The organism is Mycolicibacterium llatzerense (genome assembly GCF_025331195.1).
In the GTDB taxonomy this organism is placed as follows: Bacteria; Actinomycetota; Actinomycetes; order Mycobacteriales; family Mycobacteriaceae; genus Mycobacterium; species Mycobacterium llatzerense.
The window spans coordinates 1-113,527 of the sequence record NZ_LXOV01000012.1 but is presented as its reverse complement, the minus strand read 5'-3'; the positions used below and the strand labels follow the sequence as shown (position 1 = coordinate 113,527).

Annotated in this window: 108 protein-coding genes, 1 tRNA gene, 3 rRNA genes and 2 pseudogenes (1 of these 114 cut by a window edge); 46 read left to right on the top strand and 68 right to left on the bottom strand. The window is 65.7% G+C overall.

Features of this window, described 5'->3' with window-relative positions:
• From A7G45_RS15435 to A7G45_RS15425, 3 genes and pseudogenes are all read right to left on the bottom strand, one after another.
• Nucleotides 1–89, bottom strand: a pseudogene (locus A7G45_RS15435) (VOC family protein) (it extends 339 nt beyond the left edge of the window).
• Between the two features lie 33 nt (nt 90–122).
• The gene (locus A7G45_RS15430) at nt 123–542 is read right to left on the bottom strand and encodes a hypothetical protein (protein WP_260938469.1); all 420 of its coding nucleotides are present in this window, start codon (nt 540–542) and stop codon (nt 123–125) included.
• A gap of 11 nt (nt 543–553) precedes the next feature.
• Entirely contained in the window at nt 554–1,744 is a 1,191-nt protein-coding gene (locus A7G45_RS15425; RefSeq protein ID WP_260938468.1) for a globin domain-containing protein, read from the bottom strand.
• Nucleotides 1,745–1,982: 238 nt separating this feature from the next.
• On the opposite strand from A7G45_RS15425, the gene A7G45_RS15420 reads away from it, so the two are divergent.
• Entirely contained in the window at nt 1,983–2,342 is a 360-nt protein-coding gene (locus A7G45_RS15420; protein WP_260938467.1) for a PE-PGRS family protein, read from the top strand.
• On the opposite strand, the gene A7G45_RS15415 is transcribed toward A7G45_RS15420, so the two are convergent.
• Together A7G45_RS15415 and A7G45_RS15410 are read right to left on the bottom strand one after the other, a co-directional pair.
• The gene (locus A7G45_RS15415; protein ID WP_260938466.1) at nt 2,339–2,998 is read right to left on the bottom strand and encodes a PAS and ANTAR domain-containing protein; all 660 of its coding nucleotides are present in this window, start codon (nt 2,996–2,998) and stop codon (nt 2,339–2,341) included. The two genes, A7G45_RS15420 and A7G45_RS15415, sit on opposite strands and share 4 nt — an antisense overlap.
• Before the next feature lie 103 nt (nt 2,999–3,101).
• Nucleotides 3,102–3,908 (bottom strand): SigB/SigF/SigG family RNA polymerase sigma factor, encoded by an 807-nt coding sequence (locus A7G45_RS15410; RefSeq protein ID WP_260938465.1) that lies wholly within the window; start codon nt 3,906–3,908, stop codon nt 3,102–3,104.
• A 514-nt stretch (nt 3,909–4,422) separates the two neighbouring features.
• Here A7G45_RS15410 and A7G45_RS15405 point away from each other — a divergent pair.
• Nucleotides 4,423–4,614, top strand: a complete 192-nt coding sequence (locus A7G45_RS15405) for a hypothetical protein (protein WP_377041996.1) — start codon at nt 4,423–4,425, stop codon at nt 4,612–4,614.
• 50 nt (nt 4,615–4,664) lie between these two features.
• On the opposite strand, the gene A7G45_RS15400 is transcribed toward A7G45_RS15405, so the two are convergent.
• The 4 genes from A7G45_RS15400 to A7G45_RS15385 all read right to left on the bottom strand — a co-directional run bounded on the left by A7G45_RS15400 (nt 4,665) and on the right by A7G45_RS15385 (nt 9,891).
• On the bottom strand, nt 4,665–5,048 hold the full coding sequence (locus A7G45_RS15400; RefSeq protein ID WP_260938463.1) for a hemerythrin domain-containing protein: 384 nt from the start codon (nt 5,046–5,048) through the stop codon (nt 4,665–4,667).
• A gap of 72 nt (nt 5,049–5,120) precedes the next feature.
• Nucleotides 5,121–6,371 (bottom strand): osmoprotectant NAGGN system M42 family peptidase, encoded by a 1,251-nt coding sequence (locus A7G45_RS15395; protein WP_231575675.1) that lies wholly within the window; start codon nt 6,369–6,371, stop codon nt 5,121–5,123.
• Nucleotides 6,371–8,089, bottom strand: a complete 1,719-nt coding sequence (gene ngg, locus A7G45_RS15390; protein ID WP_260938462.1) for an N-acetylglutaminylglutamine synthetase — start codon at nt 8,087–8,089, stop codon at nt 6,371–6,373. Before ngg ends, A7G45_RS15395 begins: the two co-directional genes overlap by 1 nt.
• Complete coding sequence (locus A7G45_RS15385) at nt 8,089–9,891, bottom strand: N-acetylglutaminylglutamine amidotransferase (RefSeq protein WP_260938461.1); 1,803 nt, start codon at nt 9,889–9,891, stop codon at nt 8,089–8,091. The genes ngg and A7G45_RS15385 overlap by 1 nt, the downstream gene beginning before the upstream one ends.
• Nucleotides 9,892–10,432: 541 nt before the next feature.
• On the opposite strand from A7G45_RS15385, the gene A7G45_RS15380 reads away from it, so the two are divergent.
• Nucleotides 10,433–11,086 carry a DUF1361 domain-containing protein gene (locus A7G45_RS15380; RefSeq protein ID WP_260938460.1) on the top strand — a complete coding sequence of 218 codons (654 nt, stop codon included), beginning with the start codon at nt 10,433–10,435 and terminating at the stop codon, nt 11,084–11,086.
• On the opposite strand, the gene A7G45_RS15375 is transcribed toward A7G45_RS15380, so the two are convergent.
• Nucleotides 11,064–11,735 carry a response regulator gene (locus A7G45_RS15375; RefSeq protein WP_260938459.1) on the bottom strand — a complete coding sequence of 224 codons (672 nt, stop codon included), beginning with the start codon at nt 11,733–11,735 and terminating at the stop codon, nt 11,064–11,066. The two genes, A7G45_RS15380 and A7G45_RS15375, sit on opposite strands and share 23 nt — an antisense overlap.
• A gap of 273 nt (nt 11,736–12,008) precedes the next feature.
• Between A7G45_RS15375 and A7G45_RS15370 the strand changes: the two genes are divergently transcribed.
• From A7G45_RS15370 to A7G45_RS15355, 4 genes are all read left to right on the top strand, one after another.
• Nucleotides 12,009–12,242 (top strand): hypothetical protein, encoded by a 234-nt coding sequence (locus A7G45_RS15370; protein ID WP_260938458.1) that lies wholly within the window; start codon nt 12,009–12,011, stop codon nt 12,240–12,242.
• 55 nt (nt 12,243–12,297) lie between these two features.
• Nucleotides 12,298–12,489, top strand: coding sequence for a hypothetical protein (locus A7G45_RS15365; RefSeq protein WP_043400709.1), 192 nt, complete (start codon nt 12,298–12,300; stop codon nt 12,487–12,489).
• A gap of 84 nt (nt 12,490–12,573) precedes the next feature.
• Nucleotides 12,574–14,124 carry a GAF domain-containing sensor histidine kinase gene (locus A7G45_RS15360; RefSeq protein WP_260938457.1) on the top strand — a complete coding sequence of 517 codons (1,551 nt, stop codon included), beginning with the start codon at nt 12,574–12,576 and terminating at the stop codon, nt 14,122–14,124.
• A gap of 41 nt (nt 14,125–14,165) precedes the next feature.
• A complete protein-coding gene (locus tag A7G45_RS15355; protein WP_052506392.1) occupies nt 14,166–14,537 on the top strand; it encodes a LytR/AlgR family response regulator transcription factor in 372 nt (123 codons plus the stop codon).
• A gap of 100 nt (nt 14,538–14,637) precedes the next feature.
• Here the strand turns inward: A7G45_RS15355 and A7G45_RS15350 are convergent, their stop codons facing one another.
• The gene (locus A7G45_RS15350; protein ID WP_260938456.1) at nt 14,638–14,781 is read right to left on the bottom strand and encodes a hypothetical protein; all 144 of its coding nucleotides are present in this window, start codon (nt 14,779–14,781) and stop codon (nt 14,638–14,640) included.
• 136 nt (nt 14,782–14,917) lie between these two features.
• Nucleotides 14,918–16,297, bottom strand: coding sequence for a cytochrome P450 (locus tag A7G45_RS15345; RefSeq protein WP_260938455.1), 1,380 nt, complete (start codon nt 16,295–16,297; stop codon nt 14,918–14,920).
• A 109-nt stretch (nt 16,298–16,406) separates the two neighbouring features.
• Here A7G45_RS15345 and A7G45_RS32530 point away from each other — a divergent pair, with 109 nt between their 5' ends.
• Nucleotides 16,407–17,261: an FHA domain-containing protein gene (locus A7G45_RS32530; protein WP_260938454.1), complete on the top strand. Its 855-nt coding sequence runs from the start codon at nt 16,407–16,409 to the stop codon at nt 17,259–17,261.
• Here the strand turns inward: A7G45_RS32530 and A7G45_RS15335 are convergent.
• The 3 genes from A7G45_RS15335 to A7G45_RS32300 all read right to left on the bottom strand — a co-directional run bounded on the left by A7G45_RS15335 (nt 17,255) and on the right by A7G45_RS32300 (nt 24,016).
• Complete coding sequence (locus A7G45_RS15335; RefSeq protein WP_260938453.1) at nt 17,255–20,359, bottom strand: FAD-dependent oxidoreductase; 3,105 nt, start codon at nt 20,357–20,359, stop codon at nt 17,255–17,257. The genes A7G45_RS32530 and A7G45_RS15335 overlap by 7 nt on opposite strands.
• Nucleotides 20,360–20,542: 183 nt before the next feature.
• Nucleotides 20,543–21,949, bottom strand: a complete 1,407-nt coding sequence (locus A7G45_RS15330) for an HNH endonuclease signature motif containing protein (RefSeq protein ID WP_260938452.1) — start codon at nt 21,947–21,949, stop codon at nt 20,543–20,545.
• A 108-nt stretch (nt 21,950–22,057) separates the two neighbouring features.
• Nucleotides 22,058–24,016 (bottom strand): serine/threonine-protein kinase, encoded by a 1,959-nt coding sequence (locus A7G45_RS32300; protein WP_308204106.1) that lies wholly within the window; start codon nt 24,014–24,016, stop codon nt 22,058–22,060.
• Nucleotides 24,017–24,121: 105 nt separating this feature from the next.
• On the opposite strand from A7G45_RS32300, the gene A7G45_RS15320 reads away from it, so the two are divergent.
• Nucleotides 24,122–25,489 carry an FAD-binding oxidoreductase gene (locus A7G45_RS15320; RefSeq protein ID WP_260938451.1) on the top strand — a complete coding sequence of 456 codons (1,368 nt, stop codon included), beginning with the start codon at nt 24,122–24,124 and terminating at the stop codon, nt 25,487–25,489.
• Here the strand turns inward: A7G45_RS15320 and A7G45_RS15315 are convergent.
• Nucleotides 25,464–25,739, bottom strand: coding sequence for a hypothetical protein (locus A7G45_RS15315; protein WP_260938450.1), 276 nt, complete (start codon nt 25,737–25,739; stop codon nt 25,464–25,466). The genes A7G45_RS15320 and A7G45_RS15315 overlap by 26 nt on opposite strands.
• 141 nt (nt 25,740–25,880) lie before the next feature.
• Here A7G45_RS15315 and A7G45_RS15310 point away from each other — a divergent pair, with 141 nt between their 5' ends.
• The 3 genes from A7G45_RS15310 to A7G45_RS15300 are packed head-to-tail and all read left to right on the top strand — an operon-like array spanning nt 25,881 to nt 28,811.
• Complete coding sequence (locus A7G45_RS15310; RefSeq protein ID WP_260938449.1) at nt 25,881–26,315, top strand: three-helix bundle dimerization domain-containing protein; 435 nt, start codon at nt 25,881–25,883, stop codon at nt 26,313–26,315.
• Between the two features lie 45 nt (nt 26,316–26,360).
• On the top strand, nt 26,361–27,515 hold the full coding sequence (locus A7G45_RS15305; RefSeq protein ID WP_260938448.1) for an acyl-CoA dehydrogenase family protein: 1,155 nt from the start codon (nt 26,361–26,363) through the stop codon (nt 27,513–27,515).
• A gap of 9 nt (nt 27,516–27,524) precedes the next feature.
• On the top strand, nt 27,525–28,811 hold the full coding sequence (locus A7G45_RS15300; RefSeq protein ID WP_260938447.1) for a H(+)/Cl(-) exchange transporter ClcA: 1,287 nt from the start codon (nt 27,525–27,527) through the stop codon (nt 28,809–28,811).
• A gap of 1 nt (nt 28,812) precedes the next feature.
• Here A7G45_RS15300 and A7G45_RS15295 read toward each other — a convergent pair whose 3' ends face one another.
• The 3 genes from A7G45_RS15295 to A7G45_RS15285 form a co-directional block, all read right to left on the bottom strand.
• The gene (locus tag A7G45_RS15295; RefSeq protein WP_260938446.1) at nt 28,813–29,826 is read right to left on the bottom strand and encodes an NAD-dependent epimerase/dehydratase family protein; all 1,014 of its coding nucleotides are present in this window, start codon (nt 29,824–29,826) and stop codon (nt 28,813–28,815) included.
• 123 nt (nt 29,827–29,949) lie between these two features.
• On the bottom strand, nt 29,950–30,177 hold the full coding sequence (locus tag A7G45_RS15290) for an Rv1893 family protein (protein ID WP_260938445.1): 228 nt from the start codon (nt 30,175–30,177) through the stop codon (nt 29,950–29,952).
• 199 nt (nt 30,178–30,376) lie between these two features.
• The gene (locus A7G45_RS15285; RefSeq protein WP_260938444.1) at nt 30,377–31,348 is read right to left on the bottom strand and encodes an NAD(P)-dependent alcohol dehydrogenase; all 972 of its coding nucleotides are present in this window, start codon (nt 31,346–31,348) and stop codon (nt 30,377–30,379) included.
• Nucleotides 31,349–31,393: 45 nt separating this feature from the next.
• Here A7G45_RS15285 and A7G45_RS15280 point away from each other — a divergent pair, with 45 nt between their 5' ends.
• Genes A7G45_RS15280 through A7G45_RS15270 form a run of 3 tightly spaced genes read left to right on the top strand, consistent with a single transcriptional unit; the run spans nt 31,394 to nt 33,469 of the window.
• Entirely contained in the window at nt 31,394–31,783 is a 390-nt protein-coding gene (locus A7G45_RS15280) for a PPOX class F420-dependent oxidoreductase (protein WP_260938443.1), read from the top strand.
• Nucleotides 31,784–31,839: 56 nt separating this feature from the next.
• Nucleotides 31,840–32,835 (top strand): NAD(P)H-quinone oxidoreductase, encoded by a 996-nt coding sequence (locus A7G45_RS15275; RefSeq protein WP_260938442.1) that lies wholly within the window; start codon nt 31,840–31,842, stop codon nt 32,833–32,835.
• 19 nt (nt 32,836–32,854) lie between these two features.
• Complete coding sequence (locus A7G45_RS15270) at nt 32,855–33,469, top strand: phosphatase PAP2 family protein (protein WP_260938441.1); 615 nt, start codon at nt 32,855–32,857, stop codon at nt 33,467–33,469.
• Here A7G45_RS15270 and A7G45_RS32715 read toward each other — a convergent pair.
• Together A7G45_RS32715 and A7G45_RS15265 are read right to left on the bottom strand one after the other, a co-directional pair.
• Nucleotides 33,420–33,611 carry a three-helix bundle dimerization domain-containing protein gene (locus A7G45_RS32715; protein WP_377042006.1) on the bottom strand — a complete coding sequence of 64 codons (192 nt, stop codon included), beginning with the start codon at nt 33,609–33,611 and terminating at the stop codon, nt 33,420–33,422. The genes A7G45_RS15270 and A7G45_RS32715 overlap by 50 nt on opposite strands.
• A gap of 110 nt (nt 33,612–33,721) precedes the next feature.
• Nucleotides 33,722–34,576, bottom strand: coding sequence for a universal stress protein (locus tag A7G45_RS15265; protein ID WP_260938440.1), 855 nt, complete (start codon nt 34,574–34,576; stop codon nt 33,722–33,724).
• Between the two features lie 289 nt (nt 34,577–34,865).
• On the opposite strand from A7G45_RS15265, the gene A7G45_RS15260 reads away from it, so the two are divergent.
• The 6 genes from A7G45_RS15260 (at nt 34,866) to A7G45_RS15235 (ending at nt 41,317) form a co-directional block, all read left to right on the top strand.
• Entirely contained in the window at nt 34,866–35,864 is a 999-nt protein-coding gene (locus A7G45_RS15260; RefSeq protein WP_260938439.1) for an Acg family FMN-binding oxidoreductase, read from the top strand.
• A gap of 293 nt (nt 35,865–36,157) precedes the next feature.
• A complete protein-coding gene (locus tag A7G45_RS15255; RefSeq protein ID WP_260938438.1) occupies nt 36,158–37,015 on the top strand; it encodes a universal stress protein in 858 nt (285 codons plus the stop codon).
• 75 nt (nt 37,016–37,090) lie between these two features.
• Complete coding sequence (dosR, locus tag A7G45_RS15250; RefSeq protein ID WP_260938437.1) at nt 37,091–37,738, top strand: hypoxia response regulator transcription factor DosR/DevR; 648 nt, start codon at nt 37,091–37,093, stop codon at nt 37,736–37,738.
• 57 nt (nt 37,739–37,795) lie between these two features.
• Nucleotides 37,796–39,499, top strand: coding sequence for a GAF domain-containing sensor histidine kinase (locus tag A7G45_RS15245; RefSeq protein ID WP_260938436.1), 1,704 nt, complete (start codon nt 37,796–37,798; stop codon nt 39,497–39,499).
• Nucleotides 39,500–39,807: 308 nt separating this feature from the next.
• Entirely contained in the window at nt 39,808–40,803 is a 996-nt protein-coding gene (locus tag A7G45_RS15240) for an Acg family FMN-binding oxidoreductase (protein WP_260938435.1), read from the top strand.
• 64 nt (nt 40,804–40,867) lie between these two features.
• Nucleotides 40,868–41,317, top strand: a complete 450-nt coding sequence (locus tag A7G45_RS15235) for a hypothetical protein (protein WP_260938434.1) — start codon at nt 40,868–40,870, stop codon at nt 41,315–41,317.
• A 34-nt stretch (nt 41,318–41,351) separates the two neighbouring features.
• On the opposite strand, the gene A7G45_RS15230 is transcribed toward A7G45_RS15235, so the two are convergent.
• A complete protein-coding gene (locus tag A7G45_RS15230) occupies nt 41,352–41,993 on the bottom strand; it encodes a hypothetical protein (RefSeq protein ID WP_260938433.1) in 642 nt (213 codons plus the stop codon).
• A gap of 286 nt (nt 41,994–42,279) precedes the next feature.
• Here A7G45_RS15230 and A7G45_RS15225 point away from each other — a divergent pair, with 286 nt between their 5' ends.
• The 4 genes from A7G45_RS15225 (at nt 42,280) to A7G45_RS15210 (ending at nt 45,579) form a co-directional block, all read left to right on the top strand.
• Nucleotides 42,280–43,677, top strand: a complete 1,398-nt coding sequence (locus A7G45_RS15225; RefSeq protein WP_260938432.1) for a wax ester/triacylglycerol synthase family O-acyltransferase — start codon at nt 42,280–42,282, stop codon at nt 43,675–43,677.
• Nucleotides 43,678–43,721: 44 nt separating this feature from the next.
• Entirely contained in the window at nt 43,722–44,111 is a 390-nt protein-coding gene (locus A7G45_RS15220; RefSeq protein WP_260938431.1) for a SpoIIAA family protein, read from the top strand.
• A gap of 32 nt (nt 44,112–44,143) precedes the next feature.
• Nucleotides 44,144–44,803: an SRPBCC family protein gene (locus A7G45_RS15215; RefSeq protein ID WP_260938430.1), complete on the top strand. Its 660-nt coding sequence runs from the start codon at nt 44,144–44,146 to the stop codon at nt 44,801–44,803.
• A 62-nt stretch (nt 44,804–44,865) separates the two neighbouring features.
• Nucleotides 44,866–45,579 carry a DUF998 domain-containing protein gene (locus tag A7G45_RS15210; protein ID WP_260938429.1) on the top strand — a complete coding sequence of 238 codons (714 nt, stop codon included), beginning with the start codon at nt 44,866–44,868 and terminating at the stop codon, nt 45,577–45,579.
• 39 nt (nt 45,580–45,618) lie between these two features.
• Here A7G45_RS15210 and A7G45_RS15205 read toward each other — a convergent pair whose 3' ends face one another.
• The 3 genes from A7G45_RS15205 to A7G45_RS15195 form a co-directional block, all read right to left on the bottom strand.
• Entirely contained in the window at nt 45,619–46,047 is a 429-nt protein-coding gene (locus A7G45_RS15205) for a heme-binding protein (protein WP_260938428.1), read from the bottom strand.
• Between the two features lie 87 nt (nt 46,048–46,134).
• A complete protein-coding gene (locus A7G45_RS15200) occupies nt 46,135–48,531 on the bottom strand; it encodes a phosphoketolase family protein (protein WP_260938427.1) in 2,397 nt (798 codons plus the stop codon).
• A complete protein-coding gene (locus tag A7G45_RS15195; protein WP_260939714.1) occupies nt 48,528–49,433 on the bottom strand; it encodes a universal stress protein in 906 nt (301 codons plus the stop codon). Before A7G45_RS15195 ends, A7G45_RS15200 begins: the two co-directional genes overlap by 4 nt.
• A gap of 292 nt (nt 49,434–49,725) precedes the next feature.
• Here A7G45_RS15195 and A7G45_RS15190 point away from each other — a divergent pair, with 292 nt between their 5' ends.
• The gene (locus A7G45_RS15190) at nt 49,726–50,523 is read left to right on the top strand and encodes a universal stress protein (RefSeq protein WP_260938426.1); all 798 of its coding nucleotides are present in this window, start codon (nt 49,726–49,728) and stop codon (nt 50,521–50,523) included.
• Nucleotides 50,524–50,569: 46 nt separating this feature from the next.
• On the opposite strand, the gene A7G45_RS15185 is transcribed toward A7G45_RS15190, so the two are convergent.
• Nucleotides 50,570–51,463 (bottom strand): universal stress protein, encoded by an 894-nt coding sequence (locus A7G45_RS15185; RefSeq protein ID WP_260938425.1) that lies wholly within the window; start codon nt 51,461–51,463, stop codon nt 50,570–50,572.
• 100 nt (nt 51,464–51,563) lie between these two features.
• Nucleotides 51,564–52,181: a TetR/AcrR family transcriptional regulator gene (locus A7G45_RS15180; RefSeq protein WP_260938424.1), complete on the bottom strand. Its 618-nt coding sequence runs from the start codon at nt 52,179–52,181 to the stop codon at nt 51,564–51,566.
• Nucleotides 52,182–52,292: 111 nt separating this feature from the next.
• Between A7G45_RS15180 and A7G45_RS15175 the strand changes: the two genes are divergently transcribed.
• Nucleotides 52,293–53,489 carry an acyl-CoA dehydrogenase family protein gene (locus A7G45_RS15175; protein WP_276555287.1) on the top strand — a complete coding sequence of 399 codons (1,197 nt, stop codon included), beginning with the start codon at nt 52,293–52,295 and terminating at the stop codon, nt 53,487–53,489.
• Between the two features lie 24 nt (nt 53,490–53,513).
• Here A7G45_RS15175 and A7G45_RS15170 read toward each other — a convergent pair whose 3' ends face one another.
• A complete protein-coding gene (locus A7G45_RS15170; RefSeq protein ID WP_260938422.1) occupies nt 53,514–53,810 on the bottom strand; it encodes a hypothetical protein in 297 nt (98 codons plus the stop codon).
• An 82-nt stretch (nt 53,811–53,892) separates the two neighbouring features.
• Between A7G45_RS15170 and A7G45_RS15165 the strand changes: the two genes are divergently transcribed.
• From A7G45_RS15165 to A7G45_RS15155, 3 genes are all read left to right on the top strand, one after another.
• A complete protein-coding gene (locus tag A7G45_RS15165; RefSeq protein ID WP_260938421.1) occupies nt 53,893–55,257 on the top strand; it encodes a cytochrome P450 in 1,365 nt (454 codons plus the stop codon).
• Between the two features lie 26 nt (nt 55,258–55,283).
• Nucleotides 55,284–55,916 carry a class I SAM-dependent methyltransferase gene (locus tag A7G45_RS15160; RefSeq protein WP_260938420.1) on the top strand — a complete coding sequence of 211 codons (633 nt, stop codon included), beginning with the start codon at nt 55,284–55,286 and terminating at the stop codon, nt 55,914–55,916.
• A 119-nt stretch (nt 55,917–56,035) separates the two neighbouring features.
• On the top strand, nt 56,036–56,914 hold the full coding sequence (locus A7G45_RS15155; RefSeq protein ID WP_260938419.1) for an alpha/beta fold hydrolase: 879 nt from the start codon (nt 56,036–56,038) through the stop codon (nt 56,912–56,914).
• Nucleotides 56,915–56,928: 14 nt separating this feature from the next.
• On the opposite strand, the gene A7G45_RS15150 is transcribed toward A7G45_RS15155, so the two are convergent.
• The gene (locus tag A7G45_RS15150; protein WP_071286073.1) at nt 56,929–57,486 is read right to left on the bottom strand and encodes a PadR family transcriptional regulator; all 558 of its coding nucleotides are present in this window, start codon (nt 57,484–57,486) and stop codon (nt 56,929–56,931) included.
• Between the two features lie 296 nt (nt 57,487–57,782).
• On the opposite strand from A7G45_RS15150, the gene A7G45_RS15145 reads away from it, so the two are divergent.
• A complete protein-coding gene (locus tag A7G45_RS15145) occupies nt 57,783–58,781 on the top strand; it encodes an NAD(P)H-dependent flavin oxidoreductase (protein WP_260938418.1) in 999 nt (332 codons plus the stop codon).
• Nucleotides 58,782–58,799: 18 nt separating this feature from the next.
• On the opposite strand, the gene A7G45_RS15140 is transcribed toward A7G45_RS15145, so the two are convergent.
• From A7G45_RS15140 to A7G45_RS15130, 3 genes are read right to left on the bottom strand one after another with little or no spacing between them, the layout of a single operon-like run.
• Nucleotides 58,800–60,104: an amidohydrolase family protein gene (locus A7G45_RS15140; protein ID WP_260938417.1), complete on the bottom strand. Its 1,305-nt coding sequence runs from the start codon at nt 60,102–60,104 to the stop codon at nt 58,800–58,802.
• Nucleotides 60,098–61,294, bottom strand: a complete 1,197-nt coding sequence (locus tag A7G45_RS15135) for a CoA transferase (protein ID WP_260938416.1) — start codon at nt 61,292–61,294, stop codon at nt 60,098–60,100. The genes A7G45_RS15140 and A7G45_RS15135 overlap by 7 nt, the downstream gene beginning before the upstream one ends.
• Nucleotides 61,278–62,216, bottom strand: a complete 939-nt coding sequence (locus A7G45_RS15130) for an enoyl-CoA hydratase/isomerase family protein (protein WP_260938415.1) — start codon at nt 62,214–62,216, stop codon at nt 61,278–61,280. The genes A7G45_RS15135 and A7G45_RS15130 overlap by 17 nt, the downstream gene beginning before the upstream one ends.
• A gap of 38 nt (nt 62,217–62,254) precedes the next feature.
• Here A7G45_RS15130 and A7G45_RS15125 point away from each other — a divergent pair, with 38 nt between their 5' ends.
• On the top strand, nt 62,255–62,812 hold the full coding sequence (locus A7G45_RS15125; protein ID WP_260938414.1) for a VOC family protein: 558 nt from the start codon (nt 62,255–62,257) through the stop codon (nt 62,810–62,812).
• Here the strand turns inward: A7G45_RS15125 and A7G45_RS15120 are convergent.
• Nucleotides 62,809–63,159 (bottom strand): PNPOx family protein, encoded by a 351-nt coding sequence (locus A7G45_RS15120; RefSeq protein WP_260938413.1) that lies wholly within the window; start codon nt 63,157–63,159, stop codon nt 62,809–62,811. The two genes, A7G45_RS15125 and A7G45_RS15120, sit on opposite strands and share 4 nt — an antisense overlap.
• A gap of 83 nt (nt 63,160–63,242) precedes the next feature.
• Between A7G45_RS15120 and A7G45_RS15115 the strand changes: the two genes are divergently transcribed.
• The 4 genes from A7G45_RS15115 to A7G45_RS15100 all read left to right on the top strand — a co-directional run bounded on the left by A7G45_RS15115 (nt 63,243) and on the right by A7G45_RS15100 (nt 67,110).
• Nucleotides 63,243–63,680, top strand: a complete 438-nt coding sequence (locus A7G45_RS15115; RefSeq protein ID WP_071286067.1) for an SRPBCC domain-containing protein — start codon at nt 63,243–63,245, stop codon at nt 63,678–63,680.
• Between the two features lie 206 nt (nt 63,681–63,886).
• A complete protein-coding gene (locus A7G45_RS15110) occupies nt 63,887–65,062 on the top strand; it encodes an N-acetyltransferase DgcN family protein (protein WP_260938412.1) in 1,176 nt (391 codons plus the stop codon).
• Nucleotides 65,059–66,123: an alanine/ornithine racemase family PLP-dependent enzyme gene (locus A7G45_RS15105; protein ID WP_260938411.1), complete on the top strand. Its 1,065-nt coding sequence runs from the start codon at nt 65,059–65,061 to the stop codon at nt 66,121–66,123. Before A7G45_RS15110 ends, A7G45_RS15105 begins: the two co-directional genes overlap by 4 nt.
• Nucleotides 66,124–66,189: 66 nt before the next feature.
• Nucleotides 66,190–67,110, top strand: a complete 921-nt coding sequence (locus A7G45_RS15100) for a TIGR03564 family F420-dependent LLM class oxidoreductase (protein ID WP_260938410.1) — start codon at nt 66,190–66,192, stop codon at nt 67,108–67,110.
• Between the two features lie 12 nt (nt 67,111–67,122).
• Here the strand turns inward: A7G45_RS15100 and A7G45_RS15095 are convergent, their stop codons facing one another.
• The 3 genes from A7G45_RS15095 to A7G45_RS15085 all read right to left on the bottom strand — a co-directional run bounded on the left by A7G45_RS15095 (nt 67,123) and on the right by A7G45_RS15085 (nt 72,052).
• Nucleotides 67,123–67,872: an LOG family protein gene (locus tag A7G45_RS15095; RefSeq protein WP_260938409.1), complete on the bottom strand. Its 750-nt coding sequence runs from the start codon at nt 67,870–67,872 to the stop codon at nt 67,123–67,125.
• 37 nt (nt 67,873–67,909) lie between these two features.
• Nucleotides 67,910–70,516, bottom strand: coding sequence for a helix-turn-helix transcriptional regulator (locus A7G45_RS15090; protein WP_260938408.1), 2,607 nt, complete (start codon nt 70,514–70,516; stop codon nt 67,910–67,912).
• Nucleotides 70,517–70,624: 108 nt separating this feature from the next.
• The gene (locus A7G45_RS15085) at nt 70,625–72,052 is read right to left on the bottom strand and encodes a glycoside hydrolase family 25 domain-containing protein (protein ID WP_260938407.1); all 1,428 of its coding nucleotides are present in this window, start codon (nt 72,050–72,052) and stop codon (nt 70,625–70,627) included.
• A gap of 273 nt (nt 72,053–72,325) precedes the next feature.
• On the opposite strand from A7G45_RS15085, the gene A7G45_RS15080 reads away from it, so the two are divergent.
• The 6 genes and pseudogenes from A7G45_RS15080 to A7G45_RS15060 all read left to right on the top strand — a co-directional run bounded on the left by A7G45_RS15080 (nt 72,326) and on the right by A7G45_RS15060 (nt 78,630).
• Complete coding sequence (locus A7G45_RS15080) at nt 72,326–72,991, top strand: hypothetical protein (protein ID WP_260938406.1); 666 nt, start codon at nt 72,326–72,328, stop codon at nt 72,989–72,991.
• Between the two features lie 90 nt (nt 72,992–73,081).
• A complete protein-coding gene (locus tag A7G45_RS15075; RefSeq protein WP_260938405.1) occupies nt 73,082–75,202 on the top strand; it encodes a patatin-like protein in 2,121 nt (706 codons plus the stop codon).
• 17 nt (nt 75,203–75,219) lie between these two features.
• Nucleotides 75,220–76,445, top strand: a protein-coding gene (locus A7G45_RS15070; RefSeq protein ID WP_260938045.1) for an IS3 family transposase whose coding sequence is annotated in 2 segments (ribosomal slippage) — nt 75,220–75,451 and nt 75,451–76,445 — 1,227 coding nt in all. Because the reading frame shifts where the segments join, the coding sequence is not laid out codon by codon here.
• Nucleotides 76,399–76,596 (top strand): annotated as a pseudogene (locus tag A7G45_RS32710) (DUF3376 domain-containing protein); the annotation flags it as partial. The gene A7G45_RS15070 and the pseudogene A7G45_RS32710, both read left to right, overlap by 47 nt.
• A gap of 159 nt (nt 76,597–76,755) precedes the next feature.
• Nucleotides 76,756–77,556, top strand: a complete 801-nt coding sequence (locus A7G45_RS15065; protein WP_344258179.1) for a hypothetical protein — start codon at nt 76,756–76,758, stop codon at nt 77,554–77,556.
• A gap of 54 nt (nt 77,557–77,610) precedes the next feature.
• On the top strand, nt 77,611–78,630 hold the full coding sequence (locus A7G45_RS15060) for a peptidoglycan-binding domain-containing protein (protein WP_260938404.1): 1,020 nt from the start codon (nt 77,611–77,613) through the stop codon (nt 78,628–78,630).
• A 5-nt stretch (nt 78,631–78,635) separates the two neighbouring features.
• Here A7G45_RS15060 and A7G45_RS15055 read toward each other — a convergent pair whose 3' ends face one another.
• Nucleotides 78,636–79,820 carry a damage-control phosphatase ARMT1 family protein gene (locus A7G45_RS15055; RefSeq protein ID WP_260938403.1) on the bottom strand — a complete coding sequence of 395 codons (1,185 nt, stop codon included), beginning with the start codon at nt 79,818–79,820 and terminating at the stop codon, nt 78,636–78,638.
• A gap of 21 nt (nt 79,821–79,841) precedes the next feature.
• The gene (locus A7G45_RS15050) at nt 79,842–80,099 is read right to left on the bottom strand and encodes a DUF3297 family protein (RefSeq protein WP_260938402.1); all 258 of its coding nucleotides are present in this window, start codon (nt 80,097–80,099) and stop codon (nt 79,842–79,844) included.
• Nucleotides 80,100–80,454: 355 nt separating this feature from the next.
• On the opposite strand from A7G45_RS15050, the gene A7G45_RS15045 reads away from it, so the two are divergent.
• A complete protein-coding gene (locus A7G45_RS15045; RefSeq protein ID WP_260938401.1) occupies nt 80,455–80,685 on the top strand; it encodes a hypothetical protein in 231 nt (76 codons plus the stop codon).
• 37 nt (nt 80,686–80,722) lie between these two features.
• Here the strand turns inward: A7G45_RS15045 and A7G45_RS15040 are convergent, their stop codons facing one another.
• The 14 genes from A7G45_RS15040 to A7G45_RS14975 all read right to left on the bottom strand — a co-directional run bounded on the left by A7G45_RS15040 (nt 80,723) and on the right by A7G45_RS14975 (nt 93,482).
• The gene (locus A7G45_RS15040) at nt 80,723–81,541 is read right to left on the bottom strand and encodes an HpcH/HpaI aldolase/citrate lyase family protein (RefSeq protein WP_260938400.1); all 819 of its coding nucleotides are present in this window, start codon (nt 81,539–81,541) and stop codon (nt 80,723–80,725) included.
• A gap of 27 nt (nt 81,542–81,568) precedes the next feature.
• Nucleotides 81,569–82,213: an SRPBCC family protein gene (locus A7G45_RS15035; RefSeq protein ID WP_260938399.1), complete on the bottom strand. Its 645-nt coding sequence runs from the start codon at nt 82,211–82,213 to the stop codon at nt 81,569–81,571.
• A gap of 213 nt (nt 82,214–82,426) precedes the next feature.
• The gene (locus A7G45_RS15030; protein ID WP_260938398.1) at nt 82,427–83,026 is read right to left on the bottom strand and encodes a TetR/AcrR family transcriptional regulator; all 600 of its coding nucleotides are present in this window, start codon (nt 83,024–83,026) and stop codon (nt 82,427–82,429) included.
• Nucleotides 83,027–83,033: 7 nt separating this feature from the next.
• Complete coding sequence (locus tag A7G45_RS15025) at nt 83,034–83,732, bottom strand: transporter (RefSeq protein ID WP_260938397.1); 699 nt, start codon at nt 83,730–83,732, stop codon at nt 83,034–83,036.
• A gap of 16 nt (nt 83,733–83,748) precedes the next feature.
• Nucleotides 83,749–85,035, bottom strand: a complete 1,287-nt coding sequence (locus tag A7G45_RS15020) for an NAD(P)/FAD-dependent oxidoreductase (protein ID WP_260938396.1) — start codon at nt 85,033–85,035, stop codon at nt 83,749–83,751.
• Entirely contained in the window at nt 85,032–86,339 is a 1,308-nt protein-coding gene (locus A7G45_RS15015; protein WP_043398721.1) for a saccharopine dehydrogenase family protein, read from the bottom strand. The genes A7G45_RS15020 and A7G45_RS15015 overlap by 4 nt, the downstream gene beginning before the upstream one ends.
• A gap of 434 nt (nt 86,340–86,773) precedes the next feature.
• Nucleotides 86,774–87,868 (bottom strand): fatty acid desaturase family protein, encoded by a 1,095-nt coding sequence (locus tag A7G45_RS15010; protein WP_260938395.1) that lies wholly within the window; start codon nt 87,866–87,868, stop codon nt 86,774–86,776.
• 79 nt (nt 87,869–87,947) lie between these two features.
• Nucleotides 87,948–88,021: transfer RNA gene (locus A7G45_RS15005), tRNA-Pro, on the bottom strand.
• A gap of 88 nt (nt 88,022–88,109) precedes the next feature.
• Entirely contained in the window at nt 88,110–89,513 is a 1,404-nt protein-coding gene (gene der / locus A7G45_RS15000) for a ribosome biogenesis GTPase Der (protein WP_260938394.1), read from the bottom strand.
• A complete protein-coding gene (gene cmk, locus A7G45_RS14995) occupies nt 89,510–90,196 on the bottom strand; it encodes a (d)CMP kinase (RefSeq protein WP_260938392.1) in 687 nt (228 codons plus the stop codon). Before cmk ends, der begins: the two co-directional genes overlap by 4 nt.
• The gene (locus A7G45_RS14990; protein WP_043398729.1) at nt 90,193–90,939 is read right to left on the bottom strand and encodes a pseudouridine synthase; all 747 of its coding nucleotides are present in this window, start codon (nt 90,937–90,939) and stop codon (nt 90,193–90,195) included. Before A7G45_RS14990 ends, cmk begins: the two co-directional genes overlap by 4 nt.
• A 1-nt stretch (nt 90,940) precedes the next feature.
• The gene (gene scpB / locus A7G45_RS14985; RefSeq protein ID WP_260938389.1) at nt 90,941–91,720 is read right to left on the bottom strand and encodes an SMC-Scp complex subunit ScpB; all 780 of its coding nucleotides are present in this window, start codon (nt 91,718–91,720) and stop codon (nt 90,941–90,943) included.
• A complete protein-coding gene (locus tag A7G45_RS14980; RefSeq protein ID WP_260938387.1) occupies nt 91,717–92,586 on the bottom strand; it encodes a segregation/condensation protein A in 870 nt (289 codons plus the stop codon). Before A7G45_RS14980 ends, scpB begins: the two co-directional genes overlap by 4 nt.
• Nucleotides 92,583–93,482, bottom strand: a complete 900-nt coding sequence (locus A7G45_RS14975) for a ParA family protein (protein ID WP_043987837.1) — start codon at nt 93,480–93,482, stop codon at nt 92,583–92,585. Before A7G45_RS14975 ends, A7G45_RS14980 begins: the two co-directional genes overlap by 4 nt.
• Before the next feature lie 141 nt (nt 93,483–93,623).
• Here A7G45_RS14975 and A7G45_RS14970 point away from each other — a divergent pair, with 141 nt between their 5' ends.
• A complete protein-coding gene (locus A7G45_RS14970; RefSeq protein WP_260938385.1) occupies nt 93,624–94,358 on the top strand; it encodes an O-methyltransferase in 735 nt (244 codons plus the stop codon).
• Here the strand turns inward: A7G45_RS14970 and A7G45_RS14965 are convergent.
• The 7 genes from A7G45_RS14965 to A7G45_RS14935 form a co-directional block, all read right to left on the bottom strand.
• Nucleotides 94,346–94,711, bottom strand: coding sequence for a DUF1622 domain-containing protein (locus A7G45_RS14965; RefSeq protein ID WP_260938384.1), 366 nt, complete (start codon nt 94,709–94,711; stop codon nt 94,346–94,348). The two genes, A7G45_RS14970 and A7G45_RS14965, sit on opposite strands and share 13 nt — an antisense overlap.
• 32 nt (nt 94,712–94,743) lie before the next feature.
• Entirely contained in the window at nt 94,744–95,721 is a 978-nt protein-coding gene (gene xerD / locus A7G45_RS14960) for a site-specific tyrosine recombinase XerD (RefSeq protein WP_043987840.1), read from the bottom strand.
• On the bottom strand, nt 95,721–96,335 hold the full coding sequence (locus tag A7G45_RS14955; protein WP_260938382.1) for an NUDIX domain-containing protein: 615 nt from the start codon (nt 96,333–96,335) through the stop codon (nt 95,721–95,723). The genes xerD and A7G45_RS14955 overlap by 1 nt, the downstream gene beginning before the upstream one ends.
• Nucleotides 96,328–98,106 carry a CTP synthase gene (locus A7G45_RS14950; RefSeq protein WP_260938381.1) on the bottom strand — a complete coding sequence of 593 codons (1,779 nt, stop codon included), beginning with the start codon at nt 98,104–98,106 and terminating at the stop codon, nt 96,328–96,330. The genes A7G45_RS14955 and A7G45_RS14950 overlap by 8 nt, the downstream gene beginning before the upstream one ends.
• 135 nt (nt 98,107–98,241) lie before the next feature.
• Entirely contained in the window at nt 98,242–99,183 is a 942-nt protein-coding gene (locus A7G45_RS14945; RefSeq protein WP_043398749.1) for a copper transporter, read from the bottom strand.
• A gap of 7 nt (nt 99,184–99,190) precedes the next feature.
• The gene (gene steA / locus A7G45_RS14940; RefSeq protein ID WP_043398752.1) at nt 99,191–100,375 is read right to left on the bottom strand and encodes a putative cytokinetic ring protein SteA; all 1,185 of its coding nucleotides are present in this window, start codon (nt 100,373–100,375) and stop codon (nt 99,191–99,193) included.
• A gap of 100 nt (nt 100,376–100,475) precedes the next feature.
• Nucleotides 100,476–100,997 carry a CGNR zinc finger domain-containing protein gene (locus A7G45_RS14935; protein WP_260938376.1) on the bottom strand — a complete coding sequence of 174 codons (522 nt, stop codon included), beginning with the start codon at nt 100,995–100,997 and terminating at the stop codon, nt 100,476–100,478.
• Nucleotides 100,998–101,136: 139 nt separating this feature from the next.
• On the opposite strand from A7G45_RS14935, the gene A7G45_RS14930 reads away from it, so the two are divergent.
• Both A7G45_RS14930 and A7G45_RS14925 read left to right on the top strand, forming a co-directional pair.
• Nucleotides 101,137–101,598 (top strand): VOC family protein, encoded by a 462-nt coding sequence (locus A7G45_RS14930; RefSeq protein ID WP_133762793.1) that lies wholly within the window; start codon nt 101,137–101,139, stop codon nt 101,596–101,598.
• 8 nt (nt 101,599–101,606) lie between these two features.
• The gene (locus A7G45_RS14925; protein WP_260938370.1) at nt 101,607–102,494 is read left to right on the top strand and encodes a pyridoxamine 5'-phosphate oxidase family protein; all 888 of its coding nucleotides are present in this window, start codon (nt 101,607–101,609) and stop codon (nt 102,492–102,494) included.
• Here the strand turns inward: A7G45_RS14925 and recN are convergent, their stop codons facing one another.
• The 9 genes from recN to A7G45_RS14880 form a co-directional block, all read right to left on the bottom strand.
• Nucleotides 102,495–104,261: a DNA repair protein RecN gene (recN, locus tag A7G45_RS14920; protein ID WP_260939709.1), complete on the bottom strand. Its 1,767-nt coding sequence runs from the start codon at nt 104,259–104,261 to the stop codon at nt 102,495–102,497.
• Nucleotides 104,261–105,184 carry an NAD kinase gene (locus A7G45_RS14915; RefSeq protein ID WP_260938368.1) on the bottom strand — a complete coding sequence of 308 codons (924 nt, stop codon included), beginning with the start codon at nt 105,182–105,184 and terminating at the stop codon, nt 104,261–104,263. Before A7G45_RS14915 ends, recN begins: the two co-directional genes overlap by 1 nt.
• Nucleotides 105,181–105,990 carry a TlyA family RNA methyltransferase gene (locus A7G45_RS14910; RefSeq protein WP_260938366.1) on the bottom strand — a complete coding sequence of 270 codons (810 nt, stop codon included), beginning with the start codon at nt 105,988–105,990 and terminating at the stop codon, nt 105,181–105,183. Before A7G45_RS14910 ends, A7G45_RS14915 begins: the two co-directional genes overlap by 4 nt.
• A 6-nt stretch (nt 105,991–105,996) precedes the next feature.
• Complete coding sequence (locus A7G45_RS14905; protein WP_090562517.1) at nt 105,997–106,167, bottom strand: hypothetical protein; 171 nt, start codon at nt 106,165–106,167, stop codon at nt 105,997–105,999.
• An 8-nt stretch (nt 106,168–106,175) separates the two neighbouring features.
• Nucleotides 106,176–107,195, bottom strand: a complete 1,020-nt coding sequence (locus tag A7G45_RS14900) for an HAD-IIA family hydrolase (protein ID WP_407667538.1) — start codon at nt 107,193–107,195, stop codon at nt 106,176–106,178.
• A gap of 1 nt (nt 107,196) precedes the next feature.
• Complete coding sequence (locus A7G45_RS14895) at nt 107,197–108,027, bottom strand: tetratricopeptide repeat protein (protein ID WP_260938362.1); 831 nt, start codon at nt 108,025–108,027, stop codon at nt 107,197–107,199.
• Nucleotides 108,028–108,228: 201 nt separating this feature from the next.
• Nucleotides 108,229–108,342: ribosomal RNA gene (rrf, locus tag A7G45_RS14890) — 5S ribosomal RNA — on the bottom strand.
• Between the two features lie 156 nt (nt 108,343–108,498).
• Nucleotides 108,499–111,604 (bottom strand): 23S ribosomal RNA (locus tag A7G45_RS14885).
• A gap of 401 nt (nt 111,605–112,005) precedes the next feature.
• Nucleotides 112,006–113,522 (bottom strand): 16S ribosomal RNA (locus tag A7G45_RS14880).
• The 16S, 23S and 5S rRNA genes sit together here, the layout of an rRNA operon.
• Between the last annotated feature and the right edge of the window lie 5 nt (nt 113,523–113,527).

The following is a 113,527-nucleotide window of genomic DNA, read 5'->3' as shown; positions in this document are numbered from 1 at the left end:
GTCGGCGTCCAGCCGAGCGCGGTGTAGAACTGCCGGGTCGCATCCAGATCAACGGTGGCCAACGTGAAGAAGTGCACTTGCTGCTTCATGACCCCAGGCTACGTAGCCCCACCGACATGCTGTCAGAGCAGACAGACGCCGGCGACCAGGAGTGCGACGACCTTTATCAACTCCAGTGCCACGTAGAAATAGTGACCACGTGAGCGGGGGCCGACGCGGCCCGCCAGCACCTCATCCGACCGGCGATTCAGCCCGGGACGCACGGCGACCAGCTGCACGGCCAACGCCCCCACTGCCACGGCGAACGCGGTGGTGGCGGCCGCAGCAGGCCGACTCACCAAGGCCGCCAGCACAATTCCCGCCGCGAACACCAGCTCGACGGTGTTGAGCGCCCGGAACACCACCCGCCCGATGCCGAGGCCGATCGGCAGGGTGACGTTCGGTGCCCGGAATTTGAGCGGCGCCTCCAGGAAGGAGATGGCCAGCACCATCCCCAACCAGACGAAGGTGATGGCAACCTGGACCGCTGTGGGAGTACTCATCGGCAGCGAGGCTAGGCGGCCAGCGGGCTGAACGCTTCGAACCAGATGCGGTCACGCGCCACGCCGGCGTCCCCGAGCTGCCGGACCGCCGCTTCCATGAACGGTGTCGGGCCGCAGATGTAGACGTTGGCATCGGAGCGGAAGTCGATGGCGCTGAGGTCGATTCGGCCGCGCCGGTCGGGTTCGGTCAGCGGATAGCCGTCGGGCAGCCCGTCGTACCAGGTGTGCAGTGCCGCGCCCGGAATCTGCGCGACGAGGTCGGCCAGTTCCGCGCGGTGCGCGTGACTGGCACGGGTGCGGTCGCAGTGCACCACGGTCACCGAGCGTCCCGGCTGCTCGGCCGCGATGAAATAGAGCATGCCCAGCACGGGGGTGATCCCGATGCCTGCCGAGATCAGCAGCAGCGGGGTGTCCGCGGGACTGTCGAGGGTGATGTCACCGAACGGGTGTGACACCTGCAGCACGTCGCCTTCGAACACGTACTCGTGCAGGTATGACGACACCGCACCCTCCCGACGCACCGAGATGCGCCACCGGTCGTCGGCACCGGCGTGCGACAGGCTGTACTGGCGAATCTGGCGGGCTCCGTCGGGCAGCTGCACCGCCACCGAAATGTATTGTCCCGGAGCGAAATCAGGGAGTTCGGCGCCATCGGCGGCGGCGAGCCCGAAGGCCACGGTGAGCGGCGACTGCTGTACCCGTTCGACCACCCGGACCGGCATCCAGACATGTTCCGGGTCCGTTCCGGCCGCCTCGTACAGTTCGCGTTCACGGCCGATCAGGGTGTCGGCCATCGACCAGTAGACCGCAGTCCACGCCTCGGCGACGTCGGCGGTGACGACGTCCGCGCCGAGTACCTCGACGATTGCCGCGAACAGATGCTCGTAGACGACCGGGTATTGCTCGGGTGCCACGCCCAGGGACGCGTGCTTGTGCGCGATCCGCTCGATGACGTCCGCACCGGGAGCGTCGGGATCGACGAGCAACGTGGCGTACATCGCGACCGATCCGGCCAGCGCCTTCTGCTGCGACCCGTTTGCCTGATTGCCGCGGTTGAACAGATCCCGCTCCAACTCGGGATGCGCCGCGAACAACCGCCGGTAGAAGACCGGCGTGATCTCGCCGATCGCACCGCCGACCACCGGCAGCGTGGCCTTGACGACCTCGGCGTGGGCCGGCGACAACTGGGCTGTAGACAACATGGCAGAACCTCTCACTTCGTCGTGAATGCGCTGGCGCGACCTGGATCGAAGATGTCCCGATACCCGTCCTCCACCTGTCAACCAGGCTATTTAAATAAGCATGATCGATGCAAGTATTACCGATGGTGAGCTACGACACAACGTAGTAATAGCTTCGACGGGCACCAAGACCACCGATTTGCGAATCCATCCGCCAACCCGACGTTTGACCGCGCCGGATGCCGGTTATGCACTAGACATGTTCAGTAACAAGGTGATTCCGTTCCTGGCGGCCGGCGCGTTCGCATCGGCTGGCGTGGCCGCCCCGTTCGTATCAGCCGATATCGTGTCGAGCACCGTTGGCAACAACCCGGTCTTGACCAGCTATCCGCTACAACCGGCCGACGATGACGGCCCGGGCGGCAGCGGCTGCGTCAACGGCCAGTGCGGTTCCGGCGGCGTGAACGGTGGTCCTGGAGGCGGCCCGGGAGGTGCCGGCTGCATACCCACCCAGTACGGCCCGGCCTGCGGTTCCGGTGGTGTCAACGCCGGCCCGGGCGGCATTCCCGGTGGCAGCGGCTGCATTCCCGGAGTCGGCTGCGGCGGCGGCCACGGCTAGTTGTCGGCGAGCCCCGTATCGGCGACCAGCAGCCGGTCGACAGCGCTGGTGCTCTCGGGCGAAAGTCCCTGTCGCATCAGCGCATCGAGGAACTCGGTGGCCACGGTCTTGAGCTTCACCTGCGTCGCCTGCGACCGCCATTTCAGGATGTCGAACGCGCGGTCGGCGTCGACGCCATAGGTCACCATGAGCACGCCCTTGGCTTGCTCGATCAGCGCACGTGATTCCACGACGCGGGACATGGCCTTGGTGACGTCCGATTGCACACTCTCGGTGACGTCGACGTAGAACCCTTCGGTCCCGATCACATGACCGGACTCGTCCGTCATCCGGTCACCGACGACGACCAACCACCGTGTGCAGCCGGAGGCATCGATGATCCGGTGCCGGCTGCTGAACTGGCCGCCCCGCTTGACCCGATCCAGTACCTCCGCGACTTTCGCCCGATCGTCAGGATGCTGATGGCTCAACAACAATTCGGTCGTGGGTTGGGCCGCCCCCGGCTCATATCCGTGCATGCGGGCCACCTGGTCCGACCACACCCAGCGCTGATCGGCGACGAAGTAATGGAACTTGCCGACACGCTGGTTTTCCCCGCCGCTGAAGACAGCGGCCACCTCCCACGACTCACGACTGTCGATATCCGTATCGGTCATATCCGTCACTCGGCGCTCGGGCATAGTCGTATCCAGCCCGTGAAATCCGGGCCTGATTCATCGTAACCCGTTATGCCCGAGCGCCGTCAGCTGTCCGCCACTGTCAGGCGTGCGCAACCTGCTCCCGAATTTCCCGCAGGGTCCGCTCGAGGATCCGCGAGACGTGCATCTGCGAGACGCCGATCGTGTCGGCGATCTGGCGCTGCGTCTTCGATGCGAAGAATCGCAGGTAGAGGATCCGTTGCTCACGAACCGGCAGAGCTTCCAGCACCGGCTTGACCGATTCGCGCTCGGTGACCCGCTCGAACCCGTCGTCGACATCACCGAGCACGTCGGAGAGTGACTGCGGATTGTCATCGTTGTCGACGACGGGCGTGTCGAGGGACTGCGGCTGATAGGCATTGGCCGCCAAGAGTCCTTCTGTGATCTGTTCCGGCGCAACGCCCAACGCCTCGGCCAGTTCGCCGGCGTTCGGCGTACGACCCAGCCGCTGCGTCAATTCTGTTGTCACACCTTTGATTTGCTGACGAATATCTCGGATGCTCCTCGGTACGTGGACTTTCCAGCCATAGTCCCGGAAGTGGCGGCGCAACTCACCCATGATCGTCGGGACGGCAAACGCGACGAAGGCTGCCCCATTGTTGGGGTCGAAGCGATTGACCGCCTGGATCAAACCGACTCGGGCAACCTGGATCAGGTCGTCGAGGTTCTCGCCCTTGCCGTCGAAGTGGCGGGCCAGCCGGTCCGCCAGCGGGCAGCACCGCATCACGATGCGATCGCGCTGCCTCATGAATTCGTCGGATTCCGCCGGCAGCGTGCGTAGCGTCGCCACCATATCCGGTACATCCGCGTACTCGTCGGAATACCGGGTCTTTTCGGGTAAGCGCTTCTCCAGCAACAAGGTTGACATGAACGTGCCTTCCACAGGCCCACAACACGCATTGGAAGAATCGGCTCTCCGAGCATCTACTCGGCGCCGTGGCATGCGCATTGTTTCCACCAGTCAAGGTGGACCGGCAATCTGCCGTAGTCGACCGCCACCCCGGTATTCACTCAGCCGTGCCCTGATCTGGACCGCGGCCGCATACCGTCAGGTAGCGCTCAGCTGGCGTCGCTTCGGTCTAAGCGACTGCGCCGCATGGGCGCTGTAATCGACCATACCGCTGATCAGAGCGTGACACCACCGCTACTCGCCGCCGACCATCGATAACGGCTGGTCAGACCGAAGAAACTTTTCTGCCAGAACAGGTTTGGCCGGCAACGGCCCCGGGTATCCACCGAATCGGCGACAGCAACATCCGGAAAAACACTGACAGGAAGCGCATTTTTCGATGGCGGTGTGTATTACCTGCGGAACAGATTGCGATCAGTCGTTCACCGTTAATTGGAACGGCCGCAGCGCCAGCTTTGACTGCATCGAATGTATGGCCACCATGGTGGCCCCGACGTGCCGGCACTGCGGATGTCGAATCCTCGGCCACGCGTTGCGAATCGACGGCAGCCCGTACTGCTGCGAACATTGCGTCCAGGCCGCCGACGACGGCGCCAAGCCGTCGGCAAACACCGAGCGTTGGCAGTTCGGTTTGCGGTCGATCGCGCCGGTGCCGGGCGACTGAGGCCCTGTCGATTTGGACGGGCTCGAGTTACGTGTCGAAGACTCTCGACATCACCAACCAGTCAGCAGCGGAAATTCTTCGGCTTCGACGCGTTGCGTGTGGTCCTCGGTGGCCTGCTGCAGATCGGTCAGCGCGGTCTCGAATTCCGCGGATGTCAGGTCCAGCTGCTTCACGTGGTCCAGCTGCTCCTTGGTGTCGTCCGCTTCGCCGCGCAGCGACTCGACCACCCGTCCGCGCCGTACCCGCGGGTGCACCAGCAGCTCCTCGGTCACTTCTTGCGCGGTCAGTGCCGCGCGCAGTTCCGCGAAATACCGCTGACGCTCGGTGGCGTCCTGCGCGTGCAGCGTCTTGTCGAACAGGCGGCGCGTGGTCAGGTGCTGAGCCTTGACGTAGTCGATGACGTCATCTTTGGCAGTCGTCGACACAGGTGTCATGCGATCCCCCCTTTTTTCTGGCTCGGCTGTATCCCGGTACTACTGCCCGGTCCGCGCCGAAGTAAACGCCGGCTACCCGTCCCCGCTGCCGTCCTCGGGTGGCCAGTGATGCCCTTGTGACGCCGTCCCGGGGTCCGCGAAGTCGCCGCGCGACAGCGGCACCCATTGCTCGCTGGCCACGGCCTGTTCGGCGGGAAAATCTTCCAGGTCGCCGAACGGCTGTGCGTCCCACATCTCGAACGTCAATGGCGTCTGGAGCCAGCCGTACAGCAGCAGGTACGTGGCTTCGAGCGAATCGAGATGGGTGCGTTCCCAGCCGTGACTGCCGTCGAGCCCGAATCCCACGAGCGCCGCGCGCGTGGCGGCGCCGGCCTCGATGGCGGCCGCGACATCCGACCGGTAGTACCGAAAGATGTCGCGGGCGTAGGTGATTCCCTTCTCCTGGGCCAACCGGCACAACTTGCGGGTCAGGTAGTAGTCGAACGGTCCGTGCATGTCGGCCATCGGAATGGTGACGCCATGTTCGAGCGACTGCTGGCCGGGCGCGCACACCGCGTTGTCGACGGACACCAGTTCCGCTACGTCGGGTGGCAGCCCGTGGCTGGCACCGTGGCCGACTTCCTCGGTGATGGTCACCATGAGCGTCGTCCGATGCGGCAGCACGATGTTGCGCTCGGCGATGACCTTGGCCAGCGTCAGGGCAATGGCCACGCCGGCCTTGCCGTCGAGGTGCCGGGAGACGACGAAGCCGTCTTCGGTCAGCTCCGGGCTGGCCACCAGTGCGACGAAGTCCCCGACATTCAAGCCCAACTGCTCGAGGTCCGCGCGCGATGTCACATTGCGATCGACCCGGACTTCGACGTCGTCCCAACTGGTCGGCTGGGTGTCGATCTCGTCACCGAACGCATGACCACTTGCCTTGAGCGGCATCACTGTTCCGGTGAAGAACCGGTCGGCGTCGTCGGGCAGGATCCGGACCCGGGCACCGGTGGCGAAACGTGCCGAGAAGGTGCCGACCGGCACGAGCGCCAGCCGGCCGTTGTCCTTGAGTTCGCGCACCATGCAGCCGATGGTGTCCGAGTGCACCACGATGGCGCGGTCGGTGGTCTGCGACCGTCCCGGCAGTTCGGCGATGAGCGCGCCGCGGCGGGTCAGCGTGAACGGCACTCCGAGTTTGGTCAGGATCTGGCCGATCAGCTGCATCACCGCGTCGGTACGTCCCGACGGGCTCGGCGTCTGCAGCAGCGCCAAGAGCGTGTCGACCATCCAGCCCCGGTCGTCCACCGACATCCGGGTGCCTACGACGTCGTCGAACTCAGCCATCAGCGCTGCTCGATCGGGTCGGGATGCCAGGCCCACGGCGTGGCCGCGGTACGCGGGAACAGCAGATCGATGAATGCCTGCGCGGTCGGGCGGGGCTCGTGATTGGCCAGGCCCGGTCGCTCGTTCGCTTCGATGAACACGTACTCCTCGCCCCGCACCGTCGGCACGATCAGATCGATTCCGGTCACCGGAATCTCGATGGCCTCCGCCGCGTCCACCGCCACTTTCGCCAGCATGGGGTTGAGATCGTCGGTGACGTCATGAATGGTCCCGCCGGTGTGCAGGTTCGCCGTGTGGCGCACAACCAGTCGTTCGTTCGCGGGCAGCACATCCTCCAGCTGCCAGCCTTCCTTGTGCACGGTGTCGTCGGTGATGGTGTCCAACGGGATCACCGATTCCCCGTGCGTGGCCACCGAGCGGCGCCGGCTCTGCGCTTCGATCAGCTGGCGGATGGTGTGCGTACCGGTGCCGATCACCTCGGGTGGCCGGCGGATGGCCGCGGCGATCACCTTGCCGTCGATGACGACGACACGCAAATCCTCACCCTCGCAACGCTCTTCGATGAGAACATCGGGGCAGTGCTGCATGGCGAGGCCGATGGCGCGGTTCAGGTCGTCGGCTCCGGTGACCCCGACGGTGATGCCCGCGCCCTGTTCGCCGCGGGCCGGTTTGACGACGGCGGACCCCACCTTCTCCAGGAAGCGGCAGTCTTCGTCGGTGAAAGTCGCTGTGCAGCCTTCCGGTACGCGGATACCCGCATCCGCGACGACCGACCGCGCGACGCGCTTGTCGTCACACCGGCTCATCGCCACGGCGCTGGTCAGCTCGGACAGCGACTCACGGGTGACGACGCTGGTGCCGCCGTGGGTGAGCCGCAGGTAGCCGCCCTGCGCATCGAGCACGTCCACCGCGATGCCCCGTAGGATCGCCTCGTCGGCGATGATGCGCGCATACGGGTTCAGGTGTGCCAGTTGCTCTTCCGGCTTCACCGGAGCGAACAGAGGCTCGTTGATCGCGTTCTTGCGTTTGATTCCGAGCGCGGCGGGCACCCGCGTGAAACCGATGCGCTCGTACAGCGCGATCGCACCGTCGTTGTTGTGCAGCACCGACAGATCCATCTGGGCCCGTCCCCGCCGGATGAACTCCTCGATCAGCGAGCGCACCAGCAGGCCGCCGGTGCCGGGCCGGGTGGCGGTCGGCTCGACGGCCAGGCACCACAGGCTGGAGCCGTTCTCCTCATCGCCGAACAGCTGGCTGTGATCGATACCGGTCACCGTGCCGACAACCTGACCGGTCTGGTCGTCGACCGCGACCAGGTACACCACCTGCGGCGCGGACTGGCTGTTGGTCCACATCAGGTCGCTGTCGGCCGGCACCATGTGACACCGCACGTAGATGTGGTTGATCGCGACACAGTCGTCGATCGAATTCACCTGGCGGACCGACAATCCCGGCACATCGGGTGGCCGGAACTGCATCGGCTTGGTCAGGTCGAGCCGGTACGTGAAACTCGGGTCGATGAAGAATTCGTGGGCGTGCAGCGCCACGAAGACATGGGGTGCGTCGAGATACATACCGATGTCACGACGGCCACTGCCCTCCTCCCGCAGGGCCGTACCGAACTCGTCAGGGTCGTGGAAGGTCTGACCGAAAACCAGCCGCCCCCAACCCATGTCCTGTATGACACCCTCGGCCATGTCGCCGGTGTGCGTTGTCATCATCGGCCCACTCCGTCGACGTGTGTGGCGAGCCACAATTCCAGCAAACCGATCTGCCACAACGGATTCCCGCGCAGCGGCGTGAGATTGCCGTTGGGATCGGCGAACATCTCGGTGACCACGCCGGGGGCGAACAGACCCCGGTCGCGCGCGGCCCGGCTGTGCAGCGCGTCACGCACGAGGTCCAGGTACGGCCCGGCCAGGTGCTTGAGCGCGGGCACCGGGAAATAGCCTTTGGGGCGGTCGATGACCTCGGCCGGAATGACCTTGCGCGCAGCCTCTTTCAGCACGCCCTTGCCGCCCTGCGCGGTCTTGAACTCCGGCGGGCAGGCCGCCGCCAGCTCGACGAGCTCGTGGTCGAGGAACGGCACGCGGCCTTCCAGGCCCCAGGCCATGGTCATGTTGTCGACCCGCTTGACCGGGTCGTCGACGAGCATGACGGTGGTGTCCAGCCGCAGCGCCCGGTCGGTGGCGGTGGCCGCGCCCGGGTGGGTGAAATTCTGCAGGACGAACGCCGCCGCGGAATCGTGCTCGAGTTGCCACTGCGGCTGCAGCAGCCGGTTGACCGCCTCATGACTGCGGTCGAAGAATGCGCTGCGGTAGCGACGCAACGCGTCAGCTGGATCGTTGTCGGCCGCGCTCGCCATCGGCGGGTACCAGTGATAGCCGGCGAAGATCTCGTCGGCGCCCTGCCCGGACTGCACGACCTTCACGTGCTGGCTCACTTCCTGCGACAGCAGGTAGAACGCCACGCAGTCGTGGCTCATCATCGGCTCGCTCATGGCGTCGATCGCACCGGAGAGGGCGGGCAGCATGCGTGACGAGTCGACGCGAATCTGGTGGTGGTCGGTGTCGAATTGGCGGGCGATGACGTCGGAGTACTTGAACTCGTCGCCTTCCTCGCCGCCTGCGGCTTCGAATCCGATGGAGAACGTGGCCAGCCCGTGTTGGCCGGCCTCGGCGAGCAGACCGACGATCAGGCTGGAATCCAGGCCGCCGGACAACAGGCAACCCACCGGCACGTCGGCGACCAGCCGGCGTTCTACCGCGGTGCGAAGTGACGCCAACACGGCGTCCCGCCAGTCGTCCGCGGTCCAGTCGGCCCGCTCGAGCGACCGCTCGAAAATGGGTTCCCAGTAGGTCGTTTCAGTGCGCTTCCCATCGGGTTCGATGCGCATGATGGTGCCCGGCGGCAGCTTCTGCACACCACGCAGGATGGTGCGCGGCGCCGGCACAACCGAGTGGAAGCTCAGATAGTGTTGCAGCGCAACGGGATCGAGTTCGGTATCGACTCCGCCTGCAGCCACCAGGGCAGGCAGGGACGACGCGAAACGCAGCGCTCCCCCGGCCGCCTCACACCAGTACAGGGGTTTGACCCCGAGGCGGTCGCGCGCCAGCAGCACCCGGCCCGACTCGATCTCCGCGACGGCGAACGCGAACATCCCGTAGAGGTGCTCGACGACCCGCTCACCCCACTCCTGATATCCCTTCAGCACCACCTCGGTGTCACTGTGCGAGAAGAAGCGGTACCCCTTGCCCGAAAGTTCCTGGCGCAGTTGGGGATAGTTGTAGATGCACCCGTTGAACACGACGGTGAGGCCGAGCTCCGGATCGTGCATGGGTTGATGTCCGTGACTGGACAGATCGATGATGGCCAGGCGCCGGTGGCCGAGTGCCACCCCGTCCCGCACCCACAGTCCGCTACTGTCCGGGCCCCGCGATGCCAAACGGTCGGTCATGGCGGCAACTGCCGCCAGATCAGCACCACGGCCCCAGGCGATTTCGCCGGCAATGCCGCACATGGTGGAAAGTCAGCTCCCTTGGTGGACGTCTCCGATTTCACCGTACCCGATGATCACCGTCGACGTAAGGATCGGTCAAATATGCTCTGCTGCACTGTGTTTGCTCGCCGAGCCTGCAGCGATCTGATTGACGGCCACGAAAGCACCGGGCGCACAAGCCGTACTCCGGCAGCGTCATCTGGAGTTTTTCGTTGATTTCCAATCGATTTCGTAGCGCCGATTCCAGTTGGTCGGCTACCGCGTTGCGCGGTAGCCGACCAACGTCGTCAAAATGTCTGTGCCACCGCCCGATTGGCGAGTGTGTTCGCGCAGCGCTCACACAGTGGGACCACCACGATGTTCGCGCCCGCGCCGATCGCCGCGAGGCGCCGAATCCGCCGTATTGAGTTGTACCTCGAGTCCGTCAAGGACTACTCCCCTCCGTGGCATCGCTCGGTCAACTGGGGCACGCGTACTGCCCGCTGCCATTGGCATACCCGCAACCGGCGCGACTAAACCTCAACCCACGAAGCGCCGACAAAATTGCAGGCACACTGGTCAGGTGATCGATTTCCGCGGGTACCTGCTGGTCGCCGCTCTGCTCGCCACGACCGCCCTGACACTGGTTCTCGGGATCACCGATCCGGCAGCGCCGCTGTCCTACCCGACGTGGTTCCTGGTCTGGAACATGTTCCTGGCCTGGATTCCGATGCTCTTCGCCGGCGCCTTCGCCGCGGTATCCCGGCGCCGGTGGCTGCTTCCGCTGGGGCTGGGCTGGCTGGCGTTCCTGCCGAACGCGCCGTATCTCGTCACCGACCTGGTGCATCTGGGCGAGCAGGACGAGCTGTGGCGCCACGTCCTGCAATACGGGTTCGCCGCGTGGACCGGCATCTTGCTGGGCACCGTGTCGCTGTTACTGGTGCACAAGCGCATCGATCGCGAATTCCGTCCGATCTGGGGTTGGCTGACCGTGGTGGTGTCCGTCGGTCTGTGTGCGATCGGCGTGGTCATCGGCCGGTTTCAGCGGTGGAATTCCTGGGACCTGGTCACCCGGCCGCACGCTGTCGTGGCGGCCACGTTCGAGTGGGTGCGCTCGCCGCTGTCCTACGTGCAATCCACCGGGGTCGGGCTGGCGGTCGCCGCGTTCTTCGGGTTGGCCTACGTGACCGTGTGGGCGCTGGGCGGCCTGCGGTTCAGCGCGAATCCAGGAAGGTGATGACCGCCAGCACCCGGCGGTGATCCTCACCCGTGTCGGGCAGGTTCAACTTGCTGAGAATGCTGCGCACGTGCTTCTCGACGGTGCCTTCGGTCACCCAGAGCTGATGAGCGATACCGGCGTTCGACCGGCCCTCCGCCATCAGGGCCAGCACCTCGTGCTCACGTTCGGTCAACACGGCCAGCGGGTCTTCACGTCGCTGCGCCGCGAACAGTTCCTGCACGAGGGCGGGGTCCACCACCGAAGCGCCGCCCGTGATGCGGTGCAGCGTCTCGAGGAAGTCGCTCACATCGATGACGCGGCTCTTGAGCAGGTAACCGATGCGCTGGCCGCCGCCGAGCAGTTCCATCGCATGCTCGACGTCGACGTGCGCCGACAGCACCACGATCGCCACGTTCGGTAGCTCGCCGCGGATCACCTTGGCGGCGTCCAGGCCCTCGGTCGTGTGCGTCGGCGGCATCCGGATATCCGTCACCACCAGGTCAGGGACGGTCGCCCGGACCAAGGTGAGCAGTTCACCGCTGTCACCGGCCTGCCCGACGACGCTGAAACCAGCGCCGGTCAGCAGACTCGCCACACCTTCCCGAAGCAGCACGTCGTCGTCGGCGATGACGACACGCGTCCCCTCGTTAGCGCCTACTGCGTCCACGTATGTCCTGTTCGTCTCGACCCCATAGCCGCCGTGCCGTCAGACGCCGGACGTGCCGCTCATTGCATTCATCTTGCCTGTCCACCGCGCCCCATCGCGGACAGTCCTGTGAATCAGCCCCCGACCCGCTGACAGGGGGCTCCTATTGCAGCTAGCCCTACCCCCCATTTGGGCGCTGGCCAGGACGACACCGGCGACGTTCCGGAGCAATGTAAAGGACAGCCGGACACGGCCAACCGAAGTCATCAGAACACCGAAAGCTGGTAGAGGACAATGCATATCAACCGCACCCGGATCATCCCGCTGGCCGCGACGGCAGCCGCGGCCCTGGCCATCGTCGTCGCGCCGACCGCGGCCGCCGCCACCCTGCCCACCGATGCCACCGTCACGCAGAGCAACGGGAACGCCCAGATCGTGGCGACCCCGGGCCCGGCCGCCCAGGAGGCCGGGCAGCTGCAGCAGCCGTTCGGCGGCGACTACGGCTTCCTGCTGTTCCGCAACCACTGACAACCACTGACCTGATCCCGAACCCACCCGTCCGATCCGAAAGCGAGCACCGATCATGAAGAACACCCTGAAGCGCGTCACCGTGTGGTTGTCCATCGCCGCGGTCGGCGGGGCACTTGTGGTGGCACCTGTCGCCGCCGCAGACACCAACCCGACAGTCCCCAATGGCACCGATACCTACAGCCAGTATCAGAACGGCGAGCACAACTCGAATGCCCCGGCCGGCCACATCGATCAGTCGTTCTGACGCTTCGGTCCAGTCGCCGTCGGCGCCGCCCTGACCGCGGTTAGGGTCGGTGACGAGATCAGGCGACCAGGCGGGAGGCGGCGAATGAATCCGGCACGATGGAATCCGGCTGTCTCCACCCCGCCGTGGTACGTCGGGCTGCTCGTCGCCGCCGGCCTGATCGCCGCCGAGGTCGGGGTGGTGCGGCTGCTGCGCGATCCCCCGCCGCACAGCACCTATGCCATCGTCTTCATGTTCGGGGTGCTGGTGATGAGCGCGGGCTGGGGCCTGGGCCTGTCCGTACTGACCACCGTCGCCAGCGCCATCGCCTACCTGCAGGTGCATCTGGACGGCGGCCCGCTGCTGCCCCTCAAGCCGATCGATGTCCTCACCCTCTCCGTGTTCCTGCCGATCGCCGGAATCGCGAATGTCCTTGGCTGGCAACTGCGTACCCGTGCCCGCGACGCGCACCAGAGCTGGCAGATCGCCACCGAGGCCACCGAGCGGGTGAGCGAACTCGCCGACCAGCAGGGTGCGCTGCGACGTGTCGCGACCCAGATCGCCGAAGGCAGATCACCGGCCGACGTCCTGTCGAGCGTGGCCGACGAAGTCGCCGCGGTGCTGCACGTGCGCAACGCCGGGCTGGTCCGCTACGAGCCCGGCGGCACCGCGACTCTTGTTGCCGCACACGACGAGCCGGGCCTCACGACGGTCTCCGTCGGGACCACCTTTCCCCTCGACGGCGACGACGTCATCGCGATGGTCCGGACGACGGGTCGCCCCGCGCGGATGGACACCCACGCCGACGGTTCGACGGCGGCGCTCGTCCGCGACCTCGGCCTGCACGCGTGCGTCGGCGTACCCATCACGGTCGACGGACAACTGTGGGGCGCAATGATTGTCGGCACGTCCGGTCCGGATGCCCTGCCCGCCGACACCGAAGCCTGTCTGACGGATTTCGCCGAACTCATCGCCACGGCCATCGCCAACGCCCATGCGCGCGCCGAGCTCGTCGCGTCCCGCGCCCGCATCGTCACCGCCTCCGACAACGCCCGCCGCGGCATCGAACGCGACCTGCACGACGGTGCCCAGCAGCGGCTCGTCACGCTGGCGCTGCAGGTTCGCACCCTGCAGATGGCGATCCCGCAGGACCCCGCCGAACTCCAGTCCCGTATCGCGGGCATCGGTGACGGGCTGCGTACCGCCAGCGACGAGCTGCGCGAGCTCGCGCACGGGGTGCATCCCGCGATCCTGTCCCGCGGCGGGCTGCGTCCGGCTCTGCGCGACCTCGGCCGCCGGGCGCCGTTGCCGGTCGAGGTGCACGTCGACGTCCCGGTGCGGCTGCCGCAAGCCGTTGAGATCGCCGCCTACTACACCGTCGCCGAGGCCCTCACCAATGCCGCCAAGCACGCCCAGGCGTCCGTGGTCACCGTGAACGTCGATACCGACGCCACATCGCTGCGTATCTCGGTCGCTGACGACGGAGTCGGCGGGGCGTCCCTCGATGCCGGCAGTGGATTGCTCGGCCTCGAGGACCGGGTGGCCGCGCTCGGCGGCAAGTTGCGCCTGACCAGCACCGCGGGCGCCGGCACCACCATGGTCGCGGAGATGCCGCTGGCGGACGAGCCGCTGTCCGCCGGCACAGATACCGGCTAGCAGGAATGCCCAACCAGCATCCCTGCGCGACAATGCAATACATGACGAACCGCCAATCCCTGCGATGCGTCATCGTCGACGACAACGCCGACTACCTGGCCGCTGCAACGGCGCTCCTGCAGCAGGGCGACATCGAGGTCGTCGGTACCGCGCAGTCGATCTCGGACGGGATGCACACCGTCGAACGCCTCCGACCCGACGTCGCGCTGGTGGATGTGAACCTCGGCGAGGAAAACGGATTCGACCTGGTCGCTCAACTGAACTCCCACTCCGGCACCGCCGACGTCATGGCCATTCTGACCTCGACGTTCACCGAACTGCCCGTCGCGGATCTCACGACCGCCGACGCGCCCCCGAGATTTCTGCCGAAACTCGATCTGTCGGGTGACGCGATCCGCGCCCTCATCGGCTGACCGCACAGCACCGCACAGACGAATCGACCCGGCTCCCTGCCAGTGTCACCCCTCGAGAAACACTGGGTATGTGGAGCCGGGCCGGTCGGCGGGCGCGCGATCAGAAAGGCTGATCCAGCGCGCCGGCGGTCTGGTTGGCCTCGTCGTGGTCGGTGTCCGCGCCGGCGACGGGTGCCGGGGTGACGGCCCCGACAGCGGCGACGGCGGCCAACCAGGGGGCAAAGTGCTTGGCGGTGAGCTTCATCTCGGTGCTCGCTTTCAGGTCGATGGCCGGTGTTCCGGAGTGCTTCCATCGTCCTGTCTGACCTGCACGTTTGTCGCTCCTGCAGGCACCACTTCCCGCTAGCAGCTAGCCGTAAGACGCCACCTGCGGCCAGCTGTCAGCGCGGGGCTACCGGGCACCTCGGCTGCGCGGTCTCGGCCGCCACCGGAAGCTGATGACGTGCGCGAACGGTGATGCGGGCGCCCTGGTCGGGGATCAGCGTGACGTGCTTGAGCCGCTGGCCCTCGCCGGCCGCGGCGGTGATTTCCAGCTCGGTGCGGCGCAGCACCTCCCGCAGCACGACGCGCATCTCGACCAGCGCGAACGTCGCGCCGAGACAGCGCCGGTTGCCGCCGCCGAACGGCAGCCACGTGGTCGGGCCGGGGACGGTGCCGACCATCCGGTCCGGGTCGAAGCGCTCGGGGTCGACGTATTGCGCGGCGCTGGCATGCACCAGACCGACGCCCGGCACGACCATGACGCCCTTGGGCAGCCGGTAGCCGCCGATCTCCACCGGCTCGGTCAGCACGCGGCCGACGTCGTAGACCACGGGGCGAATACGCAGCACTTCGCGCACGATCGCGTCGAGGTACTCGTCGCCGGCCGGATCCCCTGCCGCACTCGCGTGGGCGGCTGCCACGGCCTTTTCCAGCGCATCCGGGTGCCGCGTCAGGCGTTCCAGAGTCCAGGACAGGGCGGTCGCGGTGGTGTCGTGGCCGGCGGCCAACAGCGTCATCAATTGGTCGCGCAGCTCGCGGTCGGTGATGTGCCGGCCGTCCTCGTCGGCGGCCCGGATCAGCATCGCCAGGACGTCGGTGCGCTGGGCGAGCTCCGGGTCGGCCCGCCGTTCGGCGATCTCGGCGTAGAGCAGCGCGTCTGCTGCCACCAGCCGCTTCTTCACGACGGTCCATGGCCACACGCGGTACAGCTGCGGGCGTGCGATCGACAGTGCCGCAACGCCGTTCAGATCAAGGAGCTTCGGCAGCGCGGTGCGTAGCGCGGCGAGACGGTCCGGATCGGTCGCGCCGATCACCGTCTGCAGGATCACTTCGAGCGTGAGCGCCGACATGTGCGGCGCCACCGCGAATTCTGTTCTCACCGGCCAGTTCTCGATGGACTCCACGGCGATGGCGGCCATCGCGCCCGTCTGCCGGTCGACGGCGCCGCGCGTGAACGGTTTGAGCATCAACCGCCGCCGGTCGGCGTGCACCTCGTCGTCGACGACCAGGACCGAGTGCTCGCCCACCAGCCCCTTGAGCATCGAATTCGCCTCGCCCGCATGGAAAATGTGCGGATCGCCGGCGAACACCTGCTTGATGTGGTCGGGATCGGTCAAGTAGACGAAGGTCCCCAACGAGACGATCCGCAGGGTGAACATGGCACCGTATCGCCGCTCGCATTTGGCGACGAAACCCGGCCAGTCCCGCAGCAAGAGTGCGGCCTGAGCCGCCGCCGGCAGCCGCGGCCCCGGAGGCAGATAGGTTCCTCGATGACGCATGTTGGCTCACCCCCATCGGTAAGCCGACTCTACCCATTCGCCACATGGCACGGGGTCGGACGCTGACTTATCATCAGCATCTGCGGCACACTACCGAGGCGGCGACAAGGTGGAACAGAAGCGGCACTACGTGGCTATCGGCCGCGGCGAAGGTCTGGTCGCCCGATTCGGTGACGTGCTGGCGTACATCGCCGACGGCGCCAGGGCCCGTCCTCTCCTCCAGGTGCTCACGACCGCCCCGCCGCCGGCATTGCCCCACGCGCTCGCCACGTTGGCGTCCGGGCCGGAGTCCGACGCCGTGCCGCCGTTCGGCGCGCTCGTGCCGGCAGGCGACGGGCTGCACATCATCGTGCGCGGCGAGGTGATCGCCGACGTCGAGGCGGGCGGCGGTCACCGGCGGGTCAGCGCCGGCGGCCGGCCGTTGGTCGACGAGATCGTCGCGCCGTGGTTCGACCGGATCACGATCTGCACCGCCACAACGACATTCGTGCCCTGCGCGGAGACCGATCTGGTCGCCGGGGTGGTGCCCGGTGCCGGCTTCGTACTGCAGTCGAGTCGGGCGCGGTCGGCTGCCCAGCAGTCACCACCGCAAGCACCCGCGACCACGCGGGCCCGTCCCGTCACCGGAGCGCTGACCGCTGACGACGGGGCCGTGTATCCCTTGGACCGCACGTACATCATCGGCCGCAACCCGATGGTCGACCCCGCGGTGACCAGCGGAGTGGCGACACCCATCAGCCTGCCCGACGACCCGCAGGTGTCCCGGGTCCACGCGTATGTCACGGTCAACGGCGGCATGGTGTTGATCCGCGACGCGGGAACCGCCGCCGGCACCCACATCGCGGCGCCGGGAGACCACGTCTGGACGCAGATCGGCGACCAGCCCTTCGAGCTGCTACCCGGCTGCTACCTGCGGATCGGCCAGAAGATCCTGACGTACGACGTGTCCGCCCACGGTCAGTAGGCAAGCCTGTCGGCGTCGGACAGGATGTCCCAGGCGCCGGTCCGCAGCACCCCCAGCGCCACCGGCCCGACTCGTCGCTGCTCGCGGACCGCTTTCTGCACAGCCGCGAGGTCGGCCGGATGGTGCCCCAGCACCGTGGCACCGACGGCGCGGCCGCGTGACACCACGAGCCGGCGATAGGACGGCAGCGCCGGCCGCTCGATGACCACCACGTCGTCACCCGGGCCGGGGTCCACCGGACCGATCGAAAATAGCTCCAATTCAACGCCTTTGAGGATGGTCGGTGGCGTCTCGACCGGGACGGTCCGGTCACCGCCGAGCGCATTGACGGCAGCTACCTCGGCTTGTTCCGTGGCCACCGGCCATAAGCCGAGCACCCGGCCGCCGTGCTCGGCCACGTCGCCGGCCGCGTAGACGCCGGGCACCCGGGTCTGCATCCGGTCGTCGACCAGTACCCCTTTGCCGACGGGAAGGCCGGCGTCCCTGGCCAATTCGATGTTGGGCCGGATGCCGGTAGCGGCCAGGAACACCTCGCACGACAGGATCCGGCCGTCCTTGAACCGCACCCCGGTGACGGCGGGGTCGCCCCGCACTTCCGCGGTTTCCGCCTTGTGCGTGATGGTGATTCCCGCCCTGGCGAAGTGCTCGGCCACGAGCTGCGAGCAGCGCGCGTCGATCTGCTTGCTCAGCAACCGGGTCCCGCGTTCCAGCACCGTCACGCGCAGCCCGAGCTGATGTAGGCAGTAGGCCGCCTCCAGCCCCAGCAGGCCACCACCTGCCACCACCGCATGCCGGGCCCGACGCTCCTGCACGTAGGAGCGGATCCGCATCGCATCGGCCGCCGACCGCAGCACGACGCTGCCGGGCCGGTTCAAGCCGGGGATGTCGGGCACCGCGGCACTGGACCCCATCGCCAGAACCAACCTGTCGTAGGGCAGCTTCTCACCGGTGCCCAACCGCACCAGCTGGGACCGCAGATGGATGCCGGTGGCCCAGGTGTTCAGCCATGCCGTGACGCCGTGCTCGTCGTACCACTGCTCGGGCAGCAGGTACAGCCCTTGCATCGCGGACCTGCCGTACACCAGCCGCGAGATGCCCATCCGGTTGTACAGACCGTGGGGTTCGGCTCCCACCACATGGATTTCGCAGTCGGGGTGCCCGCGGCGCAGGAAATCCGCGGCCGTCACTCCCGCGATGCCGTTGCCGATCACCACGACGCTGACGATCGAGCGGTCGTAGCCGACCGGCCTGCTCGCGGTGGTGTCGGCGCGTTCGGGCGTCAGCGACACCGTCACATCCCCGCCCTGAATCCGGGCGCAGCATGCCATTCGGCTGGACTTGCCGAGCCCCAGTCGGTTCAGGGTCTTGAGCTCGTCTGCCTCGGCTGGTGACAGACAACCCATCCCTTCGACGATCGATACCGGGTCGGCGCCGCACACTCCCATCCGGCAGCCCGCCTCGATCGCCTGCCCGCTGCTCTCCGCGACATCGAGCAGACTCATCCCGATATCGGCCCCGACGGGGTCCGATCCCGATTCGAAACGCACTCGCACAGCACCGCTTTCGGCGGCAGGGCCGGCCGCGGGGGCCGGCATCGTCGGCGTGTTCAGCAGCACCGGTTCTGCACGGGCACCGGTGAGATAGGCGAACTGCAGTTCGCTGACCCGGGTGCGAGCCAGCCACCACAGCGTCAGGACCGCGATCATCACGGTGATGGGCCACCGCAACCAGGGCGCGTCGACGCCGGTGATCTGTCGTAGGGAGTCGGTGAGGATGGGGCCGGAGAACCAGTAGTAGGCGTTGATCGCCACTGCCGCGAAACCCGCCGTCAGCATCGCCTGGCTGAGCGGTGTGACGGCCTGCAGCACGTAGCAGAGTCCGACGCTCACCAACACGAAAAGCGCCAGCACACCGTACTTTTCGGTCGCCGTCCCACCATGCTGGGCATGCACAGTGAAGAAGCCGATGATGAATCCCGGTAGGGCCGCTGCGAACAGGACGCGCGGCGCGCTCCACCGGGGCTCGGGGTCCGCCATGTCGGCCTGCCAGGCCGCCCGGGGTTTGAAGTCGTAACAGTTCTTCGCACATCCGACGCAGGACTCGCAGTGACTGTTCGGCGACGTGACATACGGCGTCTGGCCGTAGGTGCGCTGCAGCGGCAGCAGCGGGCAGATGCTGGAGCACCAACCGCTCTTGCCCTTGAACGCCAGACCCCCGGCGAAAGCCGAGGCGATGATCACCGCCAGCACCGCACCCATCGCCGGGCCGTTGCGGTCCAGGCCGACCAGTCGTGCCCCGGCGATGCCGAAAAAGAGGGCCGCAGCGATCAGGAACCCGTTGCGCGTCCACCACCCCGGCGCGGTGGCGGCCCGGCTGAAACCGGCCACCCGCGGCAATTGATTCGACGCCGACAGCGGGCAGATGTTGCGCCACACGCCCGGTGCGATGAAGAACAGCGCCGGCCACAGCGGCACGATGACATGGAAGAAGGCGAACAGCCCGGCCGCGGGCCGCACGAACATCATGACCACCACCGCGAGGTACGCCAGCACGCTGCCGACGCGGATCGCCTGCCACACCCGGCGCGAAATCGTTTGCGGCAGTTCGGTGTACGGCGGAAACAGGTCCTTGGTGCCAGTGGGATCGATACCCAGCGCCCGCTCCGCCAGCCGCAGGCCCGCCGGCCGTACGGGGGCCCCCGCGGCTGCGGGGACCGGGACCTCGAGGAGATTCACCATCTGCATGGTCCGCGTCGGATCATGGGCGACCGCGGCGGCCGGCGGCTGATCCGCGGCCAGCGGTTTGGGAGCGTGCAGCACGATGATCTCGGTGCGCCCCAACCGGATCACGTCACCGGTCGACAACGTGCCCCGCCCGGTCAGCGCCACGCCGTTCACGGTGCTGCCGTTGCTGCTGCCGAGGTCGACGACCGACAGCGCCGTCGGGCTCGGCACCAGGCGCAGATGTCGGCGGGACACCTCACCGTCGGCGAGGTTGATGCCGTCGCACTCGCGGCCGAACAGCAGCGGCCTGCTGAGCGTCAACCGGCGAGCCGGCCTGCCCCATTCGCGGACCTCGATCACCGGCGGCTCGGCCATGGTCAGCTCCCCGAGAAGTCGTCACCACGCGGTACCCGCATACAACTCAAGGTCAGCTTAGAGCTGCCGGAGTCGATCCGCTGACCAATCCGCAGTTGTTGGCGGGCAGCCTTGGCTGAGGCTGGCCACCATCCGATGGACGGCTATCCACGGCGCAACACCCCGCGGCGCTGTGGTGACCAACTAGCCTGTCGGACTGTCACTTTCACCGTCGTCATCGCCCTCACGCTCGGTCGGGTACAGCGTGGGGTGGTGGTACTGATTCGTTCTCGGCTGTCCGACGTCCAGTAGTGGTGGTGGGGTCCAGTGGGTGCGGCCGTCAGAGCCCATGGTGGTGGTCCAGCCGCCGGTGTCGGCGAGGCGGTTGTCGCGGCCGCATGCCAGGGTCATGGTGTCGACGTTGGTGAGGCCATCATCGCGCCAGTTGGTGATGTGGTGCACCTGCGAACGCGAGGCGGGGGCGGTGCAGTTGGGTTTGGTGCAGCCGTGGTCGCGGGCGAACAGGGCGAGGCGTTGGGCGGTGCTGGCGGTGCGGGCCGCCCGGCCCAGATAGAGCGGTTGGCCGGTGTGGTTGTCGAAGACGGCCAGGTAGCTGTCCGAGCCTTGGGCGGCCATCCGGATCAAGTCTTTGACCGGCAGTGTGGTGCCGGTGTGGGTGAGTGCCACCCCGGCACGTTTCTCCAGCTCGGTGATGGTGGTGGTGGCGACCACGGCGACCGGGAATCCGTTATGCACACCGGGTGTTCCGGAGGCCAGCATCGTCCGGCCCACCATTTTGAACGCGTCGTACTGGCGTTGCGCCAGGGTGCGGGTGTCGTTGTCGATCTGCTCAGCCGTCGGCGTACCTGACAGGCAGGGCTGCGGGTCGGCGGGGTTGCACATGCCGGGGGCGGCGTATGTGTCGAATAGTGCCTGCCAGTAGGCGCGGCCTTCGGGGTCGAGTTGGGCGGTGACGTCGGTGCGGCCGTCGGGCCGCTGCTTACCCATGACGAATGACCGTTTCGGGTCGGGCTCGTCGTCATCGTCAGGCTCGGGACCATCCTGATCCAGCCGGTACAACAAGTCGTTGGCCGCCCGCCGCAAGTCCTCGGGCGTCTTGACCCGGGCATCGGCCACCAGATCGACCTGGCACTGCAACAGAGTGGCCGGGTCCACCCACAGCGGCACCTTCTCAAAGAAGTAGGTGATCACCTGCACGTGCTCACCGTTGATCGCGCCTTCGGCCAGGGCGGCGGCGACCAGTTCCCACACCGGACCCAACGGCTCGCCGGTGATCGCCGACCGCGGACCCAGATTGTCGCAGTCCCGCACCCGACGGCGGGCCTCCTCGCGGCTGATCCGGTGCCGGACATGCAGCACCTCCGGCCAGTCTTTGGCCCCGATCTCCTTGGCGGTGGCCTGCGTCTGCGCGGCGGCCAGGATCTGGTGATCCACCGCCTCGGCGGCACACTTCACCGTTTCGCGGCGCGACATCAACTCCAACAGGGTCCGCACGTCCAGGCCGGTGTAGTCCAAGGCGGCGATCCGGGCCGCGGCGGCTTCGTACTCGGCGTACGCCTCCTCGATCACGGCCGGATCAGTCAATCCCATACTCGAACACTAGTTCGAGCCACCGACAAGAAATCGCGGAACGTGTGACGCTAGTTACCTACTGTGACCAGCGAAAACAAAGTGACCAAAGTTTTTCGATAATTGAACTCAGTCACCGGTCCGAACGAACTTGTCGGTGAAGTCACCGCCTTTGCACTCCCCGCCGGTCGAGGTATTGGTACCGCGACCTTCCAGGGTCCGAATCGGGTCCTGCAGATCCGTCGGCAGCGGATATTCGGCGGCGATCTTGACGTGCGTGGTCCCGCCGAGCGCGCACGGGACCGTCCCTTCCTCGGTGCGCGTCCACTTGCCGGCGGCGAAGACCAACGTGACCACACCATCCATCGCATGGAACGCACTGATGCACCGATCTCCGGTCCGCAGGCATTGCGTGCGGACCTGTAGATCCGGCGCACCCGGGCCGAAGCCGCCGCTCGAATAGACGACGTTCTCGTGGTAACGGCCGTGCAGTGTCGAGGCCGGTGACGTGGTGCGCGGCGGCAGGCCGGCGGGGTCGGGCACACCGCTCAGCTCGCCGTCACCGATGCGGGTGAACGTGACCGTCCGCTTGACGCTGCTGCACCCGTTGACAGAGCTTCGGGTGGTCTCGCCGGCCAGGGTGCCGTCGGGCTTGGGCGTCAAGGTGAAGACCACCCACACTTCGGTGGGCGGCTCGCCCGGGGCGTCAGTGCACTTCACTGCCCCAGTCGCGACCGCGACCCAGTCACCGGAAATCTGGTCGAACGTCATGTTCGACACCACGGGGATGGAGCTCTTGCCGGTGTACGACGCATTGGCGATGCACCCGTTGGACCCGCACGACGAGCGCACGCCCCACTCACCCGTCATTGCCGGCCCGCCGGGGATCACCGTTCCTTCCAGATCCGTGGCCGGCCCGTAGTCGGCACGGTAACTGCCGCTGAAACCGGTGCCGGCCGCGGTCGCGGTCGGGCTGGGCGCGGCCGGCTTCCCGCCGGGATGGTCGGGCCGTCCGAGTAGCCGCACCCCGGCGAACACCCCGCCGGCGACGACCAGCAGGGCGACCACCGCCAGGACAGCGATGAGCGCGCCCGAGCGGGACGAGCGGGTCGGCGGCGGACCGAACTGGGTAGGCGGGTTCAGCGACGGCTGGTTCGGGTGCGGCGGTGGCTTCAGCGGTGGTGGGTTCAGCGGTGGCGGCGCAGGCGTGGCCGTCGTCGGCTGGTTGCGAAAATCGTTGGACGCCAGCGGCATCGGCCGCAATGCCTGTTGTTGGAGGGCCTGCGCGAACTCCCCGCAACTGGCGAATCGGGCGGCAGGCGTCTTCGACATCGCCCGGGCCAGCACCGGGTCCAGGCCACGCAGTTCTGGGCGGTGCTCCCCCAACGAGGGCGCAGGGGCGGTGACGTGTTTGGTGATGACGACCGCCGGATTGCTGTCCGCATACGGCGGGTTCCCGGTCAGCAGCTGGAATGCCGTGCACGCCAAGGCATATTGATCGGTGCGGCCGTCCATCCCCTCACCCCGGAGCTGCTCCGGCGCGGCGTACGCCACCGTCCCGACCGCCATGTTCGTCGCAGTCAGACCGGACGCGTCGTTCATGGGCCGGGCGATCCCGAAGTCGGCGAGGAAGATGCGTGACGTCTCGGCGTCCAGCAAGATGTTGGCCGGCTTCACATCTCGGTGCAGCAGCTCACGCCGGTGCGCGTGGTCGAGCGCCGAGGCCACGGCAGTGATGATCGGCAGCGCCACCTCCGGCGGCATCCCGGCGGGATAGTGGTCGCGCAGCAGCTGCGCGGCATCGGTCCCGGCCACGTAGTCCATCGAGATCCAGAGCTGGCCGTCGCACTCCCCCCGGTCGTGGACGCCGAGGATGTTGGGGTGCGACAACGTGGACACCAGGTCCGCTTCGCGCAGGAACCGCGGTCCGTACTCCGGGTCCACGGTCAGTTCGGCCGACAGCACCTTCACCGCGTCCAGGCGCGGCAGCCGCGGATGCGAAGCGAGATACACACTGCCCATGCCGCCCGCGCCCAATTTCCGCCGGATCGTGTAACCGGCGAAAACCTGACCCTCGGTGAGCAACACGGGCAAATCGTAGGCCCGCCGTGGTGCCTACGCAGGCAACGCGGACAAATCCGCCCAGCGGACCAGTTCGGCCCATCGCAGTCCCGGTGTCGATACAGTCCGACGATGCACGCCGCCGCGCTGAACCGTCTCGCCGACGCTTTGCCGGTCGGCGCACTGATCACCGACCCGGACATCATCGAGCGCTACCGCCGGGATTCAGCGGCCGACCCGAACGCCGGCACTCCGCTCGCCGTGGTGCGCCCCGCCGGCACTGCCGACGTGCAACACGTGCTGCGGTGGGCCTCCGCACACCGCATCGCCGTGGTGCCGCGCGGCGCGGGATCGGGCCTGTCCGGCGGCGCCGACGCCGTCGATGGCTCGGTGGTGCTGAGTACCGAACGCATGCGGGACATCCGGATCGATCCGGCCACCCGGACCGCGGTGGTTCAGCCGGGCCTGACCAACACCGAAGTCAAGCGCGCGGCCGCCGGACACGGCTTGTGGTACCCGCCGGACCCGTCGTCCATCGACATCTCCTCGATCGGCGGCAATGCCGCGACCAACGCGGGCGGCCTGTGTTGCGTGAAGTACGGCGTCACGGGTGATTACGTGCTCGGCATGGAGGTGGTGCTGGCCGACGGTACGGCGCTGCGGCTCGGCGGGCCCCTGCTGAAAGACGTTGCGGGACTGTCCTTGACGAAGCTGTTCATCGGATCGGAGGGCATTCTCGGTGTCATCACCGAGCTCACGCTGCGGTTGATCCCGACCCAGCCGCCGGCTTCAACGGTGGTTGCCGTGTTCGACTCCGTCGCCGCCGCCGCGAACGCCGTCGTCGCGATCACCGCCGAAATCCGCCCGGCGATGCTGGAATTCATGGACCACGCGAGCATCAACGCCGTCGAGGACCACCTGCGCATGGGCCTCGACCGGTCCGCCCGAGCCATGCTGCTGATGCAGTCCGACGCGCCGGGGGCCGCTGCCGAGGAAGTGGCGTCCATCATCGCCAACTGCGAGAAGTGCGGTGCCACAGACATTTTCGCCACCGATGACCCGGCCGAAGGCGCGGCGTTCACCGCGGCCCGCCGCGGCATGTTCGGCGCGGTCGAGAAGCTCGGCAGCCTGCTGTTGGAGGACGTGGGCGTCCCGATACCCCAACTGCCCGCGATGGTCACCGGGGTCGAGGACATCGCCGAGACGTGCGACGTGCAGATCTACATGGTGGCGCACGCCGGGGACGGCAACACCCATCCGATCATCGTGTACGACCCCACCGACCCCGATGCCACTGACCGCGCCGAGCGCGCGTTCGCGCGCATCATGGAGCTGGCCATCGGGCTCGGCGGCACCATCACCGGCGAGCACGGCGTCGGACGCCTGAAACGGGACTGGCTGCCCAGTCAGCTCGGCGACGACGTCATGGCGTTGACCCGGCGCATCAAGGATGCGCTGGACCCGCAGGGCATCCTCAACCCTGGTGCGGTACTGCGGTAGTCACCTCGACGTGGGCCCGGACCCGTCCAGCGTCGTCGCACCAGCCCTTGCTCGCGGCGTACGCCAGCATTCCGCCCAGGTGCTGCCGCCACTCGTCGTCATCGCCGCGGCCGGCCAGCTCGGTCAGCACGTCCGGCGCGATCCACGCGTGTTCGGGCACCTCGATGACCACCTTGAAGGCCGTGAAATCGTCTGGTTCCCGCACCTCGACGACCGGTGGGACCTGGGCGGGGTCGATATGCAGGTACATCCGTGCTCCTTCGCTGACAATCGCTCAGATTCTGCGGGCGGCCGGTGCCGGTCGATCCCGGTTGTCCCACAGCGTGGCCCGAAAAGTCGATCTCACGTGCGCGTCGCCTGGAGGTAACCAACGATCCGTACAGTCGCTGTCATGTCCGAAGCACCCATGAGCCTCACCGAGCAGACCTTCCGGGATCTGCTCACCGCGGCCATCACGCGGGGACACCGGCCGCCACCCACCACCATCCTGGGCCCGACCTGCTGGATTGCGATCGACGTGCTCGCCCGCGAGCACCCGGATGCCACCCCCGAACGGGTCGTCGCCGCGTTCGACGCGTTCGCCATCGAGCACCTGGAGATCGACCGGACCGAGTCCCCGGCCGACGTTGATCCGGTCACCGCGCGGGTGGCCGAATACGCCGCCATCGACGCACTGGTGGCCCAGCTGAGCATCACATATCCGAGCATCGATCCCAGAACCGTGACGGCCGTCGTGCGCCGCATTCACGCCGATTTCCACGATCACGCTGTGCGGGACTTCATCCCGCTGTTCGTCGAGCAGGCCGCACACCGGAAACTCGCCTAGCTCGACCGGCATCCAGAGCGGCCGCACCCTGGCAAGGTAGTGCCCGTGTCCACTCATCTGACGGCCGAAGAGGCCATGCTCGTCGAGACCGTGCGCGCGTTCGTCGACCGCGACGTCAAGCCCACGGTGCGCGACGTCGAACACGCCAACACCTATCCCGAGGCGTGGATCGAGCAGATGAAGCAGATCGGCATCTACGGACTGGCCATCCCCGAGGCGTACGGCGGTTCCCCGGTATCGATGCCGTGTTATGTCGAAGTGACACAAGAACTCTCACGCGGCTGGATGAGCCTCGCCGGCGCCATGGGCGGCCACACGGTGGTGGCCAAACTCATCGGTTTGTTCGGCACCGAGGCTCAGAAGCAGGCGTATCTGCCGCGCCTGGCCACGGGCGAGCTGCGCGCGACCATGGCCCTCACCGAGCCCGGCGGCGGCTCGGATCTGCAGAACATGTCGACCACCGCGTGCCTGGACGGCCCCGACCTGGTGATCAACGGCGCCAAGACGTGGATCAGCAACGCGCGCCGGTCCGGCCTCATCGCGCTGCTGTGCAAGACCAACCCGACCGCAGAGCCACGGCACAAAGGCATTTCGGTGGTGCTCGTCGAACACGGTCCCGGCCTGACGGTGTCGCGCGATCTGCCCAAGCTGGGCTACAAGGGCGTCGAATCTTGTGAGCTGACATTCGACGGCTACCGCATACCCGCGTCAGCGATCCTCGGCGGTGAACCCGGTAAGGGCTTCGGGCAGATGATGAAAGGCCTTGAGACAGGCCGGATTCAGGTCGCCGCACGGGCTCTCGGCGTCGCTACCGCGGCGCTGGAGGACGCACTCAAGTACGCGCAGGAGCGCGAGAGCTTCGGTCAGCCGATCTGGCAGCACCAGTCGGTCGGCAATTACCTGGCGGACATGGCCACCAAGCTGACGGCCGCCCGTCAACTGACCCGGTACGCCGCCGAGCGCTACGACAGCGGCGAACGCTGCGACATGGAAGCCGGTATGGCCAAGCTGTTCGCATCCGAGATCGCCATGGAGATCGCGCTCAACGCCGTCCGAATCCACGGCGGCTACGGCTATTCCACCGAATACGACGTCGAACGCTACTTCCGCGACGCCCCGCTGATGATCGTCGGCGAGGGTACCAATGAAATCCAGCGCAACGTGATCGCAGCGCAGTTGGTCGCCCGCGGTGGGCTGTGATGGATTGTGATGCGTAGGGTACGCGCCGCCGACACACTCGGTTTCGTCCTCGCCGCGGCCGTCGTCGGGGCGTTGACGGGTTTGGCGGCGGGCAGCTTCCGGGTGCTGCTCAACTACGCGACGCAGTGGCGCGCCTCCCTGTCGCACTGGTCCCACGAAAGTTGGTGGGGCCCTGTCGTCGTCGTGGCCATCTGCGCCGTCTGCACCGCGGCTGCCGCCTCGCTGGTTCGCCGCGTCGAACCGAACGCCGAGGGCAGTGGCATTCCCCGCGTCGAGGCCGTCGTCGCCGGCCGCGCCGAACCGGGCCGCTTCCGAATCCTGCCCATCAAGTACGTCGGTGGGCTGCTGTCCCTGGGTTCGGGCCTCGCCCTCGGGCGCGAAGGGCCGTCAGTGCAGATGGGTGGCTCCATCGCGATCATCGTGGCGTCGGCGACGCGCCGTTCCCAGGCTGACCTGCGCATTCTCGCCGCCGCCGGAGCGGCCGCCGGTTTGGCGACCGCGTTCAACGCCCCGATCGCCGGCGGGGTGTTCGTGCTGGAGGAGCTCGTCAAACGCTTCGATCCGCGCACCACGGTCGCCACGCTGGTCGCCTCCGCGTCCGGATTCATGGCGGCCTACCCGTTCGTCCGCTCGGGCAGCGAGTTCCAGGTGCCGGCGCTGGCCGATCCTCAGCTGGCCGGCTCCGGCTGGGTGCTGGCCGTGGGCGTGCTCACCGGCGTCCTCGGAGTCCTCTATAACAAGGCCATCATGTTCGGCCTCCGCACGGCCGATACCAGCCGCTGGCCGGTCGAGGTCCGCGCCGCACTCATCGGTGCCGGCGTCGGGGTCCTGGTCTGGTACTCCCCCCATCTGGCCGGCGGCGGCGACCAACTCACGCAGGAAGCACTCCTCGGCCACGGCGCCATCGGTGCCGTCATCGCGGTGCTGGTGCTGCGGTTCGTCCTCGGTGTGGTGTCGTATGCCGCGGGCACGCCGGGCGGTCTGTTCGCCCCGATGCTCGTGCTCGGCGCCGACGTCGGATTGATCGTCGGCCTGATCGCGGCCCACCTCGCGCCGCATTCCGCGCCCAGCCCGGCCGCACTCGCCCTCATCGGGATGGCTGCGTTCTTCACCGCCAGCGTCCAGGCGCCCGTGACGGGCCTGATCCTCGCCACCGAACTCACGGGCAGCACCAACCAGCTGCCCCCGATGCTCGGTGCCTGCGCGACGGCGCTGCTGGTCGCCATCGCTCTCGGCTCACGCCCGATCTACGATCTGCTCACCGACCGGGCTGCCACTGCGGCTGCTACGCCATAGCTCAGCGGAGGTTGCCGGCGTATCTGCTTGCCAGCGCACCGATGTCGATCAGCCACAGCAGGGTGTCGCGCGCGGTCTCTTCGAACGGTCGGGCCACGATGCCCAATTCTTCGGTGGTAACCGTCGTGTCGAATCGGGTGTCCCGCTCGGCCAGTTCCACGGTCTCGACGTCCGCGGGCAGGTGGATGTTGTCCGGCAGCACCTTGTTGAGCAGTTCGGCGAGCTGAGTGAATGGCTTGGCCACGATGGTGGGTGTGCTGACGAATGGCAGCCACCGCCCGGTGATCTTGTGCAGGGTCCCGTGCATCAGGTCACCGTCGAGGTGATGACCGGGCACCACGTACCGCCGCGGCCCGTGACCCGCCACCATGCAGGCGGCGACGACGTCGGCGACGTCGCGGACGTCGACATAGTGGGCGCCGCCGGTCGGCCATACGGGCAAGCGCCCCTTGATGATCCACATGAACAGCTCAGCCTGCGTCCCCAGGTACGGATCGTGCGGCCCGAACACCCCGCCGGGATACACCGACACCACCGGCGCCCCGATCGACTGGAGCGCCCGAACTTGTACTTCTGACTCACGTTTCGACTTGGCGTACGGCAGATCCACGTCACCCAGCGGCAGATCGGGTCCGCCGCCATCGCGACAGGTCAGTGCCACCGTCGACGAGATGTGCACGATGGGATCGAGACCGCGCTCCACCGCCCCGCCCACCACCAGTTCGGTGGCGCGCAGATTGGTCCGGGTGATCTCCGTCGCCCGGCGCGCGTCGAGACTGAACACGGCGGCCGCGTGCACCACCGCGTCCATGCCGTCGAGAGCCGCCGCCACGACATCGGCATCCAGTACGTCCCCGACCACGATGTCATCGACCGAAACATCCAGCGGTTCAAGCGATATCGGTACCTGCTCGGCACGGCGGACCAGCATCCGCACGTCGTGTCCATCGCGGATCAGCGCCGCGACGATATGCGCACCAACGTAGCCGGTCCCTCCGGTCACGAGAACCTTCATCTTCCGTCCTTCCCAGGGACTCGTCGGCCAGCATTGGTCTGGCGACGACCCTGACAAGGTCGCTGGGCCGCATCGCCGCCCGCACCCTATCCCTGATCAGCAACTATTCGCTGGAAAAACGTGTCACGCTTCGGCGTCACTATCACCATCATTTCCGGTGACGATCTCCTTGAGCTTGTCGACCGCATGGGTGCCGATGTCGACCGAGTTGTGGACGATCCCGGAAATCCCTTCGGCCACATCACCTCTGATGATGTCAGCGGCGTTGTCGACGATGTCCGACGCCTTCTCGACGGAATGAGCGACTACGTCACGGACCGCGTCGAACGAGTCCTTGGGGTTGAGCGGCATCGCGATCTCCTCCGGTTGACGGTTAGCCAAAACGGTAGACCCCGAACCTTCCCGATATCCGGGAACGTACCGACTGCGTGACCGCCTCTCGCGTCGAGAATGAGCTTGTGTGCCAATCTCGAATCGATCTGGCACACAAGCTCACTTTCACACTAGAGCCCGGCAGCCACTGAATACCCAGGCGCTCAACGTGTCTCAATCAGGGATGCAGGATCAGCTTTCCGGTCATCCGGTGGCTTTCGCTGAGGTCGACGGCCTCTTGCAGACTGGTCAGCGGCAGGTGCTGGGCGATGTTCACCGTGAGTTGGCCCGCGCCGGCTGCCGCCATCAGCGGTGCGAGCCGGTCGCGGGTCGGTCGTCCGAGGATCGTCCGCGCCTGAAACGGCGGGATGAGGGTGTACACGGCGTCGGCGACATTGTGCATCGACACCATCACATACCGGCCCTGCGCGGACAGCAGCGACAGGCACTTTCGGCGGGAGTAGGCATCGGCGCAGTCAGCGACGATCTGGAACGGCCCGTACTGACGGGCTTGTTCGAGGACGTCGCCGCGGGTGTAGTCCAGCACGATGTCGGCGCCCAGTTCCTTGACGAGTTCGACGTTCTTGGTCGAACAGACGCCGACGACGACGGCGCCTTCGTGTTTGGCGATCTGCACGGTGAGTTGACCGACGGCACCGGAGGCGCCGAGCACGAGAACCCGGCGTTGCGATGGCTCGACGCGGCGGATGTGGCCGATGTCCACCACGGTGCGGTGGGCGGTGACACCCGGAATGGCCAGGGCGACTGCGGTATCGAGATCCACGGCGTCGGGGACATGACATACCTGGTCGGCACGCACCACGGCAGCTTCTGCGAAACAGCCGCGCTGTCCGCGCGAGAAGTCGGTGCTGCCGACCACCCGGTCGCCGGGCCGCACGTCGCGCACCTTCGGGCCGACCGCGTCGACGGTGCCGGCGAAGTCCAGGCCCAGCACCACCGGCGGTTTGGGACCGAGCACCCTTGCCAGCAGCCGCATCGGTGGCGCGATAAGCATCTGGCAGTCCGCGGGGTTGAGTCCGATGCTCTGCACTCTGACCCGGACCTCCTCCGCACGGGGTTCCGGTGTCGGCAGCTCGATCAGCTCAAGCGGCTCCCCGGTGTTCCAGCTGCGTTGCGCCATCGCCCTCATGACGCAAAACTCTATTCGGTTGGGATGAGCGAAAAGGAGAGCGCCATGGCACCGGATTGGGATGTCGTCGGCCGAGCGAACTACGTGTCGTTCACCAGCTACCGCAAGGACGGCACGCCGGTGTCCACCCCCGTGTGGATCGCCCCCGCCGACGGCAAGCTGTATTTCTTCTCGGAGGTTGACGCGTACAAGGTCAAACGCATCCGCCGGAACGCATCAGTCACCCTGCAGCCCTGTGATATTCGCGGGAAGATCCGTCCGGGCTCGCCCATTGTCGAGGGCACTGCGCGGGCACTGGGATTCGACGACAATCCGAGGGTCCGCAAGATCGTCAATCGCAAGTATTGGCTGCTGGGACCGCTGAGCGAATTCGCGGTCTGGCTGACCCGCCGTCAGCAGGCATCGTTCGCGATAGAGGTATCGCCCCGCGGGTAACCAACGACCGCGAAACACGTACGCGACGCGATTCCCCGTCCCTGGAGGCAAATAGCATGTACGCGATAACACTCAATGGTCATGGTGGCCCTGAGGTGATGGAGTGGGCCGAGGTCGACGACCTGCCCGCACCGGGCCCTGGCCAGGTCGCCATCGACGTGGTGGCGGCGGGGGTCAATCGCGCCGACGTCATGCAGCGCATGGGCTTCTACCCACCGCCGCCCGGGGCCAGCGATATCCCGGGCCTCGAAGTTTCCGGCTACATCGCCGAAGTCGGTGCCGGCGTGCAGGATTGGGCACCCGGCGACGCGGTGTGCGCACTGCTGGCCGGCGGCGGCTACGCCGAACGCGTCAACGTGGCCGCCACCCAGGTGCTCCCGGTGCCGCAGGGCGTCAGCGTCACTGCCGCTGCCGCGCTGCCCGAGACCGCGGCCACCGTGTGGTCGAACGTGGTGATGACCGGTGGCCTGCAGAGCGGACAGACGCTGCTGATCCATGGCGGTGGCAGCGGAATCGGCACGCACGCAATACAAGTGGGCCGTGCGTTGGGGGCCAACGTGGCGGTGACGGCCGGCACGCAGTTCAAGCTCGATGCCTGCCGCGAACTCGGCGCGCAGACCCTGATCAACTACCGCGACCAGGATTTCCCGGCCGTGGTCAACGCGGAGTACTCGGGCGCCAACGTCATTCTCGACATCATGGGCGGCAGTTACCTGGGCAAGAACGTGGAAGCCCTGGCCGAGAACGGTCACCTGACCATCATCGGGTTGCAGGGCGGCGCGGTCGCCGAACTCAATCTCGGTGCGCTGCTGTTCAAACGGGGCTCGGTGCATGTGACGAACCTGCGTCGTCGGCCCGAAGACGGACCCGGGTCGAAGGCCGAGATCATCAGCGCACTGCGGCAACAGCTGTGGCCGCTGATCGCTGACGGTGCGGTGGCACCGGTCGTCGCGGCCGAGGTACCGATCACCGATGCGCCGGAGGCGCACCGGTTGCTCGACTCCGACAAGACAGTGGGAAAGGTCCTGCTCACCGTTCCGGGTACCGACTAGCGATCCGAGAGCACCCGCCGTGAACCTCGATGTACGAATCTTCTACGTCATCAACGATTTCGCCCGCGACACCCCGTGGCTGCATCCGTTGATGACCGCGTACGCCAACGACGGCGTGCTCCTTTTCATCGCCTTGTGGCTGGGCGGGTGGTGGCTCGCCCGCACGGGCGGAAATCCGATGGCGATGGCGGCCGCGCTGTGGACACCGCTGGGAGTGCTGGCCGCCCTGGTGGTTTATGACCCGATCGCTGTGTACGTCAACGAAACCCGCCCGTGCAACGCACTGCGCAACATCGTGGTGCTGCACTGCAATACCGACGGCGGATTCCCCAGCATCCACGCCGTCATCGCGGCGGCGGTCGCGGCAGGACTGTGGCTGGTGAACCGCCGCCTCGGCCTGGTGGCCGCCGTGGCCGCGGCGGTGATGGCGTTTGCGCGCGTCTACGTCGGTGCCCACTATCCGAGCGATGTCCTTGCGGGCTTGGCACTCGGCATCGTTGTCAGCCTGGCCGGATACTTCCTGTTCCGACCGCTTCTGCGGCGATTACTCGAACTGATCGACAGAACGTCGCTACGCGGCCTGGTCACCACGACGGCTCGAGGTTCGACACATCGGGATGGGCACGGGCCATAGCCGCCGGAGGGCAACCCCGTTCGCCACGATCACGCCGGATGCGGTCGCCGACGATGCGCTCGACCAGCAGTGGAACGAACGCTTGAATGCGAGCGTCCACGAACTGAGTCGCAGCCTCCCGACACCAGCCCATGATCTCCACGTCCCGCGCAGCATCGTTGCGTCCCTCGCGCCGGGCGAGTTTCCCGGCAACCTCGGCAACCCAATCTGTTGCCGATCGGGTGGACCGGGTCTGCTCGTGCAGTACCTGGGTCACCGCTGCCCTACTGTCAATGGCTCGATCGAACCCTGTTGGCAGGCAACTCCATTGCCAGTCGATGCATGGGCAGAAGGCCGGACGAACAACAGCGTGCAGTCCGAATGCTTCAAAGTCTTGCGCATCTGACGGCTGGTCAGCTCCTCCACCAACTCGCGGCGATCTCCCGGCACGATGACCAGCTGGTCGATGCACGCGCTCTGCCGCAGCAGGTCACTCAGGTGCCCTGGCATCGCCAGGGTGACCGACCGGATGTGACTGCTTTCCGCATCTTTCAAGTATCGTTCCAGGGCCGCATGCACCGGATGCTTGACATGGACCGGCTCACTCGAATGCGACCAGGGCTCCAACATCAGAATTGGCGCGTTGCGCCATGTCGAGTCGGCCTCGGCGGCCTTCAATACGGCGGTGGCAGAGACTGACTCGTCCAACACCGCCACGATCCACTTGCGATGGTCGAAGTCACGGTGAGTCCGGCGGATGATCGCGACAGTGCCCGGCGCGTTCCGGGCGACCTGAGCAGCCGTGGATCCACGGGCGGCATCAGGCGTGTCATGTGTTCCGCGGTCGCCGACACAGACCATCGACGCGCGACGAGACTCTTCGGCGAGGCATTCAACCGGGCTGCCGGAAAGAATCTCCGATTCGAGTTTGACGTCGATGCGCGTATCGGCCAACGCTTTCCATGCCTTGTGTAGCGCGTGCTGTGCTCGGTCGATGTTGGCCTGCCGCTCAGCATCATCTGCATCGATGACGTAGACCAGCCGCAATGTGGTGTTCTGACTCGCCGCTTCGAGCGCAGCCCACCGCGCCGCACGCAGCGCGTGTTTGGAGCCGTCGATACCGACCACGACCGGTTCGGCTGAAGCTGGGATGTTCATCGGATATCCGTGTGCCATGGCGGCAATCCTCCATTCCGGCCACCCTGAGATCGCTTGATCTCCAGTCACATCTGACCTCTCCGCACGAACCCGGCATAGTGTCAAAGGTCCCTGGCGAGATCCGAAAAATGCCCTGTCGTGCGAGGGATGGCGGCCTGTCTGCCGGCTGCTGAGGTACTGATGACTTCCGACCCTGGGAGAAGCGTCCAAACCGGGGCAGGCTTCACAGTGCACGTCGCGCTGCCGAGAAGGGCATCTCATGACGAGAACCTCGATTCCACTTCAGGAAGTCAAAGACGCGGTCCTGCTGGCCTGTCGGGCGCCGTCATTCCACAACAGTCAGCCGTGGAAGTGGGTTCTCGAATCCGCCACGCTGAAGCTGTATCTCGATACCGGCCGGCTGGTCACCACCGACAGTTCTGGGCGCCAGGCTCTGTTGAGTTGCGGCGCAGCACTGGATCATCTCCGCGTGGCGATGGCCGCAGCCGGCTGGACCACCAACGTCGACCGATTTCCCAACCCGGACGATCACCACCATCTCGCCGACATCGGCTTCCGGCCGGCCAGCGGTGTCACTGCCGCACAACGGCGTGCCGCAGACGCAATATTGTGCCGACGCACCGACCGACTTCCGCTCGGCGCGGTCGACGATCGGTCGGCATTCGACGAACTGCTGCGGCTGGCCGTGGGCAATCGTCCGACCCACGTCGACGTCTTGAGCGCCCAACAGCGCACCAATCTTGCGGAGGCCTCGCATCTTGCCGAAGTCCTCAGAATGTACGACGCCGCCTATCACGCCGAATTGGACTGGTGGACTGGGTCATTCGGCACCACGACGGGCATTCCACACAGTGCGCTGGTGTCGGCTGCAGAAAGTGACCGGGTTGACATCGGACGGGCGTTCCCGGTCACCAATACCCGCGAGCGACGCCAACACGCGGGAGATGACCAGGCCACCGTGGCGGTGATCTCCGCGCTCGGCGACACCCGTGGGGACATTTTTGCGTGCGGCGAGACCCTGTCGGCAATCCTGCTGGAGGCCACCATCGCGGGCCTAGCAAGTTGCACGCTCACCCATATCACCGAGCACCCGGCCACCTGCGACATCGTCAGCACGCTCACCGGTCACCCGCTGCCACAGGTGTTGGTCCGCATCGGCACCGCTCCAGCCCTGGATGACGTCCCACCACCGACACCGCGACGCCAGTTGTCGGATGTCTTCCGTTTCCGGCCAGATCGCTCGCACAATCGGAATTGACGGCGGAGCGCTCGATTCCGTTCTGCCTGCACGCCACTTTCGCCTCAACCGCGCGGTTACACACAGTGCGGCTGCAAGTGCGACGCCGGTTGCCAGCAGCTTCTTCATGGGTTCGACGATGGCAAGCCACCCGGCTGCGCGCTAGAGCACATGGACCCATGGTCGCGGACAACCGGCCTGGCACGACGGGTCACTGTGGCATGCGACTAGGGACCAATTCCCCTGCCGCCGGCAGCGTCATCACACCTACCGTCGACGAATAGTCAGTTCGGTGATGTCAGGAGAGTGTGGAGATGTACAAATCAGCTTCTCCGTCGTCGGCCGTCGTAGTCGGCATAGACGGCTCACGCTGGTCGGTGGACGCTGCCCTGTGGGCGGTCGACGAAGCCGTCAGTCGCGATGTGCCCCTGCGCCTGCTCTACGTGGTCGAGCCACGGGGCAATGGCGCTGTCGATCCGCAGCAGGAAGCTCAAGACTTGGCGTGCGCCGACGTTTCCGTGCGGCGGGCGTTGGTCGCCGTCGAGTCCACCGACAAGCCGGTCAAAGTGGAATGGGAAGTCCTGCAAGGCCATCCGTCACAGGTTCTGCTGGACGCAAGCCGATCAGCTGATCTGCTGTGTCTGGGCTCGCTCGGCATCGCGCACGCGACGGGGCACCGCCTCGGTTCCACCGCGGCGACTTTGGCCACGGCTGCGCCGTGTCCGGTAGCCATCGTTCGGAGCGGCAGCCAGCACGCGACGACGCGGCCCCGGCACGTCGTTGTCGAAGTCGACGAAGGCCCGGACAGCACCGTTGTCCTCGATGCCGGGATCAGCGAAGCTCGGCTCCGCGGCGCGCCTCTGACAGTGCTCGCAACGCGGCAGAACTCACACCCGGACGATCGGCAGAAGATCAAGGACGAAGGGGCCTGTGCGCGTCTGGACAAACGCCTCGCCCGTCACCGCACAGCCAACCCGGACATCGAGTTCAACCCCGTCGCCATCCACGGGTCCACCATGAATTATCTTGATCGCCAGTCAGATTCGATTCAACTGCTGGTAATCGGCAGACGTCGGAGGCCGGGGATGGGCGAGATCGTAGGGTCGGCGCGCTCAGGCTCCGCCCAGGTGAACTGCACGGCACTGATTTGCCAACATAACCAGCGCTTGTAGCCGCAGCCTGGCCTATCGTCATGAGCAGGACTTCAACACGGACAAGCACGCCGGCGGCGTTCAGAAGGGCAAGGAATGGTCACAGTATTTCTCGTCGATGACCATGAGGTCGTACGGCGCGGACTCATCGACCTGTTGAGCGCGGACTCTGATCTGCAGGTCATCGGCGAAGCTGGAACCGTGGCGCATGCGCTGGCTCAGATTCCCGCGCTCAAGCCCGATGTCGCTGTCCTCGACGTCCGTCTACCGGACGGCAACGGCATCGAACTATGCCGGGACCTGCTGTCACGCCTGCCCGACCTGCGTTGTCTGATGTTGACGTCGTTCACCTCCGACGAAGCCATGCTCGACGCAGTCCTGGCAGGGGCCAGCGGCTATGTCATCAAGGACATCAAAGGCATGGAGCTGGCCGAGGCGATCAAGGCCGTCGGCGCCGGACGGTCGCTACTCGACAATCGTGCCGCGGCCGCGTTGATGGCCAAGCTCCGCAACGCAGCCGAGCGGTCGGACCCGCTTTCGGGACTGACCGATCAGGAGCGAGTGCTGCTGGACCTGCTCGGTGAAGGATTGACCAACAAGCAGATTGCTGCACGGATGTTCCTTGCGGAAAAGACGGTGAAGAACTACGTCTCACGTCTGCTCGCCAAACTCGGCATGGAACGGCGAACCCAGGCGGCGGTATTTGTATCAAAATTGGACCGACCGCAGCGCTCGGACTACTGATACGCACTCGGCGTCATATTCCCGGCGCACCTCGGCCGTGATGGCAGAATCACCCATGTGACACGCCACGACAGCAGTGCCGAGCATCCGCTGCGAGCGCCGCTATCCGGACTGCGGTTGCGTGAACTTCTCAGTGAAGTTCAGGACCGCGTGGAGCAGATCATCGAGGGCCGCGACCGCCTCGACGGTCTTGTCGAGGCGATGCTCACCGTCACGTCCGGTCTCGAACTGGACGAGACGTTGCGAACCATCGTGCACACCGCGATCGAGCTCATCGACGCACGGTACGGCGCCCTCGGAGTGCGTGGCACCGACCACGAGCTCGTCGAATTCGTCTACGAAGGCATCGACGAGGAGACCCGGTGCAAGATCGGCCCGCTCCCCCAGGGCCGAGGGGTGCTCGGCGCGTTGATCGATGAACCGAAACCCATTCGGCTGGAAGACATTCGCACCCATCCTGCCTCGGTGGGGTTTCCTGACCACCACCCTCCCATGCGAACTTTCCTCGGTGTGCCGGTGCGCATCCGCGACGAAGTTTTCGGCAACTTGTATCTGACCGAAAAGGCATCCGGGCAGCCATTCAGCGAGGACGACGAAGTGCTCGCACAAGCGCTGGCCGCGGCGGCCGGCATTGCCATCGACAACGCGCGTCTCTATCGCCAGTCGCAGCAACGCCAGGCCTGGATCGAGGCCACGCGCGATATCGGCACCGCCCTGTTGTCGGGCACCGAGCCGTCTCAGGTGTTCCGTCAGATCGCAGAGGAAGCACGTGCCCTGACCGACGCGGACGCGACGCTGATAGCGGTTCCCGACGACGACGATGCGCCGAGCAACGAGATCACCGAACTGCAGGTCATCGATGTCGTCGGCGATATCCGGGCATCCTCGCTGGAGGCGCCGGTCGCCGACGGGCCCATCGGCCATGCCTTTCACCAGCGGACGCCCGTGATCTGTCGGGCGGCGGACCTACCCGAGGCGCTGGCGGTCGACATGGCATCGGCACTGGTGCTCCCGCTGCGCACCACAGGGAGCGTCATCGGAGTCCTGATCGTGTTGCGGCGCACGGGCCGGCAGGATTTCACCGCGGATCAGCTGGACTCGATGGCCGCGTTCGCCGACCAGGCCGCCCTGGCCTGGCAGCTGGCCGCCAGCCAGCGCCAGAAGCGCGAGCTTGATGTGCTGGCCGATCGTGACCGAATCGCCCGCGACTTGCATGATCACGTCATCCAACGACTGTTCGCGGTTGGTCTGACGCTCCAGGGCGCGATTCCGCGTGCCAAGTCCAGCGATGTGCAGCGTCGCATCACTGACTGCGTCGACGACCTTCAGGAAGTCATCACCGAAATCCGCACGGCGATCTTCGATCTACACGGCAGCACCGCCTCCACCACCCGATTGCGACAGCGGCTCGATGCGGCTGTCGCCTCGTTCTCCAGCCATGAATTGCACACCACGGTCCGCTACGACGGCCCGCTGTCCGTCATCGAGCCGGACCTGGCCGATGATGCCGAGGCCGTTGTGCGGGAAGCGGTGAGCAACGCCGTCCGGCACGGCAAGGCCAGCGCGGTCAGCGTCACCGTGAACGTCGACAACGACTTGCGTATCGAAGTGGCCGACAACGGCCATGGGTTGTCGGACAGCATCACCGAGAGCGGTCTGGCGAACCTGCGCGGGCGGGCACGAGACAATGGCGGTGACATGACCGTGGTACCCGGCGTCGACGCCGGCACTGTCCTGCGGTGGTGGGCGCCTCTACCCTGATCGGTGATGCGTGGACGGCCGGCCACCTGCGGACTCCTTGGTCGGCCTCGGGCCACGTGGCGCCTCATCGACCCTCAGACTGCGCTCGGTAGCAGCTCGACACGAGGGACCAATGTCCTTGGCCGGCAATGCCGATGGGCACCGGTTCTGCCGGCAGGTGGTCATCGGACGAAACCGTTCAGTAAGTGACGTAATGCTCTGTCGATCAGGTCGGATCGGCTGCAGGATCGATGCATGAGAAAGAGCAGTGTGCGTGATCCAGTCCACACCGCATCGATCTCGACCATTTGTTCTGCGAGGTGAATCAGATGTCCAAGACGTTCCCCGATCATCAGACGGTTTGCGCGGCCATGGCGCTCGCAACCCGCGCGCCCTCGGTCCACAACACGCAACCGTGGCGGTGGCGGATCGGCTCGCACAGTGTGCACCTGTACGCCGAGTCGTCACTGCACTTGGTCCACACCGATCCCGACGGGCGCGACCTGCTGATCAGTTGCGGTGCGGCACTGCACCACGCGACCGTCGCTTTCTACGCGCTGGGCTGGCAGCCAACCGTACGCCGGTTCCCCAATCCGGCCGAGCCCGATCATCTCGCCGCGATCGAACTCACCCCCTGTACTCCGGAACAGCCTGACATCGCCCTCGCCGCAGCGATTCCGCGGCGCCGGACAGACCGGCGTTACTACAGCGGCTGGCCCGTGCCACTGGGAGACATCGCTCTGATGACCGCCCGTGCAGCCCGCCTGGGTATCGGACTGCGTCGGGTAAAGCTGAACGACGTCCTCACAACCGCACTGCGCCAGGCGGTTTCCCAACACGTGCAGGACCTGGACTACCTCACAGAACTGACGATCTGGAGCGGGCGCTATGCATCAGTCGCCGGGGTACCGGCTCGAAGTACACCACCGCCTGACCGCAGTGCCGCCCTGCCCAGCCGCATCTTCGCCGGCCCCGCGCTCGGCCAGCCCGCGGGTACCACGGCCACCGATGACAACGGATCACTGTTGGCGCTCGGCACGACAACCGACGCTCCGATTGATCGGTTGCGGGCCGGCGAAGCAACGAGCGCAGTGCTGCTGACGGCTACCGCACAGGGGCTGTCCACCTGCCCCGTGACCGAAGCGCTGGAGAATCCTGAGTGCCGAGCCATCGTCCGAACTGACGTATTCGGCGAAGAGTTGTTCCCGCAAATGCTCATCCGTGTCGGCTGGGCGCCACTCAATGCCGACCCACTACCGGCAACCCCTCGCCGCCCACTGACCGATGTTGTTTCGCGCCTTCATGACGACGATCCAGCGAATTGATAGCCCTGTCCTGCAACGGGATCGACGACCGGCACGATCTATTCGACGAAACGGAGTTCGGACAATGAGCGCACAACCTCACATCCAGCACCGCACCCGGATGTTCGCTCGGGTGCTCGGACCCTACCTCGTCATCGCAGCTGCCTCGCTCGTCACCCGGGCCGCGTACGTCAAGACTCTGATGCACGCATTCGGTGACAACTCTGTATGGCCCTGGATCACAGGCGCATTCGTCTTGCCGATGGGACTGGTCGTAGTCACACTGCATCCGCATTGGCGTGGAATTGCCGCAGCTACGGTGTCAGTGTTGGGATGGTTGACGGTACTCAAGGGAGTGGCCTTGATGACCTTCCCTGGGGCGTACCTGTCGATGGGACAAGACGTCATGGCCGCCGCACCGTGGTGGCAGATCAGTGTGGTCGTCACAGGACTGGCCGGGCTGTATCTCACAGCGGTCGGGTGGTACCCGAATAGTCAATCAGTCCGATCCGTCACCTCGACGCCCGAATCTTGATGAATTCCAGCGACATTCGACCCAACTGACGACGTCAGATTGTTACGACATCCAGATTCCCGGCGTCGGCGTCATCCAGCGCACGTGCGATCAGCGCCATCACCGTTCGAAGATCGTTGTTTGCGCGGTACAGATAGACCGAGGCCATCTCGATGTCGGCGGCGTCCTGATTCCGAAGTCCCGTCAGGCACTCGCTGAATCCGAAACCGAAATCGTCGAGCGTCTGTTGCAGGGCGGCGGTCAACGTCGGATCCGGGCTCGGCAACAACGTGTGTAGTTGCGGCAGGACTGCCTGGCCGGCTTCGCAGGCCCGCTGCATTCCGGCCATGTCAGCGTTGGCTGCCGCGGTGGCAATGTCGTCTCGCTGCGTCAGCAATGCGTCGAGTGGTGATTCAAGTTCGGCAAGCCATGCGTGCAGTTGTTGCGGTATCGGCGGCGCTTGCTGTTGTGCCGTCGCAACTCTCGCCGGCGCCACGGCATCATCCGGTAACACCAGGCGGACGAGCGAGAAACCGCCGAACATCCAGCCAACGGCCACCGCGGCCGTGATCAACGCCGCCGTGCTCGAGACGAGGAGGCGGCCCTGGCGGTCGCTTTTCGCGGAACTGCCGAGCGAGTGCACGTCGCCATCGGCAACAAGACGGACATCGCGGTCTTCACAGGCGGAAACGACCATCGGAGAATCCTCCCTACTAATCAAGGCCTCAGCGGGCAGCCACTCGATGGTGCTCCATTCAGGTGACCACGGCTCGGGCCAAAAGTCCTCCGGCACATAGCCGGAAGGCTCCAGACCGCCTCACGTCGAGAGCAACCTCCAAACGCGCCGCCTCGCAGACCTCACCGCAGTAGGTGCCGAAGGTCCCTATGACCGCTGCCCATCAGCCCTGCCGTTGAACCGCAGATGAGCGCAACATCATTCACGAATACCCCACCGTTGGCGGGCCGGCGCGTAAAGGACATCGATGAACGATAACCAGCTCACCGCACTCGACGCCGGTTTCCTGCAGGCCGAGGATTCCGACAGTCATGCCAATCTTGCTGTCGCCGTGCTGGCCATCATGGAAGGTCCCGCGCCGGACTTCGCAGAACTGCAGGCAGTGCTCGATGAGCGGTCAGCAACCCTGCCACGCTGCCGCCAGGTGCTGCATTCATTTCCGCTCGACCTCAGCGCTCCAGAATGGGTGCCCGCACACAATTTCGATATCTCCCACCATGTCCGCAGACTCACCGTGACAGCTCCAGGTGATGGCACCGCGGTCCATCGCGCGGTGGCGAATCTGATGGAGCGCAGGCTCGACAGGTCCCGTCCCTTGTGGGAAGCGTGGATGCTGGATGGTCTGGCTGATGGTCGTTGGGCGATCGTGGTGAAGCTGCACCACTGCATCGCCGACGGCGTTGCGGCGACAGCGATGCTCGCTGGAATCTGCGACACCCAGTGGGAAACCCGCGATGAAATACCCAGCCTCCCTTCACGATCGGGCCGACTTCCGCTCCACGGTTTCAATCCGATCACCCTCGGCACCGATGCATGGCGGCTGATGAGATCGACCGCGCGCAGTGGTGTGCGCATGGCATTCGGGGCTGCTCAACTCGTCGCCGGCGTGCTCACCACATCCACACAGCCCCTCAACGGTCAACTCAGCGATATGCGCCGATTCAGCGCTGTCGAGGTCTCGCTAGGTGACGTCCAGATGGTCGCCAAACGGTTCGGCGTCACCGTCAACGACGTAGCCCTGGCCGCCATCACCGACGGTTTCCGGTCAGCGATGCTGCAGCACGACCTGCAGCCTTCGGCTGGGCCGATCCGCACCGTGGTGCCAGTCTCCGTCCGGCCGGCCGAACTACTCCATGTGCCCGACAACCGCGTTTCAGTGTTGCTGCCGGACCTACCCGTCGATCGGCCGGATCCGCTTGAGCAGCTTCGACTGGTCCACAAAAGGCTGACGACCGCAAAAGGCAGTGGGCAGCGCCAAGCCGGCTCCTTGGTGGTGGCCGCAGCCAACCTGATTCCGTTTCCGATAATGGCATCGGCGGTGCGTCTGCTGGGCCGGCTTCCGCAACACGGCGTGGTTGCGGTGACGACCAACGTCCCCGGCCCCACACAGCGGCTGCGCCTGATGGGCCGGCGGATCGCCGAGCTTGTGCCAGTACCGCCCATTGCGATGGGCATGCGCACCGGCATCGCCATCATGAGTTACGCCGACCGCCTGGCCTTCGGCGTCATCGGAGACTACGACGCCGAGCTCGCCGCGGACGATCTCGCCCGCGGCATCGAGCACGGGATCGCTCACCTGGTCGCTGTGGCGTCCGCCGCGACACACACTCGCCGACTGGGCAACCTGATGCTACTCAGCGGCTAGCGCACCGCCAACGAGCCAACCTATCGACTTCGAACGGAGTAACCATGATCGATCAGCAATGGGACGCGGACAACTCGATCCTCACCATTCGTCCCGAATCACCTTTGAGTACCAGCGATTTCGCCGCGCTCGCCCAAACCGTCGACCCAAAGATCGAGCAAGGCAGTGACCTCGGCGGCCTGATCATCGATGCGCCGCACTTTCCCGGGTGGGATAGCTTCGGCGCGATGGTTACCCACATGAGGTTCGTCCACGATCATCACAAGCACGTGAAAAAGATTGCTATCGTGACCGATTCGCCGATGGCGGGTGTCGCACAGCACCTGGTGTCGCATTTCATCGCGGCGGAGATCCGGCCGTTTCCCACCGGCCAGGTTGACCACGCCAAGGAGTGGATCACGGGTGCGGGGCAGTCTGAGGACCCAAGACCCTAGTCACCGCGGCCGCCTGCGAGCACAGTCGTCATATGACTGGGACACAGATCGTCGAAGCCGCGGTGGGTGCCGCACTCCTCTACGCGGCGCGACGGTACTACCGCAATTGGGGTACGACGAAGCAGGAATGCGAAAGGCAGTTGCCGGGTGACGGGCTCGTGCGCTCGCCGGCGCTGCAGTCGACCGAGGGCATCTTGATCGACGCACCGGTGGACGCGGTCTGGCCCTGGCTGGTGCAGCTCGGCCAAGACCGCGCCGGTTTCTACACCTATCAAACGCTCGAGAGCCTGCTCAGTCGCGATTACCACGGCGACCAGGCGATCCGTCCGGAATGGCAGCGACTCGGACCGGGCGACCCGATACGCCTCGTGCCGCCGGGCCGGCTCGGCGGTCGCGGCGATGTGTTGCTCCGCGTTGCGCATGTCGTCGACAAGAAATCGATCGTGCTTCGCGGGACACCTCCTGAATTTCCATGGGACGCAGTCTGGTCGTTCCATCTCGAGCCCCATTGGGATGACCAGTGCCGCCTGCTGGTGCGCACCCGGGCGGGGCTCCGCCACCCCGGCCAGGTCTTCGTCACCGAAGCAGCCAGTCCAGTGGTATCGCTCGCCGTGCGAGGAATGCTGCTCGGGATCAAGGAGCGAGCGGAGGCGACTGTGATGACGGCGCGCACCCCACAACCCGTGGCTTGACAACAGGCGTCCAGCGGCCAAATGTCGTAGCAGCAGATGTTTCTGGAGATCAGGCTCAGGGTATGGCCCTTTCGGTGACCTACACCAGGTTCCGCCTGGCACTACGACCCTGGATGGTCGCAGTACTCGTCGGACTTATCGGCTACTGCGCCTTCCCACTTCAGTGGGTGATCGGCTCTCCCCTCAGCCCGACACGGTCCTACATCAGTGAACTGGCGGTCGCCGGCCAACCGTATTATCAGATTTTCAGGATCGGCGATCTCGGCGCCGGCATGGGCCTCGCGGTACTCGCCGGCGTCCTGGCGATCTGGCGCCCATCATCATTGATGCGGATTGGGAGCGCTGCGCTGGCGGTCGGTGCCGCCACTTCGATCGTCGACGCCCTCTCGCCGATGCGCTGCGCCCCATCGGTTGACCCCCAATGCTGGGCTGCCGACCACGCTTCCCTACCGACCCAGCTGTCTCAATTGCACACCATCTCCGGGGTAGTCGGTTTCACCGCGGTCGTCATCGCGATGGCGGCCTATGGCGTCGCACTGGGCGGCCAGCCACGCACGCGCCAGCTGGGTTGGGTCGGGCTCATCGTCGCGGCGACCGGCGCGGCACTCGGTTGCATCGAAATCGCGACTGCGCTCGCGGATACAGATTGGACAGGGCTCTTCGAGCGCATCCATGTTGCCGTCGTCAGCGCGTATCTCCTGACGCTGACTCTCGTAGTCGCACGCACAACGAACTCGACCTATGGACGATCCGTGCTCAGTTCCGCTCCGGACTGAATGGCGAGTCGCAAGGTTCCCTACGACGGCCTCGCGCGATCAATGACCCATCATGCCGGGCATGCCCATACCTGGCATCATGCCGGCCTGCATGGGCATTTCATTCGGCGGCAGACCACAATTCGCCCGGCGATCCATCATCGGCTGACGGATGCTCTTGATGTCGGCGGCGACATCTGGATGCGCGTCCAGGTAACCCTGCATCGCCATATGCCGCTCGTGCGGACTACCCGTCTGCATTGCCTGCCGGAACACCTGCTCCACGTCGGGGTGCGCGTCGAGGTAGTCGGCCATCTGATCCATCACCGCGGCGTGACTACGCATCATCTCCGAGGGCGAACACGGATCCCATGGTTGGGCACCGGCTGCACCCGCCACGGTCACCGCGAACGCCCAGGTGGCAGCCCCGGCGACAACAGCCTTAAGGACGCCTCGGTAACCATTACCACCATTGACACAGTTACTCATGACGAAAAGTCCCTTCTGGTCATCTAATTCGCCACTATCCGTTAGAAGCGTTACCTGCCAACAACATTCATCGTGACGGACACACTGTCATTCAGTGTTCGGATCCCAGCGCCAGTCCGTCACCTCCGGCATATCCTCGCCGTAAGTCCTGATCCAGTCACGATGCCGATCCTGAGCCGCGATCATGTCGGCGCGCAGTGCGCTCGCAGCCGCCCCCTCCAGTCCGGGCGTCAGGTCGATCGTGTCGATCACCAGCTGGAAACGATCCATCTTGTTCAGCACCAGCATGTCGAAAGGCGTCGTCGTTGCGCCCTCTTCCAGATATCCGCGCACATGCAGGTGTTGATGGTTGTGTCGGCGGTAGGTCAACCGGTGAATCAACGAAGGGTAGCCATGATAGGCAAAGATCACCGGCCGGTCGGAGGTGAACAACGTGTCGTACTCCGCATCGGTCATGCCGTGCGAATGCTGGGTGTCGGATTGCAGCCGGAACAAGTCGACAACATTGACGACACGAATCTTCAGCTTCTGCAGACGGTTTCGCAGGATCGACACCGCGGCAAGCACTTCAGTCGTTGGCACGTCGCCGGCACAGGCGAGTACCACATCGGGCACTGAACCCGCATCGGTGCTGGCCCATTCGAAGATGTCCGCGCCGCGTGCGCAGTGCACTGCGGCTTGCTCCGCGGTCAGCCACACCGGCGCGTCGTTCTTTCCCGCGACGATCACATTGATGTAGTCCCGGCTGGCAAGACAGTGCGCCGCCACCGACAGCAAGGTGTTGGCATCCGGCGGCAAGTAGATGCGGGCAATTTCGGCACGCTTGTTGGCGACATGGTCGATGAAGCCGGGATCCTGGTGCGAGAAGCCGTTGTGGTCCTGGCGCCACACGTGCGAGGTGATCAAGTAATTGAGTGACGCGATCGGTGCACGCCACGGCAGCTGCCGACTTACCTTGAGCCACTTGGCATGCTGGTTCACCATCGAGTCCACGACGTGGGCGAAAGCCTCGTAGCTGTTCAGCAGGCCATGTCGGCCGGTCAGCAGGTAGCCCTCGAGCCACCCCTGACACAGATGTTCGGAAAGGACCTCCAGCACGCGCCCGTCATGGGCAAGATGCTCGTCGGTCGGCAGAACCGCAGCGTTCCACTGCTTCTCGGTGACGTCGTACACATCGCCAAGTCGGTTCGACGCGGTCTCATCGGGTCCGAACAACCTGAAGTTGCGGTAACAGGCGTTGCGGACCATGACCTCACGCAGATACTGACCAAGTGTTCGGGTCGGCTCTGCGGTGGCGTCGCCGGGCCTCACGGTGGAGACCGCAAATTCCTTGAAGGCAGGCAGGTGCAACGGCGTCAGCAGGAGGCCGCCGTTGGCGTTCGGGTTCGCGCCCATCTGGCGTTCGGGCGCCGGAATGTTGTCGGTGACCAGCGTTGTCGGGCAACCCATCTCGTCGAAAAGCTCATCGGGACGGTAGGAGTACAGCCATTCGACGAACTGCCGGCGGTGTTGTGGGTCGGTGCGGACGTCGGCGATCGGGACCTGATGCGCACGCCAAGTCCCCTCGACAGGCAGACCGTCGACCCGCCGAGGTCCGGTCCAGCCTTTCGGTGTCCGCAACACGATCAACGGCCACTGCGGGCGCGGTGGCGGTGAGGAGGCAGTGCGGGCAGCATTCTGGATTTCGCTGATCATCGCCACGGCGCGGTTCAACGCCGCAGCCATGTCCTGATGCAACTGTCGTGGATCGTCGCCGCCGACGTAGATCGGGTGATGGCCGTATCCGCGCAACAGACAGTCCAGTTCGCCGTCAGTGATCCGAGCCAGCACGGCCGGATTGGCGATCTTGTACCCGTTGAGGTGCAGGATGGGTAGCACTGCGCCGTCTGTCGCCGCGTTGATGAACTTGTTTGAATGCCAACTGGCCGCCAGTGGCCCGGTCTCTGCTTCACCGTCGCCGATGACGCACGCTACCAACAGATTCGGGTTGTCCAGCGCAGCCCCGTAGGCATGTGCGAGCGAATACCCGAGCTCGCCGCCCTCGTGGATCGAGCCGGGAACTTCCGGTGCCACGTGACTGGGAACGCCACCGGGAAAAGAAAATTCGCGAAACAACGTAGCCATGCCGTGGCCATCACGTGCGATATCTGGACGTGTTCGGGTGTAGTTGCCCTCGAGCCAGGCGTTCGCAAACAGTGCCGGCCCGCCATGCCCGGGACCGATGACGTACATCGCATCGAGATCGTGATCGATGATGGCGCGATTCAAGTGCGCGTAGATGAAATTCAGTCCCGGGGAGGTGCCCCAGTGTCCCAACGGGCGCGGCTTGATGTGTTGACGCTCCAACGGCGTTCGCAGCAGCGGGTTGTCCATCAGATAGATCTGGCCGGCGGTGAGGTAGTTTGCGGCCCGCCAGTACGCATCAACCGATCGCAGTCGCGCCGCCGGCAACGGCTCGCTCAACTCACGTGTTGCGCTGGTCATCGGGTGGACTCTCGGGCATGGGGCCGAGCAACGAACACGGGGCAATTCGCGTGATGGATCAGCTTGTGGCTGGTAGAGCCGAGGAACAGTCCGGTTGCGTCACCGCGCCCGTGGCTTCCGGTGACGAGCAACTGGGCGTGCTGAGCATGGCCCAGCAGGACCTCCGCCGGATTGCCGACTGCGGTGATGCGGCGGACGGTGACATCGGGGTATTTCTCCTGCCACCCGGCCAATCGCTCAGCCAACAGCATTGCCTGCTGGTCCTCGCGCGCCCGGCCGATCAGGTCGTTCCAAGGCGGTTCGGAGTAGTAGAAATAGGACGGCACGTAGCTCCACGTCAGAACCGCATTCAGTTCCGCGCCACGCATCGAGGCTTCCTCAAACGCCCAGGCAATCGCATCTTCGCTGTCTGGACCACCGCTGATCCCGACCACGACAGAACCTGTAACGGGCACCCCGGGCGCACGGACCACGACCACCGGGCTGTGCCCGTGCGCTGTCAGCGCCACCGCCACCGACCCGGCGAGCAGTCCGGTGAACGCATTGAGTCCGCTGGAACCCAAGACGGTCAGGAACGCGTCCCTCGACAGGTCGATCAGCACCCGGGCTGGGCGACCGGCCTTTCTGGTCAGCGCCACCTCTAGATCAGGGTCCAGAACCTTGACGTGATCCATTGCTTCGTCAAGAAAGCGTTGGCCAGTCGTTTCCAGATACTCGAAGAAGCTCTCCGACGCACCGGGGTTGAATCCCAGCGCAAAACTCTCGAAGTCGACGGCATGCACCAGTCGCAGTGGCAGGTTGCGCAACTGCGCTTCGTTGACAGCCCAGGTCAAGGCGAGTAGCGACGAGCTCGATCCGTCGACTCCGACCAAAATATAAGGGCGGGGCGATAATTCGGTCACAATGTCCTCCGAGGATTCTGACGATCCGATGTCCATGACGCTACGGTCACGCCGTCTCGGCTGATATGGCCGAAAGTCACTCGATGAGTGACCAGTAGCCACCGTTGAAGACCGTCGCCTCGCGGTGACTCATGCGGCACTCCCAAGGGCCTTTGTGCCCTCGACCCGAATACATACCCGGGCGACGATGTGATGACACATCCAGCACTCTCGTACGCGACGGCAGCGGGTCGGCGTTGCCGGTCCGGCCTGCACACCGCCGTAGGGACCGCGAAACACACAGGGAGACAATATGATCGAAACCAACACCGGCGATTCCGTCGTGGTCGGTATCGACGGTTCGACAGCTGCCGTGTACGCCGCTCACTGGGCTGTCGCCGAAGCAATTGCTCGCGACGTACCACTGCGGCTGGTGAGTTGCATCCAACGCCGGCAGTGCTCGGATCAGCTGGCCATCGAATACGTGACGACCTGTCTGCGGGCAGCTCACGCAGCCATCGACGACACTGCGGCTCAGGTAAAAATCGAGACCGCCGTAGTGGTTGGTGACCCGACCGCCGCATTGATCGAAGAATCCCGCCAGGCGGCCATGGTGTGTGTCGGGTCGGTCGGAATCGGTCGCTTCGCAAAGGCATTGCTGGGCTCTACAGCCGTGGGTGTGGCTGAGCGTGCGTCGTGTCCGGTCGCCGTGATCCGCAGTTACTCTCCACACCGGCGGACCCCCGTCGGCTCGATCGTTGTCGAGGTGAATGACTGGGATGAGAATCACGACGTGATCGCCGCGGCGGTCGCCGAAGCGCAACTGCGTGGACGGCCCGTTCTTGCGGTCGGCGAGTGTCCGGCCGAGATGGGGAAGAGCGCACGTCAGGAGTTACTGCGCCGCATTGCGGTGTGGCAGGACCTCTATCCCGACGTCTACATCACCCCGGCAGCCGTCACGACCAGCTTCGTCCGATGCCTCGCAACCACAACCGAACCGATCAGCCTCGTCGTGGTCGGAGCCCATGACGCGCCGGACCTTTCGAGCATCATCGGGTCGCATGCCGACCGCAACTGCGACAATCCGTCAGTCTTGATTGCGCGGGCATGAGTAAGGGGTAGCCGCCAAGCGGCTACCCCTTACCTCGGCGGTCTGACTACCGAGCCTGCGGCCGAGCGACCAGCACCGGGCATTCCGCGTGCTGAATCAGCCGGTGGCTCGTCGAACCGAGGAACCACCCGGCGACGTTTCCATGTCCGCGGGTCCCGGTGACGATCAGCTGCGCGCGCTGGGCATAGCCCAGCAGAACGTGCCCGGGGTGGCCGGCGGCGATGACGCGGCGGACGGCGACCTCGGGGAACTTCTCCTGCCATCCGGCCAACCGCTCTGACAACAGCATCGCCTGCTGGTCCTCACGCGCCGGACCCGGCAGCTCTTCCCACGTCGGTTCGATGTAGTCGAAATAGGCTGGTACATAACTGGATACCAGGACGGCGAGCAGTTTCGCGCCACGCAGCGACGCTTCCTGGAAGGCCCAGCCGATCGCTTCCTCGCTGTCGGGAGCACCGCTGATGCCAACGACCACCGGTCCACCGGCGTGTGCGCCGGGCGCGCGGACCACAACCACGGGGCTGTGACCGTGCGCGGTCAGCGACACCGCCACCGACCCCGCGAGCAGCCCGGTGAATCCGTGCAGTCCGCTCGAGCCGACGACGGTGAGATAGGCGTCCTTCGACTGCTCCTCCAGGAGCTGTGCGGGACGGCCCGTGAGGTTGTGCACCGACACCTCCACCTCGGGCGCGAGTGCCTGCACACGCTCCTTGGCTTCGTTGAGGAAGTTCTGACCCGCCGTCTCCACATGCTTGAAGAAACTCTCCGAGGCACCCGGATTGAATCCCATCACGAAATTGCCGTAGTCGACGGCGTGAACCAGCCGCAGCGGCAAGTTACGCAGCTGCGCCTCACCAATGGCCCACAGCAAGGCCTCCAACGACGATCTTGAACCGTCGATACCAACCAAAATGTAAGGACGAGGAGATAATTCGGTCATGGTGCCCGCTCCAGACGAAAGTGCGAAATCCGACACCTCCAACGGTACGGACGCCGACTGACCGGCGCTACGGCCAAAGGTCACCTATGGCTGATGTGGGTCACTTTTTTGAAGACTTCGTGGCCCCTTCGAACGGGGGCTGCATCAACGTCAACACCGCGTCGGTGACTGCGTCGAGGTCCTTTTTCGCGGCAGGGTTATTGGTCGAGGTGCTGTTGAGCGCGCCAATGACCAAGTCCCGCAGTATTCGTGGGTCGATGTCGGTGCGGACCACGCCGGCTCGCCGGCCGGATTCGAGTACCCCCTGCCAGACCCGGGCGAACCGACGCTCGTGTGGCACATGCGCGGCACGCAGATGCGGCGGCAGCGTCTCGACCATCCGGACGACCGCAGCGGCCCGGTCGTCGCTGGCATGCAGGGCTTCGAGGTGACCACTGATCGCCGCCCCGAGCCGGTCACGAGGGGAGGCTGCCTCCGGCACCGAGTCGATGGCGTGTTCCAGTGCGGCCCTTGCAGATTCGACGCCGTCGACCAGCGTGGCCGCGACCAGTTCGTCCTTGGTCGGGAAATGGAAGTACAGGCTCCCGACCTGCAGGCCGGCCGCGGCCGCGATCCGCCGCAGACTGGCCCCGCCGTAGCCGTGCTCGGCGAACTCGGCGGCAGAGACATCCAGGATGCGGCGCCGGGTCCGGGCAGCCTTGCTGTCGAGAACCTCCATCACGCCACTCTATCGAATCGGACGATCGTTTGGTTATAGTAATTCGGACGATCGTTCGATTCCTTAGGAGTTCCGCCCGTGACCGCCTCAGTTCGCCGTACCCAGGACCACATGTGGCATGACGTCTTTCTCCCGCCCGAGATCGTCGAGCTCCGGACCCGCGCGCGTGCGTCGGTCGCCCAGCACCTGGCGCCCGTTGCCCGCGACATCGGCTCCCGGGAAGAGTCGGCCGACAGTTTTCCGTGGGAGGCATTCCGCGGGCTCGCCGCCGACGGGTTGTTCGGCGTGCCCTTCGAATCGGCCCACGGCGCCGGGCTGGCCCATCCGATGCTGGGCACGTGCACCGTCACCGAGGAGATCGCCTACGAATCGTCCTCGATGGCAGGCGTCTACGACGGTCAGTGCATTCTGGTCCCGGCGACGCTGCGTCATGCGAGCCCTCGGTTGCGCGACGCATTGATTCCCGACCTCGTCTCCGGCAAGCAGGCCTTCGCCTTCGCCACCACCGAACCGGACACCAGCTCGGACCTGACCGCCGAACGGCTCGGCACCTATGCCGAAGAGGCCGGTGACGAGTTCGTCGTCACCGGCCGCAAACGCTGGATCACCAACAGCATCGTGGCCGGCTGGGTCTCCATGCTGGTGCGGGCCGGGCGCGACGGCAATCGCGCGCACATGCTGCTCATCGACCTGAACAGCCCCGGAATTCGGATCGGCCGCCCCGATCTGAAGATGGGCCATCGCGGGCAGATCACCGCCGATATCGTCCTCGACAACGTGCGGGTGCCGCGGGACAACCTGCTCGGCGAACCCGGGCGTGGCATGGCCGTCGCGCTGTCGGCCTTGGTGCGCGGCCGGATCGGCATCGGTGCGGCCGGCGTCGGCGTGGCGCAGGCCGCGCTCGACCTCGCGGTACACCGGTTGCAGACCCGCCACGTCTTCGGCAGCCCACTGGGCGCCATGCAGCACTGGCAGTTCCAGATGGCCCAGCGCGCAACCGAAATCGAATGCGCCCGCAACCTGTACCAGAAAGCCGCGACGCTACTCGACACCGGTGACGCCACGGCCGAGCCCGAGGCAGCGATGGCGAAGGCCTACGGCACCCGCCTCGCGAACGACCTGGTGCGCGAAGCCATCCAGATTCACGGTGCGCTGGGTTTCGCTCGGCAGGTCGGCGAAACGGGCGAATCGGTGCGTCTCGAAGAGATGTACCGGGACGCCAAGATCCTCGAGATCTTCGAGGGCGCCAACGAACTACAGCAGTGGATCGTGGCGCGCCGGCTGATCGGCCGCGACATCACCGGCTAGTGCGGTGCGGCGGCCGGGGCGGTGCTACTCGCCTTCGCCAACCTCTTCGAGGCGCTCGCCCACCCGAGCCAGCGCCTCGTCGAACACGTCGACCTTCTCACCACGCTTTTCGTTGGCCGGTTGTGCGGCGCCGCGGCCGCCTTCGGCCTCCACGCGGGCCGCACCCTGGCGTCGCAGCAGGCTGAAGTTCTTCTCGCGCGCTTGCCTGAGCCTGCTCTGCAGTTCCTTCAGCGCCTTCGCGTCCAAGCGAGCCAGCGCGTCGGGGTGGCTCTCGGCGATCAGCGAGTTTTCCTGCGGGGTCAGGTTCACGTGGATGCTCATGATTGATTAATAGCCCGTGAAATTGACGCGCGCTTGACGAATCACTCGACCACTTCGGCCGGGCGCGGCATAATTCTCTGTGATGGCCACAACAATCGACGCCCCTGGGGTGCGCGCCCTGCCGCTCGCGCCGAAGAACCCGCTGCCCTTGCGGCAGTTGGTTACCACGCGGCAATTGCACACCGGACTGGTGCTGCTGAGCGAAGTCGGCGGACCCGTCAGCCGCATCGCCGTCGCGCCCAAGCGCGTCGCCCCGCCCGTCGTGCTGGTCACCTCCCCCAGCGGGATCCGCGATGTGCTGGGCCGCACCGACAACCTCGCCGAGCGCTCCACGATCCATGAGGAAGTGCGCAACGTGGTCGGCGACAACCTCTTCGTGTTGCCCAACAACGCCTGGCCGCCGCGCCGACGCGCCTTGCAGCCGGTGTTCACCAAGCAACACGTGGACCGCTTCGGCGGGCACATGACCCAGGCGGCGCAGACCAGTGCTGATCGCTGGCGCGACGCCCGTGACGTCGACCTGGACACCGAGTGCCGGCGGCTCGCGATGCGGTCGCTCGGCTACTCGATTCTCGGTCTCGACATCAACGAGCACAGCAACACCATCGCCGAGAACATGCATGTGGCCTCGCGCTACACGGCCGATCGCGCCCTACGACCGATCAAGGCACCCAAGTGGCTGCCGACGCCGGGACGGCGTCGCGCGCGTGCCGCGGTGGCCCGGATGCGCCAGATGACCATGAACGTCCTGCAGGACTGCCGCGCGAATCCGGACCGTGACGCACCCCTGGTCAAGGCGCTGCTCGCGGCGGCCGATCCCGAGACCGGCCAGAAGTTGTCCGACGACGACATCTGCAACGACCTGCTCATCTTCATGCTGGCCGGCCACGACACGACGGCGACGACGCTGACGTACGCCTTGTGGCAGCTCGGACACCACCCCGACATGCAGGACCGGGTTGCCGCCGAGGTCGCCGCGATCGGCGATCGGGAGCTGACACCCGACGACGTTTCCCGTCTCCCGTACACCGCCCAGGTGCTCAACGAGTCGCTGCGGCTGTGCCCGCCGGCGGCCGGTGTCGGCCGGACGGCGACGCAGGACATCGTGGTCGACGGTTACCGCGTGGAAGCCGGCAGCATCGTGGCCATCGGGATCAGCGCCGTGCACCGGGACCCGACGTTGTGGGACCACCCGCTGGCGTTCAACCCCGACCGGTTCAGCCCGGAGAACTCGAAGAACCGCGACCGCTGGCAGTTCATCCCGTTCGCCGCCGGTCCGCGGTCGTGCATCGGTGAGCACTTCGCGATGCTGGTGACCACGCTGGCGCTCGCCACCATCGTCCGGTCGAACCGCATCGAGTCTCTGGACGCCGACTTCCCGCTCGAGTCCCCGTACACGACGGTCGCGAAGGGACCCATCCCGGTTCGAGTCGCCGCGCGGGTGTGACGTCGGCGTTGGCCACGGCTCGGAGCATGCTCGACTGGGACCACAACGCCTACTACCACCGTGTGCTGCTCGGGTACTTGCCGCCGCGGTGCCAACGGGTGTTGGACGTCGGCTGCGGCGCCGGTGGTTTTGCGGTCGAACTCGCCCAACGCAGCGACCACGTCGACGCCGTCGACCGCTCTGCCGTGATGGTCGCCGAAGCGAGGCGACGAACCCCGGTCAACGTGAACTGCATCGAGGGCGACGTCCTGACCGACGCGCTGACGGCAACCGACTATGACGCGATCGTGTCCATCTGCGCACTGCACCACATGCCGCTCGATGCGGCGCTCCCTCGGCTGGCCGACGCCCTACGGCCCGGCGGTGTCCTGGCGGCGATAGCGCTGCCTCGGACCGACCTGCGGCACGAATGGGCTCATGAACTCGCCGCCGGAGTCGGGCATCGGGCGCTCGGCCTCCGCTTTCTCGCGGCACGATCGCTGGGGGCTGGTCCTGGGTTCGCGAAGACGCCGGATCACGACGCCATGCCGATGGTCCTGGACCCACCATTGACCACTCGCGAAGTCGCCGCGCAAGCCGCGGCCCTGCTTCCCGGCGCCCACGTGCGGCGCCTGGTCTTCTGGCGATACCTCCTGGTTTGGCAGAAGCCGGCCGCATAGCCGGCAGAGTGCCCCGACCCGACAAATCATCAACAACGTCAATTCCGCGCGCGCTTCCTCACTGTCGGTGCAACGATGACCCGGTAAGCAAGTTCGCTCACCAGTCGCGGAGGCCGGCCATGCCCGAGCACCGTCCCGCCGAGGCCTGCCACGTGATCCGACTGCGGGACGGGCGCCAGTTGAGCTATGCGCAATACGGCGACCCGGACGGTTTCCCGATACTCAACAACCACGGTGGGCTGGCCTGCCGACTCGATGTCGCCGCCGCCGCGCCGGTCGCCGAGTCGTGCGGGGTCCGGCTCATCTCCCCCGACCGACCCGGCGTCGGCAGGTCGGATCCGCAGCCGGACCGCACCATCCTCGACTGGACCCGCGACGTCACCGAACTGCTCGACCAACTCGAGATCGACAGCTTCGCCGTCATGGGCTGGTCACTCGGCGGCCAGTATGCGGCCGCAGTCGGCTACGCGCTGCCGCCGCGCGTGACCCGGGCAGCCATCATCGCCGGCGCCATACCCCTGACCGAACCAGGCGCGTTCGACGGTCTGCCACCGATCGACCGTAGCTACATCCGGCTGTCGCAACGCAGACCGTGGGCGGCCCGGCTGGGCTTTCGCGCGATGACGCTCGCCGCGACCTGTGCCCCCGATCTCTACGGCCGGCTTGCCGCGCGCGACCTCGGGCCAGCGGACGCCGCGGTGCTGAAGGCCGAGGGTTTCGCAACGTTCGCGAACCTGTCGCGAGAGGCCCTCCGGCAACCCCAGGGCGTCGTCGAGGAGTACCTCGTGATGGTCCGCCCGTGGGGCTTCCGGCCCGAGGATATTCAAGTGCCGGTGGATATCTGGGGCGGCACCGACGATCAACTCATCGACCCGTCGTGGCCGGGAGAACTGGCTCGCCGTATCCCAGGCGCAACACTGCACATGGGACCGGGCGGCCACTTCCTGGCGCACCTGTACTACCGGGACATCTTCCAGAGATTGCTACCGCCGACCTGATGGTCGGCCGGCTCTCAAGGCTCGCGGTTGCCCGACGAAGTGAGCCTGTCCAGCACGTCCAGGGCCTCGCGACACCAGTCAACCCAGGCCTGTTCGGTACGCAGCCCCGCCTTCAACACGAGGTGGCGTAGCACATCGGCGTCGGCGACCGGAGCCGCGAAATCACGCGCGTCGATCTCGCGGTAGTTGGCCAACATCGCTTCGTGCACAGTGAGGTGGTGGGCGATCACCGCACGCACGGCCCCGGTTTCGCCCAGCGCTGCCGCAGCGCGCACGCGTACAGCGATAGACATCCGCTCCGGCGCGGGATCATCGATGCCACAAAGCCATTCGCTCAGTGCCACGTGTCCGGCCGGCGTGATGCTGAACCGCTTGGGCTGGCCGCGCTCGGGGCGATCCGGAGTCGAGGACTCGGCCAGTCCGGCGTTCTTGAGCCGGTCGAGCTCCCGATAGATCTGCTGGTGGGTCGCCGGCCAGAAGTAGCCGAATGACCGATCGAACCGGCGGGTGAGTTCAATGCCGGTCGATGCCCGCTCCGTGAGCGCGGTCAATATGGCGAATTGCAGCGACATGGCGCGATCGTAGGTCCAGTGAGGCTTCGCCCGGCGGAACGCAGGCGGTTTGTGCGGTTCTGCGTGCTCAAGAGTCCTGCCACCACAATTATCCAATCTGTTGCATAAAGCCACGACGGCAGCCGGGCCCGTCATCCAACAGTCCCCAAACCCGGTCAATTGCCAACGCATTCGGGCACCGCCCGCGACGTGCAAGCTTGAAGCCAACCGCGATTATGCCACTAGTTGCATAATCGCCGAAGCGAGATTAAAGTCCAGTCCAACCACGGTTCCCGATTCGAAGGGCTATCACCACAATGGGTCTGCCTCCCGTCCTCGCACAGCGCCTGTCCTTGCCGGTCGTCGCATCGCCGTTGTTCCTTTGCTCGGGGCCCGAACTGGTGAAGGCGGAGTGCCAGGCAGGTGTCATCGGGTCGTTTCCCGCGCTCAACGCCCGTCCCTCCAGCCTGCTCAGCGATTGGCTGGACGAGATCGAGGAGTCGAACGCCGCCTACGCGCTCGCCAACCCCGACGCCATCGTCGCGCCGTTCGCCGTCAACCAGATCGTGCACCGCTCCAACGACCGCCTCGAACACGACATGAACGTCATCGTCGAACACAAGGTCCCGATCGTCATCACCTCGCTCGGCGCACGACCCGAGATCAACGATGCCGTGCACTCGTACGGCGGCATCGTCCTGCACGACATCATCAACAATGAGTTCGCGCACAAGGCCATCGACAAGGGCGCCGACGGCATCATCGCCGTCGCGGCCGGTGCCGGCGGCCATGCCGGGACCCAGTCCCCGTTCGCACTGGTCCGCGAGATCCGTGAGTGGTTCGACGGTCCACTGCTGCTGTCCGGCGCCATCGCCCACGGACGGTCTGTGCTTGCCGCGCTGGCCGCCGGCGCCGACTTCGCCTATGTCGGTTCAGCTTTCCTGTCGACCGACGAAGCCAATGCGGTTCCCGAGTACAAGCAGATGATCGTCGACTCCAGCGCCTCAGAGATCGTCTACAGCAACCTGTTCACCGGCGTGCACGGCAACTATCTCCGCGGCAGCATCGTCGCCCAGGGTCTCGACCCCGAAAACCTGCCCGAATCCGACGCCTCCGCAATGAATTTCGGTTCCGGCGGCAACACGGACGCGAAGGCCTGGAAGGACATCTGGGGTGCCGGTCAGGGCGTGGGCAGCATCAAGGAACGCCTCACCGTCGCGCAGCTCGTACAAACCTTGAAGACGCAGTACGTCGAGGCCAGCCAGGACCTGCTGGGCCGAGTACTCGCCGACGACGTTCTCGAGCCGGCGCACTAGCGCTACGCCGCCTGGCGCTCAAAGCTTTTCGTACACCATCGCACCGTCGTAGACGGTCGCGGCCACCAGCGAGGCATCCAATGCCGCCAGTGCGTCGCGCGGCGGGACCGACAACACGCACAGATCCGCCGGCGTCCCCACCGTCAGTTCCCGGGGCGTGTCCGGCTTTTGCGGTGTTCCCAGGAACATGCCCAATGCCGTTACGGCGTCGATGCTTTCCTCCGCACCGAGCACTCGGCCCGCGGGCGTGCTGCGGTGTACCGCCGCACGCATCGCCGCCCACGGATCGGCGTCCCCGAACGGCATGTCGGTGGACAGTGCGACGGGAACCTGCGCGCCGCACAGCGACGCCACCCGCCACAGCTGGCAGTGCTCGTCCGCGGGCACGTCGGTGAAGTATTGGTCGCCGCGCTCGGCGACGAAGTTCGGCTGGGTTACCACCAGTACGCCGAGGTCGCGTAGGTCACTCAGACAGTCGTCGGGGATGACGGCGCCATGCTCGATCCGGTCCCCGGCGCACGACCCCGCCTGCCGCAGCGCCGCGATCGCGACGACGAGCTGCATGGCCGTAACACAGTGCAGCGCAACGATTCCGCCCTGACGGTGCCGTGCCGCGATCCAGTCGGCCAGCGCGTCAAGATTGAGATCGTCGTCGTGGAGGATGCGTTTGGCCGGGGCCAGGATTTCGACGCGCTGCTGCAGTTCGCCGTGCCGACGGGCCTCGGCGAAGTCCATCACGTCCTCGACGGTCAGGTTGGGTGTCGCGTCTGTGACGCCGGTGACGCCGAAGGCCGACAGTCGCCTGCTGACCTCGCCTAGCCCGGCGTCGCTGCGTTGCAACGAATGTGTCCAGCTGGGGTCGGCGCTGCGCAGCCTGCCGTCGGGGTGGGCGGGCAAGCCGACGGCCGTCAACCCCGCGGAGTTCAGCGTCCACAACACTCCACTGCGGTGCTGCACCCGCACCGGCACATTCGGTGAAACCTCATCGAGCACAGTGCGATCCAGTGGACCGGCGACCGCCTCGTGGTAGCCGACAGCCCGGATCCAGCCGTCTTCTCCGACAGCAGCCTGCGCCAGGACCGCACGCAGCGCATCGCGGCTGCGCACCTCCCCCGGGCCGACGCGCACCGACGTCAATGCCGCTGCCGCCGAACGCAAGTGGACGTGATGGTCGTGCAGCCCGGGGACGACCGTCCCGCCGGCGGCGTCGAAGACGTCCTCGCCGTGCGTTGGCTCGAGACGGTCGGCGACGGCCTCGAGCCGCCGGCCCAGCCGGATATCCACCGTCCGGCCGTCGAGCAGCACGGCTCGTTGAATCAGCATTGCGCCGTGACCCTTTCCCGAATGGTTGCCTGCACCTGCGCGTTGTCGGCGCCCAACTCTGCGGCGCGCGACGACAGCACGGGCGCCGCCGGCTGCCCAACCGGACCGCCGTTGTCGCCACTGGCGAGCGGCAGCGCGGCGTACTCGGCCGCCACCGACGCCAGAGCGATCTCGATGATCTCGGCACCTCCGCGTTGCAGCGACTCTGCCACCGCCAGCGCCGCGTGCATGCCCGTCAGCGGGTCGGCGATCGCGTCACCGCAGAACACCGGCCCGGTGCCCGCCGGATCGTGGCCGACCAGACCACCGGATACCGCGGCGTCGTCACCGAACCCCACCCAGTGGGCGCGCTCGCCGTCGGTGCCGTGACCGGTGACCCGCAGCCACACCCGTCCATCGCGACCCGGGACGTCGGTCGGCCCAAGACCCCGGTTCACCAGCGCATCGGGACGCGACGATTCGATCACCACGTCGGCCACCGCCAACAGCTGCCGCAGGTCGTCTGGCTGGCCGAAATCGGTTGCATAACAGAGCTTTCCGGCATTCATCCAGTCGAAGAATCGGCGCTCGCCCTGTCGGGTGCCGTCGGGCCGTGATGGGCTCTCCACCTTGACCACCGTCGCGCCGGCCCGGGCGAGTAGCTGCCCACACAACGGTCCGGCCCACATCGAGGACAGGTCGACCACCAGCAGCCCGGCGAAGTCCCGAAACGGATTTCGGTTGCCGTGCCGCCGCACCACCGGCGCTGCGGCAGCGGTCTCCCCCAGTACGCCGACGGGCAGCCCGAGCAGTCGGGCGCGCTCGGCGACGTCGGCGACCTGGCGGCGACCGGCCCACTCGGTGATCGCCGACCACGCGTAGTCCACCGGCACATCGGATTCGAGCAGCGCCGGCACCGCAGCGACGTCATCGGGCCGCGCCAAAGTCAGTGCGAACCACCCGTCCCGGCCGCCGAGCAGTCGCGTGGCCCCGCCCGCGCTAATCCGGCCCTGCCGGCGCAGCCCCAACAGCGCGGCGCGACCCGCCAGGAGTTCCGCGGCGTCGACCGTGACGCCGAAGGCACCGGACAACTCGGACGCGACCCCGTGCGCCCGGCCCAACACCGCGGCGCGACTGACATCCGGCGGGCCGTCGGACGTGCCGGTCAGCGCGGCCAGCCCGCTGACCGACCAGTCACGCACCGACGGCATCGACCAAGCCCCAGTCCTGTGCCGTCGCCGCGTCGAGCGTCACGCCGGACAGCACCAAATATGCGGTGCGCCAACGACCGATCCGCCGGGTGATGCTCACCGTGCCGCCCGCACCGGGGATCAGCCCCAGCGACAATTCCGGCAGGCCAAGCGTCGCATCCGGATGGCAGGTCACCTGCCCGCAGAACGCCGCCATCTCCAGCCCGCTGCCGAGCACCTGACCGTGCACGACGGCCTGGCATGCCGTGCCCAATCTTCCGGTGATCTCGTCGAGCACCAGGGCCGGACTGAAGCGCGTGCGGGCCAGATGCGCCGACGCCGGATCGTCGAACGTCCCGAATTCGGCAAGATCGCCGCCGCTGCAGAAGGAGGGACCGTTCCCGGTGAGCACCAAACCCGTAACCGAGGTGTCCAGGCGGGCCACCTCCAGCGCCTCCAGCAGCGCCGCCCGGGCATCCGTGGAGAACGCGTTGTGGCGCTGCGGACGGTTGAACGCCACGTGCAAGGTGTCGCCGTCGCGGCGCGACACCACCGGATCTGGCAGCAGTGGAACGGTTTTCGGGCCGCGCTCGGCCAACCAGCGGGCGAACTCGCGGCCGGACTGCAGCGTCGAATACGCCAGCGATTCGGTGATCACTCCGGCGAAGGCCGGCGCCGCGGGGTCGAAAGCCCGGAGTACGTCGTCACACACCGCCGCTGTCTGGGGCCAGGTTGCTACGCGGTCGGTGATCTGCGCCAGCGCCTCGCCGACGTCGGGCACCTGCACAGTCCTCGGGTCCGCACACGGGCGGTCGACCAGCGTGAAAGTCGCTTCCCGCAACCAGAACTCGGCGTCGTCGCCCGCGGGATCCCCGACCCCGATCACCAAGCCGGCGGCGCCGGGGCCGGAGGCGAGGTCGACGACCCTCAGTTCGTCAGGCAACGGACACCCAGTCCTTCGCCTCACGGTGGGCCACCGGCATGTTCGCGCCTCCTGCGGATATCGACATCCGGATCATGCCATTCCTGCCGTTCATCACACCCCGTGTTGTCGGTAGCCGGTGCAAGGATGCAGAGCATGTCGCCCAGAGCAGTAACCGCGGGTCCGACGTGATCGACCACGTATACATTTCGGTCACCGATGTCGACACGGCGCTGAAGTTCTACCTCGAAGCCCTCAAGCCTTTGGGCTGGCGAGAGTTCGGCAATTACAGTGCCTCCTCCGGCCCCGCCAACGTGCCAGACCTCTTCGGCATCGGCGATGCCACCTACGTCTCCGGGACAGGTGTCGGCTCCAGCATCTGGCTGCGACGGCGCCAAGCCGGTGAGACGGGCCTCTATCTCGGCATCGTGTGCGACAACAACGACGCCGTCGATGCGGCCTACGCTGCCGCCATCAGGGCCGGCGGCATCGACGAAGGGAAGCCGGCCGCCCGGACCTACTTCGCACCCGGCTACTACGCAGCCAACGTCGCCGACGCCGATGGCAACCGCCTGGAGTTCGTGCACAAGGCGTGGAACGCGACGCGCCAGCCCTAAGCCAGGGCGACGCGCACCGTGACCCGGCCCTTGTCGTCGCGCGTGGCGATGGCATGGCCGGCACGGTCGGCGCCACGAAAGTTGAGCAGCGTGATCGGTCCTCCGTCGCCAAGGAAGTTGCGCCACCAACTCTTGGAATCCGGCGCCATCACGCTGATGACGACATCGTCACCAGAGAGCCGGTAGTTCACCGGGGTCTGGAAGCTGCGCCCCGATTTGCGACCCGTGTAGCGGATCTCGACCAGGTTGCGGCTGACGATTCCGCCGAGAACGGGGACAGTGGTCAGACCCACCGCCGCCTTGTTGAGGGCGTGGGCGACCGGGTTGTCGAAGATGCTGTTGGACATGCTCGCCAGGCTAGCCCGGGTGGCGTTGGCCGATCAGTGGACAGTTGTCGGCAGCTGTATACCCTCTCCCGTACGGTGTGTCTGTGAGTTTCACGATTGACAGGTCAGTAGAGATCGACGCGCCCGCCGACGTGGTCTGGCAGGTGCTCACCGACGGCGCCAGCTACGGCGAGTGGAATCCGTTCGTCACCGAGTGCTCGTCGACGTTCGAGCCCGGCAGCCCGATCGACATGAAGGTTGTGCTGGTCGGCCCGCCGAAGAAGCAGCGCGAATTCATCAACACCTTCACCCCGGGCGTTGAGTTCAGCTACAACATGAAGCCCGCCCCGCTGGGACTGCTCCGCAGCGAGCGCTCGCACCGGCTGACCACGCTGCCCGACGGCCGCACCCGCTACGACTCGCATTTCCAGCTGTTCGGCCCGGTGTCGCCGATCGTCGCCGGCATCATGGGCCGCGCGCTGAAGAAGGGCTTCGGTGGTATGACCGACGGCGTCAAGAAGCGGGCAGAGTCCCTCCGCTGAGCGGATATCGCGCGGCAACCCTCGGCGTGAACCGCGCCGAGGGCCCGCACTAGCGACCCGACGGAAGCAGGACAATCAGCACCGATCGGGTAGTCTGAAACATGTCGGTAATCTTGCCGACCCTCAGGGCAGACAACTCGTTGGACGTTGGGCTCATCGCCTCGCCTCGATCTCGTCGCCTCCTCTGAGACTTCTCAGAGGAACTTATGTTTTCGCGCGCCAGTGGTATTCCGGCTATCGATACGTCCAAACACAGCGAATCGATCGCTCCGGCAGCTCCCTTTTCCCTGCCCGTTGGTTCCACCGCGATCGTCTACTGCGAGGGCCAGTTCGGCGAGCAGGACGGTAAGACGGCCAACGGACTGGTCCGGCACTCAGAGAAGTACGAAATCCTCAGTGTCATCGATAGTCTCCGGGCCGGCGTCGATGCCGGGAAGTTCCTCGACGGCACCGCGAACGGCATCCCGGTGCTGGCGTCGCTCGCCGAGTCCATCGCGCACGCCGGCCGGGTACCTGACTATTTGATCTGTGGGCTGGCACCTGCCGATGGTCTTCTGTCGGACGAGCAGCGGGTCGTGCTGCTCGACGGCATCGCCCGTGGCATGCACATCATCAACGGTCTGCACGAATTCCTCAACGACGACGCCGAATTCGCGGCGGCAGCCGTGATCGCCGGCGTCACCATCACCGATGTGCGCCGGCCGAAGGACAAGCGCGACCTGCATCTGTTCTCCGGACGGATCTTCGGCGTGACTTGTCCGAGGATCGCGATCCTCGGAACAGACGGGGCGATCGGGAAGCGCACCACTGCCACCTTGCTGGTCCAGGCGCTGAACGCGCACGGCATCAAGGCGGTCATGGTCGGCACCGGTCAGACGACCTTGATCCAGGGCGGGAAGTATGGCGTTGCGCTGGATGCGCTGGTCCCCCAGTTCTGTTCGGGCGAGGTCGAGCACCAGGTCGTCGCCGCGTTCGAAGGTGAGGACCCCGATGTGATCGTGGTCGAGGGTCAGGGCGCGCTCAGCCATCCCGCGTACATCACGTCCGCTCACATCCTGCGGGGCAGCCGCCCGGCCGGCGTGATCGTGCAGCATGCGCCCAAGCGCGCGGTGCTCGGCGACTTCCCCATGGTGCCGATGCCGACCGCGGCCACCGAGATCGCACTGATCGAGGCGTTTGTGGACACCCGCGTCATCGGCATCACGATCAACCACGAAGAGATGACCGAAGACGAGCTGAGTGATGCGATCTCCCAACATCATTCGCAGCTCGGCCTCCCAGTCACCGACCCCCTGACCCGCCCGGCGTCGGAGCTGGTCGACATGGTGTTGACGGCCTTCCCGGCACTCGCCGCGGCGGCCGACACGTCCACTTCTGTGTGACGCTCCGGATCGAGACCGACCTCGACAAGATCGAGCAGAACACGCGGATCTTGGTCGACCGGCTGGCCTTGACGGGCATCCGGGTCACCGGGGTCACCAAGGCCGCGTTGGGCTCGCCGGGAGTCGGCGCGGCGATGCTGCGTGGCGGCGCCCGCGGCCTCGGCGATTCCCGCGTGCCGAACCTCGCTCGGATGGCCGGCCTCGACGCATCCCCACCACGCACGTTGATCCGCTCGCCCATACTCAGCCAAGTGGCACAAGTTGTCGACTTCGCTGACATCAGCCTGAACACCGAGGCCGTCGTCCTGGCGGCGCTCAATCAGGCTGCGGCCCAACAGCATCGGACGCACGCCGTCGTGCTCATGGTCGAGCTCGGTGACCTACGCGAGGGCATCCCGCTCGACGATCTGCCCGAGGCCGCGCGGACCGTCCTCGGTCATTCCGCTCTCCGGCTCGCCGGGGTCGGCGCCAATCTCGCGTGTCAGAACGGTGTCATTCCCGACGACCGGAACATGGGCATCCTCACCGGGCTCGCGCACGATATCGAGGCGCGGCACGGGATTTCGCTCGACGTCGTTTCAGGCGGCAACTCGGCGAACCTCAACTGGGCGCTGCACACCCACGACGTCGGCCGGATCAATGAGCTCCGACTCGGCGAAGCCATCCTTCTCGGCGTCGATCCCCTGGATCGGACAGCGATCCCTGGGCTGCACACGGACGCCTTCACCTTGACCGCCGAAGTCATCGAGGTCGCCACGAAACCGGCTCACCCCTGGGGCGATCGCGCTCAGGCGGCATTCGGCCATGCGCCCGTCCGCATCGGCAACAGCACTGTGCGCCAAGCAATTCTGGCCCTCGGTCGCCAGGACTCGGACCCCGACGGTCTGCAGCCACCCGAGGGCATCACGATCCTCGGGATGAGCAGCGACCACCTGGTGGTCGACGTCGGCGATCACCAGGTGGCGGTCGGCGACGAGATCGCTTTCGGTGTCGGCTACGGCGCACTCGTGCGTGCGATGACATCGCCCTTCGTCACCAAGATCGAGCACCGCGTCAGTTGAGGGCGGACATCCGCTCAGCGTGCGCTGAACGGAATCCGTAGCCCTGTCCCCATTGTTGTCGTCGGTATGCCCACTGGTGTTGTGCTCGATCCCGACCGTAGTTCCGCCAACCATGTCGCCGCCGCGATCGACCAGGCCCGACGTGCCTACGACGCCGGCGTTCGCCAACTGTGGATAGCCCAGCAGTTCGACCACGACGCCATCTCGCTGGCCGGATACGTCGGCGCCGCGGTGCCGGGCGTGGGTGTCGGCACCTTCGTCGTACCGATCAACCCACGGCATCCGCTGATCGTCGCCTCCCAGGCACAGACCGCCCAAGCCGCCACCGGTGGGAACTTCAGCCTCGGGTTGGGCCTGGGGGCGCACGCGCCAGAACAGGTGGCGTTCGGGACCGCGTGGCCCAACACCATCGGCCGACTACGCGAGCACCTGCAGGTGCTCAGGTCGATCCTCGACACCGGCACCGTCGACTTCCACGGCGACGAATTCACCGCCGCCCCGGAATTTCCGGTGGCAGTCGCCGGCGGCACGCCCCTGCCCGTCTACGTCGCGGCCATGGGCCCCAAGGCATTACGCGTGACGGGCGAATTGGCCGATGGCACGCTGCCCTATCTGGCCGGGCCGCGCACCCTCGAGGAGTTCATCGTGCCGACCATCACCGCCGCAGCCACTGCAGCCGGCAGGCCCGCACCGAAGGTGATCGCCGCGGTGCCCGTACTGGTGACCGACGACGTCGACGAGGGCCGGGCCCGGGCCGCCGAGGCCCTCGAGTTCTACGCAACCATCCCGTCGTACGCGCGGGTGATCGAACGCGAAGGCGTCGACTCGGTCATCGACCTCGCGGCGGTCGGCACCGCCGCCCAGGTGACTGCACAACTGCGCCGCTACCGCGACGCCGGTGCAACCGACATCGTGCTCAGCCCCCTGGTGCGCACGGGTATCGCAGCGCTGGAACCGATCTGGGACGTCGCCGCAGCGCTGGGCTGAGCGACGGGCCGGCTACCGCGCTGACGCGACGATGAGGTCGACGGCTTCTGCCACGCTGTCGGTGCAGTGGATCAGGTCAAGGTCCGATTCGGAGATCTTCCCTTCGGACTGGACTGTGTTGCGGATCCAGTCGATCAGGCCCGACCAGTAGTCGACGCCCAACATGATGATCGGAAATGCGGTGACTTTGCGGGTCTGCACGAGGGTCAAGGCTTCGAACAGTTCGTCCAGGGTGCCGAATCCGCCGGGCAGGCAGACGAACGCCTGCGCATATTTGACGAACATGGTCTTGCGCACGAAGAAGTAGCGGAAGTTGATCCCGAGATCGACCCAGTGGTTGAGGCGTTGTTCGAACGGCAACTCGATACCCAGACCGACCGAGTAGCCGCCGGACTCGCTGGCCCCGCGGTTGACCGCCTCCATCGCGCCCGGGCCGCCGCCGGTGATCACCGCGTAGCCCGCCCGCGCCAGTGCGGTGCCCAATTCCTCGCCCAATCGGTACTCGGGCGAATGCGGTTCTGTGCGGGCAGACCCGAAAACCGTGACAGCCTTGGGCATTTCGGAGAGCGCATCGAAACCGTCCACGAATTCGCCCTGGATCCGCAGCACCCGCCAGGGGTCCGTGTGTAGCCACTGGGTGTCACGCTGCCTATCCAGCAGACGCTGATCGGCGGTGGTGGCAGCGCATCGGTCGCGACGAAGTTGCACCGCACCGCTGATCTGGAGCTCGCCGTCGTCGTCCTGGTTGTCGATCTCGTTCACATCGGCCAGCGTATGCGGCGCAAGCTCAGCTCAGGGTTCAGCGACTCGCGGCGCCGTGGCGGATCAGCCCGGCGAGATCCTCACGGTCCGAGATGTCGAGCTTTGTGCAGGCCCGATACAGGTGGCCCTCCACCGTCCGCACCGACACCGTGAGCCGGTCGGCGATTTCGCGGTTACTCAGTCCAGCGGCAACCAGGTTGGCGATTTCGCGTTCGCGCACTGTCAAGGGCAGTGGGTGGGTCGCCAATTCCAGTGCCGGGGTTCGCACCCCGCCGCACTGCGCGGCCAACCGGTTGGCTACGGCTGCGGCCTCCGCGCTACGCCGCCGGTCGTCGGCCGCTTCGAAGGCGGCCGATGCCTGCGCCGCCGCGTCGAGCGCGGACAACAACGCGCCGAGTTGCTCAAATTGCTGTGCGGCGGCAAACAATCCAGCGCCGTCGCGATCACTGACTGCCCGGGCATGCGCCACAATCACGGTGGCGAGACGGCCACCGACGGCAGAGGCGATCTCGATCAACCGGTCCGCGGCACCCTGGTCGCCGAATCGCACCGCATCATGCAGCGCCAGCATGGACACCGCACATTGGCCGGAGCTATCGGCCAACCGGGCCGCGTCCAATGCCAGTTCGATGGCGGCACTTACGTTTCCCTCGGCCGCAGCGAGCCACGACTCCGCGATCCTCAGCTGCGGGCCGAACACCGCGACGTGCCGGCCCGATCGGACTTTCAACTCGGCCACCATCTTGGCACCCGGTTGCACCCGGCCCAACGCGCAATAAGACTGCGCCAGCAGCAGCCGGGCCGGGAAACTCCACGAGGCCGCCGACTCAGCGGTCAGCGCCGCCACCGTCTGCTCCATCCGCGACACCGTCTCGATGAAGTCGCCGCGGGCCAGTCCGATGGTGCCGGCCAGCACATTCGCCATCCCCCACGCCAGATACTGACCCGACGAGGTGATCCGCATCATGACGGTGGATCGGTCGCTCGCCGCGTCGAATTCTCCGGCGAGCACCAATGCGCGCACCTCCCCGAACGCAGTGAGGTAGCGGAGCAACCCGTCCGCCTTCGCGCTGGCCATGCGACCGCGGCGAGCCAATACCGCCACCTCATCACTGCGTCCCATCAGCGCCAGCGCGAGCGCACCGCCGAATGCCGCCCACTGCACCGCGACCGGGTGCGCGATCGGGTCGGCCAGCACCCGTTCGGCCATCGCCACGGCCTCTGGCAGGCGGTTCTCGAAAGTCAGGGTTGCCGACGCGGTGCCATCGATGATCGGTACCAGCTCGGGACTCGTGATCCGCTCCCGGAGCAACGCGAGTACTTCGTCGGCGCCCTCGGCGTCACCCATCGACCAGTGCAGGTTCGCGATACGCGCCCATCCCCACCGCAGCAGCTCCAGTTCGGTCATCTGTTCGGGATCGAAGGAGCTTAGCGTTTCCTCGGCTTCGGTCGCCTTGCCCTGCCACAGCAGCGAACGCGCCAGCAGTTCTCCGGCCTCGAGACCGCCGCCCCGATTGGTCGCCGCGCGGGCCAGTCGCTCACCCAGCGTCACGTTCGTCAGGGCGATCGCCTCTCGTGCCGCCGTGACGAGCAGGTCCAATTCGGGGACCTCGTCGCTGTCCAAAGTCAGCTCGGCCAGCCGGATTCGATGCGCCGAACTGACCAGTGGACGGTCGCGCATCGCGCGCACGAGTTCGCCGCGCAAGCGGCGCCCCGCGGCCATCCCCAGTCGCCGGCGGATCACCTCACCGAACAATGGGTGGGTGAATCTCACGTCGATGCCACCCGGCTCCTCAGCGACGCGCACCAGGCCGCGGTTCTCCGCCTCTTCCACCACGTCCGCACCGACGATCACCGTCAGGGTGTCCAGGTCGAGTGGTTCGCAGAAGGTCAGCAACCGCAGCGCGTGCAGCACCTGGTCGGGCAACTGGTCGACCCTCGAATCCAGCAACGACGCCAGCTCTGAGGTGACCGCAGCCCGCCCCCGAAGCTGCCACACTCCCCGCACCTGCCGCAGGGTCCCCGCCTCGATGGCCCCTTCCACCAGGTGGCGGACGAATAACGCATTCCCGCCCGAGGCCTGCCACATCAGCTCGGCGGACAACCCCTCGACCTGCCCGCCCAAGGCCTCTTCGATGAGGCCGACACATTGCTGCTGGCTGAACGGCATCAAGTGCAACCGCTGCAGATATCGGTCCTTCCACAGCGACGTGATCGCGTCGGGGACCGGCGCGCCGGAACGGACCGTGGCCACGATGCGCACCGACCCGTCCATTGCAAGCTGGTGCAGCAGAGTCGCCGACAACTGATCCAACAGATGCGCGTCGTCCACACCGATCACCGAATGACCCTCGGCCATAATCGTTTCGCGCGCCGCGGACAGGAATGCCACCGGATCGCGCGACGTGGCGCTGCGCACCAGATGGGCGAACACCCCGAGCGGAATGCCCCGTGCCGACTCGGTCGCCGCAACCCAGTGGGCGCGCACCGGCAACGACTGGGTGACCAGCCGGGCGAGCGTTGTTTTACCGACACCCGCGTCACCGACCAGGACGATGCCGCATTCGCCCGATTCCCCGAGCAATGCCCCGCGAATCAGCGAGAATTCACTATCGCGGTGAACGACCGGCCAGTTCTGGGCCATGGCGTATAAGACTACCTGCCGGTTTCCGCTGTCGAAGGCGTTATGACAGCGAAATATCAGGCCCGCCTTTCGGGCCGGCAGTTAACGTCCGGCCCGAAATATCGAACGTCACATCTTGTCGTGCAAATCGGACACCATGTCAAATAGCGTCTTGTTGTTGTGGGTCCTGGTGAGGACTTTCGCCAACGTCGTGATTTCGTCCAGCACCGAGCGGGTGGCGTTCTGCTTTACGTCGAGCGGCGCAGTGTCCGGGGCCAGCAGGTCGACCACACGGTAGTCCGCGCCGTCAGGACCGATCAGCGGCGAGCCGTCGGTGTTGGTGCCGTTCAGCATGTTCCAGATGTCTTGGGTCTGGGCCATGGTGATCACACCGCGCGCCGCTGTGGCGGCTGCCGGTCCTACGCCGGCAGCGGTTCCGATGCCGCAGGCCGCGGCAAAATCGTTGGGCGACAATCCGTCTGCGACGTTCATATCGCAGTTGCCGAACGGGTTACAGCCCATCGGCAGGCCCTGATTGGCGCCGTATGCGCCGTCTGTGTACTGGTGGGCGATTTGCCCCGGCAGCAGCGGGTTGGAGCCGTACGACGCCGCGATCACCCGTAGTCCTTTGGGCCGCGACAGCCACATCGTGTTGAAGTCGCCCTGGTTGGCGTAGCCGATGATGCGCGCCGGGTTGCCGGCGTATTCGGCGAGATTGTTGTAGAGGGCATTGATCCAGGCCGATCCGTCGCCACCAGGGTTCCCGCCACTTTCGACGTCCAGCATCAGTACGACCCTGGGGTGCAGTCCCCCGTTGTCGTCGATCATCTGCCGCACCGTGTTGGCGTTGTCCTGCCAATTCGGGCGCACGTAGGTGTAGACGATGCCGCATTCCAGCCGGCCGGAGTCCAGCGCATTGCGCATCCACGCATAGTTTTGCGCGAAGTTGGAATCCCGGTGGGTGCCGTCGCACACCCGGATCGAGAGAATCTTGTACGGGTAGGAATCGCTGACCGGCACCTGGAATTCGGACACGTCGGCAAAGAAGCTGTCCACGTGGCCCTGAGTCGGGGGTGTGCCGTCTTCGACGATCGGGCCGGCCACGTACCAGTGATCGTTCCAGTAGTTGCTGTCGGAGGGAATGGCCTTGGGGGTGGAACAGCACCCCCAGGATCCCGACGATTCCATCGCGACCCCGTCGACGACACAGTTCATGTGCGAGTGGGGACCGCCGTCGCCCTCATGGTGGAGGTTGATCACCACTGGCGCGTCGCCGGGCACGTCGCTCAACGACGCGACGTGCATGAGATCGAACGGTCCGACGTGCTGCTCTCCAACCGGCCGGTAGCGATACGACTCGGTGGACAGACCTTGCCTGCCCCAAACCATTTCGCTGCCGTTGAACACCGCTGAGAGCACATCGGTCACCAAGCCCGAACAGTCACAACCCACACCGCGATCATTCGGATCCCAGGTGCCGCCGTAGACGTACTCGTCGCCGAGCCGGTCCAAGAATATGCGTTTGGCGAACTCCACGTCGCCGCGAGTGACAGTCATCGGTCCCTCCTTTGATGAAGTGATGGGAAACCAAGTGTCGCGACGAAATGTGCAGGCACGCACCAGTAGCCCACTACTCGAATCGGTACTGATCTGGGCACCGAATGTCGTGGTGAAGCGGTGAAGGTCGAGTAGCCGGCTACGCGGGCGCCCGAGCCGCCAAAGGCGCAACATCGTTGGGGCGTAGGCGAACTGGTCGCGAGCTGACGCGGCGACTCGGTCGTCCTCGCCGTCACAGAGGAGGTCATCATGAGTCTGGCTTGCATGGCGTCGTTGGCGATCGCGCGCGACCTCGCACCCGCTGGCCAACCGCTGAACACCCCGGCGACGGGCTCGGCAGGCGGGGATCTACCGCCACCGGCGCCGCCGAGCGGACTGCCGTACTCGCAGTCGGAAATGCCGACGATGGGTCCGACGACAACTTTGCCTCGAGCGCGTGAGCTCGGCCAAATCACCAGCTCCGCACCACTGGTTGACACAGCTGCCGGATTTGCGCAATTGCTGGCCGCGCAGATCCCCGCTGAGGCGCTGGTCGCCTACACCACGTTGCTGGCTTTGCTTTATCGCGCGGACGGTTCGTACAACGCAGGCCGGTGGGTGCTCTACGGATTTTCCGTGATCGCCTGCGGAGCCACAATTTTTGCGGCTTATTGCGCGAAGCGGAATTACACGTTGCACCCTGGTGCCGGTGGCGTGGCTGGCGGCATGGCTTTACGTGGCATTCGTCCGCCGTACCTGCCGATCGCGGCGGCCATGTTGTCGATGGCCGTCTACGGATTGACAGTGCCCGGGTCGCCACTGCAGTTCAATGTGTCGGAGTCGGCATTTACCTTGCTGTCCGGATCGCTTTCCGTCGGCGGAGCGATGATGATGACCATTCTCACGCCGTTCCTGGGCACCGGTAATGATGCCGTTCCGGTAGCGAATTCCGAGTCATGACACCTGAATTCGAAAAGTCGAGTAGTCGACTACTCGATACAGGTACACGACACCGCCATTAGCTTCGAATCCAGTAAAAAGAGGTGCGCGATGGCTTTTCAGAATCCATCATTGGCATCGGATGCCACCCAGGAACTGCGACTGGCGACCACGATGACCGGCGGTGTCAGCCTCGCGATCTGGATGGCCGGCGTGACACGCGAGATCAATCTGCTTACCCAGGCGTCTCAGTGGCGATTCAGGCCCGGCGACCTCCCCGCCTCCACGCTGACCACAGCGGCGGAAGCGTCCCTCAAGCTGTATGCCGAACTGATCGATGTGCTCGACGTCGTTGTCGACGTCGACGTCCTGTCAGGGACCAGCGCCGGCGGCATCAACGCAGCGTTCCTTGCCTGGTCCCGAGTCAAGGGCGCCGACCTCGGCAATCTCCGCGAACTCTGGCTCGACCTGGGGGCCTTGACCGACCTGTTGCGCGAACCGACGGACGCCAGCACGCCGTCGCTGCTCTACGGCGACGAACGCATGTTCAAGAGCCTCGACGCCGAGATTCCGACATTCACGCATGGGCCGTTCCCGATCCAGCCCGCCGCCGGCAACAACGGTGGTCTCCCGTCCACCACGCTCTACATCACAACGACGCTGCTCAACGGCGAGACCAGCAGGTTCACCGACTCCTTCGGTACCCAGGTCCAAGATGTCGACCGGCGCGGCGTCTTCACCTTCACCGAGCAGAACCTCACGAATGGCGACGCCGCGTCAGCGCTGGCGTTGGCCGCCCGCAGCAGCGCATCGTTCCCCGCCGCATTCGAACCCTCCTTCATCCCCTTCATCGAAGGAACCGCCAAGACGGGAGGCGTGCCCGCTCGACCGCCGATGGCACCCTTCACCAACTTCACGCGGCCGCACTGGGTCGCCGACGGCGGGATGCTGGACAACCGGCCCATTGACGTTGTGCTGCAACGAATCTTCGACCGTCCCGCCCAACGACCGGTCCGCCGGGTCCTCTTGTTCGTCGTGCCATCCTCGGGACCGACACCGACCTTGGAAGAAGCTCCGCAAGACGAACTCAACGAACCACTCGGACTCCTTGACTCGCTGCTCAAGGATCTCACCGCGATGACCTCACAGTCGATCTCAGCCGACCTTCGCGCCATCCGCACCCACCAGGACCGCATGCACGCGCGCGTCAACACGAGACTGCATCTCGCACAGCTCGCCATCAAGCTGGGGGCAGATACGCCGTTGCTCACCCCACAGCTGCTGGCGGACTACACCCTGCAAGAAGCCACCCGACACGCGCAGAACATCACCGCCGCCCTGCTCCGCCAACTGAGCACATGGCCCGCGGCGAACGGCTCACCGCAGAGCATCCCCACGAACTGGGGGGCCAATCTGAAGATCGGCGGCAATGCCGAAACCCTCTGCCGCACAACGATCACCGAAGCCATCAAGACCCGTTGGCAGTCCGCCGGCGGTTCGCTGCCAACGAGCGCAGCCGACCTCACACGGTACGGACGGCCGGCCTTCGACCTTGCCAAAGCGTGCGCGATCGTCATCATCCGGGCCGCCTACCAGCTCGCGACGTCGCCAGCCGAAATGGCCGCCGTGGCGACGATCGCCAACGGCATATCCGATGCGTGCCCGCCGCCCGAACCGTTCGACCTCGGCGACCTCGTCAACACAGTCTGCACCAACCCGCAGACCCGGAACGGTTCGTTGCAAGACGCCGCCACTCAACTCGCCGACGCCTACCTCGAACACTTCGGAGTCGAAGACGATCCCTGGGGCAAGCTCGGCACGGCCATTGTCAACGGTTACGGAACACTGACCGCCATTGCCGACCAATCAGCGACGCCCGACCCAGCAGCAGATGGCGTCCGCGCGCCCGACGCGCGGCAAGTCGATCAGCTGACGACCTACCTCGAATACCTTGCGCCAGGCACCAATCCGGCGACCGTGGCAACCAAGTTGTTCAACCTCGCCGCCACCCAGCGAGCGATGCTCCCTACCGACGCTGACGTCGAACAATCACTCGAATTGATACAGGTCAGCGCCGACACCCGCTGCCAGCTCGCACCGAATTATCAGACTGCCGCCCAGAAACTCACCGGCATGCAGTTTGATCCACCCCGGCGTGTCCGGAGAGTTCGTCCGTTGGGAAGGATGGACACGTGGGATCGAAGTCATCGAGGCGGTATCCAGACGAGTTGAAGGCGCGGGCGGTGCAGATGGTGGTCGATCTGCGCAGCGACACGACCTCGGAGTGGGAAGCGATGGGCAGGGTTGCTGACCTGCTGGGTGTCGGGACTGCCGAGACGGTGCGCAAATGGGTCCGCCAGGCCGAGATCGACGCCGGTGGTCGGGCCGGGCAGACCAGCCAGGAATCCGAGGTGCTGCGCAAGCTGCGCCGGGAGAATGCCGAACTCAAGCGGGCCAACGCGATCTTGAAGGCGGCATCGGTTTTCTTCGCTGCCGAGCTCGACCGGCCCTCTCAGTAGTCGTGGAGTTCATCAGCGCCCACCAGCACCAGCGGGTGGGCGCTGATGGTCTCAAGTGGGGTGTCGAGTCGATGTGCGCCGTGCTCTCGGAGTTCGGCGTCACGATCGCCCCGTCGACGTACTACGCCCACCGCGCCGGCCGTGGCCCCTCGAAGGCCGACTGGGCGGACGCGCAGGTGATTGATGCGGTCCACCGGCTCCGTCAATCCAACCCGCTGTATCGGGTCCTGGGTGCTCGCAAGACATGGATTGTGTTGCGCACCAATGGACTCGATGTCTCGCGGTGCGTGGTGGAGCGGGTGATGCGGGAGATGGGTTGGCGTGGTGCGTGCAAGCGGCGCCGGGTCCGTACTACCGTTGCCGACCCGGCCGCGACACGGGCACCGGACCGGGTGCAGCGGCGGTTTGTCGCCCAGGCGCCCGATCGTTTGTGGGTTGCCGATTTCACGTATTGCCGAACCCGTGCGGGGTGGGCGTACACCGCGTTCGTGATCGATGTCTATGCCCGCAAGATTGTCGGCTGGAAGGTGGCCACCGAGATGACCCAGAAGCTGGTGACCGATGCGATCAACCACGCGGTCGATGCTAGAAAGCGTTCCGGTGCAACAACATTGAACGATCTCATTCACCATAGCGATGCGGGATCTCAATACACTGCGGTGGCCTTCACCGAACGGTTGGCCGCCGAAGGGATTCTCCCGTCAGTCGGATCAGTGGGCGATAGTTTCGACAACGCCCTGGCCGAATCGATCAACAGCAGCTACAAGACCGAGCTCATTGACCACCAACCGCCCTACCCCGGCGCCGCCGAGCTGTCCCTCGCCACCGCCGAATGGGTCGCCTTCTACAACCGCCAGCGGCCCAACGGCTACTGCCAGGACCTCACGCCGGACCGAGCCGAAGCGCTCTATTACCATCGCCAGCGGCACCCTCAGACCGAGGAGGCACTCAGATAAGAGAACCTCCCGACATACCGGGGCGGATCAGTTCCACCACTTCGGCGCCTTCTACAAACGGTCATGGCGAGCCAACGACTGGATGTGGGGTCGACTCGACGGAGCAGGATGGCTCGTCCACGCCCTGCTGGACCCACGACGAGTGCAGCGGATCGTCCAAACACACAAAGCCGAATGGCCGGCCGGCCCGGACTGCAGAGCCCAGTGGTTCGCGAGCAGGCTCAGTACGATTGGGGCACAGGGTAATCCGAGTCCCACTCCCCCGCCGGCCACGGTACTCACAGAACTCCGATTCCTTGACCAGCCAGAAATGCCGCTACCGTCCAGCCTTCCCAACACATCCCTGTGGCTGGCGCAGGCGTGGCAAAAGTGCGTCCTCGACGAGGAATTGGACGCGCTGGCCAATGCGGTGCTCAACCCACAACCACCGAAACCCGCGGACTGGAGCCCCACAACAACTCACGACTGGGCCGAAAAAGTACTGGCCAAACCCTCCGGACCCGCCAAATACGCTCTCCTGGCAGAGAATCCCGTCGCCCGCGAGACCCTCGCCACCGACAGGAGCTCGCCACTCATGTCGCGCACCATCACCAAAACCGTTGCCACCGCGACCGCGGCGGTCGGCTGCGTCCAGCAGCTGCCCGGCGTCCTCAAGCCGCCCCTGAACACGGCCCGGACCATGGCACTGGGTGCATACCGCGTCGTGTGGTCGACCAAAGGCAATGCGGGACCGGTCATCATGGCCGGCGCCGTGCTGCTCGTTCTCGGCGTCGCGGCTGCGATGCAATCCTCAACCGGGCTCGGACTGTTCGGTCTCGGTGCGAGCGGGACCGGCGCCTATCTCATCACACTGGGAACCTGGCAACGCTCCAGCAAGCTGCCGCTTGCCTTGCTCTCGACAACGCTCGTGATCCTGATCGCGGCCCTGACCGTACCCACAGTCCGGTCAGCATTGTTCGGCACCCGCGAGCACAGCGGTTTCGTTGGTGCCCATGCCTACTGGATCGGCGCCCAGTGGTGGTACCCCCTCATCGCCGTCGGAGCGCTCGCGTTGGCGGTCAGCGCCGTCGGTGCCGGCATCGAACATGCGAGGCACAGCCACAAACGATGAACAGCGAGGTCTCGACCTGGGACCAGCGCGACATGACAAGAAGGGAGCAGACCGATGCCACTACCGTACGGGCCCGGGGCCCACGGAACAGAAATCGAATACTGGCAAGCATGGTTCCAGCGTGAGTATCGCGCGTATGCACCGATCAAGGACCGGGTCTACGGTGACGGCGATGTCGCCGCGGTCACCGAAATGCAACGGCGCCTCGGGTTACCCCAGACCGGCATCTTCGACGACACGACCGCGCAGGCCGTCCACTACGTTCCGCCGCCGCCGAATCTGCGCCCGATCATGTTCACTGTCGAAGGCCACCTGTCGGACATGTTCAGGGGGCCGGTGGCAGACACGGCGACTGCCCTTGAATCCCAAGGCATTTGCCGTCACCAGCCCATCGGCTACAACAACGGCGCACTCCCGTTCGACAACGACAGCGGTGTCAACGAACTCGCCCGGCTGCTCGGCGCGACCCAGATGGACAACGGCGTGCCGTTCCCGCAGGGCACACCCTGGTCGCTCGGCGTCTACTCCCAGGGCGCGATCGTGGGATCGTACTTCTACTTCCGCTACCTGCAACCCGGTCAGCCGCTGGCCTGGCGCACCCCGGATCTCAAAGGCGTTCTGGCGTACGCCAACCCATGCCGCCAAACCGATTCCATCGCGCCGTGGGCCAGACCACGGGTGACAGCGACCGGTACCCACGGCCTGGACCCACTTCAGCGGTTCGGGTTGCCCGGTTTCCCCGCCAAGCCCGACAACTGGATGGACGTCTATCGCGAAGGCGACATCTTCGCCGAGAACAAGGACGACCAGGCAAGTGCGGTCAAAGCCGCCGTCTACGAAGCGGTGATGAACGACTGGATCAGCAACCCGTTCTCCCTCGCCGGGCAGATCGCTTTCACGCTCCATGCGCCCTTCAACGAGGTGTTCGCGGTTATCGAGGCGATCATCAGCGGCGCCGTGTTCCTGGCCAGCAACCCGAACCCGCACTACGCGCCGTTCGAACTCGAGGGCGGCACGCAGTGGATGCGGGAACGACTCATCAGTGGATCAGTACCGACGCCGGTAGTCGTCTGAATCCCCTAGTCCACGCGGACTTGGATCAAGGCGTACCGGCCGCTGGTCCGCCATCGCTGTCCGGTGGCATCGAGTTCTGCAACCTGCTCGGACGTGAGGCCGACGACAACTTCCGACTTCAGCGTCCGCAGTGCGGTCACCGGAGACGGAAAGTAGGCCACGGTTTCGTTGAACGGTGTCGTGGCGGGCCAGTACCGGTCTCCGACGAGGCGCCGGTAGTTGAGGTCGCCTTTCATCACCGTCATTGTGGCCGTGGCGAATTCGGCTGCGAGATCATCGGGCATGTCGTGGAACGCCAACGGCGCACAGAAGAACTCATGCGTGCGTACCTTGAGCCGGCCGCTGCGCACGGCCTCCCAGAGTCGGTCGCCGATGTCGCCAATCTGTGGACGTGGGTCGGCCTTCAAGCGTTGGACGACCGACAGCATGTCGGCCATGGTCGCATCCGACACGTAGTACGGGTGCGGCTTGACGTACAGCACGATCTCGGCCGCAATACGTTGAGTGAGCAGATTGTCGGCCAGCACGAGATCCGACAGCAGCTCGCGTCCTGCGTTGTCTGCCACGACGCAGACGATCGGCTTGTCCTGCGCACTCAGCGCAGCCCAGAGCAATCCGCTGTCGTCGACGAGGATGCCCTCCGACCGCGCTTCTGCGGCGGCGGCGGTCAGTTGGAGTTGGAAGCTGAGGTCGGCGCGGTTACCCCATAATGCGGCGACCAGCAGTGCCTCGTGCTGCTGGTCCCCCGCGTCCGCCAAGTCGGCGAGCGCACTCAGCTCTTCCTCGACCTCTGGTCCCGCCAACTCGGCGTTCTTGACCGGAGCGAACGGGTCGACTCCGCGCCAGGCGCCGGCGCCGAAGTAACCGACGGCCTCGAGCAATCGCCGGTAGAAGTAGCTTTCGCTCCACAAGAACGGCACCTCACCCCAGGGCCGTCCGTAGAGGTGCTCTCCCCATGCCAGCCAATCGGCACGGTCATGAGCCGTCTCGGGCAACGGCTCGAGGACGCCGGTGGTGCTTTCGGCGAGAAGCTGTTGCAGCATCGCCTCCTCAGCGGAGGTGTACGGCGTGGTGTCCAATACCTGACGAATCAGCTTCGGATGCCGCTCGTGGTACACACCCCACTCGAAGGAGCCGGGGACCGCTGCGGTGATCGTGGGCGCAGCAGTGCTGTCTGCATGGCTTGGCACCATCAAACCCGCGGGGGTCCGCTACTCCGCTAGGCGGAAGTACGGTTCAACCGTGCCGCTTTGCTTGACGACCATCGGATTTCCGCGGCGATCCTTGGCGGTCGGGACTTCCATACGCACCCAACCCTCGGCGACGTCGTATTCGACCACGTTGGTCCGCTCGACGCCATTGAAGCGAATACCCACACCTCGGATGAGCGCCTCTTCGCTATAGAAGGGGCTACGCGGATCGATGGAGAGGTGATTCGGTGGGACGTCTGTGTTCTGATCCTCGGGCATGATGGCTTTCGTCGATTGGTGCGTTGGGTTCTCGGACTTGATTCTCCAAGAACGTACGCGACCCTGCACCGGCGGGTTCCGGGTAGGTCTCGACGAGCCGTGTGGCCGAAAGAGTTCCGATCTAAACCTGTTGGCGGCGTGGGCAATTGCGGACCGGTACCCTCTCAGCATCCCCACCTACCTCACGCGTCACACCCGTCCCGCGAACTCCACCGGGTGCGGTCACTCGCCTACTCCCATATCAATCGCAGTACCCCAAAACTCGGCCTACCATCGGAATTTATGGGCCGGGTGAAGGCAACTCACCAGAGCCTCGCGACAGATCAAACCTCATGGCAGAAGGAGGGATGGGCTGATGAAAACCGCACTAGTGATCGCCGCCGCGATCGCGCTCAGCCCCATCGGCGTAGCCCACGCCACGCCAGGACAATGCATGAACACGCCCTGGGGCGGATTCTGCGACGGGCAATCCGACAGCAACGGCATCTTCAACCATTGCGAAGGCGCACTGGGATTCAGCAACTGCTACTACGTGCGCGCCGTACCCACGGATGTAGACCCGCGCGGGTGGGTACCGCTGAACTGACGCCTCGCTGCCCTGACGCAGTTGCCGCCGGCGGCGTTCAGCTCGGTATCAGCCGGAGTTGGCGCGCCTTCTCGAGAATGATCCGGGCGCGGTTCAACCGAGGTAAGTCGCTGCCGTCCTTGGGTTTTCCGCCGCGGGCGTTGAACTGCTCGACGAACTCGCGCGCCCAGCCGATATCAGATTCGGACGGGCTCAGCCCGGTGTTGATGGTCTCGGCGTCGGACGAACGCAGCGCGAGCTTGCCCGTCATGCCCATCTGCCGAGTGAGCGCCACGCCCTCGGCCAGCTGATCGGGGTCGCGGGTCGGCCCGTCGATCGGACCCGGGATGTGCGCCGCGCGCGACGCGACGACCAGCTGGGACCGGCTGTACGCCAGCGCCAACGGGTCCTGCTCCACCCCGATGTCCAGCGTGTAGTCGTTGACGCCGAACGCGATGCGAAAGCACGGTCGCGCCGCGGCGATGTCATGCACCCGCGCCAGCCCGCGTGCGGTTTCGATCAGTGCAATCACCGGTGACTCACCGCCGAGCCGATTCGCGGTGTCCCACATGTGATTCCCGCCCTCCGTCTTGGCCAGCACAACGCCCTTCATCCCGCTGCACTCGGCCAGGGCACGACAGTCGGCCGACCAGAAATCACTGGACGCGTCGTTGACCCGGACCCACGCCCGGGCCCCAGAGTTGAGGAATTCGATGACCCGGTCCCGAGCCGCCTCCTTCTCATCGGGAGCGACAGCGTCTTCGAGGTCCAGAATCACCTCGTCGGAGTTTGTGGTCGCCAGCAGCGCCCCGAGATCAGGCTCGCGAGACGGATTGACCAGGAGCCAGGAGCGCGAAACCTTCGAGTTCACGGTCATGGCGTCAGGCTAACCGGACAACAAGATCTAGTCGTCGGCTTCGAGTCGCTGTTTCAGATTCCGCAATGTGATGGCCAAGTTCCTGCTCTGAATCTCGGCTCCCGTCAGGCCGTTCGCCGACCAGTGATTGACTGCATCGACTACCGGTCGTGGCCAAGGACCAACCGCCCAGGTCTCACTGACCGCGGTCGTCGCCTCGTCGATTACCCGGAACCGGTACGTCCAGGTCGCTATCGGGAAACGCAGAAACGGTCGGTCCCAACCGATCGCCCGCACCTTGAAGGCAAAGTACTCGTTCTCATCGGCGGCGATCACTTCGCAGCGGGTGGTCCAGCGCAAGCGGCCACGCAGATTGCGGCCGTCGAAGACTGTTCCGACACCCACGATTCCACCGTCTCTGATGGTCGCACCGGTGTTCTCCGGACTCCACCGGCCCATTTGAGTCACATCGGCTACCTGCGCATAGACACGATCGACAGGAACATTGATCACCACCTCTTCGGTGGCGGTAGCCAGATTGCCGCCGACATGCGCGGAACGCCGTTCAGGCCGCAGTGCTTTGGCGAGTTCCAGCGCGAACGTCGGCGCACGAAACACCATCTTCTCGGCCGCGCGTTCAGCTTCGGCCCAACCGCCATCCCAAGTTCTGGATGCGCTGGTGTATCTCGTCATCATCACTCCCTGGTCGATTGTTGCGCCTTGTGCCGATAGCCATAGTCTTCGACTTGTGGCTGCCGGCTGTCCAGACCGGGCCTGTGCCGCCTAGGGCGGTCGCCGGCGCCGACATCCGTGCGATCGGCAGGAGCAGGGCCCCGGTTGCGCCGGGTTGACGCTATCGACCCGCTGAGAATTTTCGACGCGCCCAGGGGGCCAGGGACTGCCTGGCTAGGGCCGCGGTCCGTATAGAGCAGACATCCAAATGTTGTACAGCACCTCGACTACAAGGTCCGGGTCCGGGTGTGGCTCACGCGAAAACGTCTGTGTCAGATAGCGTTCGTCCATCCAGACCAGGGCCCGTGCGGTCTCCACTGCATCGAGATCTGCCTTGATCCGCCCGTCCGCCTGATCGTCAACGATGCGTTTGGTGGTCGCGTCGATGAACTGCTGAATCAGCTGCCCGTATGCGGCCTCGACCTTCTCGTCGCTACCCGCCGCATCCGACAGCGCACGTAAGACGGCACCGTGTTGCGAATAAACCTCGGTCAGCCCTTTGAATGCCGACCTCGCATCGTTGACGAGGTCGGTGCCCACCAGCCACCGGTCGACCATCTCTCCGATCTCCATCCCGAGTTGCTCGACGACGCGCAGCGCGAGGTCGTGGCGGTCCCGGAAGTGCACGTAGAACGCCGGCCGCTTGAGTCCAGTCCGGCTCATCACCGCGTCGACGGTCATCTCGCGGAATGGCCGCTCCCGCAAGAACTCCTCCGCCGCGACGAGGATCTCGCGTTCGGACTCCTTTGGATCGTGTTTGGGGCGTCTGCTCATCGTGTCCTTAGTTCATCACAACCGTGGCGCGATGCCGGTTATGTTCGTCCATCGCGCAGTAGGCGTAGTAGTAGACGATCAACTGGAGCGCCCACGTCGTCAGCGCCGCCGTGTAGAAGATCGTCCGGTTCGAGTCATCACCGGGTACGTCGTAGAAGTCATACGTCGCGGCGATCACCGACCCCATCGCAGTCACGACCATGACGAGCACCGCGTGGCCCCGCTCGCCGATACGCCACAGCCGGGTGGCGAAATAGATCAGGAAGATCGTGGTGAGGACGTTCACCGCGACGAGGAACACCGCGCCGGTCAGGCCGATGTGGTGCGTGACCGGTGATGCCGTCCGCAAGGCGTAGAACGTCAGGACGAGACCGACCACGCCGGCCAGGGCGAAGACGCCGATATCGACTGTGCGCGACGGCTGGTATCCGTGGGTCACGGCCATCAAGCCGAGCACCAGGATCAAGGTGATCCCGACCGACCTGGAGAACGCGTCGAAGAAGATCGCGACGTGAAAACTGCCGCTCTCCTGGCTCAGCCGCAGCACCGCGTAGATCAGGAAGTTGACCCCGGAGGTCGCGACGATGATCCACTCCAGACCGAGCAGATAGTTCCCATGGTTCCGGATGAACTTCCAGCCGTAGGTGAAACCGGCGAAGATCATGAGGAGATCCGCGAGGGCGAACAACGCGCCGATGACGTCCATATTTGCTCCTTGCTGCCTATATCCGGGCCAGGCGGTCGAGAACGCGGTCGCCGAACCAGCCGAGGGTCAGTGCCGGCTGGCTGACGAAGCTGGGCCAGAATCGGCCGTCATGCCAGATGGTCTTGAGGTCGTCCGGCATGGGTGCGCCGGAAAGTCTGTCGGCGAGCAGGTTTCCGACGTACTGTGCCTGGGCGAAGCCATGTCCGTTGCACGCCAACGAATACAGCACGTTCGGCGCGGCCTCCCCGGCGACCGGCAGCCAAGTGGAGCTCATGCCGATCCAGCCGCCCCAGGCCCGTTGCGGCGCAACGTCGCTCAGGCCGGGGAACCGCTCGCGGAAGCCGCGCACGAGATCGTCGACGACGGGCCCCGAAGGCGTTCGCGCGTGCAGCGGCCCGTTGGTGGTCTCCAACCGCCGGGTACCGAAAACGATGGTGTTCCGCGGGGTTACGCGGTAGCTCTCCAAGATCATGTGTGCGGTCACCATGGGCGCGCGGCTGGTCCACCCGATGGAGTCCAGGCGTTCCGGGGCGACCGGCTCGGTTTCCACCAGTGAGGTCCACACCGGGGAGACCAGCCGGCGCGGCGCAATGGCGAAGTCCTTGAGGTTGGCGTTGGCGGTAAGCAACGCCTGCTTGGCGCGGACCCGGCCCTGCGCCGTCTCGACAGTCACCCCGGCACCGCCATCGGTGACGTTCTGCACCGGCGTGTGCTCGAAAACCCTTACCCCAGAGGCCAAGACCGCGTCGCGTAGTCCCATGGCGTACTTGCCGGGATTCAGGGTCCCCCCGATGCCTTCGCGCACTCCGCCCAGGAAGCCGTCCGGCAAGCCCGCGTCTCGTCCATCGACGAACTCGGCCGACGAGCCGGCCTCGGACAGCATCTTCGCGTTTCGCCGCGACTTTCGCAGTTGTCCCTTCGACACCGCGGCCAGCACAATGCCGACCTTTTCGAAGTCACAGTCGATGGCGCGATGCTCGATGGCGTCCTGAGTGAATTCCACTGCCGCTTCGGCAAACTGGAACAGCGCGCGGACCTTGCTGCGGCTCAACAACAGTGCCAGCAACGATGGATCGGCGGCGATCGAGTTGGTCACATAGCCCGCGTTGCGCGAACTCGCGCCCCAGCCACAGGTCTGCGCTTCGAGCAGAACGACGTCGGCGCCGGATTCGGCGAGGCGCAAGGCTGCCGTCATCCCACCGACGCCGCCCCCGACCACGGCGACATCACAGGTCACCTCGCCGGCGAGCGCCGGTTCACCGACAGGCACAGGGGCCCAACCGGTTTCGGTCAGCAGGTTCATGCGGACACCACCTTGCGGGAAGTCACCGCAGTACTCGGGGTGACCACTGCCTCGACCACCTGGTGCAGTGGCGCCCCACCGGTGGCCGCCAGCGCGTGGTAGAAGGTCTCCGGGTCGGCCCAATCCTCCGGCGCCAAAACCCCGGACCGTTCGCCCAATTGGTCGACGGCCAACAGCATGAACGCCGCGGTGGCCGAACCCGTGAGAGACGCCATGGTGGTCCACGGGGTACCGGGCCCGCTCACCGGTGCACGCCGCACCGAAACCACTTGCTGCCCATCGCGTTTGCCCGTCACCCGGACATAGTTGGTGCCCCGGAACGGCGGGTGCTTCTTTGCTGCCGACGTTGCCAGGAATCTCAGCACCTCGGCCACGCCGATCTCACCGCGACGGATGGTGCCCCAGAGCCCCGACAACGCGTACCGCCATACCTTGAGCGAACCGGTCTTGTCGGTCAGGAGGTCGTTGACGAAGTCGATGGCCTCGTCCATGGTGATGTTGTTGTCCTGCACGGCCACTGCGACGCCACGCATGATGCCGTTGGTGGGCGGCGGATCGAGGGCGCCCAGAACCCGAATCCGGTCGGCTCCCGGCCAGCGCCGCGGCAACGTCACCGCTTCTGGATGCGCACACTCGTAGAATCGGTAGGCGTCACCGAGTGAGTTGCCGACGTCGAACACATCGGTCTCCAGGAACGTCTGATGTTGCACTGCGCGCCCGTTCTCCCAGGTCCAGCACGGCCCGGCAAAACCGCGGATCGCGTGGTCGAGCACCGCCCGGCCGAACGGCACCGGCCCCTCATCGCCGGTCACCCAGCAGATGTCAATGCGCTCAACAACATCCATGTCGCGCGCCGCATCGGCGGTCATCACATTGGTGTACCCGGGCGATGCACCACAGCAGATGAGGATCGGGACACCGGCAGCCTTCGCGCGGTCATCGAGCGCCAGCGCTGCACGCGTGCTCGCCTCGTCGTCGTCGAGATCCAGATAGGGCACCTGCTTCTCGATGCAGGCCTCCATCACCGGCTCCGCGGTGCGGTTGTACGGCCCCGCGCCGAGCACGACGAGGTCGGCGCCGTCGATCGCCCTGCGCAGCGCGCCACCGTCGAAGAGGTCGAACGAGCCGACCGTCACCGAGCCCGCAGGCAGCTTCGCCGCGAACTCATGCAGCAGTTCCGGCCGGATGTCGTAGAGCTCCAGCATCCAGTCGGCGTCGCCGGCCGCCTTGACGAACCGTTCGATGGCGACACGGCACATCTCACCGGCTGCCCCGATGAAAACAACTCGCTTTGTCGTGGTCATGACACCAGCTTGCGCCCCTAATTACGGGCTGTCAATGACGTTGTGTAATTACATAGAGCTCAAACGCACCACGAGCCTGACCAGGCGGTGGAAATCGGCGGCGAGAATCGCCCTGCCGTCAGGGTCGCGAGCCGGCCAGCCTCGAGCTGGTTGCGCCCGATGCATTCCAGAATCGCCGCCGCCACCTCGGTCAGCCAGTCAAACTGCAGCTGTCCTCGACCCGGCCCTTCGAAGCATCTCTGGGAATCTGGTCCCAAAGCGGTCCCGGCACGGTATCACCGCCAAGCAATCAAAAACCCACTCCAACGCTGGTCAGAGTGGGTTTTTCTGTGTCGGGGTGGCCAGTGAAATGGGCAAGAACGACGGCAGTTCTCTGCCGGAGCCGATTCGTCCGCGTCCGCGCAACCAATCGGGCCGGCGTATCCGTTGAACAGTTAGTCGCGCCGCCGCCCCACACGCAGCAGCCAGTCGGGCCACGCCAACCCGTGGATGATCCTTTGCGTCCGAAAGTACTGGCGCGGAAGCGATGCCGTGTTGTAGGGCAGGCCGTACTTCTCGCACAGTTCCCGGACCCGGACACTCACTTCAGGCAACCGGTTGCTCGGCAGATCAGGGAACAGGTGATGCTCGATCTGGTAGCACAGGTGCCCACCCGAAATCGCCAGCAGCGGGCTTGCGTTGAAGTTCGCCGTCCCGAGAATTTGTCGCAGATACCATTCGCCGCGAGTTTCGTCCTTGACCACAGCGGGGTCGAACGTCTCGGCCCCGTCGGGGATGTGCCCGCAAATGATGTTCACGTACACCCACAGGTTCCGGAGCACATTCGCAGTGGCATTGGCCGCCAGCGTGCGACGCCACCGGCGCAGGCTCAGCGCAGGGAAGAACACATAGTCCTTACCCAACTGGCGGGCGCCCTTGGCGAGAAACTTCCGCTTCTCCACCGCGACAGCGTCTGCCGTCTCGCCCCGGAGCCGCTCCGAGTGCAGGCCGTGCAGGGCGATGCCCCATTCGAACATCGCTGCCAGCACCAGGTTTCGCAGCGGAGTCAACAGATAAGCCCACCGCCACGGCTGGTCGGTCGTCACTCGTAGCAGGCGGTAACCGATGTCCTCGTCCATGCCGAGCACGTTGCTGTAGACGTGATGCCGATAGTTGTGCGAGTACCGCCACTGCGCGGAATGCCCGACCATGTCCCACTCCCAGGTGTTGGAGTGGATTTCGGGGTCGTTCATCCAATCCCACTGGCCGTGGGAGATGTTGTGGCCGAGCTCCATGTTCTCGATGGACTTCGCGTACGCCAGCGCGCACGTGCCGGCCACCCAGCCAACCTTGGACCGGCTACCGGCGATCATCAGCCGCGCCGCAACATCGAGCACCCGCTGAAAATGGATCACCCGCCGGATATAGGCCGCGTCCTTCGTCCCGAGCGACTCCTCGACGTCCCGGCGGATCACGTCGAGTTCGTAGCCGATCTCTTCGACGTCCTCACTGCTGAGGTGCATGTAGGCAGAGACATCGGCGATCGCCATCAAGGTGTCCTCGGGTGGGTGCGACAGTAAGACGGCGCAATCCAAGCCACCGCGAGGCCTTTGACCTGTACAAACTTTGTCGGGCTGACAGGATTTGAACCTGCGACCACTTGACCCCCAGTCAAGTGCGCTACCAAGCTGCGCCACAGCCCGCGGCGCTACCGGATGAACCGGCAACGGTTGGAAAGCCTACCTCAGACCTTCCGCCGGACCCTAAACGGGTCCGGCGGCGCGGCGACGGTCAGCGCTTGACGCCGCGCTTCTCCCGCACCCGCACATTGATCTTGATCGGGCTGCCCTCGAAGCCGAACTCTTCACGCAGTCGGCGCTCGAGGAACCGGCGGTAGCCGGCCTCCAGGAAGCCCGTGGTGAACAGCACGAAGGTCGGCGGCCGAGAGGCCGCCTGCGTGGCGAACAGGATGCGTGGCTGCTTGCCGCCGCGCACCGGCGGCGGCGTCGCGGCGACGATCTCCTTGAGGAACGTGTTGAGCCGTCCGGTCGAGATGCGCGCGTCCCAGGACGCCAGCGAGGACTCCAGCGCCGGCACCAACTTCTGCACGGCCCGACCGGTTTTCGCGGAAATGTTGACGCGCGGCGCCCACTGCACCTGCACCAGTTCGCGTTCGATCTCCTTGTCGAGCAAGTAGCGCCGGTCCTCGTCGACCAGGTCCCACTTGTTGAACGCGATGACCAACGCGCGCCCGGCCTCGATCACCATCGACAGCACCCGCAGGTCCTGCTCGGACAGCGTCTGGGAGGCGTCGATCAGCATGATCGCGACTTCGGCGGCGTCGATCGCGCCGTGCGTGCGCACCGAGGCATAGAACTCATGGCCGCTGGCCTGGCCGACCTTACGGCGCAGACCGGCCGTGTCGACGAAACGCCAAGTCTTGCCGTCCAATTCGATCAGCGAGTCGACCGGGTCCACGGTGGTACCGGCGACGTCATGCACGACGGACCGCTCGTCACCGGACAGCTTGTTCAGCAGCGAGCTCTTGCCGACGTTGGGCTTGCCGACCAGCGCGACGCGGCGCGGACCGCCTGTCCCGCCACTCATTTCGGATAGGGTCGGCAGCACCTCGAGCACCGCATCGAGCAGGTCGGCCACACCGCGACCGTGCATCGCACTGATCGAGTACGGCTGCCCCAGCCCCAGCGACCACAGCGCCGCGGCCTCGGACTCCACCTTCTCGTTGTCAACCTTGTTGGCCGCCAGGAACACCGGCTTGCCGGAGCGCTGCAGCCGCTTGGCCGCGGCCTCGTCGGCCGCGGTCGCTCCGACCACGGCGTCGACCACCAGGATGATCGCGTCCGCGGTGCGCATCGCGACGGTGGCCTGCTCGGCGACCAGCATCTGCAGACCCTTGGCGTCGGGTTCCCAACCGCCGGTGTCCTGCACCACGAACCGGCGCCCGACCCACTGCGCGTCGTACGACACGCGGTCCCGGGTCACGCCGGGGATGTCCTGGACCACCGCTTCACGACGGCCCAGAATGCGGTTCACCAGAGTCGATTTGCCGACATTGGGCCGCCCCACGACGGCCACCACCGGGGGCGGTCCCGCGTACTCATCGAGCTCGGCCTCGAATCCCTCCGCGCCGATCTCCCAGTCGCCTTCGTCGAACCAAACTCCGTCGTCACTCATTGACGCACACCTACCTTCTGCTGCACGAGATCCAGCAGATGTGCCACCACACCAGCCTGGGTCATATCGCTGGAATCGACCACGACCGCATCATCGGCGGCCTGCAGCGGCGAAACCGCGCGGGTGGAGTCCAGATGGTCCCGGCGCTGCACATCGGCCAGCACCGCTTCGTAGTTATCGCCCAAGCCATTTGCGACGTTCTGCGCATTGCGCCGACGGGCGCGCTCCTCGGCTGAGGCGGTCAGGAAGATCTTGAGATCGGCGTCCGGCTTCACCACGGTGCCGATGTCGCGGCCCTCGACGACAACCGAGCCCGCCTCCGCGATGAGCTCGCGCTGCCGCTGCACCAGCAGGGTCCGAACGGCCGGAATCGCCGACACGGCCGACACCGCGAGGGTCACCGCGTCACCGCGGATCTCGTCCGAAACGTCTTCGCCCGCAAGGTACGACGTGTCGTGGTCCGGGTCGAAGCTGACGGAGAAGTCGGTCTGCTCACACATCGAGACGACGGCACTCGCGTCGGCGGGGTCGATGCCGGCCCGCAGCACCGCCAGCGTCACGATCCGGTACATCGCACCGGTGTTGATGTGGTTGGCACCGAGTGCGTGCGCCAAACCCGTTGACACCGAGGACTTTCCGGTACCCGCCGGACCGTCGATCGCAATGACGATGGCGCCGTTCACAGTTCCACCGCCTGGTACAGCTCGCCAACTTCCTTGCGCGTCAACGCCCGCAGGCTGTTGACCCGCTGCTCCCCCAGCGACACCGTGCCGATGTGCGTGCGCACCAGTTCCTTGACCGGGAACCCGACCTCGGCCATCAACCGACGCACGATGCGATTGCGCCCCTCGTGCAGAACGATTTTCACCAGAGTCTTGCCGGCGGCCATGTCGACCACCACGAATTCATCGACGTGGACAGGTCCGTCTTCCAGCTCCACGCCCTCGCGCATCTTCTTGCCCATCCCGCGCGGCACCGTGCCCTGCACGGTGGCGAGGTACGTCTTGGGCACCTCATACCGCGGGTGCATCAAGCGGTGCGCCAGTTCACCGTCGTTGGTCAACAGGATCAGTCCCTCGGTCTCGGCGTCGAGCCGGCCGACGTGGAAGAGCTTCTTGTTGCCACGCACTCGGTGCTCGACCAGATCACCGATGCACGGCCGGCCCTGATCGTCAGACATGGTGGAGTGCATGCCCTTTGGCTTGTTCAGCGCGAGGTACACCAGGTCCTCGTCGACGAGCACCCGGCTGCCGTCCACGCGGACCACCTGCCGATCGGGGTGAACGCGGGTGCCGAGTTCGGTGACGATCTGGCCGTCGACCTCCACCCGGCCGTCCATGATCATCCGCTCGGCGACGCGCCGAGAGGCAACTCCCGCCTGCGACAGCACCTTCTGCAGTCGCACGCCTTCTTCGTTGGCCACCATGTCAGTCCCGATCTACGTCGAATTTGGCCGGCTCCGCCGGCGCAGGGGTTCCGCCGAGTTTGGCGAAACGCGGCTCCTCAGAGAGGGTTTCAGTGATGTCGTCGATGACGTCGACATCCGGCAACAGCGGGGCGAGTTCCGGCAGCTCGGCCAGCGAGTTCAGCCCGAGCCGCTCCAAGAACAGTTCCGTGGTTGCGAAAGTTGTTGCACCGCTATCGGAATCGGTACCGGCTTCGATGATCAGCCCGCGGGCGGCGAGGGTCCGCATCACGGCGTCGACGTTGACGCCACGCACCGCACTCACCCGGGCGCGGGTCACCGGCTGCCGATAGGCCACGACCGCGAGCGTCTCCAACGCCGCTCGGGTCAGCTTCGACCGCGAGCCGTCGAGAATCAGCCGCTCGACATACGGCGCGTACCGGGCGCGGGTGTACATCCGCCAGCCGCCGCCGGCTTCGCGCAGGTCGATGCCGCTGCCGCGCTCGGCCAGCTCCGCGGCCATCCGGCGCAGCTTGTCCTCGACCCGTTCGATCGGCTCGTCCAGTGCGGACGCCAGGGAATCCACCGGGGCCGGGGTGTCGACCACCAGAAGCAAGGCTTCCAGAGCGGAGCCCAGTTCGTCATCGGTGATCTCGGTGTCGATCCCGTCGCTGGATTCGTCAGTGGCGGTGTCGAGTGCGTCACCTTCAGTGCCGGCGGCTTCGTCGGTCACACCGGCGACAGGGTCGACGTCCTCGCCCACGCTGCTATCCGCGGTAATCACCGCGTCGTTGTCTGTCATGAGTCTTCTTCCACCGCCGCTGCCAGATGCTCGTTCGTCGGCCGCTCCCCGGTCCACGAAACTTGCAGCACTCCAAGCGGTTCAATCTGCTCGAAGTTTACCGCCTTGGCACGGTAGAGCTCTAATAGCGCCAGGAACCGCCCGACGATCTCCATCCCGCCATCGCAGTCGGCGACCAGTTCGGTGAACGACGCCCACTCCCCGACGCCGCGATTCTGCAGCAGGCCCATGAGTTTCATCGCCTGCTCGGGTACCGATACCGCCTGCACGTGCAGGTGATCGACCCGCAGCGACGGCACCGGACGCGGTGTGAACGCGGTCGCCGCGATCTGCGCGAACCGATCGGCGTCGACGCCCAGCATCACCTCGGGCAGCAGCTCGGTGAACCGGTCCTCGAGAGTGACCGCCCGCGGGTAGCTGCGCATGGCCGCGGCTTCGAGTTCGGCGAACATCAAGGCGACGTGCTTGAACGCGCGGTACTGCAGCAGTCGCGCGAACAGCAGGTCGCGGACTTCCAGCAGCGCCAGGTCTTCCTCGTCGTGAACCTCGGCGGCGGGCAGGAGCCGGGCGGCCTTCAGATCCAGGAGGGTCGCCGCGACCACCAGAAACGCGGTCGTCTCGTCCAGCTCCAGCTGGCTGCCGATCTCCTTGGTGTACGCGATGAACTCATCGGTGACCCGGTGCAGCGCCACTTCGGTGACATCCAACCGGTGCGCGAAGATCAGCTGCAGCAGCAGGTCGAACGGGCCCTCGAAGTTGGTGAGCTTGACCTGGAATCCGACCTTCTTCTCCTCCGGCTGATCGGTCGCCGGATCCGCCGGCGCCGCGTCCCCGGCAACATCAGGAACGTCGACGTCCGAGATCACGCGCCGAACCGGTCGATGACCTCAGACGCCAATGCCCGGTACGCCTGGGCACCACCGGATTTCGGGGCCCAGGTGGTGATCGGTTCACCGGCGACGCTGGTCTCCGGGAAGCGCACGGTCCGGCTGATGACGGTGTCGAACACGAGGTCGCCGAAGCGCTCCACGACGCGGGCCATGACCTCACGCGCGTTGACGGTGCGGTTGTCGTACCGGGTGATCAGGATGCCGCTGATGTCGAGTTTGGGGTTCAGCCGGTCGCGGACCTTGTCGACGGTGTCGGTCAGCAACGCCAGGCCGCGCAGCGAGAAGAACTCGCACTCGGTCGGGATGATCACCCCGTCGGCGCAGGCCAGGCCGTTGACCGTGAGCAGTCCGAGGGACGGCTGGCAGTCGATCAGCACGTAGTCGTAGCGGTCCAGTACCGGATACAGCGCGCGGGACAGCGTCTGCTCGCGGCCGACCTCGTTGACCAGCTGAATCTCCGCGGCGGACAGGTCGATATTGCTGGGCACCAGGTCCAGGCCCTTGACCCGCGTGTTGATCAGCACGTCGTCGATCGACACCCGCGGTTCGATGAGCAGGTTGTGCACGGTGTGCTCGAGCTCGTAGTGCGGGACACCGAGGCCCGCAGACAGCGCACCCTGCGGATCGAGGTCGACCAGCAGCACCCGGCGGCCGTATTCGGCCAGGCTGGCACCCAGATTGATGGTCGACGTGGTCTTGCCGACGCCGCCCTTCTGGTTGCACATCGCGATGACCTTGGCCGGGCCGTGCACGCTCTTGGGTTTGGGCTCCGGAATGTATCGCGCGGGACGTCCGGTCAGACCGATCGCGGGTTCCGGATCTGCGGGCGTGGCCGAGCCATCGACATCAAGCGACAACGAAACCGGTTCCATCGGGCTCAGACCTCCCAAGCCTGTTGGGACATCGGTCATGCGTCGCCGATCAGCGGCGTGACTCCCATAGCGAACATCCGGGCAAGTTTAACGGTGCCACGCCGCTGACGACGGCAGACCCGCTGTCCTAATGTGACTGCTATGAGCTGGAAGCAGCGGTGGTCGTTCGTCCGGATGGCACTGGGGATGCGCAAGTTCGTCCATACCGGGCAGTGGGGCGACGGCCGGGAGGCCGCTGCGGCGGCCTACGTGGAAGCAAATGCCTGCCCCGGCGACGTCGATGACGTCCTCGCGACCATCGACAAGTTCGCCCGTGAGCAGTCGATGCTGGTCAATGTCGGCGACGAAAAAGGCCGGTTGCTGGAAGCTGCCGTCATCCGGGCCGAACCCCAGCGAGTGCTCGAGCTGGGCACCTATTGCGGGTACAGCGCGCTGCTGATGGCCCGTACCGCCCCGGGCGCGCACATCTTCACGGTCGAACTGTCGGCCGACAACGCGGAGATCGCCCGCCGCATCTGGACCCACGCCGGCGTCGCCGACCGGATCACCTGCGTGGTCGGCACCATCGGCGACAAGGGCGCCACCCTCGACCGGCTGGCCGAGCGCGGGTTCGGGCCGGGCAACCTCGATTTCGTGTTCATCGACCATGACAAGAGCGCATACCTCGACGACTTGTTGGCGATCGTGGAACGCGGCTGGCTGCGGCGCGGCGCCATCGCGGTCGCCGACAACGTGAAGGTGCCCGGCGCGCCCAAGTACCGGGCGTACATGAAAGAACAGCAGGGCAAGACCTGGAACACCGTGGAGCACTCGACCCATGTCGAGTACCAGCACCTGCTGACCGACCTGGTGCTCGAATCGGACTACTTGGGCTGACTCCCCTCCAGCGGCCGGGCCGGACGCTGCCACGGCCACGAGCCGGTCATCTCGACCTGCAGCGAGAAGCTCAGGAAGGTCCGGATGGCGACGATGCCGGCCAGTACCGCGACGCTCTGCGCGGTCGGGGTGACGGCCACCGTCCGGATGATGTCGGCCGCGACCAGGAATTCCAGCCCGAGCAGGATCGAGCGGCCGAGCTGCCTGCGGAACGCGTCGTAGGCGCCGCCCTCGGGTCCGCGCAGACGGCCGACCGATGCCGCCAGGGCGATCACGGCACCACCCACGATCACCGCGACACCGACAGCATCGATCACCTTGCCGGTCGTCTCGATGATCTCGTAGAAGGCCATCACCGGATGCTAACGCCGGCCGATCGTCATCCTTATCTGGCGCGCGGGTGCGCCCCGGCCCACACTTCGCGCAGCGCGCTGACCGTCACCAAGGTGTAGATCTGCGTCGTGGTGACCGACGCGTGGCCGAGCAATTCCTGTACGACGCGCACGTCGGCGCCGCCTTCGAGCAGGTGCGTGGCGAACGAGTGACGCAGCGTGTGTGGCGAGACCGCGGCGGTGATGCCGGCTCGCTCGGCCGAATCCTGCAGCACCTGCCAGGCGCTCTGCCGGGACAACCGGCCGCCGCGCGCGTTGAGGAAGATCGCGGGTGTGCCCTTGCCGCGGCGCGCCAGGTCGGGACGGCCCCGCACCAGGTAGGCGTCCAGCGCCGTGACGGCGGGCCGGCCGATCGGCACCAGCCGCTGCTTGCCGCCCTTGCCGTGCAGCATCACCGACCGGGACTCGGTGTCGACGTCGTCGCGATCGAGGCCGACCGCCTCGGAGATCCGCGCTCCGGTCGAATACAACAGTTCCAGCAGCGCGCGGTTGCGCAGGGTCAGCGGGTTGTCGGCGTCGCTGTCGCCGCCCGCACCGTCCAGCAGGGCCAGCACGTCGTCGTAGCTGAGGCTCTTGGGCAATCGGCGGCCCGGCGTCGGCGGCTTCACGCCGCGCGCGACGTCGATGTCGGTGAGGCCTTCGGCGGCGGCGAACTTGTGCAGCCCGCGTACCGCGATGACGGCCCGCGCCGCAGAGACCGACGACAACGCGACGACGCCGTTCTCCGGATCGCCCTGCCGCAGCGCGACCAGGAACTCGCTGACGTCGGTCTCGGTGACCGCGCCCAGATCGTCGATGCCGCGGCCGGCCAGGTGCGCGGTGTACCGGCGGATGTCACGCCGGTAGGAACTCAGGGTGTTGGCCGCGACGCCCCGCTCGATGCTGAGGTGGTTCAGGTAGCCCTGGACCTGCTGTTCCAGTCGCGAACGGACCCCCGCAGGCGCGGAAGTGGCCGAAACCGCCCCGGTCATCAGTCCTGATCCCGCCGGGTGCGCAGCGCGGTCGGCCGGTCGGTCCAGGGCGCGTCGAGTGGACGCAAGTCGGCCGGCCGATGCGCGGCGGCCAGAATCCCGGCCACCGCAAGGGCATTGACGATCTCGCCGTCGAACACCATCTGCACCGCATCGGCCAGTGGAACCCGCTTGACCATCAGGTCGGCTTCTTCGTCGTGAGCGTCCGGACGGCCGATCTCGGTCAGCCCGGTCGCCAGGAAGATGCGCACGCTCTCGTCGCTGAATCCGGGCGCCGAGTCGACGTCGATCAGCGGCTGCCAGTGTTCGGCGGCCAGGCCGGTTTCCTCTTCGAGTTCGCGGGCCGCGGTGAGGTGCGGCGGCTCGTCGCCCATGTCCAGCAGCCCGGCGGGCAGCTCCCACAGCCGCCGCCCGATCGGGTGCCGGTACTGGTACACGAGTACCAGGTTCCCGTCCTGGTCGAGCGCGACGATCGCGACCGCCCCGTAGTGCTCGACCACCTCACGGCGTGCCGAGCCACCACCGGGCATCGCGACCTCGTCGGCCCGCAACGCGAAAATCTTTCCTACGTAAACGGTTTCGCTCGAAAGCGTGGCGAAATCGTGCTCAGCCACGGGATTCTTGCAGCTGCTCGGCATCCTGCCCGAGTTGGTCGTCCGAGCCGTCGCTCTGTGATCCGTTGCCGTGCACGTCGGAGTCGGCCTCTTCCAGCGGCAGCCGTTCGGCGGCCTTGTAGTCCAGCGACGCCCCGACGAACGCGGAGAACAGCGGATGCGGACGCGTCGGCCGGCTCTTGAGCTCCGGGTGCGCCTGCGTGCCGACCAGGAACGGGTGCAGGTCGGCGTCGTACTCGACGAACTCGACCAGCTGTCCGTCCGGCGAGGTGCCGGAGAACTTCAGCCCGCTCTCGGAGATGCGGTCGCGGTAGGCGTTGTTCACCTCGTAGCGGTGCCGGTGGCGTTCGGACACCTCGGTGGCGTCGTACGCCTGGGCCACGATCGAATCCGCCTGCAGCACGGCCGGGTAGGCACCGAGGCGCATGGTGCCGCCGAGGTCGGCCTCGCCGGCCACCGCGTCGCGCTGGTCGGCCATGGTGGCGATCACCGGGTCGGGCGTGTGCTCGTCGAACTCCGCCGAGTTGGCGCTGCTGATGCCCACGGACCGGGCGGCTTCGATGACGATGCACTGCAGGCCGAGGCACAGGCCCAGCAGCGGCAGCCGCTGGCGACGGGCGTAGCTGATCGCTCCGAGCTTGCCCTCGATACCGCGGATACCGAAGCCACCCGGGATCAGGACGCCGTGCACGTCACCGAGCGCGGCAGCCGCACCTTGATCGGTCTCGCAGTCATCGGAGGCGACCCAGCGGATCTCGACCTTCGAGTGGTGGGCGAACCCACCGGCGCGCAGTGCCTCGGCCACCGAGAGGTAGGCGTCGGACAGGTCGATGTACTTGCCCACCAAGGCGATTCGCACCGTCTCTTTGGGCTCGTGCACCCGGCGCAGCAGGTCGTCCCACTCGGACCAGTCCACGTCGCGGAACGGCAGGTTGAGCCGGCGCACCACGTAGGCGTCCAGCTCCTCGCGGTGCAGCACCTTGGGGATGTCGTAGATGGACGGCGCGTCCGGCGTCGAGATGACGCCGTCGATGTCCACGTCGCACATCAGCGCGATCTTGTTCTTCAGCGGCTCCGGCACGTCACGGTCGCAGCGCAGGATCAGCGCGTCCGGGGTGATACCGATGCTGCGTAGCGCGGCCACCGAGTGCTGGGTGGGCTTGGTCTTCAGCTCGCCCGACGGCGCCAGGTACGGCACCAGCGACACGTGCAGGAAGAAGACGTTCTCCCGGCCGACGTCGTGGCGGACCTGGCGGGCGGCCTCGAGGAACGGCTGCGACTCGATATCGCCCACCGTGCCACCGATTTCGGTGATGACCACGTCGGGGCGCTTGCCCTTGGCGTCGGGCAGCGCCATCTCGAGGATGCGGCTCTTGATCTCGTCGGTGATGTGCGGGATCACCTGGACGGTGTCACCGAGGTAGTCGCCGCGGCGCTCCTTGGCGATGACCTCGGAGTACACCTGGCCGGTGGTGACGTTGGCCGAGCGCGACAGGTTGCGATCCAGGAAGCGCTCGTAGTGGCCGATGTCCAGGTCGGTCTCGGCACCGTCCTCGGTGACGAACACCTCGCCGTGCTGGAACGGGTTCATGGTGCCGGGATCGACGTTGAGGTACGGGTCCAGCTTCTGCATCGTCACGTGCAACCCACGCGCGGTGAGCAATTGGCCAAGACTGCTGGCGGTCAGACCCTTACCGAGCGAGGAAGCGACCCCGCCGCTGACAAAAATATGCTTCGTCGCGGCCTGTGGGTGCCTGCGTAGCGATGCCAAGAATGACCTCCGTGGTGATGGGGCACGGTAGCGGTCGAGCTACCTGGGGGCCTGCCGACCCACGGAATTTCACCCTATCACCGACCGGCGCGAGCTGAAGCTGACGCGCCGGTGATGGTCGCCACGGCCGGCGGGTTATTGCAGGACGGTCACCGAGCTGGCGCCGCGACCGATGCCGAGCTGCGCCGGATGACCGCCGGAGATGAGTTGCTGCAGCGCCAGGACGGCGGTGATGCGGCCGGCCTGGCTGTTGATGTCGTCGACGGTGCCGACCGCGCCGGACAGTCCGGCGTCGGAGCGCACCACTGCGACCGCCGCGGTGCCCGAGGCGCAGCCGTCCCGGCCCGCCACCAGCGTGCCCGCACCGTGCGGCGCCAGGCCCGAGGCCAGTCGGGCCACCGTGGCCCCGCGGTTACCGGCGTCGTCGCCCAGGGCGCCGCCGGTGACGATCAGCGCGCTGTCGGCGACCCCGATGCGCTGGTTGCCGTAGGTGATGAACCCGGTGTCGCGCAGCGTGGCCAGCACGGTGTCGCGCTGCATGTCGTCGACGGGTAGCACCGCGGGGTTGCGGTCCCGCAGCAGGGTGATGCCGAGCAGGTCGCCGGCCTGGGAGCCCTGGTCGACGGTCCGGGTGCTGAGCTGACGCCCGGCCGGCACGATCGGCGAATTCACCACCGACAGCAGCTTCTCCGAGGCGTTGGCGTCCACGAACTGCTGAGTCAGGGCGATGGTCCCGGTGACCGAACCACCTGCGGCCGCAATCAGTTTCGTGGCCGCGTCGACGTCGTCAGTGACGGCGTCCGGGGTACGGAACACCACGACCGACTTCCCCGCCAGCGCGTCGCGCACCATCCGCGGCGACATCTGCGCATCGAACTCGCCTGCCGCACTGAGCTTCTGGTTCAGCGCGTTCTTGTCGTCGGTCAGGGTGTTGATCTGGTTCTGCAACTCGTGTTTGTCGTCACGCAATCCCGACAACAACGTGTTGGACAACAGGCCGGAACCGAGCATCACCCCGATGGCCAGCGCCAGGAACACCGCGGCCAGTGAGATCGCATGCGAGCGTAGGGAAATCATCGTGCGGCTAGCTCACCAGACCCTGAGCCCACAGCAGGAAGCGGTTCCAGTAGTCGGTCACCAGGTGCAGGACAGTGGCGTCGGCGCGCGCGACGTACAGCGCGACGATGACGGCCACCAGCATCGCCAGCACCAGCAGCGCGATGGCGCCACCGGAGACCCGGCTGCGGTACAGCGTCGCAACGGCTTTCGCATCGACCAGCTTCTCCCCCACCTTCAGGCGGGTCAGGAACGTCGACGGCGTGCTCGACTGCCGGGTGCGGTCGAAGAACTCTTCGATGTTGGCACGGTGGCCGGCAGTGACGATCAGCGCGGCGCCGTGGTGGTCGACCAGCAGCAGCGCCAGGTCCGCAGCCGAGCCGGCGGCCGGGAAGGTCATGGCGCCCACGCCCAGATCCTGAATGCGCTCAAGGCCTTTCGCGTGACCGTCGGCGTCGGCCGGCAGCACCACCTGGGCGCCGGAGCGCAACACGTCGGCGCTCATCTCCTCGGGGTCGCCGACGATCAGCGCGGGCCGGTAGCCGGCCTTGCGCAGCACGTCCGCGCCGCCCCCGACGCCGACGAGCACCGGCTGGTACTCCTTGATGAACGGCTTGATGGCCTTGAGGTCGGCTTCGGCACTGGGGTCGTCGGTCACGACCACGACGTGCCGACGGGCCACGTCGACGTCGATGTCCGGGATGCCCATGCCGTCGATCAGCAGCGGGCTCTCGCTACGGATGAACTCGATGGTGTTGCCGGCGAACGCCTCCAGGTGCGCGACGAGACCGCTCTTGGCCTCGTGCATCATCTCGTGGATCTGCTCGTCGCTGCGCTCGTTTCCGAGGACCAGGCGACGATCGCCGTTGTAGATGCCGCCGTTGTGCAGCCGCACCTTGGCGCCGTCCTTGACCTTCTTGAAGACCTCGGGGCCGGTCTCATCGATCAACGTAACTCCGTTGGCGACAAGCACTTCCGGGCCCAAGTTCGGGTATCGGCCGGAGATGGACGACGATGCGTTCACCACTGCGGCGACCTCGGCCTCCACCAGCGCGTCGGCGGTGATGCGGTCGAGGTCCAGTGCATCGAGGATGACGATGTCCCCCGGACCGACGCGGCGCAGCAGTCGGTCGATGTCGCGGTCAACGCGGGCGGTTCCAGTCACGCCCGGCTTCGGTCCGGCATTTCGGGTGAGCAGCGCTGCCATCTTCATGCGTCGATTCTGGCGATGAACCCTCAAGTAGAGGTGGAGGCGCGCCGTAACATCAGCCTCAGAAGTTTTCTTTTGTCACATCTGTAACAGCCAATCGGTCTCAATCTCGCTTCGCCGCGTAGTGCCGAGCAGCCTTGGCGCGGTTGCCACAGGTCGTCATCGAGTGCCAGCGCCGGGTGCCGTTCTTCGACGTGTCGTAGAACCACAGGACGCAATGCGGGTGCGCGCACTGCTTGATCCGCCCGGCCGACTCGGCCAGCAGTTGCAGCAGGTTGTCCGCGGCGAGCCAGCCCGGCAGCCACTCAGATCGCGGCACCTCCACGTCGTCCTGCGGCCCGGAGTCGGTGAGGGTCCGCCGGATGCGACCGTGGTCCAGGACTGCGTTCAATTCGTCAACCGAACCGTCGGTGACCACCTGCAGAATCGCCTCGCGAGCGCGCACCAATGCCGTCCGGGTTTTCTCGTCGGCGCCGCACCGGTCGTCGAGATCGTTGGCGACCAGCCAACATCGGAGCCCCGCCACATCGGTGAGGAGATCCTGCGGCCCGTCCGCCGACATCCACCGGGTGTTCAGCAGGTCCAGCGCGAGGGGTTCGCCGACATGCGGGCGCGGATCACGCATAGCTGAGATTAACCGCCTCTCCTGCATCGACAGCCTCCCGACAGTCCGCTAACCATCTATTTCGATTTTGGTGGTTGACACGTTGCGCTACTAATTCTAACCTTCAAATGTCAGTTAACTAGTTACAACGGAGGAACCGATGACCACCGCCATCACACCCAAACTCGCCCCCGGACACGTCGGACTCAACGTCACCGACCTGTCCCGATCCGTCGACTTCTACCGCCGCGCTTTGGGTTTCGAACAGCTGGGCATCAGCGACGAGGGCGAGCACCGCTTCGCCTTCCTGGGTTCCGAGGGCACCCTGCGGCTGACCTTGTGGCAGCAGAGCGACGGCGCGTTCTCCACCCGCAGCCCGGGCCTGCATCACCTGTCGTTCCAGGTCGACACCATCGAGCAGGTTCAGACCGTGGAGGCCGCGCTCAAGGAGCTGGGTGTGACCTTCGCCCACGACGGTGTGGTGGCGCACGGAGAAGGCGCCGCGTCGGGCGGCATCTTCTTCACCGACCCCGACGGCATCCGGCTGGAGATCTACGCACCGAATGGCGCGCAGGCCGCACCGGCGCCGAGCGGCGCCGCCCCCACCTGCGGATTCTTCTGAGCCGCGCCATGAATGCCTACCACGCCGGTGAGCTGGCAGTGCAGCGGCGCATGGGACAGGCGGAGATCGCCGCCCGCGTCGGCCGGATGATCCGTACGGAGATTCCGGCCGCCGCGGCGGCCTTCCTGTCCGAGCAGCCGATGATCGTGCTCGCCGCGACCGACGACGCCGGCCGGGTGTGGGCCAGCCTGGTCACCGGCCCCGCCGGCTTCGTGCACGCCGAAGACGACCAGACCATCGCGGTCGACGCCCTCCCCGTCCCGGGCGACCCGCTCCACGAAGTCCTGCGCCGGCCGGGTCAGCAGGTCGGCATGATCGCGATCGAACCGCAGACCCGACGCCGCATGCGGGTGAACGGCAGCGTCCAACCGGCCGAGTCCGGACTGCGTATCCACCCCGACCAGGTGTACTCGAACTGCCCGAAATACATCTCGCGCAGGCACATAGACGAGGTGGCGGACGTGGCATCTCCCGCGGTCGTTCGCAGCGCCGATGTGCTCGACGAACGGTTACAGCGGATCGTCGCGCGCGCCGACACGTTCTTCATCGGATCGGCCGATCCGGAGGGGAACGCCGATGCGTCGCACCGCGGCGGCAATCCGGGCTTCCTGCAGGTGCTTTCGCCGAACCGGCTGCGGTGGCCGGACTATCGCGGGAACTCGATGTTCATGACGCTGGGCAACATCAACGCCAACCCGCGCTGTGGACTGCTGATACCGGACTGGGACACCGGGACCACCCTCCAGCTCACCGGCACCGCCGAGATCGTGTGGGCCGGCGGCGTCGCGGGCTCCCAATGTTCAGTGGAATTCACTGTCGATGAGGTGATCGAGCTGACCGACGTCAGCCCGCTGCGGTGGGGCCAGGCAGAGCTGTCACCCGCGAACCCTGACTGACTAGGGCGCGGCATGCTCCTGCTGGGCCGCCGCCAACAGCTCGCGGGCGTGCGCGCGGCCACTGTCGGTGTCGCCGAGTCCGGCCAGCATGCGGGCCAACTCGGCGACCCGGTCGTCGTCCTCGAGGCGGACCACGCGGCTCGACTTCGGGCCGCTCTCCACCACCAGGTGCACGTCGCCGTAGGCGGCGACCTGCGGCAGGTGCGTCACCACGATGACCTGGTGCGTGCGGGCCAGCCGGGCCAGCCGCTTACCGATCTGCACCGCGGCCCGGCCACCGACACCGGCGTCGACTTCGTCGAACACCATGGTGGTGCCCATCGAATTCGCGCGCGATGCGACCAAAACGACCTCGAGCGCCAGCATCACGCGGGACAACTCACCGCCCGAGGCGCTCTTGGCCAGCGGCAGCACGTCCGAACCGCTGTGCGGCGTGAAGCCGAACTCGACGGCGTCGACGCCGTCATGACCGGCATGCACCGCGGTGCCGTCCGGCAAGGTCAACGGTGCGCTGTCGTCGGCGCGCGCTTCGAGCGGCGAGACCGCGATGCTGAACCCGGCGCCGCCCATCGCCAGCCCCGCCAGCTCAGACGTCACAGCCTTGGCCAGGGATTTGGAGGCCTTCGTCCGGGCCTTGGTGACCTCGGCGGCGGCCAGCACGACCTTGTCGTGCCGTTCGTCGACCTGCTTCTGCAGTTCAGCCAGGGCTTCTTCGGAGACGTCGAGCTGCGACAGCCGCTGCCGGGCGTCGGCAGCCCACTGCAGCACCCCGTCGATATCGGCGGCGTACTTGCGGGTGAGGTTGCGCAGCTCGGCTTGGCGGGCCAGCTTGGATTCCAAAGTGCTTGCGTCACTGGGCAACTCGGACAGGTAGTCACCGAGTTCGCCGGACACGTCGCCGATCACCGCAAGCGCCTCACTCAGCCGGTCGCCGAGGGCGCGCAGGACGGAGTCGTCCGTCGCCGACAACGCCGACTTGGCCTGCGCAGCGGCATCCAGTGCGGAGGTGGCGTCGTCCGACGGGCCGTCACCGAGCTCCCCGGACAGTGCCGCGCGTGCGGTCTGTGCCGCGTCGCGCAGCGCGTCCAGTTCGGACAACCGGCGGATATCAGCCACCAGCGCGTCGTCCTCGCCCGCTTCCGGCGCAACGGCGTCGATCTCCCCCAGCCCGAACTGCAGCCGGTCGGCTTCCAACGCGAGGTCCCGCGCCCGGTTACGCCGGTCGATCAAATCTCTACGTGCCGTGAGCCATTCGTCACGCAGCTTGCGGTACTTGGCCAGCAGCCCGGTCACGTCGACGTAGCGGTCCAGCGCGCCGCGCTGCTCGTCGGGGCGCATGAGGCGCAGCTGATCGTTCTGTCCGTGCAGGGCGAGCAGTTCGGTGGTGAACGTGGCCAGCGACTTCGCCGGCACACTGCGGCCGCCCAGGTAGGCGCGCGACGGCCCGTCCTTGCTGACCGACCGCGCGGCGATGACGCTGCCGTCGTCGTCCCGGTCGGCGCCCGAGGCTTCCAGGATCCCGTCGACCCGCTCGGAGACCCCGTCACCGAGTTCTGTTGTGGTGAAACGGCCTTCGACCACCGCGCGAGCGGAGCCCGAGCGCACCCGGCTGGCATCGGCCCGCGCACCGCCCAGCAGATGCAGGCTCGTCACGACCATGGTCTTGCCGGTACCGGTTTCCCCGGTCAGCACAGTCAGGCCACGCCCGAATTCGGCAGTGGCCGCACTGATGGCGCCAAGCGCCTCGATGCGGATCTCGGTCAGCATTACTGGCCGCGCCACCCTTTCACCGGCAACCGGAATTTGCGCACCAAACGATCAGAGAACGGGGCGCTGTCGAGACGAACCCATTTCAGGGACGTGTGACACCGGGTGACCTCCAGCCGGCCGCCGGCCGGGACCACCATCTGGCGACGGCCGTCGCAGAACACCATGGCGTCATTGTTGCCTGATTCGACCTCGATCGCGATCGCAGCGTCCGGGCTGGTCACCATGGGACGGGCGAACAGCGCGTGAGCGTTGTTGGGTACCACCAGGATTGCTTCCAGGTCCGGCCACAGAATCGGGCCGCCGGCGGAGAAGGCATACGCCGTCGACCCGGTGGGGGCCGAGACCAGCACACCGTCGCAGCCGAACGCCGAGACCGGCCGGCCGTCGACCTCCAGCACCACACTCAGCACACCGAACCGGCTGCTCTTCTCCAGGCTGGCCTCGTTGAGGGCCCAGCCCCGCTGCACGATCTCGCCGTCGACCCGGACCCCGATGTCGAGCGTCATCCGCTCTTCGACGCGGTAGTCCTTGTCGATGATGCGCTCGAGGACGTGGTCGATGGCCTCGGCCTCGGCTTCCGCCAGGAAGCCGATGTGTCCCAGGTTCACCCCGACCACCGGGATCTCGGCATTGCGGGCCAGTTCCGCGGCCCGCAGGAAAGTGCCGTCGCCACCGAGTACCAGGACCAGTTCGCAGCCCTCGGCCGCGTGCTGGTCGGGATCGACGACCGTGATGTCGACTCCGAGTTCCCGCATGTGGTCCGGCGCCAGGTGCAGGGCACCACGGTCGACGGCCTCGGCCGCGAGGACGCGCAAGCCGATTCCGTTGTCGCCCAGTACCTTTTCCACCCGGGTCGCGGTCTCGGTGGCTTCGTCGCGCCCGGTGTGGATCACCAGCAGGACGGTGCGTTCGCGCGTCACTGCGGCCCCTCGGCGACGGCGCGGCCGACGGCGGCGACCAGCGCGTCACCCTCGAGCGGTTGATCAGTGGTGGCCCGCAATCGCAGGAAGAACTCCACGTTGCCGGACGGGCCAGGCAGCGGGCTGGCCGTGACGTCGACTGCGTGCCAGCCGAGTTCAGCGGCCCGCCGCGCCACCGTCAACACGGCATCGGCGCGCAATTCCGGGTCGGAAACCACACCACCGGCTCCGACTCGATCCTTACCCACCTCGAACTGCGGCTTCACCATGGGAACGATATCGGCTTGGGCCGACGCACATGCGGTCAGTGCCGGTAGGACGGTGGCCAGAGAGATGAACGACAGATCGGCCACCACCAGGTCGACCGGCCCGCCGATGGCCTCGGCCGTCAGCTCCCGCACGTTCGTCCGCTCCATGACGATGACGCGATCATCGGACCGCAATGACCAGGCCAACTGGCCATACCCGACGTCGGCGGCGACGATCTCGCGCGCGCCACGGTCCAGCAGCACCTCGGTGAAACCCCCGGTAGAGGCCCCAGCGTCCAGGCAGCGCCGTCCCTCCGGCGAGACGCCGAACGCATCGAGGGCACCGATCAGCTTGTGGGCACCGCGAGACACCCAACTGCGTTCGGCAGATTCGGCGACCAGGAGATTGGCCGCGGGCGTGACCGCGGTCGAGGCTTTCGATGCTCGCATGCCGTCGATGGTCACGCGGCCGGCCTCGATCAGTTCGGCAGCCTGTTGACGAGACCGGGCGAGCCCCCGCCGGACGAGTTCAGCATCAACACGTGCGCGTCGCGTCACGTGCGATCACCCCTTCTCGACCGATTCCAGGGCCCGGACCAGCAGATTGTGGGCGTGGTCCAAACCCGCCGCGACAGCTTCGAGGTCCGGGGTCTCGTCACCTTCGCCGGACAGATCCGGGAGGTGGGACAGCAGGACCGCGATGTCTTCGCGGATCTGGTCAGGATCGGTACTCATAGCGATGTTCACGCTAGCGGATCGGTGCCGTCGAGCAGCGACCACTGATCCAATGCCGCGCGTGCCGTGTCGTCGCCTGCCGAGATCCGAACCCGCCCGTTGGCGGATGTCGCCCATACCGCGACGGCGGTGGCCCGGACCACCGACAGTGCGTCGTCGATCGGTTCGCCGGTGGCATGCACCGTGACGTCATCACCCGACATCTCGACCTGCCACGCGGGGTGCGGGCCGATCCGCAGCACGTCCGCAGGAGTCGCGAGCGAGCGCAGATCCGGCGCCACGTAATCGGGACGCTCAGTGGGGATGGCATGCACCATGTCGGCTGCGGTGTTCACGCCGGTCAGCACCATCAGGCTCGGCAGACCGGCGGCGTTGGCTCCCGAAATATCGGTGTCGAGCCGGTCCCCGACCACCAGTGGGGTCTCGTACCGGCCGCGGGCCAGGGCGTCGTTCATCAACGTCGGCTGCGGCTTGCCGGCGACCTGCGGCACCTGTTCGGTGGCGGTCTGCAGCGCAGCGACCATCGACCCGTTGCCGGGTAGCAGACCACGTTCCGACGGCAGCGTCTTGTCGACATTGGCCGCCACCCAGAGACCGCCGGCCCGGATGGTCAACGCCGCCTCGGCGAGGTCGGCCCACCCGGTCTGCGGCGAATGTCCCTGCACCACAGCGACGGGATCGTCGGAGAATTGCCGTACGGGAAGCAGCCCGACGTTGGCGACCTCGGTCACCAGCGCATCGGTTCCGATGACCAGGACCTTCGCGCCCTGCGGCAGCTGCAGCGCCAGCAGGTGTGCCGCACTCTGGGCGCTGGTCACCACATCGTCGGCATGCGCGGAGAAGCCGAGCGCGTCGAGGTGATCGGCCACCTCCGCCGGGCTTCGCGACGCGTTGTTGGTGACGTAGAGCTTGCGGGACGTGACCGCGGCGAGCGCGTCGACAGCTCCTTCCGTGGCCTCATGCCCACGGAAGACCGTGCCGTCGAGATCCAGGAGCAGACAGTCGTGCAGCAGTGCCAGCGTCGTCACGTCAGCCCAATTCGGCGGCGCGGTCCTCGGCATCCGTGACGCCTTCCAGGTCCGCAGCCGCCGCATGAAGGAACCACTGGAGTGCGTCATTCGTGCGGTCGAGGGCGAGCAGCGTCTCGGCGTACACGTAGAACAGCCGCGCCGCGGTCTGGCCCGTGCGCGTGGAATCCAGCGGCGGATTCGACAGCAGCGCCAGCGCCTGAGCCGGCTGCCCCAGGTCGCACCGCGCGCCAGCCAGGACGATCTTCAGTTCGTCGGCGTCATCACCGGTGAGCTGCTCGGCTTCGGGACTGCGGCCCAACTCGATGGCGCGCTCCGGACGGCCGACACCGCGCTCACAGTCGGCGATCAGGGCAAGCAGCGGAGACTTGCTCCCCATCCGTCGCGCCGCGCGCAGCTCCGACAGGGCCTGCGCCCAGTCCCCGCAGTAATAGGCCGCGATGCCGACGGCTTCGCGGATTGCGGCGATGCGCGAAGCACGAGCGCGCGCGGCCCGCGCATGCTCAAGTGCTGCTTCAGGATCTTCTTCGATGAGATCGCCGGCCATGACCAGGTGCTTGGCCACATAGTCGGCAGTCGCCTTGTCGAGGGTCGTCAGCTCACGACGGACCTCGGGCGACAGCTGCTTGGCTTCGACATCATCGGGCAGCCTGGGTCCAGCCGGCCGATCCGACGTCGACGCGTCACGGGACTGAGGTGGCCGGCCGTTCCGATCGGAGCCGGGCCGCCTGGGTCCCTGCGGGCGGTCACGCTGAGGCCGCTGTCCTCGCCGTGCGTCGCCATCGTCCCTGCGCGAGGGGCGACGATCGTCGCCCTGCCTGTTGTCGACCACTGGAACCTTTCCCTACGAAATCTCAGGTCAGAATACGGCCCGACATGTCATTGGCCGAACTTTGCCCGCGAAACTCGCCATCCGAGCACCGGCGCCGAACCCATCGGCGGCCGGCCCGAGGCCTATTTCCGAGCTGAGAAATAGAAATTCCTCAAATAGAATCACCCCCCACATAAATGTGGGGGGTGATTCCTAATTTGTGTTCGGCGGTGTCCTACTTTTCCGCCCGTGCAGGGCAGTATCATCGGCGCTGGCAGGCTTAGCTTCCGGGTTCGGGATGGGACCGGGCGTTTCCCTGCCGCTGTTGCCGCCGTAACTCTATTTAATTACGCCTCCACCGGCCGTTTAGCACCCTTTTGGGGGGTGTTATTTGGTGGTGGGGTGTGGTCTGTTCGACTTTTGTGTCGTGAATAGTGGTTGCGGGCACGATGTGCAATGTTCTTGTTTACACACAATTGGTTCTTTTTTGGTGTGTGTAAGTTTTCGGCCGGTTAGTACCAGTTCCCTGAACCCATTACTGGGTGTGCAGGTCTGGCCTATCAATCCCGTGGTCTGCGGGGGGCCTTATCCCTCTAAAAGGGTGAGAAACCTGGTCTTGGAAGAGGTTTCCCGCTTAGATGCTTTCAGCGGTTATCCTGTCCGAACGTAGCTATCCAGCGGTGCCCCTGGTGGGACAACTGGTAGACCAGAGGTTCGTCCGTCCCGGTCCTCTCGTACTAGGGACAGGTTTCCTCAAGTTTCTGACGCGCGCGGCGGATAGAGACCGAACTGTCTCACGACGTTCTAAACCCAGCTCGCGTGCCGCTTTAATGGGCGAACAGCCCAACCCTTGGGACCTGCTCCAGCCCCAGGATGCGACGAGCCGACATCGAGGTGCCAAACCATCCCGTCGATATGGACTCTTGGGGAAGATCAGCCTGTTATCCCCGGGGTACCTTTTATCCGTTGAGCGACACCCCTTCCACTCGGGGGTGCCGGATCACTAGTCCCGACTTTCGTCCCTGCTCGACTTGTAGGTCTCGCAGTCAAGCTCCCTTGTGCACTTACACTCAACACCTGATTGCCGTCCAGGTTGAGGGAACCTTTGGGCGCCTCCGTTACATTTTAGGAGGCAACCGCCCCAGTTAAACTACCCACCAGGCACTGTCCCTGGACCGGATATACGGTCCGAAGTTAGAAGCCCAATACGATCAGAGTGGTATTTCAACAACGACTCCACACACACTGGCGTGTGCGCTTCACAGTCTCCCACCTATCCTACACAAACCGTACCGAACTCCAATACCAAGTTGTAGTGAAGGTCCCGGGGTCTTTTCGTCCTGCCGCGCGTAACGAGCATCTTTACTCGTAGTGCAATTTCGCCGAGTCTATGGTTGAGACAGTTGAGAAGTCGTTACGCCATTCGTGCAGGTCGGAACTTACCCGACAAGGAATTTCGCTACCTTAGGATGGTTATAGTTACCACCGCCGTTTACTGGGGCTTAAATTCTCCGCTTCACCCCCGAAGGAGTTAACAGGTCCTCTTAACCTTCCAGCACCGGGCAGGCGTCAGTCCGTATACATCGTCTTGCGACTTCGCACGGACCTGTGTTTTTAGTAAACAGTCGCTTCTCACTGGTTTGTGCCACCCCCCACCGCTGCCCACCGCAAGGGTGTTGACAGTAAGGGGTCCTCCTTCTCCCGAAGTTACGGAGGTATTTTGCCGAGTTCCTTAACCATAGTTAACTCGTACGCCTTAGTATTCTCTACCTGACCACCTGTGTTGGTTTGGGGTACGGGCCATGTGTGCACTCGCTAGAGGCTTTTCTTGGCAGCATAGGATCACCGAATTCGCCTCACTCGGCTATGCATCACCTCTCAGACATATGAACGACGGATTTGCCTATCGTTCGTCCTACAGGCTTACCCCGGTATTACCACTGACCGGTACGGCTACCTTCCTGCGTCACCCCGTCGCTTGACTACTACCCACCAGGGTCCCACGCAGCCGGCAACACGTGATCCCCGAAAGGATCATCACGTGCCATTTGGATGGTTAGCACAATGGATTCATCACGGACGCACACACACGGGTACGGGAATATCAACCCGTTGTCCATCGACTACGCCTGTCGGCCTCGCCTTAGGTCCCGACTCACCCTGGGCGGACTGGCCTGCCCCAGGAACCCTTGGTCTTTCGGCGGGCAAGGTTCTCACTTGCCTATTCGCTACTCATGCCTGCATTCTCACTCCCACACCCTCCACAGCTCCATCACTAGGCTGCTTCACCGGATGCAGGACGCTCCCCTACCCATCCTTGCGGATGCCGCGACTTCGGCGGTGTGCTTGAGCCCCGCTACATTATCGGCGCACAATCACTTGACCAGTGAGCTATTACGCACTCTTTCAAGGGTGGCTGCTTCTAAGCCAACCTCCTGGTTGTCTTCGCGACTGCACATCCTTTTCCACTTAGCACACGCTTAGGGGCCTTAGTCGGCGATCTGGGCTGTTTCCCTCTCGACGCACGGAGCTTATCCCCCGCCGTCTCACTGCCACGCTTTTGTCTTACCGGCATTCGGAGTTTGGCTGACGTCAGTAACCTGGTGAGGCCCATCGGCCATCCAGTAGCTCTACCTCCGGCAAGAAACACGCAACGCTGCACCTAAATGCATTTCGGGGAGAACCAGCTATCACGGAGTTTGATTGGCCTTTCACCCCTACCCACAACTCATCCCCTCAGTCTTCAACCTAAGTGGGTTCGGGCCTCCACGCGGTCTTACCCGCGCTTCACCCTGGCCATGGGTAGATCACTCCGCTTCGGGTCCAGAACATGCCACTACACCCTTACGGGATACGCCCTATTCAGACTCGCTTTCGCTACGGCTACCCCCCACGGGTTAACCTCGCGACATGTCCCTGACTCGCAGGCTCATTCTTCAAAAGGCACGCCATCACCCCACCAAAAGGAGGGCTCTGACGGATTGTAGGCACACGGTTTCAGGTACTATTTCACTCCCCTCCCGGGGTACTTTTCACCATTCCCTCACGGTACTAATCCGCTATCGGTCATCAGAAGGTATTTAGGCTTACCGAGTGGTCTCGGCAGATTCACAGCAGATTTCACGGGCCCGCTGCTACTCGGGAACACCATCAAGGCAGACATCGGGTTTTCACGTACGGGACTCTCACCCTCTACGGCAGGCCATCCCAAGCCACTTCCGTTAACCACGACATTTTCTTACTGCCCTCCAGCCGGATAGAGCTGAAAAGATAGGTCCCACAACCCCGCACACACAACCCCTACCCGGTATCACATGCATACGGTTTAGCCTCATCCGCTTTCGCTCGCCACTACTCACGGAATCACAATTGTTTTCTCTTCCTACGGGTACTGAGATGTTTCACTTCCCCGCGTTACCTCCCACACCCTATATATTCAGGCATGGGTAACACGACATAACTCGTGCTGGGTTTCCCCATTCGGACATCCTCGGATCAACGCTCGGTTGGCAGCTCCCCGAGGCTTATCGCAGCCTCCTACGTCCTTCATCGGCCTCTGATGCCAAGGCATCCACCATGCGCCCTTAAACACTTACGCACAAAAACCAATTGAAAACAAGAATCAAAATTGCACATCAACACACAAAAAACATCCCCGAACCCGAAGATTCGGAGTACACAATTTGCGCGTTAGATGCTCGCAACCACTATCCACAAGTCAAACACCACACCCCACCACCAAAACCGGTGAGGCAACAACAACCCCCACCACCCCCAACGGAGCGGTGTCTCCCACCCCACAAAGAGGGGAAGCAACGGGCCTGTTGTCTCAGGACCCAACAGTGTGTCTGGCCATTCTTCACGCCCCAGGATTTCCACCGAGACGAACGTTTGTTGTATGCACCCACCAGCAAACCCACTACAGGCGCCGGCCATCTCCCAACCATGAACCCCGGCACTATTGCCGGCACGGGGGAATCGATAAATGGTGCTCCTTAGAAAGGAGGTGATCCAGCCGCACCTTCCGGTACGGCTACCTTGTTACGACTTCGTCCCAATCGCCGATCCCACCTTCGACGGCTCCCTCCACAAGGGTTAGGCCACCGGCTTCGGGTGTTACCGACTTTCATGACGTGACGGGCGGTGTGTACAAGGCCCGGGAACGTATTCACCGCAGCGTTGCTGATCTGCGATTACTAGCGACTCCAACTTCACGGGGTCGAGTTGCAGACCCCGATCCGAACTGAGACCGGCTTTCAAGGGATTCGCTCCACCTCGCGGATTCGCAGCCCTTTGTACCGGCCATTGTAGCATGTGTGAAGCCCTGGACATAAGGGGCATGATGACTTGACGTCATCCCCACCTTCCTCCGAGTTGACCCCGGCAGTCTCTTACGAGTCCCCGCCATAACGCGCTGGCAACATAAGATAGGGGTTGCGCTCGTTGCGGGACTTAACCCAACATCTCACGACACGAGCTGACGACAGCCATGCACCACCTGCACACAGGCCACAAGGGAACTGATATCTCTACCAGCGTCCTGTGCATGTCAAACCCAGGTAAGGTTCTTCGCGTTGCATCGAATTAATCCACATGCTCCGCCGCTTGTGCGGGCCCCCGTCAATTCCTTTGAGTTTTAGCCTTGCGGCCGTACTCCCCAGGCGGGGTACTTAATGCGTTAGCTACGGCACGGATCCCAAGGAAGGAACCCACACCTAGTACCCACCGTTTACGGCGTGGACTACCAGGGTATCTAATCCTGTTCGCTCCCCACGCTTTCGCTCCTCAGCGTCAGTTACTGCCCAGAGACCCGCCTTCGCCACCGGTGTTCCTCCTGATATCTGCGCATTCCACCGCTACACCAGGAATTCCAGTCTCCCCTGCAGTACTCTAGTCTGCCCGTATCGCCCGCACGCCCACAGTTAAGCTGTGAGTTTTCACGAACAACGCGACAAACCACCTACGAGCTCTTTACGCCCAGTAATTCCGGACAACGCTCGCACCCTACGTATTACCGCGGCTGCTGGCACGTAGTTGGCCGGTGCTTCTTCTCCAGGTACCGTCACTTACGCTTCGTCCCTGGTGAAAGAGGTTTACAACCCGAAGGCCGTCATCCCTCACGCGGCGTCGCTGCATCAGGCTTGCGCCCATTGTGCAATATTCCCCACTGCTGCCTCCCGTAGGAGTCTGGGCCGTATCTCAGTCCCAGTGTGGCCGGTCACCCTCTCAGGCCGGCTACCCGTCGTCGCCTTGGTAGGCCATTACCCCACCAACAAGCTGATAGGCCGCGGGCCCATCCCACACCGCAAAAGCTTTCCACCACACCCCATGAAGAGCGTGGTCATATTCGGTATTAGACCCAGTTTCCCAGGCTTATCCCAAAGTGCAGGGCAGATCACCCACGTGTTACTCACCCGTTCGCCACTCGAGTACCCCGAAGGGCCTTTCCGTTCGACTTGCATGTGTTAAGCACGCCGCCAGCGTTCGTCCTGAGCCAGGATCAAACTCTCCAAACAAAAAC

Excerpts from the sequence above, each read along its gene's own strand:
- A7G45_RS15430 (WP_260938469.1), bottom strand. The coding sequence starts at position 542 with ATGAGTACTCCCACAGCGGTCCAGGTTGCCATCACCTTCGTCTGGTTG.
- A7G45_RS15425 (WP_260938468.1), bottom strand. The coding sequence starts at position 1,744 with ATGTTGTCTACAGCCCAGTTGTCGCCGGCCCACGCCGAGGTCGTCAAG.
- A7G45_RS15420 (WP_260938467.1), top strand. The coding sequence starts at position 1,983 with ATGTTCAGTAACAAGGTGATTCCGTTCCTGGCGGCCGGCGCGTTCGCA.
- A7G45_RS15415 (WP_260938466.1), bottom strand. The coding sequence starts at position 2,998 with ATGACCGATACGGATATCGACAGTCGTGAGTCGTGGGAGGTGGCCGCT.
- A7G45_RS15410 (WP_260938465.1), bottom strand. The coding sequence starts at position 3,908 with ATGTCAACCTTGTTGCTGGAGAAGCGCTTACCCGAAAAGACCCGGTAT.
- A7G45_RS15405 (WP_377041996.1), top strand. The coding sequence starts at position 4,423 with ATGGCCACCATGGTGGCCCCGACGTGCCGGCACTGCGGATGTCGAATC.
- A7G45_RS15400 (WP_260938463.1), bottom strand. The coding sequence starts at position 5,048 with ATGACACCTGTGTCGACGACTGCCAAAGATGACGTCATCGACTACGTC.
- A7G45_RS15395 (WP_231575675.1), bottom strand. The coding sequence starts at position 6,371 with ATGGCTGAGTTCGACGACGTCGTAGGCACCCGGATGTCGGTGGACGAC.
- ngg (WP_260938462.1), bottom strand. The coding sequence starts at position 8,089 with ATGACAACGCACACCGGCGACATGGCCGAGGGTGTCATACAGGACATG.
- A7G45_RS15385 (WP_260938461.1), bottom strand. The coding sequence starts at position 9,891 with ATGTGCGGCATTGCCGGCGAAATCGCCTGGGGCCGTGGTGCTGATCTG.
- A7G45_RS15370 (WP_260938458.1), top strand. The coding sequence starts at position 12,009 with ATGCATATCAACCGCACCCGGATCATCCCGCTGGCCGCGACGGCAGCC.
- A7G45_RS15365 (WP_043400709.1), top strand. The coding sequence starts at position 12,298 with ATGAAGAACACCCTGAAGCGCGTCACCGTGTGGTTGTCCATCGCCGCG.
- A7G45_RS15360 (WP_260938457.1), top strand. The coding sequence starts at position 12,574 with ATGAATCCGGCACGATGGAATCCGGCTGTCTCCACCCCGCCGTGGTAC.
- A7G45_RS15355 (WP_052506392.1), top strand. The coding sequence starts at position 14,166 with ATGACGAACCGCCAATCCCTGCGATGCGTCATCGTCGACGACAACGCC.
- A7G45_RS15350 (WP_260938456.1), bottom strand. The coding sequence starts at position 14,781 with ATGAAGCTCACCGCCAAGCACTTTGCCCCCTGGTTGGCCGCCGTCGCC.
- A7G45_RS15345 (WP_260938455.1), bottom strand. The coding sequence starts at position 16,297 with ATGCGTCATCGAGGAACCTATCTGCCTCCGGGGCCGCGGCTGCCGGCG.
- A7G45_RS15335 (WP_260938453.1), bottom strand. The coding sequence starts at position 20,359 with ATGGCCGAGCCGCCGGTGATCGAGGTCCGCGAATGGGGCAGGCCGGCT.
- A7G45_RS15330 (WP_260938452.1), bottom strand. The coding sequence starts at position 21,949 with ATGGGATTGACTGATCCGGCCGTGATCGAGGAGGCGTACGCCGAGTAC.
- A7G45_RS15320 (WP_260938451.1), top strand. The coding sequence starts at position 24,122 with ATGCACGCCGCCGCGCTGAACCGTCTCGCCGACGCTTTGCCGGTCGGC.
- A7G45_RS15315 (WP_260938450.1), bottom strand. The coding sequence starts at position 25,739 with ATGTACCTGCATATCGACCCCGCCCAGGTCCCACCGGTCGTCGAGGTG.
- A7G45_RS15310 (WP_260938449.1), top strand. The coding sequence starts at position 25,881 with ATGTCCGAAGCACCCATGAGCCTCACCGAGCAGACCTTCCGGGATCTG.
- A7G45_RS15300 (WP_260938447.1), top strand. The coding sequence starts at position 27,525 with ATGCGTAGGGTACGCGCCGCCGACACACTCGGTTTCGTCCTCGCCGCG.
- A7G45_RS15295 (WP_260938446.1), bottom strand. The coding sequence starts at position 29,826 with ATGAAGGTTCTCGTGACCGGAGGGACCGGCTACGTTGGTGCGCATATC.
- A7G45_RS15290 (WP_260938445.1), bottom strand. The coding sequence starts at position 30,177 with ATGCCGCTCAACCCCAAGGACTCGTTCGACGCGGTCCGTGACGTAGTC.
- A7G45_RS15285 (WP_260938444.1), bottom strand. The coding sequence starts at position 31,348 with ATGAGGGCGATGGCGCAACGCAGCTGGAACACCGGGGAGCCGCTTGAG.
- A7G45_RS15280 (WP_260938443.1), top strand. The coding sequence starts at position 31,394 with ATGGCACCGGATTGGGATGTCGTCGGCCGAGCGAACTACGTGTCGTTC.
- A7G45_RS15275 (WP_260938442.1), top strand. The coding sequence starts at position 31,840 with ATGTACGCGATAACACTCAATGGTCATGGTGGCCCTGAGGTGATGGAG.
- A7G45_RS15260 (WP_260938439.1), top strand. The coding sequence starts at position 34,866 with ATGACGAGAACCTCGATTCCACTTCAGGAAGTCAAAGACGCGGTCCTG.
- A7G45_RS15255 (WP_260938438.1), top strand. The coding sequence starts at position 36,158 with ATGTACAAATCAGCTTCTCCGTCGTCGGCCGTCGTAGTCGGCATAGAC.
- dosR (WP_260938437.1), top strand. The coding sequence starts at position 37,091 with ATGGTCACAGTATTTCTCGTCGATGACCATGAGGTCGTACGGCGCGGA.
- A7G45_RS15240 (WP_260938435.1), top strand. The coding sequence starts at position 39,808 with ATGTCCAAGACGTTCCCCGATCATCAGACGGTTTGCGCGGCCATGGCG.
- A7G45_RS15235 (WP_260938434.1), top strand. The coding sequence starts at position 40,868 with ATGAGCGCACAACCTCACATCCAGCACCGCACCCGGATGTTCGCTCGG.
- A7G45_RS15230 (WP_260938433.1), bottom strand. The coding sequence starts at position 41,993 with ATGGTCGTTTCCGCCTGTGAAGACCGCGATGTCCGTCTTGTTGCCGAT.
- A7G45_RS15225 (WP_260938432.1), top strand. The coding sequence starts at position 42,280 with ATGAACGATAACCAGCTCACCGCACTCGACGCCGGTTTCCTGCAGGCC.
- A7G45_RS15220 (WP_260938431.1), top strand. The coding sequence starts at position 43,722 with ATGATCGATCAGCAATGGGACGCGGACAACTCGATCCTCACCATTCGT.
- A7G45_RS15215 (WP_260938430.1), top strand. The coding sequence starts at position 44,144 with ATGACTGGGACACAGATCGTCGAAGCCGCGGTGGGTGCCGCACTCCTC.
- A7G45_RS15210 (WP_260938429.1), top strand. The coding sequence starts at position 44,866 with ATGGCCCTTTCGGTGACCTACACCAGGTTCCGCCTGGCACTACGACCC.
- A7G45_RS15205 (WP_260938428.1), bottom strand. The coding sequence starts at position 46,047 with ATGAGTAACTGTGTCAATGGTGGTAATGGTTACCGAGGCGTCCTTAAG.
- A7G45_RS15200 (WP_260938427.1), bottom strand. The coding sequence starts at position 48,531 with ATGACCAGCGCAACACGTGAGTTGAGCGAGCCGTTGCCGGCGGCGCGA.
- A7G45_RS15190 (WP_260938426.1), top strand. The coding sequence starts at position 49,726 with ATGATCGAAACCAACACCGGCGATTCCGTCGTGGTCGGTATCGACGGT.
- A7G45_RS15185 (WP_260938425.1), bottom strand. The coding sequence starts at position 51,463 with ATGACCGAATTATCTCCTCGTCCTTACATTTTGGTTGGTATCGACGGT.
- A7G45_RS15180 (WP_260938424.1), bottom strand. The coding sequence starts at position 52,181 with ATGGAGGTTCTCGACAGCAAGGCTGCCCGGACCCGGCGCCGCATCCTG.
- A7G45_RS15175 (WP_276555287.1), top strand. The coding sequence starts at position 52,293 with ATGTGGCATGACGTCTTTCTCCCGCCCGAGATCGTCGAGCTCCGGACC.
- A7G45_RS15170 (WP_260938422.1), bottom strand. The coding sequence starts at position 53,810 with ATGAGCATCCACGTGAACCTGACCCCGCAGGAAAACTCGCTGATCGCC.
- A7G45_RS15165 (WP_260938421.1), top strand. The coding sequence starts at position 53,893 with ATGGCCACAACAATCGACGCCCCTGGGGTGCGCGCCCTGCCGCTCGCG.
- A7G45_RS15160 (WP_260938420.1), top strand. The coding sequence starts at position 55,284 with ATGCTCGACTGGGACCACAACGCCTACTACCACCGTGTGCTGCTCGGG.
- A7G45_RS15155 (WP_260938419.1), top strand. The coding sequence starts at position 56,036 with ATGCCCGAGCACCGTCCCGCCGAGGCCTGCCACGTGATCCGACTGCGG.
- A7G45_RS15150 (WP_071286073.1), bottom strand. The coding sequence starts at position 57,486 with ATGTCGCTGCAATTCGCCATATTGACCGCGCTCACGGAGCGGGCATCG.
- A7G45_RS15145 (WP_260938418.1), top strand. The coding sequence starts at position 57,783 with ATGGGTCTGCCTCCCGTCCTCGCACAGCGCCTGTCCTTGCCGGTCGTC.
- A7G45_RS15140 (WP_260938417.1), bottom strand. The coding sequence starts at position 60,104 with ATGCTGATTCAACGAGCCGTGCTGCTCGACGGCCGGACGGTGGATATC.
- A7G45_RS15135 (WP_260938416.1), bottom strand. The coding sequence starts at position 61,294 with ATGCCGTCGGTGCGTGACTGGTCGGTCAGCGGGCTGGCCGCGCTGACC.
- A7G45_RS15125 (WP_260938414.1), top strand. The coding sequence starts at position 62,255 with ATGTTCGCGCCTCCTGCGGATATCGACATCCGGATCATGCCATTCCTG.
- A7G45_RS15120 (WP_260938413.1), bottom strand. The coding sequence starts at position 63,159 with ATGTCCAACAGCATCTTCGACAACCCGGTCGCCCACGCCCTCAACAAG.
- A7G45_RS15110 (WP_260938412.1), top strand. The coding sequence starts at position 63,887 with ATGTTTTCGCGCGCCAGTGGTATTCCGGCTATCGATACGTCCAAACAC.
- A7G45_RS15100 (WP_260938410.1), top strand. The coding sequence starts at position 66,190 with ATGCCCACTGGTGTTGTGCTCGATCCCGACCGTAGTTCCGCCAACCAT.
- A7G45_RS15090 (WP_260938408.1), bottom strand. The coding sequence starts at position 70,516 with ATGGCCCAGAACTGGCCGGTCGTTCACCGCGATAGTGAATTCTCGCTG.
- A7G45_RS15085 (WP_260938407.1), bottom strand. The coding sequence starts at position 72,052 with ATGACTGTCACTCGCGGCGACGTGGAGTTCGCCAAACGCATATTCTTG.
- A7G45_RS15075 (WP_260938405.1), top strand. The coding sequence starts at position 73,082 with ATGGCTTTTCAGAATCCATCATTGGCATCGGATGCCACCCAGGAACTG.
- A7G45_RS15065 (WP_344258179.1), top strand. The coding sequence starts at position 76,756 with ATGCCGCTACCGTCCAGCCTTCCCAACACATCCCTGTGGCTGGCGCAG.
- A7G45_RS15060 (WP_260938404.1), top strand. The coding sequence starts at position 77,611 with ATGCCACTACCGTACGGGCCCGGGGCCCACGGAACAGAAATCGAATAC.
- A7G45_RS15050 (WP_260938402.1), bottom strand. The coding sequence starts at position 80,099 with ATGCCCGAGGATCAGAACACAGACGTCCCACCGAATCACCTCTCCATC.
- A7G45_RS15045 (WP_260938401.1), top strand. The coding sequence starts at position 80,455 with ATGAAAACCGCACTAGTGATCGCCGCCGCGATCGCGCTCAGCCCCATC.
- A7G45_RS15040 (WP_260938400.1), bottom strand. The coding sequence starts at position 81,541 with ATGACCGTGAACTCGAAGGTTTCGCGCTCCTGGCTCCTGGTCAATCCG.
- A7G45_RS15035 (WP_260938399.1), bottom strand. The coding sequence starts at position 82,213 with ATGACGAGATACACCAGCGCATCCAGAACTTGGGATGGCGGTTGGGCC.
- A7G45_RS15030 (WP_260938398.1), bottom strand. The coding sequence starts at position 83,026 with ATGAGCAGACGCCCCAAACACGATCCAAAGGAGTCCGAACGCGAGATC.
- A7G45_RS15025 (WP_260938397.1), bottom strand. The coding sequence starts at position 83,732 with ATGGACGTCATCGGCGCGTTGTTCGCCCTCGCGGATCTCCTCATGATC.
- A7G45_RS15020 (WP_260938396.1), bottom strand. The coding sequence starts at position 85,035 with ATGAACCTGCTGACCGAAACCGGTTGGGCCCCTGTGCCTGTCGGTGAA.
- A7G45_RS15015 (WP_043398721.1), bottom strand. The coding sequence starts at position 86,339 with ATGACCACGACAAAGCGAGTTGTTTTCATCGGGGCAGCCGGTGAGATG.
- A7G45_RS15010 (WP_260938395.1), bottom strand. The coding sequence starts at position 87,868 with ATGGCGATCGCCGATGTCTCTGCCTACATGCACCTCAGCAGTGAGGAC.
- der (WP_260938394.1), bottom strand. The coding sequence starts at position 89,513 with ATGAGTGACGACGGAGTTTGGTTCGACGAAGGCGACTGGGAGATCGGC.
- A7G45_RS14990 (WP_043398729.1), bottom strand. The coding sequence starts at position 90,939 with ATGGTGGCCAACGAAGAAGGCGTGCGACTGCAGAAGGTGCTGTCGCAG.
- scpB (WP_260938389.1), bottom strand. The coding sequence starts at position 91,720 with ATGACAGACAACGACGCGGTGATTACCGCGGATAGCAGCGTGGGCGAG.
- A7G45_RS14975 (WP_043987837.1), bottom strand. The coding sequence starts at position 93,482 with ATGGAACCGGTTTCGTTGTCGCTTGATGTCGATGGCTCGGCCACGCCC.
- A7G45_RS14970 (WP_260938385.1), top strand. The coding sequence starts at position 93,624 with ATGAGCTGGAAGCAGCGGTGGTCGTTCGTCCGGATGGCACTGGGGATG.
- A7G45_RS14965 (WP_260938384.1), bottom strand. The coding sequence starts at position 94,711 with ATGGCCTTCTACGAGATCATCGAGACGACCGGCAAGGTGATCGATGCT.
- xerD (WP_043987840.1), bottom strand. The coding sequence starts at position 95,721 with ATGACCGGGGCGGTTTCGGCCACTTCCGCGCCTGCGGGGGTCCGTTCG.
- A7G45_RS14945 (WP_043398749.1), bottom strand. The coding sequence starts at position 99,183 with ATGATTTCCCTACGCTCGCATGCGATCTCACTGGCCGCGGTGTTCCTG.
- steA (WP_043398752.1), bottom strand. The coding sequence starts at position 100,375 with ATGAAGATGGCAGCGCTGCTCACCCGAAATGCCGGACCGAAGCCGGGC.
- A7G45_RS14935 (WP_260938376.1), bottom strand. The coding sequence starts at position 100,997 with ATGCGTGATCCGCGCCCGCATGTCGGCGAACCCCTCGCGCTGGACCTG.
- A7G45_RS14930 (WP_133762793.1), top strand. The coding sequence starts at position 101,137 with ATGACCACCGCCATCACACCCAAACTCGCCCCCGGACACGTCGGACTC.
- A7G45_RS14925 (WP_260938370.1), top strand. The coding sequence starts at position 101,607 with ATGAATGCCTACCACGCCGGTGAGCTGGCAGTGCAGCGGCGCATGGGA.
- recN (WP_260939709.1), bottom strand. The coding sequence starts at position 104,261 with ATGCTGACCGAGATCCGCATCGAGGCGCTTGGCGCCATCAGTGCGGCC.
- A7G45_RS14905 (WP_090562517.1), bottom strand. The coding sequence starts at position 106,167 with ATGAGTACCGATCCTGACCAGATCCGCGAAGACATCGCGGTCCTGCTG.